The sequence below is a fragment of the Bradyrhizobium sp. UFLA06-24 genome (genome assembly GCF_054967145.1).
This window is the reverse complement of the sequence record NZ_JADFUE010000029.1, coordinates 1-86,390: the sequence shown is the minus strand read 5'-3', so window position 1 is coordinate 86,390 and position 86,390 is coordinate 1. Positions and strand designations below refer to the sequence as shown.

Annotated in this window: 81 protein-coding genes, 1 tRNA gene and 1 pseudogene; 43 read left to right on the top strand and 40 right to left on the bottom strand. The window is 64.2% G+C overall.

The window, feature by feature from the left end; all coding sequences use genetic code 11:
- Positions 1-166: 166 nt before the first annotated feature.
- The 4 genes from IF809_RS22920 to folE all read right to left on the bottom strand — a co-directional run bounded on the left by IF809_RS22920 (position 167) and on the right by folE (position 3,816).
- Positions 167-1,342, bottom strand: a complete 1,176-nt coding sequence (locus tag IF809_RS22920) for a DUF2336 domain-containing protein (protein WP_462838607.1) — start codon at positions 1,340-1,342, stop codon at positions 167-169.
- A 147-nt stretch (positions 1,343-1,489) separates the two neighbouring features.
- Positions 1,490-2,509 (bottom strand): lytic transglycosylase domain-containing protein, encoded by a 1,020-nt coding sequence (locus tag IF809_RS22915; RefSeq protein ID WP_453997053.1) that lies wholly within the window; start codon positions 2,507-2,509, stop codon positions 1,490-1,492.
- Positions 2,510-2,673: 164 nt separating this feature from the next.
- On the bottom strand, positions 2,674-3,096 hold the full coding sequence (hisI, locus tag IF809_RS22910; RefSeq protein WP_453997051.1) for a phosphoribosyl-AMP cyclohydrolase: 423 nt from the start codon (positions 3,094-3,096) through the stop codon (positions 2,674-2,676).
- 27 nt (positions 3,097-3,123) lie between these two features.
- Positions 3,124-3,816 (bottom strand): GTP cyclohydrolase I FolE, encoded by a 693-nt coding sequence (gene folE, locus IF809_RS22905; RefSeq protein ID WP_453983272.1) that lies wholly within the window; start codon positions 3,814-3,816, stop codon positions 3,124-3,126.
- Positions 3,817-4,055: 239 nt separating this feature from the next.
- Between folE and IF809_RS22900 the strand changes: the two genes are divergently transcribed.
- Positions 4,056-4,511, top strand: coding sequence for an iron-sulfur cluster assembly scaffold protein (locus IF809_RS22900; RefSeq protein ID WP_128965666.1), 456 nt, complete (start codon positions 4,056-4,058; stop codon positions 4,509-4,511).
- 15 nt (positions 4,512-4,526) lie between these two features.
- On the opposite strand, the gene IF809_RS22895 is transcribed toward IF809_RS22900, so the two are convergent.
- Positions 4,527-5,423 (bottom strand): COG3904 family protein, encoded by an 897-nt coding sequence (locus IF809_RS22895; RefSeq protein ID WP_462838606.1) that lies wholly within the window; start codon positions 5,421-5,423, stop codon positions 4,527-4,529.
- A 230-nt stretch (positions 5,424-5,653) separates the two neighbouring features.
- Between IF809_RS22895 and yidD the strand changes: the two genes are divergently transcribed.
- Together yidD and IF809_RS22885 are read left to right on the top strand one after the other, a co-directional pair.
- On the top strand, positions 5,654-5,992 hold the full coding sequence (gene yidD, locus IF809_RS22890) for a membrane protein insertion efficiency factor YidD (protein ID WP_453983633.1): 339 nt from the start codon (positions 5,654-5,656) through the stop codon (positions 5,990-5,992).
- A gap of 91 nt (positions 5,993-6,083) precedes the next feature.
- Positions 6,084-6,296 (top strand): hypothetical protein, encoded by a 213-nt coding sequence (locus IF809_RS22885; protein WP_453983270.1) that lies wholly within the window; start codon positions 6,084-6,086, stop codon positions 6,294-6,296.
- Here IF809_RS22885 and IF809_RS22880 read toward each other — a convergent pair whose 3' ends face one another.
- Complete coding sequence (locus IF809_RS22880) at positions 6,297-7,511, bottom strand: hypothetical protein (protein WP_462838605.1); 1,215 nt, start codon at positions 7,509-7,511, stop codon at positions 6,297-6,299.
- Positions 7,512-7,513: 2 nt separating this feature from the next.
- Complete coding sequence (locus tag IF809_RS22875) at positions 7,514-8,881, bottom strand: APC family permease (RefSeq protein ID WP_453983268.1); 1,368 nt, start codon at positions 8,879-8,881, stop codon at positions 7,514-7,516.
- Between the two features lie 366 nt (positions 8,882-9,247).
- On the opposite strand from IF809_RS22875, the gene IF809_RS22870 reads away from it, so the two are divergent.
- Complete coding sequence (locus tag IF809_RS22870) at positions 9,248-10,570, top strand: alpha/beta hydrolase (RefSeq protein ID WP_453983267.1); 1,323 nt, start codon at positions 9,248-9,250, stop codon at positions 10,568-10,570.
- A gap of 25 nt (positions 10,571-10,595) precedes the next feature.
- Here the strand turns inward: IF809_RS22870 and IF809_RS22865 are convergent, their stop codons facing one another.
- Positions 10,596-10,988, bottom strand: a complete 393-nt coding sequence (locus IF809_RS22865) for a hypothetical protein (protein ID WP_462838604.1) — start codon at positions 10,986-10,988, stop codon at positions 10,596-10,598.
- 91 nt (positions 10,989-11,079) lie between these two features.
- The gene (locus IF809_RS22860; protein WP_462838603.1) at positions 11,080-12,255 is read right to left on the bottom strand and encodes an MFS transporter; all 1,176 of its coding nucleotides are present in this window, start codon (positions 12,253-12,255) and stop codon (positions 11,080-11,082) included.
- A 185-nt stretch (positions 12,256-12,440) separates the two neighbouring features.
- On the opposite strand from IF809_RS22860, the gene thrS reads away from it, so the two are divergent.
- From thrS to IF809_RS22845, 3 genes are all read left to right on the top strand, one after another.
- A complete protein-coding gene (gene thrS / locus IF809_RS22855; protein ID WP_453983264.1) occupies positions 12,441-14,483 on the top strand; it encodes a threonine--tRNA ligase in 2,043 nt (680 codons plus the stop codon).
- Positions 14,484-14,576: 93 nt separating this feature from the next.
- Positions 14,577-15,140, top strand: coding sequence for a nitroreductase family protein (locus IF809_RS22850; protein ID WP_453983263.1), 564 nt, complete (start codon positions 14,577-14,579; stop codon positions 15,138-15,140).
- A 63-nt stretch (positions 15,141-15,203) separates the two neighbouring features.
- Positions 15,204-16,472, top strand: a complete 1,269-nt coding sequence (locus tag IF809_RS22845) for a serine hydrolase domain-containing protein (protein ID WP_453983262.1) — start codon at positions 15,204-15,206, stop codon at positions 16,470-16,472.
- On the opposite strand, the gene IF809_RS22840 is transcribed toward IF809_RS22845, so the two are convergent.
- Together IF809_RS22840 and IF809_RS22835 are read right to left on the bottom strand one after the other, a co-directional pair.
- On the bottom strand, positions 16,458-18,920 hold the full coding sequence (locus tag IF809_RS22840; RefSeq protein WP_462838602.1) for a putative bifunctional diguanylate cyclase/phosphodiesterase: 2,463 nt from the start codon (positions 18,918-18,920) through the stop codon (positions 16,458-16,460). The genes IF809_RS22845 and IF809_RS22840 overlap by 15 nt on opposite strands.
- Positions 18,921-19,851: 931 nt before the next feature.
- Positions 19,852-20,712: a LysR family transcriptional regulator gene (locus IF809_RS22835; RefSeq protein WP_462838601.1), complete on the bottom strand. Its 861-nt coding sequence runs from the start codon at positions 20,710-20,712 to the stop codon at positions 19,852-19,854.
- A 105-nt stretch (positions 20,713-20,817) separates the two neighbouring features.
- Here IF809_RS22835 and IF809_RS22830 point away from each other — a divergent pair, with 105 nt between their 5' ends.
- Entirely contained in the window at positions 20,818-21,810 is a 993-nt protein-coding gene (locus IF809_RS22830; RefSeq protein ID WP_462838600.1) for a zinc-dependent alcohol dehydrogenase family protein, read from the top strand.
- Between the two features lie 16 nt (positions 21,811-21,826).
- Here IF809_RS22830 and IF809_RS22825 read toward each other — a convergent pair whose 3' ends face one another.
- Together IF809_RS22825 and IF809_RS22820 are read right to left on the bottom strand one after the other, a co-directional pair.
- Positions 21,827-22,057 (bottom strand): hypothetical protein, encoded by a 231-nt coding sequence (locus tag IF809_RS22825; protein WP_462838599.1) that lies wholly within the window; start codon positions 22,055-22,057, stop codon positions 21,827-21,829.
- A 372-nt stretch (positions 22,058-22,429) separates the two neighbouring features.
- On the bottom strand, positions 22,430-23,503 hold the full coding sequence (locus IF809_RS22820) for a hypothetical protein (protein ID WP_453983254.1): 1,074 nt from the start codon (positions 23,501-23,503) through the stop codon (positions 22,430-22,432).
- A 246-nt stretch (positions 23,504-23,749) separates the two neighbouring features.
- Between IF809_RS22820 and IF809_RS22815 the strand changes: the two genes are divergently transcribed.
- Entirely contained in the window at positions 23,750-24,775 is a 1,026-nt protein-coding gene (locus IF809_RS22815; RefSeq protein WP_462838598.1) for a patatin-like phospholipase family protein, read from the top strand.
- A 6-nt stretch (positions 24,776-24,781) separates the two neighbouring features.
- Here IF809_RS22815 and IF809_RS22810 read toward each other — a convergent pair whose 3' ends face one another.
- Positions 24,782-25,210 carry a CBS domain-containing protein gene (locus tag IF809_RS22810; protein ID WP_128965652.1) on the bottom strand — a complete coding sequence of 143 codons (429 nt, stop codon included), beginning with the start codon at positions 25,208-25,210 and terminating at the stop codon, positions 24,782-24,784.
- A 188-nt stretch (positions 25,211-25,398) separates the two neighbouring features.
- A complete protein-coding gene (locus IF809_RS22805; RefSeq protein WP_462838597.1) occupies positions 25,399-26,208 on the bottom strand; it encodes a rhomboid family intramembrane serine protease in 810 nt (269 codons plus the stop codon).
- Positions 26,209-26,659: 451 nt separating this feature from the next.
- Here IF809_RS22805 and IF809_RS22800 point away from each other — a divergent pair, with 451 nt between their 5' ends.
- Entirely contained in the window at positions 26,660-27,214 is a 555-nt protein-coding gene (locus tag IF809_RS22800; protein WP_128965650.1) for a PAS domain-containing protein, read from the top strand.
- Between the two features lie 19 nt (positions 27,215-27,233).
- On the opposite strand, the gene IF809_RS22795 is transcribed toward IF809_RS22800, so the two are convergent.
- Positions 27,234-27,623: a COG4315 family predicted lipoprotein gene (locus tag IF809_RS22795; RefSeq protein WP_128965649.1), complete on the bottom strand. Its 390-nt coding sequence runs from the start codon at positions 27,621-27,623 to the stop codon at positions 27,234-27,236.
- 154 nt (positions 27,624-27,777) lie between these two features.
- Here IF809_RS22795 and IF809_RS22790 point away from each other — a divergent pair, with 154 nt between their 5' ends.
- On the top strand, positions 27,778-28,281 hold the full coding sequence (locus IF809_RS22790) for a GNAT family N-acetyltransferase (RefSeq protein ID WP_462838611.1): 504 nt from the start codon (positions 27,778-27,780) through the stop codon (positions 28,279-28,281).
- A 123-nt stretch (positions 28,282-28,404) separates the two neighbouring features.
- On the top strand, positions 28,405-28,710 hold the full coding sequence (locus IF809_RS22785) for a hypothetical protein (RefSeq protein ID WP_453983249.1): 306 nt from the start codon (positions 28,405-28,407) through the stop codon (positions 28,708-28,710).
- A 74-nt stretch (positions 28,711-28,784) separates the two neighbouring features.
- Here IF809_RS22785 and IF809_RS22780 read toward each other — a convergent pair whose 3' ends face one another.
- Positions 28,785-30,788, bottom strand: a complete 2,004-nt coding sequence (locus IF809_RS22780; protein WP_462838596.1) for a DEAD/DEAH box helicase — start codon at positions 30,786-30,788, stop codon at positions 28,785-28,787.
- 283 nt (positions 30,789-31,071) lie between these two features.
- Here IF809_RS22780 and IF809_RS22775 point away from each other — a divergent pair, with 283 nt between their 5' ends.
- Positions 31,072-31,581, top strand: coding sequence for a hypothetical protein (locus IF809_RS22775; protein ID WP_462838595.1), 510 nt, complete (start codon positions 31,072-31,074; stop codon positions 31,579-31,581).
- On the opposite strand, the gene IF809_RS22770 is transcribed toward IF809_RS22775, so the two are convergent.
- Together IF809_RS22770 and IF809_RS22765 are read right to left on the bottom strand one after the other, a co-directional pair.
- The gene (locus tag IF809_RS22770) at positions 31,578-32,090 is read right to left on the bottom strand and encodes a hypothetical protein (RefSeq protein ID WP_462838594.1); all 513 of its coding nucleotides are present in this window, start codon (positions 32,088-32,090) and stop codon (positions 31,578-31,580) included. The genes IF809_RS22775 and IF809_RS22770 overlap by 4 nt on opposite strands.
- 202 nt (positions 32,091-32,292) lie before the next feature.
- On the bottom strand, positions 32,293-33,444 hold the full coding sequence (locus IF809_RS22765) for a zinc-binding dehydrogenase (RefSeq protein ID WP_462838593.1): 1,152 nt from the start codon (positions 33,442-33,444) through the stop codon (positions 32,293-32,295).
- Positions 33,445-33,645: 201 nt separating this feature from the next.
- On the opposite strand from IF809_RS22765, the gene IF809_RS22760 reads away from it, so the two are divergent.
- The 3 genes from IF809_RS22760 (at position 33,646) to IF809_RS22750 (ending at position 36,595) form a co-directional block, all read left to right on the top strand.
- Positions 33,646-34,887, top strand: coding sequence for an MFS transporter (locus tag IF809_RS22760; RefSeq protein WP_462838592.1), 1,242 nt, complete (start codon positions 33,646-33,648; stop codon positions 34,885-34,887).
- Positions 34,888-35,027: 140 nt separating this feature from the next.
- Complete coding sequence (locus IF809_RS22755; protein WP_128965642.1) at positions 35,028-35,639, top strand: PilZ domain-containing protein; 612 nt, start codon at positions 35,028-35,030, stop codon at positions 35,637-35,639.
- A gap of 329 nt (positions 35,640-35,968) precedes the next feature.
- Complete coding sequence (locus tag IF809_RS22750; RefSeq protein ID WP_453983243.1) at positions 35,969-36,595, top strand: transglutaminase-like cysteine peptidase; 627 nt, start codon at positions 35,969-35,971, stop codon at positions 36,593-36,595.
- 111 nt (positions 36,596-36,706) lie between these two features.
- Here IF809_RS22750 and IF809_RS22745 read toward each other — a convergent pair whose 3' ends face one another.
- From IF809_RS22745 to IF809_RS22735, 3 genes are read right to left on the bottom strand one after another with little or no spacing between them, the layout of a single operon-like run.
- Positions 36,707-39,763 (bottom strand): efflux RND transporter permease subunit, encoded by a 3,057-nt coding sequence (locus tag IF809_RS22745; protein WP_462838591.1) that lies wholly within the window; start codon positions 39,761-39,763, stop codon positions 36,707-36,709.
- A 35-nt stretch (positions 39,764-39,798) separates the two neighbouring features.
- Positions 39,799-40,914, bottom strand: a complete 1,116-nt coding sequence (locus IF809_RS22740) for an efflux RND transporter periplasmic adaptor subunit (protein ID WP_462838590.1) — start codon at positions 40,912-40,914, stop codon at positions 39,799-39,801.
- Entirely contained in the window at positions 40,911-42,452 is a 1,542-nt protein-coding gene (locus tag IF809_RS22735; protein ID WP_462838610.1) for an efflux transporter outer membrane subunit, read from the bottom strand. Before IF809_RS22735 ends, IF809_RS22740 begins: the two co-directional genes overlap by 4 nt.
- 101 nt (positions 42,453-42,553) lie before the next feature.
- Here IF809_RS22735 and IF809_RS22730 point away from each other — a divergent pair, with 101 nt between their 5' ends.
- Positions 42,554-43,312, top strand: a complete 759-nt coding sequence (locus IF809_RS22730) for a TetR/AcrR family transcriptional regulator (protein ID WP_462838589.1) — start codon at positions 42,554-42,556, stop codon at positions 43,310-43,312.
- A gap of 23 nt (positions 43,313-43,335) precedes the next feature.
- On the opposite strand, the gene IF809_RS22725 is transcribed toward IF809_RS22730, so the two are convergent.
- Positions 43,336-44,043 carry a GntR family transcriptional regulator gene (locus IF809_RS22725; RefSeq protein ID WP_462838609.1) on the bottom strand — a complete coding sequence of 236 codons (708 nt, stop codon included), beginning with the start codon at positions 44,041-44,043 and terminating at the stop codon, positions 43,336-43,338.
- A 264-nt stretch (positions 44,044-44,307) separates the two neighbouring features.
- Here IF809_RS22725 and IF809_RS22720 point away from each other — a divergent pair, with 264 nt between their 5' ends.
- From IF809_RS22720 to IF809_RS22695, 6 genes are all read left to right on the top strand, one after another.
- The gene (locus IF809_RS22720; protein WP_453983239.1) at positions 44,308-45,294 is read left to right on the top strand and encodes an ABC transporter ATP-binding protein; all 987 of its coding nucleotides are present in this window, start codon (positions 44,308-44,310) and stop codon (positions 45,292-45,294) included.
- A gap of 43 nt (positions 45,295-45,337) precedes the next feature.
- The gene (locus tag IF809_RS22715) at positions 45,338-46,627 is read left to right on the top strand and encodes an ABC transporter substrate-binding protein (protein ID WP_128965637.1); all 1,290 of its coding nucleotides are present in this window, start codon (positions 45,338-45,340) and stop codon (positions 46,625-46,627) included.
- Complete coding sequence (locus tag IF809_RS22710; protein WP_128969284.1) at positions 46,627-47,586, top strand: ABC transporter permease; 960 nt, start codon at positions 46,627-46,629, stop codon at positions 47,584-47,586. The genes IF809_RS22715 and IF809_RS22710 overlap by 1 nt, the downstream gene beginning before the upstream one ends.
- A gap of 3 nt (positions 47,587-47,589) precedes the next feature.
- On the top strand, positions 47,590-48,468 hold the full coding sequence (locus IF809_RS22705; protein WP_462838588.1) for an ABC transporter permease: 879 nt from the start codon (positions 47,590-47,592) through the stop codon (positions 48,466-48,468).
- A 22-nt stretch (positions 48,469-48,490) separates the two neighbouring features.
- Positions 48,491-49,222 (top strand): aspartate/glutamate racemase family protein, encoded by a 732-nt coding sequence (locus IF809_RS22700; RefSeq protein WP_462838587.1) that lies wholly within the window; start codon positions 48,491-48,493, stop codon positions 49,220-49,222.
- Between the two features lie 237 nt (positions 49,223-49,459).
- The gene (locus tag IF809_RS22695; protein WP_128965634.1) at positions 49,460-49,954 is read left to right on the top strand and encodes a hypothetical protein; all 495 of its coding nucleotides are present in this window, start codon (positions 49,460-49,462) and stop codon (positions 49,952-49,954) included.
- Between the two features lie 215 nt (positions 49,955-50,169).
- On the opposite strand, the gene IF809_RS22690 is transcribed toward IF809_RS22695, so the two are convergent.
- The 4 genes from IF809_RS22690 to IF809_RS22675 all read right to left on the bottom strand — a co-directional run bounded on the left by IF809_RS22690 (position 50,170) and on the right by IF809_RS22675 (position 53,420).
- Positions 50,170-50,529, bottom strand: coding sequence for a hypothetical protein (locus IF809_RS22690; protein ID WP_462838586.1), 360 nt, complete (start codon positions 50,527-50,529; stop codon positions 50,170-50,172).
- A gap of 141 nt (positions 50,530-50,670) precedes the next feature.
- A complete protein-coding gene (locus IF809_RS22685; RefSeq protein WP_462838585.1) occupies positions 50,671-52,077 on the bottom strand; it encodes a PAS-domain containing protein in 1,407 nt (468 codons plus the stop codon).
- A gap of 405 nt (positions 52,078-52,482) precedes the next feature.
- Positions 52,483-53,013 (bottom strand): gamma carbonic anhydrase family protein, encoded by a 531-nt coding sequence (locus IF809_RS22680; protein WP_128965631.1) that lies wholly within the window; start codon positions 53,011-53,013, stop codon positions 52,483-52,485.
- Positions 53,014-53,090: 77 nt separating this feature from the next.
- Positions 53,091-53,420: a DUF6949 family protein gene (locus IF809_RS22675; protein WP_128965630.1), complete on the bottom strand. Its 330-nt coding sequence runs from the start codon at positions 53,418-53,420 to the stop codon at positions 53,091-53,093.
- Positions 53,421-53,641: 221 nt separating this feature from the next.
- On the opposite strand from IF809_RS22675, the gene IF809_RS22670 reads away from it, so the two are divergent.
- On the top strand, positions 53,642-54,361 hold the full coding sequence (locus tag IF809_RS22670) for a hypothetical protein (protein ID WP_462838584.1): 720 nt from the start codon (positions 53,642-53,644) through the stop codon (positions 54,359-54,361).
- A 122-nt stretch (positions 54,362-54,483) separates the two neighbouring features.
- Positions 54,484-54,750 (top strand): annotated as a pseudogene (locus tag IF809_RS22665) (PaaI family thioesterase); the annotation flags it as partial.
- Here the strand turns inward: IF809_RS22665 and IF809_RS22660 are convergent.
- The 3 genes from IF809_RS22660 to cysE form a co-directional block, all read right to left on the bottom strand.
- A complete protein-coding gene (locus IF809_RS22660) occupies positions 54,747-55,976 on the bottom strand; it encodes an FAD-binding domain (RefSeq protein ID WP_462838583.1) in 1,230 nt (409 codons plus the stop codon). The pseudogene IF809_RS22665 and the gene IF809_RS22660 sit on opposite strands and share 4 nt — an antisense overlap.
- Before the next feature lie 96 nt (positions 55,977-56,072).
- A complete protein-coding gene (locus tag IF809_RS22655; protein ID WP_007602550.1) occupies positions 56,073-56,291 on the bottom strand; it encodes a DUF3126 family protein in 219 nt (72 codons plus the stop codon).
- 125 nt (positions 56,292-56,416) lie between these two features.
- Complete coding sequence (gene cysE, locus IF809_RS22650) at positions 56,417-57,241, bottom strand: serine O-acetyltransferase (protein WP_164938614.1); 825 nt, start codon at positions 57,239-57,241, stop codon at positions 56,417-56,419.
- 273 nt (positions 57,242-57,514) lie between these two features.
- Here cysE and IF809_RS22645 point away from each other — a divergent pair, with 273 nt between their 5' ends.
- A complete protein-coding gene (locus IF809_RS22645) occupies positions 57,515-58,873 on the top strand; it encodes a hypothetical protein (RefSeq protein WP_462838582.1) in 1,359 nt (452 codons plus the stop codon).
- Between the two features lie 43 nt (positions 58,874-58,916).
- Here the strand turns inward: IF809_RS22645 and IF809_RS22640 are convergent, their stop codons facing one another.
- Entirely contained in the window at positions 58,917-59,330 is a 414-nt protein-coding gene (locus IF809_RS22640) for a hypothetical protein (protein ID WP_462838581.1), read from the bottom strand.
- A gap of 122 nt (positions 59,331-59,452) precedes the next feature.
- On the opposite strand from IF809_RS22640, the gene IF809_RS22635 reads away from it, so the two are divergent.
- Positions 59,453-60,373, top strand: coding sequence for a LysR family transcriptional regulator (locus IF809_RS22635; RefSeq protein ID WP_462838580.1), 921 nt, complete (start codon positions 59,453-59,455; stop codon positions 60,371-60,373).
- Between the two features lie 181 nt (positions 60,374-60,554).
- On the opposite strand, the gene IF809_RS22630 is transcribed toward IF809_RS22635, so the two are convergent.
- Entirely contained in the window at positions 60,555-61,310 is a 756-nt protein-coding gene (locus tag IF809_RS22630; RefSeq protein ID WP_453983224.1) for an alpha/beta fold hydrolase, read from the bottom strand.
- A gap of 113 nt (positions 61,311-61,423) precedes the next feature.
- The gene (locus IF809_RS22625) at positions 61,424-62,560 is read right to left on the bottom strand and encodes a hypothetical protein (RefSeq protein WP_462838579.1); all 1,137 of its coding nucleotides are present in this window, start codon (positions 62,558-62,560) and stop codon (positions 61,424-61,426) included.
- Positions 62,561-62,867: 307 nt separating this feature from the next.
- On the opposite strand from IF809_RS22625, the gene IF809_RS22620 reads away from it, so the two are divergent.
- Positions 62,868-63,113, top strand: a complete 246-nt coding sequence (locus IF809_RS22620; RefSeq protein ID WP_007602543.1) for a zinc-finger domain-containing protein — start codon at positions 62,868-62,870, stop codon at positions 63,111-63,113.
- Positions 63,114-63,132: 19 nt separating this feature from the next.
- Positions 63,133-64,335 carry an FAD-dependent monooxygenase gene (locus tag IF809_RS22615; RefSeq protein WP_462838578.1) on the top strand — a complete coding sequence of 401 codons (1,203 nt, stop codon included), beginning with the start codon at positions 63,133-63,135 and terminating at the stop codon, positions 64,333-64,335.
- A gap of 17 nt (positions 64,336-64,352) precedes the next feature.
- Here the strand turns inward: IF809_RS22615 and IF809_RS22610 are convergent, their stop codons facing one another.
- A complete protein-coding gene (locus IF809_RS22610) occupies positions 64,353-64,763 on the bottom strand; it encodes a twin-arginine translocation pathway signal (RefSeq protein ID WP_128965620.1) in 411 nt (136 codons plus the stop codon).
- Between the two features lie 170 nt (positions 64,764-64,933).
- On the opposite strand from IF809_RS22610, the gene IF809_RS22605 reads away from it, so the two are divergent.
- The 6 genes from IF809_RS22605 (at position 64,934) to IF809_RS22580 (ending at position 68,013) form a co-directional block, all read left to right on the top strand.
- A tRNA-Leu gene (locus IF809_RS22605) sits at positions 64,934-65,022 on the top strand.
- Positions 64,980-65,255, top strand: coding sequence for a hypothetical protein (locus tag IF809_RS22600; RefSeq protein ID WP_462838577.1), 276 nt, complete (start codon positions 64,980-64,982; stop codon positions 65,253-65,255). The genes IF809_RS22605 and IF809_RS22600 overlap by 43 nt, the downstream gene beginning before the upstream one ends.
- 200 nt (positions 65,256-65,455) lie before the next feature.
- Positions 65,456-65,941: a hypothetical protein gene (locus tag IF809_RS22595; protein WP_462838576.1), complete on the top strand. Its 486-nt coding sequence runs from the start codon at positions 65,456-65,458 to the stop codon at positions 65,939-65,941.
- Between the two features lie 42 nt (positions 65,942-65,983).
- Complete coding sequence (locus IF809_RS22590) at positions 65,984-66,286, top strand: hypothetical protein (RefSeq protein ID WP_462838575.1); 303 nt, start codon at positions 65,984-65,986, stop codon at positions 66,284-66,286.
- Between the two features lie 282 nt (positions 66,287-66,568).
- On the top strand, positions 66,569-67,819 hold the full coding sequence (locus tag IF809_RS22585; RefSeq protein WP_462838574.1) for a multidrug effflux MFS transporter: 1,251 nt from the start codon (positions 66,569-66,571) through the stop codon (positions 67,817-67,819).
- Between the two features lie 53 nt (positions 67,820-67,872).
- The gene (locus tag IF809_RS22580; RefSeq protein ID WP_462838573.1) at positions 67,873-68,013 is read left to right on the top strand and encodes a hypothetical protein; all 141 of its coding nucleotides are present in this window, start codon (positions 67,873-67,875) and stop codon (positions 68,011-68,013) included.
- A gap of 10 nt (positions 68,014-68,023) precedes the next feature.
- Here IF809_RS22580 and IF809_RS22575 read toward each other — a convergent pair whose 3' ends face one another.
- Complete coding sequence (locus tag IF809_RS22575; RefSeq protein ID WP_462838608.1) at positions 68,024-69,619, bottom strand: glycosyltransferase family 39 protein; 1,596 nt, start codon at positions 69,617-69,619, stop codon at positions 68,024-68,026.
- 241 nt (positions 69,620-69,860) lie between these two features.
- Positions 69,861-71,471 (bottom strand): ABC transporter substrate-binding protein, encoded by a 1,611-nt coding sequence (locus IF809_RS22570; protein WP_462838572.1) that lies wholly within the window; start codon positions 71,469-71,471, stop codon positions 69,861-69,863.
- 268 nt (positions 71,472-71,739) lie between these two features.
- Between IF809_RS22570 and IF809_RS22565 the strand changes: the two genes are divergently transcribed.
- The 8 genes from IF809_RS22565 (at position 71,740) to IF809_RS22530 (ending at position 82,145) form a co-directional block, all read left to right on the top strand.
- Entirely contained in the window at positions 71,740-72,870 is a 1,131-nt protein-coding gene (locus IF809_RS22565) for a M20/M25/M40 family metallo-hydrolase (RefSeq protein WP_462838571.1), read from the top strand.
- Between the two features lie 259 nt (positions 72,871-73,129).
- A complete protein-coding gene (locus IF809_RS22560; protein WP_164938608.1) occupies positions 73,130-74,071 on the top strand; it encodes an ABC transporter permease in 942 nt (313 codons plus the stop codon).
- A gap of 17 nt (positions 74,072-74,088) precedes the next feature.
- A complete protein-coding gene (locus IF809_RS22555; protein WP_462838570.1) occupies positions 74,089-74,976 on the top strand; it encodes an ABC transporter permease in 888 nt (295 codons plus the stop codon).
- Positions 74,977-75,127: 151 nt separating this feature from the next.
- The gene (locus IF809_RS22550) at positions 75,128-76,780 is read left to right on the top strand and encodes an ABC transporter ATP-binding protein (protein ID WP_462838569.1); all 1,653 of its coding nucleotides are present in this window, start codon (positions 75,128-75,130) and stop codon (positions 76,778-76,780) included.
- A gap of 215 nt (positions 76,781-76,995) precedes the next feature.
- Positions 76,996-78,501, top strand: a complete 1,506-nt coding sequence (locus IF809_RS22545; RefSeq protein WP_462838568.1) for a M81 family metallopeptidase — start codon at positions 76,996-76,998, stop codon at positions 78,499-78,501.
- Between the two features lie 13 nt (positions 78,502-78,514).
- Positions 78,515-79,678: a M20 aminoacylase family protein gene (locus tag IF809_RS22540; RefSeq protein ID WP_128965613.1), complete on the top strand. Its 1,164-nt coding sequence runs from the start codon at positions 78,515-78,517 to the stop codon at positions 79,676-79,678.
- 2 nt (positions 79,679-79,680) lie between these two features.
- Positions 79,681-81,099, top strand: coding sequence for an amidase (locus IF809_RS22535; RefSeq protein ID WP_462838567.1), 1,419 nt, complete (start codon positions 79,681-79,683; stop codon positions 81,097-81,099).
- Positions 81,100-81,254: 155 nt separating this feature from the next.
- Positions 81,255-82,145 carry a crotonase/enoyl-CoA hydratase family protein gene (locus tag IF809_RS22530; protein WP_462838566.1) on the top strand — a complete coding sequence of 297 codons (891 nt, stop codon included), beginning with the start codon at positions 81,255-81,257 and terminating at the stop codon, positions 82,143-82,145.
- A gap of 13 nt (positions 82,146-82,158) precedes the next feature.
- Here the strand turns inward: IF809_RS22530 and IF809_RS22525 are convergent, their stop codons facing one another.
- The 4 genes from IF809_RS22525 to IF809_RS22510 form a co-directional block, all read right to left on the bottom strand.
- Positions 82,159-84,204, bottom strand: a complete 2,046-nt coding sequence (locus IF809_RS22525; RefSeq protein WP_462838565.1) for a methyl-accepting chemotaxis protein — start codon at positions 84,202-84,204, stop codon at positions 82,159-82,161.
- 110 nt (positions 84,205-84,314) lie between these two features.
- On the bottom strand, positions 84,315-85,292 hold the full coding sequence (locus tag IF809_RS22520) for an NADPH:quinone oxidoreductase family protein (protein ID WP_462838564.1): 978 nt from the start codon (positions 85,290-85,292) through the stop codon (positions 84,315-84,317).
- Entirely contained in the window at positions 85,292-85,900 is a 609-nt protein-coding gene (locus tag IF809_RS22515; RefSeq protein ID WP_462838563.1) for a DsbA family protein, read from the bottom strand. Before IF809_RS22515 ends, IF809_RS22520 begins: the two co-directional genes overlap by 1 nt.
- 137 nt (positions 85,901-86,037) lie before the next feature.
- On the bottom strand, positions 86,038-86,390 hold a 353-nt coding region (locus IF809_RS22510), incomplete at its 5' end, for a glutathione binding-like protein (RefSeq protein ID WP_462838562.1).

Sequence of the window (86,390 nt, the reverse complement as noted above, 5' to 3'; positions counted from 1 at the left end):
GTCTCCGAAGGATTTTGCGGCCGCCAAAGCCGAAACCTCTCGATCAGCGAATTAGTGAACATGCACAATTGCGAGCGCAGTGAAGCAATCCACAAAGCCCTCCGCGGAGACAGTCTGGATTGCTTCGCTGCGCTCGCAATGACGGAGTTTGTGGGACCGACTCGAACTAAGCCGCGATCAGATCGTCATACGCCGGGTCAATCGTATCCTCCGCGACCAGCTCGTCGCAGAACAGCCTCGCCTCTTCGCGCGCGGATTCGGTGGCGAAGCGGCGCAGCAGGACCATCAGTGGCTCGGTAGCGCCTCTGTCGGTCTCGCAATGGGTGAGGACGCGCTCGACCATGCGCCGACGCAAGCGCGCTGCGGTGTCGTCGGTGTCGACAAAGCCCTGCTCGTGGCACGCATCGAGCGCGACCTGGAACGCGGCAAACGTCGCTTCGGGCAACCCGGCGCGGCGAAGCAGCGCGTGTAGACTGTTGCCGCCGCGATCGTGCAGCAGTGCGGAAACGCGCGCCAGCGGCAGGTCGGCGAGTTCGGCAAGAGCCGCATCGAACAGGTCGAGATTGCTCGACAACAATGCGCGCAGGATCAGGCCCGCGGTGAGCTGGCCGGTGATCCGCAGATGTTTCACCAGATCCTGCATATCCTCACCGCGCGAGCGCGCTGCGATGTTCATGGTGGAGCGATCGCGCGCCTCGATCGTCATGCGCTCGGCACGGTCGGCGCTGAGCCAGTTCCGCGCCACGACGAATTGGGCCAGCGTCTCGGAGAGCTTGGCCACCAGAGCGGCACGAGTTGCGGCTGGAATGTCTTCCAGCACCAGCATTGCCTCGCGGATCGCGGCGAGATGGCCGTGTCGCTCGACAATGCGATTCCAGGAGAACGGCGCGAGCTCGGCGTGGGGGTTTTCGATCAGCTCGAGTGAGGCGGCCGCGCAGCCGACTTCGGCGATCGCAGCACACACCGAGGCCGGCAACGCGATGCGGCGGGCAACCGCGCATTGCACCTCCTCATCGCCAGTGGCGACGATGTCGACGAGATCGGCGTCGACCAGCAGCGGCGAATGTTCGAGCACGGGCAGCGCCACGGTGGGCTGGTCCGTCGACAGCGCCCGTACGATCGAGGCCGGCGCATCAAGGCTGCGTGCAAAGGCCTCGGCCAGCGCCTGCCGCACCAGCGGCGAGGGATCGTCGAGCAGCATCAGCAGCGCGCCCTCGGCCGCGACACGGTCATCATGGGAAAGGTCCGAGATCAGCCAGGCCCGGGCCAACGCCCGCGTTGCCTCCGCCCGCTCGCCGGCGGGCGCCGTCCTGATCCAATTGATAAACTGCCGAACAATCATGCTGCTTCCGGCTTACACAACAAACGAAAATGGTGACGGCCCGTCACCTGCAACACAAAATAAACCACGACGCTTAACAAAGCGTTCACCATAACTGGCTGGTTTTATTGATGATTTGTTAAGGGCTGGAAAGCGCGACGACGCGCGTCAGCTCGAGAACGTGCCGCTGCGATCGCTGAAGAGATCAAGCGGTTGCGGCGGACGCACGTCGGGCGTCGCCGATGCGACCGAGGTCAGCGAGGCGTTGTTGCCCCACAGTTTCTGCACTGTCGTCGAGACCGGCTGCCCGACGTCGCCGGGCTGATAGATCGAGCGAAATGCCGGCGCGGAAGGTGCATAGTCGGCGTCGGTCGTTGACGATGTCGCGCTCACCGGCGCGACGCCTCGCGCGTCCGGGAAGCTCTGGAGAAAAGCGGCGTTGTCGATCACCGGCGCGGTCGGCTGCACGCCATTGACGCTCGCGACCTGCGTGGTCGAGGGCGTAGCGCCATACATCGCCATCGCGCTGCGGGTGACCTTCGAATTGGCCGCGCTGGCGTAGCGCGCGTCCAGCACCGAATAGACTTCTGAGACACTGCGGGCACGGCCGTCCCTGGCGTAGAAGATCGAGCGGTTGGCGGAGGCCGCGTTCGGAAACAGCCGCGCCCCAACCGCCTGCGGATTGTCCTCGGCATTGGCGATCAGTTTCGCCGCGCCGCCGACGCCCATGAAATGGGCCATATAGAGCTCGCTGTCGGAGGGCCTGCGGCCGAGCAGACCGGTGAGCTTGAAGCTGTTGGACTGCGTCAGCGCCGCCGCCATGCTGGAGGCGGCCTCGGGATCGTCGCGCAACTTCATGATCGACCGCTTCATGAAGGGGTCATCGACGGTGTAGCTGCCCGACGAGGTCCTGGTGATGGCATCGGCGTAGTTGCCGTACCCCAGCTGGGCTCCTGCCTCCTTCACCGTGCCAAGCCAGGTCTGGTCGATGAACTGATAGAGCCCGTGCGCGGACGAGGTCGTGGCTCCCGCGGTCGGATCGAAATCGGATTCCATCTTGGCAGTCGTCAGCATGTATTGGAAGCTGACGCCGGTCCGGTTGGAGACCTGCTTGATCGCGCCAGCCACACGCGTCTGCGACGGATCGAGAAACGCCGTCTGCGAGGCACTGGAATTGTCGACCGACATGATGGCGTGACCGGCCCGCGCGGTGTTTGAGGCGCCGGCAATTCGGACGCCTGATGGTCCACCGTGGGGCAATCATGGTTAACGCCGGGTTAATGGGGCGGCGGCGACCCCGCCCCGAGTCATTCCGGGGCATCGCGCAGCGATGAGCCCGGAATGAAAAGTTGCTATTGCTTGTAAACGTCGTTCGGATCGAACAGCCTGTCAGCATCAACGAAGACAAGCCTTGCATCCCCAATATCGGCTTCAACCTTACGATAGAAGCACGACCTGCGGCCGGTGTGGCAGGCGGCACCGATCTGCTCGACTCGAATCCAGACCGCATCCTGGTCGCAATCGGTGCGGATCTCGACCACGCGCTGGGTCTGACCTGACGTCTCACCTTTTCGCCACAAGGCATTGCGCGAGCGGCTGAAGTACCAGGCTTCGCCCGTTGCAATGGTTCTCCGCAGCGCCTCGTCGTTCATGTGCGCGACCATGAGGACGTCGCCAGTCGCGACGTCGGTCGCAACGACCGTCACGAGGCCGGCGGCATCGAACTTGGGGAGGAAGACCAGGCCTTCCTCGATCTCATGGGAGTGAGCGGACACAGCAACTCTCGCCAGTCATTCGCGAGGTCAGCGCTGCAGGCCTCGCACCAGGGACAGGAAACGAGCCTGCTCCGCCGGATTGTCGCGGAACATGCCGGTGAAGCGGCTGGTGAAGGTGGAGGCGCCATGCTTGGCGACGCCGCGCACCGACATACAGGTATGCTCGGCCTCGATCAGGACGGCAACGCCGCGCGGCTTCAGGATTTCGTCGATCGCCGCCGCGATCTGCGCCGTCAGATGCTCCTGGGTCTGGAGCCGACGGGCGAAGATGTCGGTCAGACGCGCGAGCTTGGACAGGCCGACGACGCGCTCCACCGGCGTATAGGCGATATGCGCCTTGCCGTAGAACGGCATCATGTGATGCTCGCATTGCGAGGTGAACTCGATGTCACGCACCAGCACGAAGTCATCATAGCCCGCGGTCTCGCCAAACGTGCGGTCGAGCACCTCGGCCGGGCACTGATGATAACCTTGATAGAGCTCGTCGAATGCCTCGACCACGCGGCGCGGCGTATCAATCAGGCCCTCGCGCTGCGGGTTCTCGCCGATATAGGCGAGCAGCGTCTTCACCGCCGCCTCCGCCTCGGCGCGCGCCGGGCGCGGCTGGTCGGCACGGACGGCCACCGCGAGGAATTCGGCAGGATCGAGCTCCGCCGGGCGGCTGTCAGGCTGCCGGTCGGAAGGCTTGTTCGGGCGGATGGATTTGATCGTCGCGTCCATGTCTACTCCGTTCGACGGCCTTGCGGCCGGAGTGTCACCGGCAGACGGGGCGGACAGGCCGCCGGACGCCTGAAGAGAACTATCTGGCGAAAGGGTCACTCGGCAATAACGCCGGCAGCGCAGATCTGGATCACCGCCAAGGCACCGCCGGGCTGTTTTTCCGCCAGTTCCAACCCTATATAGGACCATGAACGACGCCCGCCAAGGCCGATTGGGCAGGTAAGTGTTGGACTCCTCACATGCTGAACGACATCTATAACAAGCGGATCATCGAGCTGGCCGGGAATATTCCGCGGCTCGGGCGATTGCCGGACCCCGACGCCAGTGCCACTGCCCATTCCAAGTTGTGCGGCTCGACGGTGAAGGTCGACCTCAAAATGGAGGGCGACACCGTCACCGACTTCGCCCATGACGTGAAGGCCTGCGCGCTCGGACAGGCCTCTTCATCCATCATGGCAAGTCGCGTCGTCGGCTCGACTGCGAGCGAACTCCGTGAGTTACGCGAAACCGTTCGCAAGATGCTCAAGGAGAATGGCGCTCCTCCTGAAGGCAAATGGGAAGAGATTAAATTCCTCGAGCCGGTCCGCGATTACAAGGCGCGCCACGCCTCGACACTGTTGACCTTCGATGCCGTGGTCGATGCAATCGGCCAGATCGAGGCCAAGGCGAAGCAACCGGCCACCGCGCAGGGCTGAAGCTGGACTAGGCTCTTACTTCTGCGGCGCCGCAGGTGGCGCCACCACGCCCCCGGTGGGAACCACGGCTTCCGCCGTCTTGGTCGACTTGGCAGGCTGAGAGTCTAGCTCCTGGCCGAATCTGGCCTGAGTCTTCGGTGCAAGCTCCGCGACGGCAGGCGCCGTGACGTCCACATGCGGCAGCACGTCGGCCACGAGGTCCGTCGTCACGAGATTGGTCACCTTCAGCTCGGCTGGGTCGAGCTCGTGCAGATCTTCCCAGGGCGGCACGTTCAGCGCGAGCGACAGCAGATCACCCGCACCGCCCATATCGAAGGTGTATTTGGCCAGCCGGCCGATGTCGCGTTCCACGATCATCAGATCTTGCGCGGTGTAGCTCGCAGCCTTGGCGTCGTCGGCGCGGTCGCCCATCCAGATCTGATGGACGCGAACATGAGCCGCTTCAGGCACGTAGCGCTTCTTGCCGGCCAGCAGCAGGAACACGCACATGGATTCGCAATAGGCTTCCGAGGCGACCGCCGGACGGGCGCCCTGCCCGTTCTTCTGCGTGATGCCGACCGTGGTGAGAAGGCCGAGCGTGCGGAAGCGCCGGCCGAGCGTGATCGCGTCGTTGACGGAACCACCGCTGGAATCGAGTACGACAGTGGCGCCCCCAAGCTGGCGTCCGCGGGCAAAGTCGTCAAAATCCTTCGGAGTGTCGGCCGTGATGATGCCCACCGCGCTGACCCAGCCGCGGCAATTGGGCTCGCAGGCGACCCAGTTAAATCTCATCGGCAGCTTGCGCTCTTCAAGCGAGGCGCCAGCTTTGGCCAACGAACCTGATGTCGCAACGGCGCTCGCCAACACGACACCACAAGCGGCGGTTCCCACCAGCAACCAGCCGCGAAGATTGAGCGACTTCAAAAGTTTCAAACTGGTCCCTTCCCCAAGCCCCAAGGCGATTCAGGCAAGCCCCGTTTCGACGTTCCAACGAGTGTACACATGGACGTCACAAAAATGGTATCCGGGCGAATACAGATCGTCCATAGGTACTTGCTGCACTGCTCCCAAAAAGCATGCAAAATATGGCGCCTCCACACCAGCTCGCTGTTCCCTGCATTGGAACCGCGCAGCAGGGCGCACAGGATATCGGCACGGCGCATATGAAGCACTCAACCTGCGAGCATTGTTCCGCTCCCGTCGCCGAAGCACTGCGACTGCCGCGCAGATTTGGTCGCGCGCTGATCTGGCTTTACCGGCATTCGCTATCTCCGCTGGTCGGATACAATTGCCGTCATCTACCGACCTGCTCTGTCTATGGCGATGAGGCGATCGAACGGTTCGGACTCTGGGCCGGTGGCTGGATGACGCTCGCACGCCTGTTGCGCTGCAATCCCTTTGGCACGTCGGGTATCGACAATGTGCCTCTCACCACTTCCCCCGATGCGCGCTGGTATTTGCCCTGGCGCTACGGTCGGTGGCGCGGCGTCAATCCATCTTGAGCTTGTTGCAGCGCTTTGCGCATCTCTGCCCTGAGCGGAACCGGAACTCTGGTGTCGGATTGTTGTGACGCTCCCACGGGAGGAAACAACGATGCGCTGGAAAATCAGCCCTCATTGTCATTTCAGGCGTGGCTTACATTTTGGCCTTCATCCAAGAGATCACGATCCCAGAACCACCGACATGCTCGCGATCATCGCGCTGCTCGTGCTGGTCCTCGGCTCCGGCTGGTATCTGTCAGCAAGCCTTGCGACACCGCCGAGCACGACGGCGTTCATCGTGCCCAGCCAGAGCGTGCGTTGGTAGTTAGTGGAACCAGAAGAAACGTCCCGGCGGCGGTGGAATCGGCTCGGGCGGACGTGGTCGCTTCGGCCGCGGCGGCTTCGGCGGCGGCTCGGCGGATGATGTGGTCTCCGCCGCCGGCGCGCTCTCGCTTCCCGGCACCTTCACCGCCAGCAGCAGGTTCGACTCATGCATCCGCCAGCGATAGCCGACGCCGAAATCGATCGGCTGGGCATGGGTGAATAATTCAGCGTAGCGCTCCTGGTAACGAGCGGGGAATTCCCCGATCGGTCCGAGATAGCGGCCGAACGGGAAGAACCGCCATTGCCGCGGATTGTAACTGGCGAGCGGAATGCCGGAATCGTCCTGGATAATGGTCGCGCTGTTGGCGAGCAGCCAGTCGCGGACCACGGTGAAATTGCCGGAATGCAGGAGGTAGGAGGCGCTCTTGATCAGGCTGTTGCCGGGACCGAGCGTTTCGCAGAATTTCAGGAAGCCCGCCGCACGTGCGCCAGGATTGGAAAGGTCGGTGGAAAAATAATACAGGGTGCGCGCCTCGCCGTCGCTGCCGACAAAAGTGATGCGTACGCCCCGCGTGGCGTTCGGCCCCGGATTGTCGTTGCCTGTATGCACGCCGCCCTTGTCGTCGAGCGCGACCATCTCGACATTGCGGATGGTTTTGCCCGAGCGCGCCAGGAAGACGTAGAGAATCGGCAAGGTACCGTTGACCTGGTTGGCGTGCAGGTCGACCTTCATCTGCTTGGTGATGAAGAAGGAAAAGCTCAGGATCGAGCCGAGCGAGCGCTCGACATTGTAGAGCGCGGCATTGACCGCGCCGCGCGGCAGCCTGGTCAGATCGGGCACCGCACCGACCGGCTCGAGCGCACCCAGCACGTAAGTGGTGGCCTTGGAATAGAACGCGTTGGCATAGAGGAAATCCGGGCCGCTGAAGAAGTAGAACATGGTCGGCCGGGGCGCGGAGAGATTGACGTCGGACCAGTCGCGAATCTTCGATATCTGGCGCTGCTCGAGCTGGGCGAAGGCGCCATCGAAGAATTTGGCGTGATGCTGCCAGGACGGGTCCTTGGTGAGCGGCACCAGTGGGGAGTCCGCCGATGGCTGCATTCCAGCGAGGAACCGGGCGGTGTCGTCAAAGGTGACGTCGCCCGCACATGCGGACGAGATGGCCGCAGCCAAAAGGGCAAGTGCGACGGCCGCAAGTCTCATGGTTCGAAACATGTCTATTCGCGATTGTGTGATGGGGCAGCGGCGGCCGGCCGCCTGCGGAAAACAGCATAAATGAACAGGCCGGAGAGCATGACGAGCATCCCTGACAGCGACTGCACGGGTCGCTCGGTCAACAGGTAGTACATCATGGACGCGGTCACGAGCAGGAAAACGAGCGGTGTGAACGGGTATCCCCAGGCGCGATACGGTCGCGGCAGATCGGGATCGGTGATGCGCAGCTTGATCACCCCGGCAACGGTGAAGAACGAGCAGAACAGCAACGCGAACTGGATGAAATCGAGCACCGCCTCGAAGCTGCGCGTGAACAGCAGGAGATTGGCAACGGCGAGCTGAAACAGGATGGCGTAGGCCGGCGCGCCGCTCACCGATTTCTTCGAGAACACGCGCAGCGCCGGGATGTCCTCCCCCATCGTCATCATCACGCGCGGACCGATCCACATCATCGCGCTGATCGAGGAGATCAGGCCGACGCAGATCATCGCGCCGACGATCCGCCCGCCGAGGCTGCCGAAGATGCTGCTCCCGGCCACACTTGCGACGTCGAGCTGGCCGGCCAGCGCACTGATCGGCGTCGAATAGAGGAACACCGCATTGAGCGCGACATAGAGCACCAACACGATCAGCGTGCCCATGAGCAGTGCGCGCGGCAGGCTCTGCTGCGGCGTGTTCATCTCGCCGATGATGTAGGTCGCAGCGTTCCAGCCCGAGAACGAATACATCACGAAGACCAGTCCGATTGCGAAAGGCGCGCTGACGATATGGGCAAGATCGCCCGCCTGGGGGGCAAAGGAGATCGGCTGCGGCGTGCCGATGACGAATCCGGCGACGAGGAAAGCGACGATCAGCACGACCTTGAGGATGGTCGAGATCAGCTGGAAGGCCGAGGAATGTCTGACGCCGGTCAATTGCACGATCGAGACCAGCCACACCACGCCAATCGCGAGCGGGATCGGCGGCAAATCGGGCATGACGGATTTGGCGTATTCGCCGAAGGCCATCGCGGCGAGGGCCACCGGTGCCGCAAAGCCGACGGTGGCCGAGACCCAGCCCGCGAGAAAGCCGAACGCCGGATGATAGGTACGGCCGAGGAAATTGTACTCCCCGCTCGAGCGCGGAAACATCGCGCCGAGCTCGCTGTAGGAGAATACGCCACACAGCGCGACGATGCCGCCAACCGTCCACAGCGCAAGGATCGAGAAGCCCGAGGGGATGTCCTTGACCTGGAAGCCGAGACTGGTGAAGACGCCGACCCCGATCATGTCTGCGACGACGATGGCGGTCGCGACCAGAACGGAAACCCCGGAGCCACCGCCAGTCAACCGCCCGATCCAGGGCGCGGTTTCCGCATCTGATGCCGTCATCTGGTCCTTAGCCTCAGGCGTCGCGCCTCGTGGGAGGCATCGTGCAGATTGGTCCAGTCAATTCAAGCAGGGTTAACAAGGGTTAAATGAGGCGGCCAAATAGGTAATTAGCCACCTTGAGCGACCGCTCTTGGGCAATAAACCCGTAGTCGACCGCGGAAATCCGCGCTCTCCTCCCACAATCGCGACACGATTACGTGGTCTTTTTTGAGCGTTCCGGATGTGGGGAGAGTTTCTCCGGACGCTTAACGTCGCCTAAACGCCAGTCGGCTCAATTATCTCAATATTGCCGATAGACGTGACTTGATAGACGTGACTTGGGGTCATGGGTGGATGGTCGGGGCCGTTCCGAAATTGAAAGCAAACATGCGTGCTGTCCGGGCCGAGACGTCCGGGGCGCGCGGCCGTGCGCTTCGGATCGCCCTGATCTCAGGCTTGGTGCCACTCTCGCTCACGCTGGTTCAATGCGGCCAGTCGCCCAATCCGACAGCGCTTGCCGCGGGCTCTCAGGCCAATGTCCAGGTCGTCGCGAAGACCAATCCCCAAGCCTCCAATCCTCAAGCCAATCGACAAGCGGCAAGCGGCGACACCTTCGAAGATCGCTTTCCTGCCCCGCAGTTCAAAGAGCGCTTCCCCTCGGCGAGCGAGAGCTTCCTGCAACGGCAGATGTCCGACTTCTCGCCCAAGCGCGCCGTGCAGCAACAACCTCAGCCGGAGCAGGCGTCCTACAAGGTCGCCTCGCTCGAGCCGCAGATCCCATACAAACGTCCGCCGCGTGAGGACCTGACGACCCTCGTCAGCATGAAGTCCTCGGCCTTCCCCTATTTCGGCAACAACCCCGCCTCCGACGCGCCCTTCCTCAACATCTCCAAGGGCGACCGCCGCGGGCATCGCAGCTTCTCGGGGCGCGTGTTCTGGCAGGACGAGACCTACAATGACAGCCGCGTGCTGGTGCACGTCCCCGAGCATTTCGATGTGCGCAAGCCTGGCGTGATCGTGGTGTTCTTCCATGGCAATGGCGCGACGCTCGAGCGCGACGTGCGGGACCGCCAGCTCGTGCCGCAGCAGATCACCGCGTCCGGCGCCAACGCCGTGCTGCTCGCCCCCCAGATGGCCGTTGACGCGGCCGATTCCAGCGCCGGAAAATTCTGGCAGCCCGGCGGCCTCAAGCGCTTCATGGAGGAATCGGCGAACCACCTCGCCCGGCTCACCGGCGATCCCAACAGCGCGCGCGCCTTCGCCAACATGCCGATCGTGATCGTCGGCTACAGCGGCGGCTTCCTGCCCACCGCCTGGAGTCTCGAGGTCGGCGGCATTAGCGATCGCGTCCGCGGCGTCGTGCTGCTCGACGCGGTCTATGGTGAGATGGACAAATTCGCGTCCTGGATCGAGAGCCACCGTTCCGGCTTCTTCGTCAGCTCCTACACGCACTACACCGCACGGCGCGACCACGAGCTGATGAGCATGCTCAGGCAAAAGGGTATAAGCGTGTCCGAGGACATGGATGGACCCTTGCGCCCCGGCAGTGTCGTTTTCGTCGAAACCGGCGATGGCATTACCCATCGCGACTACGTCAACCGCGCGTGGACGCAGTATCCGCTCAAGGATGTGCTCGTGAAGATGTCCGCAACGCCGGCGCTGGCACTGGCCCGCGTCGCCAGCACCGCTTCGTCGGCATCGAGCCGATAATTTTCAGCTCTTCTTCAGCTCTTCTTCAGCTCTTGGGCAGCTTCGGAATGCTTTCGGCAAAGCCGTTGAAGCAGGCCAGACGCTCGTCCTCTTCCTTGAGGAAACGGCAGTCGGCGACACCCTTGGCCTTGGGCGCCTTGGGCTTCGGCGCCGGCGGAATGACCGCGTCGTAGCAGTTGAGACGGTCCTTGGTGCCGTCATCGATGTCGAGGCAGGCCTGGAGCCGTAGGGCGATCGATTGCGGCTTGCCTTTTGGTGCCGCCGCGGCCGGCTTGGCAGCGGCCTCCTTGCTCCCAGCCTTGGTCCCCTTGGGCTTCACCTGCACCAGTGGCTTGTCCCCCACCATCGGAGGCTTGTCGGTCTGCGCCAACGCGGAGGCTGAATAGAGCACCGCGGCAACCGCCAGAATCATCCTCATCTCAGTCAACTCTCTTTGGTCCCCACGACTGGCCTTCTAGCGCTCTGATGCGCGGTTTGCCAAGCGCCTTGCAGAGACGAAAACGCCGGATTCAGGCCTTGGCGGCAGCCGGCGGCCGGGGCTGGGTCACGATCACCAGGATCACCGCCAGCACGACGAAGCCGACCGCCACGAAGCCAAGCATATGCAGCTGCTCGCGGGCGAACAGCATCCCGCCAACGGCTGAGCCGACGGCCTGTCCGATATAGAGGACCGATGTATTGAGCGCGACGGTCGCCGACGCCAGCGGCGGCGCTGCTGCGACCAGTCGCACCTGCTGCATCGAATTGGTCGAGGCAAAGCCAAGCCCCCAGATCGCGACCGCGCCCGCCATCAGCACGAGCGTGCCGGCACCGAGCGCCCAGCCCGTCATCCCCGCAAGCAACAGGCAAGTGAACAGCACGGAGGTGCGGTAAGGCCCCGCGGTGTCGACGATGCGGGTCGCGATGACGAGGCCGAGAAAGCCGCAGACGCCGTAGAGCGCGAACACGAGGCCGATCGCATCCGGGCCGGCGCCGGTGAGCTTGTTGAGCAGCGGACCCATATAGGTGAACACGACGAACTGCCCCGACATTTGCAGCATGGTGATCGCAAGCAGGAGCAGGATGATCCTGCTGCGGCCGACCTCGGCCCAGGTCTTCAGATCCACGGGGGCGCCCTTCAGGCCCCCCGGCAGCCGCATGACCAAGAACAGGGAGCTGATACCGCCGAGCGCACCGATTTCGCCATAGGCGGCGCGCCAGCCATAATGGCTGGCGATCAAGGTGATCAGCGGGAGCCCTGCGGCGGCGGCGAGCGACCAGCCCAGGAAGATATAGGCAATCGTGCTGCCGCGCCGCTCCGCCGGCACGATCAGCGCCGCCGTGCCCGCGGCCTGCGGTGTGTACAAGGCACCGACCGCGAGCATCGCCAGGCGGATGCCGAGCAGGGTCGTGTAATCGGGCGCAAAGGCAGAGGCAAGGTTGCCGAGGGCCAGCGCGGCGAGCGTCGTGGTGAGCAGGATCCGCCGTTCAACGCGGCTGGTCAGCCACGCCGTCAGCGGAGAGCCGATGCAAAGCACGATCGCACCAAAGGTGATGAGGAGCCCGGCGGCGTGGATGCTGACATCGAGCCCGCTCGCCAATTCCGGCAGCATGCCCGCCGGCGCCAGCACCGAGCAGCCGGTGACGAGATTGCCGAGCATCAGGGCGGTGGGAGCGAAACGGCGGGCGGCGGGGACATTTTCCATGCAAACGCATGTAGCGGCGGCTCGAGACGAGTTAAAGGGCACGGCGCCAAATAGTTGGGCGCGGCTCCGGATTTTGCGCGCCACTTTCTTGGAAATGCCGGATTGCACAGGCCGAATCGCCTGATATATCGCTCGTTCCCGCTTACCTGCGCTCGTTCGCAGGAGTGAGCCTCAGGAGAAAAGCAATGTCCGACCAGCCCAAATCCGAATCCGGCTTCCAATATTCCCTCAGTAACCTGAAGCCCGTGAACCCCGCTGCCAAAATCACCCTCACCTTCCCCGACGGCGCCCAGCGGCAATATGACAAGGGCATCACCGGCCTCGACATCGCCAAGGGCATCTCGCCGTCGCTGGCCAAGCGAACGGTGGCGATGGCGCTCGATGGCGTGCTCACCGATCTGAACGATCCGATCGAAGCCGACGCCAAGCTCAGGCTGGTCGCGCGCGACGAGCCGGAGGCGCTCGAGCTGATCCGCCATGACTGCGCTCACGTGCTGGCAGAGGCCGTGCAATCGCTGTGGCCGGGCACGCAGGTGACCATCGGCCCGGTGATCGAAAACGGCTTCTATTACGACTTCTTCCGCAACGAGCCGTTCACGCCGGAAGATTTCGCCGCGATCGAAAAGAAAATGCGCGAGATCATCGCGCGCGACAAACCCTTCACCAAGGAAGTCTGGGACCGCGAAAAGACCAAGCAGGTGTTTCGCGACAAGGGCGAGGCCTTCAAGGTCGAGCTGGTCGACGCCATTCCCGGCAACGAGCCGATCAAGATTTACTACCAGGGCGACTGGTTCGATCTGTGCCGCGGTCCGCACATGACCTCGACCGGCAAGGTCGGCAATGCATTCAAGTTGATGAAGGTGGCCGGCGCGTATTGGCGCGGTGATTCCAACAACCCGATGCTGACCCGCATCTACGGCACGGCCTTCGCCAAGCAGGAGGACCTCGACGCTTACCTCAAGCAGATCGAGGAAGCCGAGAAGCGCGATCATCGAAAGCTCGGACGCGAGCTCGACCTCTTCCACTTCCAGGAGGAAGGTCCGGGCGTGGTGTTCTGGCATCCGAAGGGCTGGACCATCTTCCAGCAGCTGATCGCCTATATGCGCCGCCGCCTCACCGGCGATTACAGCGAGGTCAACGCGCCGCAGATCCTCGACAAGGTGCTGTGGGAGACTTCGGGCCACTGGGGCTGGTACCGCGAGAACATGTTCGCGGCCCAGTCCGCCGGCGACGAGGCCGAGGACAAGCGCTGGTTTGCGCTCAAGCCGATGAACTGCCCGGGTCACGTCCAGATCTTCAAGCACGGCCTGAAGAGCTACCGCGACCTGCCGCTGCGGCTTGCCGAGTTCGGCGTGGTGCATCGCTACGAGCCGTCGGGCGCCATGCACGGCCTGATGCGCGTACGCGGCTTCACCCAGGACGACGCGCATATCTTCTGCACCGAGGACCAGCTCGCCGAGGAATGCCTGAAGATCAACGATTTGATCCTGTCGACCTATGCCGACTTCGGCTTCACCGGCGATCTCACCGTGAAGCTGTCGACGCGGCCGGAGAAACGCGTCGGCACCGATGCGATGTGGGATCACGCCGAGCGGGTGATGGCGACGGTGCTGCGCGAGATCCAGGCGCAGAACAATCACATCAAGACCGAGATCAACCCGGGCGAAGGCGCGTTTTACGGGCCGAAGTTCGAATATGTGCTGCGCGACGCCATCGGCCGCGACTGGCAGTGCGGCACCACGCAGGTCGACTTCAACCTGCCGGAGCGGTTCGGCGCCTTCTACATCGACCATGACGGCGGCAAGAAACCGCCCGTGATGGTGCACCGGGCGATCTGCGGCTCGATGGAACGCTTCATCGGCATCCTGATCGAGCACTATGCCGGCAACTTCCCGCTCTGGCTCTCCCCGGTGCAGGCGGTGGTCACGACCATCACTTCCGAAGGCGACGAATACGCCAAGGTGGTGCTGGAGCAGGCGCGGCGCGCGGGCCTTCGGGTCGAGATCGACCTGCGCAACGAGAAGATCAACTACAAGGTCCGCGAGCACTCGCTGGCCAAGATTCCGGCGCTGCTCGTGGTCGGCAAGAAAGAGGCCGAGACTCATTCGGTCTCCGTCCGGCGGCTCGGCAGCGACGGCCAGAAGGTGATGACGACCGCCGAGGCCATCGCCGCGCTGGTCGACGAGGCGACCCCGCCTGACGTCCGGCGGGCGCGCGGCGCGGTCTGATCCCTGAAATCAATCTAAACTCGCTTCCGGTTGCGGGCGTGCATGCCTATCTGGGCATGGCACGCCCGACGACCAGCCGAAGAGACCATCACAATGCTTGACGCCATCGAACTCCTGAAGACCCGCCGCTCGGTCAAGCCGCGCGAGATGACCGGCCCCGGCCCCTCGCCGGCCGAGCTCGAAACCATTCTCACCATCGGCGCGCGCGTGCCCGATCACGGCAAGCTCGCGCCCTGGCGCTTCATCGTTTTCGAGGGCGAGGCACGCCAGCGCGCCGGCGAGGTGATTGCCAAGGTCTTTGCCCGCAAGAATCCAGGTGCGCCCGCCGCCGATATCGAGATCGAGCGCAAGCGCCTCACCGATGCGCCGCTGGTGATCGGCATAGTCAGCTTCACCAAGCCGCATCCGAAGGTGCCGGCCTGGGAGCAGGAATTGTCGGCAGGCGCCAGCGCCATGAACATCGTCACGGCCGCGACGGCTCTCGGTTACGGCGCGGCCTGGCTGACGGGCTGGTTCGCCTTCGACCGCGACGTGCTTGATGGCCTGGGCCTCAAGGCGGACGAGAAACTCGCCGGCCTCGTCCACATCGGAAAGCCGACCAGGCCGAGCGAGGATCGTCCGCGCCCGGTCTTGTCTGACATCGTGACGCGTTTTTAATCGAAGACTTGTTGACGCTCCTGACGTCTTGCGGCTTTGTTCCCGGCGAGGGAGGAAGCCCGGATGAAGCGTCGTGAATTTCTGGTCGGGGCCGCGATGCTGGCCGGCACGATGGCGCGGAGCCGCGCCGGCGACATCCCCGCCCCCTCCGCAGACGGAATGCGGCGCATCACCTCGTTCTTTGAGAACGAGGTCACCACCGGCCGATTGCCCGGTGCGATCGTGCTGGTTCAGCAGCACGGCAAGCCTGTCTATTTCAAGATGTTCGGCGTGCGCGACGTGAGGACGCGGCTGTCGATGACGCCGGACACGATCTTCGCGATCCATTCCATGACCAAGCCGATCACCAGCCTCGCTGCGATGATGCTGATCGACGAGGGCAAGCTCGCGCTGACCGATCCCGTGTCGAAATACGTCCCGCTCTTCGCCGGCACCAAGGTGGGTCTCGAGGTCACCAAGCCCGACGGTTCGCTGTCGCTCGATCTGGTGCCTCCGGTTCGTCCCGTGACGATCAGGGATCTGATGCGGCACACCTCCGGCATCAGCTACGACTATATCGGCGGCAAATGGGTCGAGCTCGCCTACAAGGAAGCCGACATCTTCGCCGGCCAGTTCGACAACAGGGAATTTGCCGATCGCATCGCCCGGCTGCCGCTGGCGCGGCAGCCGGGCACGTTGTGGCGTTACGGTCATTCCACCGATGTGCTCGGCAGCGTCATCGAGATCATCACCGGGCAGAATTTATACGACGCCTTGAAGCAACGCATTCTCGACCCGCTCGGCATGACCAACACGAAATTCGTGCTGTCGACACCGGACGAGATCGAGCGCATGGCGCGGCCGCTGCCGAGCGACCAGATCCTGCTCGATGCCGAGCGCGAACGGCTTGCCCATCGGGAATGGCAATCCGGCGGCGGCGGCCTGCTCTCGACCATCACCGACTATCAGCGCTTTTCGCAGATGCTGCTCAACGGCGGCGAGTTCGACGGCAAGCGCTATCTCAGCCCGGCCGCCTTCAAGGACATGACGACCGATCAGATCGGACCGGGCTCCGGCGTGGGGCGCGACTATTTCTATTTCCCGGGCGACGGCTTTGGCTATGGCTATGGTCTCGCGGTACGCACCGATCCCGGCGACGCGAAACCGCCGCCGCCGGGCTCGCTCGGCGAGTTGAAATGGGACAGTGGCAGCGGCACCTATTTCGGCGTCGATCCCAAGCTCGATATGGTCTACCTCCTGATGCAGCAGACCCAGAACGAGCGTGGCCGCATCACCCCGGCGTTCAAGGCGCTGGTCTACGATTGCTATCCCGAGGCGCTACGCCGCCCGTGAAGCGCGCTGGCCGAAATCGGCCAGCAACTTTGCGATCTCCGCCGCCGGCCGCGCAGCGCTGAACAGGAAGCCCTGCACCTCGTTGCAGCCTTCGGCGCGGAGCCAGTCGAGCTGGTCCTCGGTTTCGACGCCCTCCGCCGTCGTCGTGATGTTGAGGCTACGACCGAGCCCGGAGATCGCGCGCACGATCGCACCGCAATCGGGCCGCTGCGCCAGATCCTTGACGAAGGAGCGGTCGATCTTGATCTTGTCGAACGGGAAGCTGCGCAGATAGCTAAGGCTGGAATAGCCGGTGCCGAAATCGTCCATGGAGATGCCGACACCGAGCTCGCGGAGCTGATGCAAAATCGCGAGGTTGGCATCGGTCTCGGCGAGGAAGATCGACTCGGTGATCTCGAGCTCGAGCCGCCTCGGCGACAGGCCGGATTGCCCCAGCGCCGAGATCACGACCTGAACTAGATTGCGGCTGCGGAACTGCGCGGGCGACAGATTGACTGCAACCTTGACGTCAGCGGGCCAGTTCACCGCTTCCGCGCAGGCCTCGCGCAACACCCACTCGCCGAGCTGCGTGATCAGGCCGATGTCCTCGGCCACCGGAATGAACTCCGCCGGCGAGATCATGCCCTTGTCGGGATGACGCCAGCGCAACAGCGACTCGAAGCCGGAGATTCGGTCGGAGGCGATCGACACCAGCGGCTGGTAGTGCAGCTCGAACTCGCCATTGGCAAAGGCGCGGCGCAGATCGAGTTCCATGTCGCGGCGCTTCTGCGCCTGGAGATCCATCTCGCGCTCGAAGAAATGGTGCACGCCACCGCCGTCGGATTTCGCCCGGTACAACGCCATGTCGGCGTTGCGCATCAATTCCTCCGATGTCACGCCGTCGCCCGGGGACAGCGCGATGCCGATGCTGGCGCCGATCACCATCTCCTGACCGTCGATGTCGTAGGGCGACTTCAGCATGTCGATCAGCAAGGTCGCGCAGGCGCTCGCCTCGTTCGGCGAGACGTCGGCCGCCAGAATCACGGCGAATTCGTCGCCGCCGAGCCTCGCCGCAAGATTGGCGCCGCGAACCGCGGTGATCAGGCGTTCGGCGACCTGCTTGAGCAGGCGGTCGCCTGCGGGATGCCCGAAGGAATCGTTGATGTTCTTGAACAGGTCGAGATCGATATAGAGCACGCCGACGCGCTTGCCGCCGGCCTGGTCGAGCGCCTGCTTCAAGCGCTCCCGGAAATATTCCCGGTTCGGCAGATCGGTAAGTCCGTCATGATGGGCCATGTGGGCAATCCGCGCCTCGGCCCTGCGGCGCTCGGTGATGTCGACCACCGCGACCAGATAGCCGTCGCGATCGCCGAAGACGACGCGACGGCCGAACGTCAGCACCTCGATCTCGCTGCCGTCGGCCCGCAGGTGCCGCCAGTTGCGCGAGGAATGATAGGCATCGCCGATGCGTTCGAGCGCCTCGGCGTGGCTATCCCACTCGTCTTCCGGCCAGATCTCGTGCAGCTTCATGCGGAGAAACGCCGCGCGGCTGTAGCCGTAATGCTGGACTGCCGCGTCGTTGACGCCAAGGAACTGCTTGGTTTCGGCGTCGAACACCCACATCGGCATCGGATTGTTGTCGAACAGCAGGCGAAACGAGGCGTCGCGCCGCTTCAGGGCCGTGACGTCGGAGATCGTCAGCGAGACCACGTCGGCGAACGCGGTGGCGCTGAGCCGGAGGTAGCGGCCGTCGTGCTCGATTTCGAGCTGCTCGCCGCGACCCCCGGAGACGGCCTTGAGCAGGAATTCCATGATCTCGGGCGCGGCCAGCAGCGTGTTGCCCTCGCCGATCCGCCGCCACAACAAGCCGGCGCTTTCGACCTTCAACAGCAGCCCCGCGCTCTTGTTGTGATGCACGATCTGCAGATCGAAGGGCTTGCCACCAGCGTCACGTAGCGTCGCCAGCGAGACCACCGCATCGTCGGTCGCGGCGAAAATCGCGTCCAGCAGATTGTACTGCGCGCCGCGCTCGTTGACGTAGACCCCCACGAGCTTGGCGCCCCAACGCGAGGCCGTCGGCATTGCCAGCAGATCGTAGGTCCGGACCATGCCGTCGCGCACGCAGTGTGCGCTGGCCTGGTGCGGCTGTCCGCTGCGGAGCGCGTTCGCCACGGCTTCCGACAGCGCGGTGGCGCAATCCGGCGACAGCTCCGCGACCGGAATGTCCCAGCGTTCCTCGCCGAGCCATTTCTGCACATAACGTCCGCTGCGCGACAGCTCGAGCGTACCCTCGCCTCTGAGCAGCGCGATATGATCGGCCAGCCGCCCGAGGCTACCGAGCATCACGTCCTCATATCGCGGCAGCCGGTCACCCGGCTTCAACGCCGCGCGCCATTTGCGCTGAAGCACCGGGATGTCGTCAAACATTTCGGTGGCCGGTTTGCCCGGCATCTTCTTCGCGGCACTCATTGCAGTCCCCAACGCACTTTCGCGCCGCATCCAAGGCAACCACACTTAATGCCTTGTAAAGAGCGCCCCGCCGCGGGTTCCATTCGGCTGATATGACAGTTTTAAGTCGAGCGATGGTTAGCGTGTTTTAGAGACTATGACAGTTGTGCAAAGGCGATGCCTTGGATCTGCACACAGGTGCATCCACAACGTCATTGCGAGCGCAGCGAAGCAATCCAGAATTCCGCCGTGGAAAGACCCCGGATTGCTTCGCTGCGCTCGCAATGACGGAGGGGTGGGCGACACTGTCGCTCTGCAAATTGCATCTTCATCGCAGACACAGCTTCGCATTCTCGCGGCTCATCTCGCCCGAGCTTTGCTTGGTCGCCTTGCCCGCTCATGAAAGAGGGCGCAGGGAAGACCGGGTGCCCGACTGGCACCCGCGGTCCACTGTGCGATGGGTTGCGCTACAAGAGGCTGCACAGCGGCATACAGGTGAAGCCGAAACGTCCGGCCTTCCCTGCGCAGTGGTTTGACGGCTTATGTCGTGATCTCCCCGGGGAGCGATGCACTATTGCCCCCGTCGCCTTGCAGATGGCTGATGTGTGCATCCGGTTGGACATCGCACACCACCGCAAGACTTGGCGCACAGACCCCGGGCGCCAGGACCACACGATTTTGCCGTACGCAGGAACACACCGGTCGTATGCGCGATGGTCCCGCTCACGGTTGCCCGCCCTGCAAAACCTGATCGCGCCGACGTGACCCACGCCCACCGCCGTCCGGCCCGCGTCGTGACGATCGCGATACGCCCCTCTTCCTCGGGCCGGGTTGCGCGATACATACGCCATTTCCGAATTTCGGTAAAGTGAAATATTTGCGACCGCGCGGATTGACCCACGGTCGCGTGTTTTGCCGTCGGGCAACGCAAGGCTTCGTGGCCCGAATGGAACTACGACACCTTTCCCGCCAGCCGCTCGACAACCAGGTCAAGCAGCGCCCGCAGACGCGCTAGCCGCTTGAGATCGCGGTGATAGCCAACAAAAGTGTCGCGGCCAGGCGGCGTCACGCCGATATCGAGCGCGACCAGACGGCGATCGCGATCACCCACCGGGCGCGGCAGCACAGCAAGACCGCCACCGCTGGCGCAGAGCTCCGCCTGCACCTGTCTGTTGTTGCTGCGCAAGGCGATTTCGGCCTGCGGCAGCGTGCGCTTCAGCCAGATAGCATCGGGCATATCGGCGAATTCCGCGTTCATGGTGACGAGCCGGACGCCGCTGCCGTCGCCGGCCCGCGGTGGCTTGCTGCCCTTCTTGCCGTAGAGCGCATAGGGAATGTGCAGCAGCTTCCTGGAAATGACCTCGGGCTCGCTGAACGGTTTGATGCGAAAGACAAGGTCAGCCTCGCGCCGCGGCAGGCTGTAGAGTCGCGCATCGGTCAGGAGCTCGACGATCACCTTGGGATGGCGTTTGCCAAAAGTCGCGATGACAGGCGACAGCATCAGCGTGCCGAACCAGTCCGACGAGGATAAACGCAATGTGCCGTCGAGCTGCGTCTCCGTCCCCGTCGTCTGGCGCTGAAGCGCAATCGCTTCCTCCTCGATCCGCTCGGCATGCGCGAGCACTGCCGTGCCTTCGTCGGTGAGCACAAAGCCGTCGGCCGTACGCTGGAATAGCGTCTGCCCGAGCGCCTGTTCTAGCGCGCGCAACCGCCGCCCCATCGTCGGCTGCGTTTGCCCGATTTTTCGCGCGGCCGCGCCGAGCGTGCCTTCGCGCGCGATCGCCAGGAAGATGCGCAGATCGCTCCATTCCATCGTCGTCCCCGCCCATTCAAAAATGCACGATCATCGTACATCCTTGTTCCTTTCCATGCAAAAAGTCATGGGCATATTGGAGGCCGACAACGGAGCACGACGATCATGACCAAGCCATCGACAATGCGCGCGGGCGTTCTGGAGACCCACAACGGGCCCCTGCGCATCTCCACCGTCTCCCTGCCCAGGATCGGTCCGCGCGAGGTGCTGGTGCGGGTGCGCGCAAGCGGGGTCAATCCGCTCGACACCAAGATCCATGCCGGTGCAGCCGCGCATGCACGCCATCCGCTGCCCGCAATTCCCGGGATCGATCTCGCCGGCGTAGTCGAGCAGACCGGGCGCGAGGTCTCGCGATTCAAAGCTGGCGACGAGGTCTATGGCATGACCGGCGGCGTCGGTGGCGTGCAGGGATCGCTCGCCGAATTCGCCGCTGTGGATGCTGACCTGCTGGCGCTGAAGCCGGCAAATCTCAGCATGCGCGAGGCCGCCGCCCTGCCCCTCATCTTCATCACCGCGTGGGAAGGCCTGATCGACCGTGCCGCCTTGAAGGCCGGGCAGAAAGTATTGATCCATGGCGGCGCGGGCGGCGTCGGCCATGTCGCGGTCCAGATCGCACGCGCGTTTGGCGCGGACGTGTTCGCGACTGGCTCGGCCTCGCAGCGTACGACCATCGAAGGCTTTGGTGCTGTATTCATCGATCGAGACGCTTCGGTCGAGGCCTATGTCTCCGCGCACACCTCGGGCCGCGGCTTCGACATCGTCTACGACACTGTCGGCGGTAAGGTGCTCGATGCGTCCTTTACGGCGGTGCGCCGCTTCGGCCATGTCGTCAGCGCGCTCGGCTGGGGCACGCATGCACTGGCGCCGCTGTCGTTCCGCGCCGCCTCCTATTCAGGCGTGTTCACGCTGCTGCCGCTGCTGTCAGGGGAAGGCCGGACGCATCACGGAGAGATCATGGCGGAAGCCACGCGCCTCGCCGAGGCCGGCAAACTGGTGCCGTTGCTCCATCCCAGGCGCTTTACGATGGAGAGCGTTGGCGAGGCCTATGCGTTGATCCGGGACCACACCGCCAAGGGCAAATTGGTGGTCGATATCTAACGGCACAGAACTGCCGCTAATCCTCGCTCGACGCCGCGGAGCGGTTGCGCAAGTAAGCCTGCGACAGCAGGAAGAACAGCGCGCGCTCGCCATGGTATTTGGCCGACGGCCGCGTGCGTTCGAAGCCATCGGCAAAAATCTTGCCGGAGTGGTCGCAGACCTGCCACCGCCAACCGAACCGCTTGCGCCTGGTGAGGATCACTTCGAACATGCCGACGCGCTTGGTCCCCTGCTCCTTGCCGGTCACGCGAGCCTACCGAAGGCTGCGCCGGCTTCCCCCATTGGACGGACGCCCGACATATAACGTGGCAGGACGGAAAGCGAATGAAATTGATTATCGGAAATATGTATCTTGCACGGTTTATTGCGAAGTCGCGACGCCCGGAATAAGCCGACGCCGCCGGTGTTTTGCCGATCTTGCAGCGCAGTTCGACGGCACGGACGGGTCGCGCTTCCCGTGCATTCAAACCAGAACACAGAATGTCTGATGCGGTGAGCGCCTGCTCACCTCACGCACGGCGATAGAGGTAATCGGAGGTGGCGTCTGCGTGCGCTGAACGAGAGTTGAGGCGAATCCCGGTGAGGACCGAGCCGGGCTCCGCTGGCGACCCAAACAGCGCTAGTGCGCGACGACTTCGACTTCGCCGTCGACGCCGTTCACGACGTTGAAGCCCCGCTCGTAGACCTTGCCCTCGTTCTTGGCGATCGCGCGGTATTCGCCTTCGGAGAGCACGACACGCGGGAAGGCGCCGATCGATTCCTTGATGACGTCGCCGCCCGGCGTCAACACCGACCAGGCGGTGTTGGCGAGCGCCTCGCCGCCCTTGTCGCTGACGAGCTTGAGCGTGATCACGGCGGCGCGGTGGGTGATGGTGACGTCGGTGAGCTTGCCTGCCTGGACGCGGATGTCCGAGCGCACCACCGAATTGGCGTCCCCGTAGTTGGAGATGATGTAGTAGGTGCCCTCCGGGATCAGCACGACGTCGCCGGCGGCGACGTTCGGCACCAGCGCGGCACGCTCACCGGATTCGAACTGGCTGCCCTTGTAGATCGCGAACGAGATCTGGTTCTGCGGGATGCGGCTGGTGCCGACGCGCCCCTCGATGCGCAGCCCCCCGGCCGGGAGCACGAAGGATTCGCGGTCGGTCTCGGCCTTCAGGCTGACGGTGCGCACCGCGCTGACGAGGCCGAAGGCGACGTGCACGACGTAATTGCCGGGCGGCAGCACGATGTTGGGCGTGGCGTTGCGATCCTCGCGGATCAGCTTGAAGGTGCCATTCTCGTCGGGACGGTCGGCAAATACCCGCCAGACGAGGCCACTGGTGATTGCAGGCGTGTCCTTGCCGTATTTGGCCGACAGCGACAGCACGGCCTGCCCAGGCGCGGCCGCATTGAGGGGGGCTGCCGGCGGCACGGTCGTCACCGCGGGCGGCGGCATGCTGGGCGTATTCGGCTGGGTCAGGGTCGGCGGCAGGCTGGGCGGACCAGCGCCCGGACCTGAGGGCGGCGCGAGGCTGACGGCGCCGCCTGGATCGGGCACCGAAGCCGGCGGCACCGGCGGCGGGCGATCCGAGAAAAGCTGCGCCTGAGCGGCATTTTGGCCCAGGACGAGGAGGCACATGGCCAAGACAAGCGCCGGCAGCAGCCTGCCGCCGCGCCGCCATCCGATGATGCCGTCACCCCCTGGAGTCATGCCCCCTGCTTTTCACCGAAAACGCGGCAAATTCAAGCCTCTGAAACCCAGGGAAATACGGCTTGGCGACCGATCTTTGGAACCCGGTTGACGCCTGCGTGATTACACCAGAGGCACCCGGCCCTCGCCACATTCCTGCCCCCTGCGTCTCGAACGCTTGTAAACCAAGCTTTGCCGTCGTTCTGGCGAAGCGGGAGCGCGGTGCCTACTCTGGAACGAGGGCTGGCCCGGAGTAGGAGAGTTTCGGTGCTGGATATCTTGAAAGGTCGGGGTGTGAACAGTGCGAATGGCGAGAAGGTCGGCCTTGGCAGCATCCGCCGGCCCGTCCTCGGCCTCGCGCTGGGCGGCGGCGCGGCACGCGGTTTCGCCCATATCGGCATCATGAGAACGCTGCTGGCCAACGGCATCGTGCCCGATGTCGTGGTCGGCACCTCGATCGGGGCGGCGGTCGGCGGCGCCTACGCGGCCGATCGGCTCGACGCGCTGGAAGACTGGGCGCGCAGTCTGCAAGGCGTACGCAACATTCTCGGCTATCTCGACATCCGCCTCAACGGTTCGGGCCTGATCGGCGGCGAGAAGCTCGCAAGCCGGCTGGAAGAATCGATCGGCCACACCCTGATCGAGGACCTCCCGATGAAATACGCCTCGGTCGCGACCGAGGTCCGCACCGGCCATGAGATCTGGTTGACGCGCGGCCGGCTGGTGGAGGCGATGCGCGCCTCCTATGCCCTGCCCGGCATCTTCTCGCCGGTGATGATCGGCGACCGCTGGCTGGTCGACGGCGCGCTGGTGAACCCGGTGCCGGTGTCGGCGGCACGAGCGCTCGGCGCCGAGATCGTGATCGCCGTCAACCTCTCAACCGACGTCTTCACCCATTCGACGACGATCCATTCGCACGGCGCGATGCCCGCGACTGACGTGCCCGTCACCGAGCCACCGGCCAAGCGGCGGTTTCCGCGCATCTTCTCGCCGGAGAAAACCGTCAAGCGCGAGTTCTTCGGCAGCGCCGGACGTCCAGGCATTTCGTCGGTGATGGTGGATGCCTTCAATATCATGCAGGACCGCATCACCCGCGCACGGCTCGCCGGCGATCCGCCCGACCTGCTGATCACGCCCCGGGTCGGTCAGTTCGGCTGGTTCGATTTCCACCGCGCCGAAGACCTGATCGCCCACGGCGCGCGTGCCGCCGAACGCGCGCTGGAACAGATCCAGGAAACGATCGAGGTGCTGGCGCCGGCGCCTGAAGACGCCGCGCCAAAGGCTGCGGAGTAAGTCTGATCAGGCCGTCTTGATGTAGTCGCGCAGGGCTTCCTGCTCGGACTCGTATTCCTGGACGCGGCGCTTGACGATGTCGCCGATCGAGATCAGGCCGACCACCTTGTTGTTCTCGAGCACCGGCAGGTGACGGAACTTGCCTGTTGTCATCATCTCCATGAGCTCGGCGACCGTATCGGTCTCCTTGCAGGTGACAACCTTGCGGGTCATGACCTGGCTCACCGGCTCTTCCAGCACGCCGGCACCGCGCTCGCCGAGCACGCGAACGATGTCGCGCTCCGACAGGATGCCCTCGAGCCGGCTCTGGCTCATCACCAGCACCGCACCGATCTTCTTCTCGCCAAGCAGCTTGACCGCGGCAGCCAGCTTCGCGTCGGGCTCGACGCTCATGATCTGGTGGCCCTTGGTATTAAGAATGGATCGTACCGTCATTGCCGCCTCCCTGAATCCGATCCGTCCGCTTTGCGCGGGCCGGACTTGTTCGCGAGTCTTCAACTAACAGTTTTGGCGCCGGTTTCACGCTCGTGCGCTTTGCGAAGCATCGCTGCTAGCAGCTTGTCGCTTCGGAACATTCTTCTCGGGAATGATGGATGAATTCGGGCTGCGCTGCAAGCGCCGCTTCAAATACCGCTTGAAATGTCCTGTGATGACGCATCCGCAGCATCATCGTTTCGCACGCGCGGCACGGGATCGAACAGCGCGAACAGCAACAGCCCTGCGAAGAAGCCGCCGATATGCGCCTGCCAGGCAACGCCCGCGCTATCGCCGTCGACGCCGATTCCGCCGGCACCGAAGATGAAGTTGAGGACGAACCACACGCCCAGGAAGCCGACGATCCGCCGGTCTCGCAGGGCATGCAACAGCGGCTGCGCCGGAACCTTCGCGGCGGTATCGGCATCCGAACGGCTGAACGACAGGAAGCTGCCCCGCACGAAGGCGAACCGGATGGCCGCAGCCATCGCGCCCGACACCGAGGCGGAGGCGCCGATCATCGGCACCACCGCGTGCTCGTGCGTGACGAGGTGGGCAAGCGCGCCCGCCACCGCCGTCACCGCCAGGAACAGGAAGAAACGCAAGCCGCCAAATCGCCGCGCCAGCGCGCTGCCGAACGGCAGCAGCCAGAGCACGTTGAAGCCGAGATGGGTGAGGTTGGCATGCAGCAGTGAATAGGTGACGAAGGTCCAGACTTTGGCACCGGCACCGCCCGCGAATTGCAGATTGACCAGCGAGGAATCGTAACGCTTCGGGATGAAACCGAAGGCATCGATGGTCCAGTTGTCCAGCTCCGGCGGCAGCAGCACCCGCAGATGGATCAGCGCAAGGAGGACGACATAAGCCGTCAGTGGCCACGGCAGCGTCAGGATCGGCTCGCGGGGCGCCTCTTCGACGACGACCGGCTGATCCGATGGGGGTTGCGGCGGGGAGTCCAAGGCGGCTTCGCTTTCAGGCGATCGAAACAACAAGCCTGCAGATAGTCGCCTTTGCCGCCCTTGCGCAAGTGCACAAAAGGAAAAGGCGGAGCCCTGGGAAAGCCCCGCCTGTCCGTGTCGATCTTCCTGACACTGCGGAGGAACAGGAGTATCCCCACCCCTCCCCGCGGCCAGTGACCAAACTGTTTGACGCCCGTGTACAGGCCTCGCCGAGAACCTGGATGAAAGCGGCGGGGCTTGCGACCGCGATCACCATAACAAGGCCGACGCGGAGCGAAAGCGCATAGTTAATTTAACGTTAACGCAGCAAAGGCGGCGCCCGAGGTGCCGAAAACGCCTCTGCGGCATGGACGCTGCAATTCCCCTCCTGCACAACATCAAGGAGATCTCGGGTGCGCTGAAGCGGGACAGGTTTGTCCCATGAGGTTGCGCCGAGGGGTGAGCGTCAATCATGAAACATCCATCGAGCCGCGCGTTCTTCGCGTATTGGGACAAGAAGCGCGGCAGCGCACGGGCTCCTGATCGGGCCGACATCGACCCGGCCGCCGTGCGCGAGCTGCTGGGCGACATCTTCGTGCTGTCCTGCGAGCCGAAGACAGGCTTTCCGTTCCGCGTCGCCGGCACCCGCGTCTGCGCCCTCGCCGGCTGCGATCTCAAGGACCAGGGCTTTGCCGCATTGTTCACCGATGCGAGCCGCAGCGAGATCGAGGAAATCGCAACCGTCGTCGCCGACGAGACGTTAGGTGCCATCGCCGGCGTCACGGCGTTGCGCGAGGACGGCAGCAAGGCTCATCTCGAGCTGCTGCTGCTGCCCTTCAACGCGCGCCCGCACACGCCGGTGAGCTTGACCGGCGTGCTCGCGCCGTTCGACGACGAATGCGGCGCGCTTTCAGCCTTCACCGTCACCTCCTGGCGCTATCTGCACCAGCCGGAGAAATTGCTGCCGCGCGCGATCCGCAAGCTGCAGATCGCACGCGGGCTGATGGTCTATGAGGGGCTGCGGTAGGCGGCCTCGCCCATCGCGCTCACGGCATCGCCAGATGCCAGGCGCCGTTCAAAAAGCCGTCGCCGGTGATGTCGCCGGGCTTGGTGTCCTTGGCAAACGTATAGAGCGGCTTGCCCTTGTGGGCCCATTGCTTGGAGCCGTCGTCGCGGGTGATGATCGTGTAGCCGTCGCCGGGCGTGTCGCTGGCCTCCGCCTTCAGCGCCGGCCAATTTGTCGCACACGGACCGTTGCAGGCCGACTTGCCGTCCATGTCCTTGTCGAAGGTGTAGAGCGACATGCCCTTGGCGTCGGTGAGCACGCTGCCCTTGTCGGTCTTGCCGGTCTTGGTTGGCGGCGCCGCAAACGCAGCACTGGTGAGAGCGAGTGACGTGAGCAGCGTCAGCGCGAGGCGGATCGAGGATGTCGTCATGATGTCTCCTGTCAGGCAATGGGCTTGCAAAATTGACTTGCATGGGTAGGACGCCGCACCGCGCGCACTATTCCTCGAAAGCTCGCAAAGATATTTTTGTCTGTGCGCGTCAACGCGATGGAATAAATTGCGTCCGATGTACGAAGCAGCCGACATGAGCAAGCCGCACTGGCGCCACGCGCACGCTGGAGACCTCGAAGCGATCTGCACGATCGCGGCACGGATTCATCCCGATCTCGCCGAGCGCCCCGAAATATTCGCCGAGAAGATGCGGCTCTATCCGCGCGGTTGCCGTGTGCTGGCCACAGGCGGCGAGATCGCAGGCTACGCTCTCGCGCATCCCTGGATGCGGCATCAGGTCCCGCCGCTCGACGATTTTCTCGGCCGATTGCCCGACGGCGCGGACTGCCTCTACATCCACGACGTCGCCGTGCTGCCCGACCATCGCGGCGGCGCTGCGCGCGCTTATGTCACGGAGATCGGGGAGCTCGCACGATCATCAGGCATCGCGACGCTGGCGCTGGTCTCGGTCTACGGCACGCGCGTGCTGTGGGAGCGTCTTGGCTTCCACGCCGTCGCACCGGACGCGGCGCTGCGCGACAAACTGTCGTCCTATGGCGCGAGCGCGACCTACATGCTGCGCGAGCTCGGCAAATAACGGTCTTCCCTGCCCCCGCCTCACGCGGGCGTGAAGCCAGGCCTCGAACCGGTTTCGACCGGCTCCCGTCGAAGACCTGTGCGAGCCATTCCGGTCTCGCCAAATTGAGGCTGGAGAATTGCCATGAAACTCACATTGCCTGGCGTTGCTTTGCTTGCATTCGCTGCGACGAGCGCGTTCACCGCAACCAGTGCTAATGCGGTGCAGTTCCGCACCTATGGTTGCGACGCCGGCTTGTTCGAAAGCTGCGGCATCATCAACCTGCAAGAACCGGGACCTGGACGGCGCCCCGTCGTTCGCGTCAGCCGCGACACATCCCCGACCTACATGAAGCAGTCGGACCCTCGCTACAGCTCCGCGATGCGTGATGCCGGCGGCGGCGGTGGTGGCGGCGGAGGCGGAGGAGGAGGTGGTGGTGGCGGCCGCTAAGCCTGACTGAGTTTTCAGATGATGTCGCCGGTGCAATCCGGCGGCATCATTGCCATCTGTGCTCGCCGCATCAGTCAGCCGCGGCGCTTCTTCTTGCCTTTCTTGCCCGGCGCGCCCGGCCATTCGGTGACCGACGGCGCATATTTGGAGTCACCGGATTTGTTACCTGATGTCTTGTTCTTCTTGCCGAACGCCGGCTTGCCGAACTTGCCGCCCTCGTGAGACTTGACGTGAGGCTTGGCATACGGCTTGGCGTGCGGCTTGCCCTGATGCTTGGCGTCGGGCTTTCTCCGCGGCGCCTCGTACTGCTTCGGCTCATTCCAGGGATCGTCGCTGCGGCGCACGACGTGGTCGTCGTCCCGTTCATCGCGCCGCGGCACGCGTGCCGGCTTGTCCACGGCAGCATTCTCTTGCGGCGCACCCGTCATCGGCTCGATGCGGATGCTGTCTTCCTTGTCCGGACGCTTGACCTTGACGGCGAAGGCGTCCGCGACGCGCTCGGATATCTCGAACTCGGTGGTGGTGTCCATGATCTTGATCGCGCCGATGTCGCGCTTGTCGATGCCGCCGCGGCGACAGATCATCGGCAGCAGCCAGCGTGCCTCCGCATTCTTGCGGCGGCCGATGGCGGCCCGGAACCAGACGGTGGGCTCCGCCATGACATGCTTCGACGATCCCTTCCCTGGTTTGACACGGAGCCGCTCAGAGCGGTCCTCGCCACGGGATGCGCGATCCTCGCGATGACGACTCTCGCGCCGTCCGCGATCCTCGCCGGGATCGATGATGTCTTCCGGCGACGGCAGCCGCGCGCGATAGAGCCGCGTCAGCGCCGCCGCGATCTCCTCGGCCGGCCGCTCGGCCAGCAGGGCCTTCGCCAGTTCGAGATCGTCTGATGTCGTCTCCTCGGTGAACAGCACGTCCTTCATGCGCTCATGATCGAGCTTGCGAATCTCATCCGCCTGCGGCGCCGTACCCCAGTTCGCTTCGATTCCGGACAAATTCAGCAAAACCTCCGCACGCCGGCGTCGTACAGGCGGCACCAGCAGGACGCTGACGCCCTTCCGGCCCGCGCGCCCGGTGCGGCCGGAGCGATGCTGCATCACTTCAGGGTCGTTGGGCAGATCTGCGTGAATGACGAGGTCGAGGCTCGGCAAGTCGATGCCGCGGGCGGCAACGTCGGTCGCGACGCAAACGCGAGCGCGCCCGTCTCTGAGCGACTGGAGCGCCAAAGTGCGTTCGTTCTGCGTCAACTCGCCTGACAGAGCGACCACGGAGAAGCCGCGCTCGAGCAGCGCCGCCTGCAAATGCCTGACGGCATCGCGGGTGTTGCAGAACACCAGCGCGCTCGGCGCCTCGTAGAAGCGCAGCACGTTGACGGCCGCATGCTCGACATCACCGGGCGCGACCCGGATGGCGCGATACTCGATATCGGCGTGACCGCCCTCGTCGCCGGCGACCTCGATCCGGAACGCGTCCTGCTGATACTGCTTGGCGAGCGCGACGATGCCGCGCGGGAACGTCGCCGAGAACAGCAGCGTGCGGCGCGTCTCCGGCGTGGTCTCGAGGATGAACTCCATATCCTCGCGAAAGCCGAGATTGAGCATCTCGTCAGCCTCATCGAGGACAACGACCTTCAATTCCGAGATGTCGAGGCGGCCGCGGCGCAGATGATCGCACAGCCGGCCGGGCGTGCCGACGACGATATGGGCGCCTGCGGCAAGCTCGCGCTGCTCGCGGCGCGGGTCCATGCCGCCGACGCAGGAGACGACGCGCGCCCCAGCATGCTCGTAGAGCCAGGTGAGCTCGCGCTGGACCTGCAAGGCGAGCTCGCGGGTCGGCGCGACGATCAGCGCGAGCGGTGCTGCGGCCTGCCCGAACCGCTCGGCATCACCGAGCAGGTCCTTGGCCATGGCCAAGCCGTAAGCGACCGTCTTGCCCGAGCCGGTCTGGGCGGAGACCAGGAGATCGCGGTCGATCGCATCCTCGCCGAGCACGGCAAGTTGGACCGGAGTCGGTGAATCATAATTGCGCTCAGCCAGGGCACGGGCGAGCGGCGGGGTGAGGGCCGGAAAGGACACGGAGTGGAAAACCTTATTGGTCGGGGCGCAGAATGGAAAACCGAGGGCCTGACGCTGCAATCACAGCAATAGGCCCGCTCACACCCATGATGATCTTGATTTGGACGCTCTTTACGCCAGCAGCGGCCAAATCACCATGCCTTTGATGCATGGCATTGGCGACAGGGTGAACAGGCCCGGGAGGCTCGTCAGCGCGTTTTAGCGCGCTTTTGATCAGAAACGGCGGATTTTCGCGGTCATCTCGCCTAGAATGCGCGACATCGGACGTGCTGGGGACGCATGTATGACCACATCAGGCGAACGGCGCTGCGGCGACTGCACGCTTTGCTGCAAGGTGATGGCCATCGAGGCGCTTACCAAGCCGGCGGGCACCTGGTGCGCGCATTGCAAGCCCGGCCGCGGCTGCGCGATCTATGCCAGCCGGCCTGCCGAATGCGAAAGCTTCAGCTGCCTCTGGCTCGTCAACGATCTCCTGGACGAATGCTGGAAGCCGAACCGCTCAAAGCTCGTCCTGACCACATCCGAGGACGGCATCGAAGTCCGCTGCGACCCGGGCTCGCCCAATGCCTGGCGCAAGGAGCCCTACGCCACCGACATCCGCGCCTGGGCCGCCGAGGGCGAGCGCAATGACATGACGGTCGTCGTCATGGTCGGCCAGCGCATGATCCTGATTACGCCGGAGCACGAGTTCGATCTCGGCATCGTCGGGCCGGACGAACGCATCGTGCGCGAGCTGGAGGGGACCAAGGTCGTCGGCGCGAGCGTGGTGAAGGCTGCCGAGGTGCGGTTCTAATCCCTTGACGTCACCAGTCTGCTGACGCTGCCAGTAAGCCTTGTTCTGAGCCGCAGGACATAGTCTTTCGCTGCGCGGCTCAAAGCACGGATGGCACGCCAGGCCTCGGTTGCCTGCAGCCATGCCCTCATCTCCGTGAACTTGCCGTAGGCCCAGGCGAACGCAGGAATCCGCATCAGCTTGTCACGTGTGAGATGGAACAGGCGCTCGACCAGCACCAGCTTCAACAGCTCGCAGCCGATGAATGCCGCCACACCGCTCAGGAACTGGCCGGTCGCGACGAGATACGCGGCCAGCGGCTTGATCGGCTCCAGAATGATCACAGGCACGGAAAACAGCGCCAGCGAGGGATAAGGCGGCAGCGATCTGATCCAGGCGCGCAGCCGCTTGAACTCGACATGCCGCGCCAGCCAGCGCGAGATCGGCATCGCCACGGCCATGAACACCGCATCTACCAGGAAGTAGACGGCCGCCAGGACGTAGGTGATGGGTCTCAGAATCCGCTTCACGATGTTTTTCTCTCCCGTGAACTGAAAGCCGGAACATGGGCCTAAGTTTCACCACCGCGTGGATCAATCGCGGATTCCCTGTGGAACTTTCGGGGCATTCGGTTCGGGCCCGCCGGAGCCGCAGCACGTAGCCCGCATGGAGTGGCGCAAAATGCTGGAGCGGCAGCCCGGACTACGCTTGCGCTCCATCCGGGCTACGATCTCACTCCACCAATTCCGGCCAGGGCACGATCGTCGACTTCACCGTCTTCATCGCCATCGCGTCCTTCACCGCCTGCGCAACGCCCTCTTCCGTGAACGGATAGATCGTCTGCATCTTCAGCCAGGGATATTTGTTCGCCGTGCGGTAGAGCATGTCGACGCCGAGCGGAAGATCGTTGCCGGTGAAGCCCCAGGATCCCAGCACGTTGAGGTCCTTGGTGCAGATGCGATGCCAGGACGTGTCGATCGAGCCGGCGTCGGTGAACTGTCCCATCTCGACATAGGTGCCGCCATCGCGCAGCATCTCGATGCCTTCGGGGCCGGCGGTCGGATGACCCGAGCAATCCATCACGAGATCGGCGCCGAAGCCGCCGACGATCTCGCGGACCCGCGCGATACGCTGCTGCGGCGATTTCAACTCCTCGATGTTGACCGTCGCCTCCGCACCGAACTCGCGCGCGAGCTTCAGCCGCGGCTCCTCCGGCGCACCGACGCAGATCACGCGCCCTGCCCCCATCTCTCTTGCCGCCGCGACCGCCAGAATGCCGATCGGACCAGAGCCCTGGATCACGACCGTATCGCCCCAGCTGAAACCACCGGCCCGCGTGGCGCGGTTGAAGGCGCGGATGCAGGAGGTCAGCGGCTCCGACAGCGCGCCCAGGCGCAGCGACATGTCGTCGGGCAATTTGTAGATCTTGGTGCCCGGCAGCATGTCGAGATCGACATAGACATATTCGGCCCAGCCGCCCCACATGTGCGGCGCCTTGTCGAAGCCGAGATTGCGGCCGTAATAAACAGGCGTCAGGCATTTGTTGGCGGTTTGCGGATAGTGGATGCAGTAATAGCAGCGGCCGCACGGCATCAGCGGCGGGATCATCACTTTCGATCCGACCTTGAGCGGCTTGCTCATGAAGTCCTCGGTGAATTCGTCGCCGCATTCGACGATGACGCCGCCGAGCTCATGGCCCAGCGTGAACGGCCAGGGCAACGGCTTCGGCCAGTGACCTTTCAGGATATGCAAGTCGGTGCCGCAGACGCCGCACGCGCCGATCTTGATCAGCGCGCCCTTAGCACCGACCTTCGGCCACGGCACGGTGCGGATGACAGGCTCGGTGCCCGGTCCGGCGTGGGTGCATACGCGGATTGAATCCATGGCTGTTTCCTCGCGGCCCGTCTTGTGTTGAATGATGGCGCGGGCTCAAACAGAGCGTATGTGAGGTTCGGCGAGATGCCAACCGCGGCAACGGTCGTAGCCCGCATGAAGCACAGCGCGATGCGGGATATTGGCCCCGGATTGCGCTGCGCTCCATCCGGGCTACAGGCGCCGCGGGTGTAATCCTGTCAAGGTGATCGTTTGAACCAAATCTCCCAAAATCCCGTGGCCGTGTCCGGATCGTTCGCGGCGATGAAGTCCGTGCCCTATCGGCTTCAGTTCATCGCCTATGTGCTGGCGATGATGGCCGACAATATCGAGCATGTGATCAGCTACTGGGTGGTGTTCCAGAAATTCCACTCGCCGACGCTGGGCGGTTTTGCCGTGCTGTCGCACTGGCTGCCGTTCCTGCTGTTCTCGGTCGCGGTCGGCGGCCTCGCCGACCGGTTCGACCCGCGCCGTATCATCCAGTGCGGCATGCTGCTGTTCATCACGGCATCAAGCGGATGGGGATTCTTCTTCATCACTGACAGCATCCAGATGTGGCACGCGATGCTGCTGCTGGTGATCCACGGCTGCGCCGGCGTGCTGTGGCAGACGCCGAACCAGCTGCTGCTCTACGACCTGGTCGGCCCTGCCGATCTCCCGAGCGCGGTGCGGCTGAACGCGATGGCGCGCTATCTCGGCATCCTGGTGGGTCCTGCGGTGGGCGGCCTGATCATGCTGACGCTCGGCAGTCCGCACGGCATCATCTTCAACACGCTGTTCTATCTGCCGATGCTGCTCTGGCTGTTCTGGGCGCCCGTGCGCGACAAGAGCCTCGCTGCGCGACGCTTCGCGGTGCGCGGCTTCGCCGACATCCTGATGACCATTCGCGCCATCGGCACCCAGCCGGTGCTGACGGCCATGACCTGGCTCGCCGGGCTCACCTCCTTCATGATCGGCAACGCCTATCACGCGCAGATGCCGGGCTTCGCCGGCGATCTCGGCCACGGCGATCCCGGTGTGTCCTACAGCGTGCTGCTTGCGGCCGACGCCGCCGGCGCGCTGCTTGCCGGCATCGCGCTGGAATCCTGGGGACGGCTGAAAGGCACGCCGCGCACCGCGATCACGCTCGCGATGCTCTGGAGCGTCGCGCTGCTCGGCTTTGCATCGGTGCGGATCTATCCGGTCGCGATCGTGCTGCTGTTCTGTGCCGGCTTCTTCGAATTGTCGTTCAACACCATGGCGCAGGCGCTGGTGCAGCTCAGCGCCCCGTCCGACATCCGCGGCCGCGTCGTCGGCCTCTATAATATGGCCGGGCTCGGCATGCGGGCGTTCAGCGGCATCACCGTCGGCGTCGTCGGGGCGGCGATCGGCATCCACTGGTCGCTGGGGTTGTCGGCCGCGGTGCTGCTGGCACTGCTCTGCCTACTTTATGGGCGCGCAACCAGGAAAGCCTAGGGGCGGCCCGGCCGCCGTTGTGGCTTTTTGAACGCATTGTGTCGGTATGTATTCGCCGCGCCAAATCATAACGCGGCATTAACCCTATGCACCTTACGGTCGTGCCGGACTCCGCCCGGGCGGGGGGTCGGGTAGTGAAAATGGCGTTGGCGAACAAAAAATTTCTTCCGGCCACCGAGGAACGCCGGCGTTTCCAGCGGGTGAAGGTGCACCTGCTCGGCCGTTACATGCTGCCGGATCGCCGTGAATTCCCCTGCCAGGTGATCAACATGTCGCCCGGCGGGCTCGCGCTGCTGGCGCCCGGCATCGGCAATGTCGGCGACCGCGTGGTCGCCTATCTCGACCATATCGGGCGGGTCGAGGGCAAGATCACCCGGATCATCGACAACGGCTTCGCCATGACGGTCGGGGCGACGCCGCGCAAGCGCGACAAGCTCGCGGCCCAGCTGACCTGGCTCGCCAACCGCGACATCCTCAATCTGCCGGAGGACCGCCGTCACGACCGTATCGTGCCGCGCAACCCGATCGCCGTGCTGACGCTCGAGGACGGCACCAAGATGACCTGCCGCATCATCGACCTCTCGCTGTCGGGCGCCGCTATTGCCGCCGAGAACCGGCCGCCGCTGAAATCGATCGTTCTGCTCGGCCGGGTCCAGGGCCGCGTGGTCCGAAACCTCGAAGACGGCTTCGCCCTCGAGTTCATGCACGAGCAGCCGATCGAGACACTCGAAGAGAGCGTTACCGCGCGGTAAAGCGAAAGCGCACCAGACCCCCTGGATTTCCAGCCTCGAAGGCGGCCTCCGCGATGCGGACGCCGCCTTTTTCGCTTTCGGCTGCAGCCTCAAGCGGGTTAACGCACGGCCTTCCCAGCGCAGAATTGACAGTTCCGTCAGCGTTCCCGCGTTAATCGCTACAATTTGAATCAATTGCAGTCGTCTCAAATTTTATTCGAATTCGATTCAAGTATAGATCGAATTCGCTGCGCCTTTTACTTGCATTCGTCTCGACTTGACTTGGCTGACTTAGCGGCAACTCAAAAGCTCCGTGCGCAATGTGGTCCCAACAAAAAACGGGGGCCGCAATGTTGGATTTCAGGGGACAGGGGAAGGCACTGGCACTTGCTGCCATGCTCTTCGGGATCAGCGCGGCAGCGCAGGCCGGTGAAAGCCGTCTGCTCTACGCGAGCCTCGGCGATACCACGCGTGCGCCGATCGGCTGGGTCGAGTTTTGCGCAGAGAATGCCGCTCAGTGTCAGGGCGGGCCGACACAGCCGCGCGACATCGTGATGTCGCAGACCGCGTGGCGCGACCTCGTCAAGGTCAATCGCTGGGTCAACGAGACCGTCAAGCCTTTGACGGACCAGGACCACTGGGGCGTGGTCGAGAAATGGTCGCTGCCGACCGACGGCTACGGCGACTGTGAAGACTACGTGCTGTTGAAGCGCAAGATGCTGATGGATGCGGGTTGGCCGCGCGAGGCCCTGCTCATCACCGTCGTGCGCGACAAGAAAGGCGAAGGCCACGCGGTGCTCACGGTGAAGACCGACAAGGGCGAGTTCGTTCTCGACAATCAGAACGAGAGCGTCGTTGCCTGGACGGAGACCGGCTACCGCTTCGTCAAGCGCCAATCGCAGAGCGATCCCAACGTCTGGGTTTCGCTCGGCGACACCAAGCCGGCGGTCTCCACCGCGAGCGCCAGAGATCAGTAATTAAGCGAGGACGAGTTACGCGACCCGGTCACATCCCCACCCCTCCCCGTCCCAGACCGGTTCGCGCGCGCCCAGCCATCCCCCAATGGCTGGGCGCAACCTTCTGAGAGCCTAGGCCGCCGCCGCGTGGGCGTGGAGCGGAGCCGGCCGCGCGATCAGCGCGTAGGCAACCGGCACCACGAACAGCGTGAACAGCGTGCCGATCGACAATCCGGTTGCGATCACGAGGCCCATATTGTAGCGCGACACCGCCCCTGCGCCGCTCGCCGTGATCAGCGGAACGACGCCGAGCACCATCGCCGCAGTGGTCATCAGGATCGGCCGCAGCCGGATCGCCGCGGCCTCGACGATGGCCTCGGTCACATCCTTGCCGGCCGCGCGCAGCTCGTTGGCGACCTCGACCATCAGGATGCCGTGCTTGCTGACGAGGCCCATCAGCGTGAGCAGCCCGACCTGGGTATAGATGTTGAGGCTCGCGCCGCCGAGGCCGAGGCTGATGAAGATCAGCGCACCCGCGAGCGACATCGGGACCGACACCAGGATGATGACCGGGTCGAGGAAGCTGTTGAACAGCGCCGCCAGCGCCAGGAAGATGATGATCACGGCGAAGGCGAAAGTGGTGACGAAGCCGCCCGATTCCTGCTCGAGCTGCCGCGAGGCGCCGCCGAAATCGACCGAATAGCCGGCCGGCAATGACTTCGCCAATTGCTTGAGCGTCGCCAGGGCGCTTCCCATGGACACATTCGGCATGGCGACGCCGGAGATCGTCGCGGCATTGATCTGCTGGAAGTGATTGCGCGATTGGGGAACCGTCTTGCTGTCGAGATGGGCGATCGTCGACAAAGGCACCATCGAATTGTCGCTGGCGCGGATGTAGTAGCCGAGCAATTGACCGGCGGTGAGGCGATCGTTCTGCCGGGCTTGCGGGATCACCTTGTAGGAGCGTCCGTCAAGGCTGAAGTAATCGAGATAATTGCCGCCCAGCATGGTGGCGAGCGCTCCGCCGACATCGCTCATCTTGAGGCCGAGATCGCCGGCCTTGTCGCGATCGAACATGACCATGGTCTGCGGCTTGTCCACCTTCAGGTCGGTGTCGAGGAAGATGAACTGGCCGCTCTTGATCGCCTCCGTCATGAAATTGCGCGAGACCTCGTCGAGTTCGTTGAACGATCCGGTCGTGCCGATGACGAACTGGATCGGCAGCCCGTTGCTGCCCGGCAGCGGCGAGGGCTGAAACGCAACGGAGCGGGTACCGGCGATGGTGTTGAGCAGGTTCTGGAAATCCGGCTGAAGCGTCTTGGTGGTGAGACTGCGCTGATCCCAAGGCTTGAGCACCCAGCCACCGATCACCTGGGTCGAGGTGTCGATCTGGAACACGGTCTTCGTTTCCGGTCTGTTGGCCACCAGGTCGTAGAGCTGCTTGCCGTAGAACTGCCGCTGCTGAAGCGTCGCCGAGGGCGCCGCCGTGGTCAGCGAGAGGACGACGCCCTGGTCTTCGTCCGGCGCAAGCTCGCTGGTCGAGCTCGCGTAGAGCCAGGGAATGCCGGCGAGCAGCAGCAGCGCAAAAACGGCCACGACCGGCTTCATCTTGAAAACGGCCTCGAGCCGACGGCGATAGGCGCCGGAGAGCCATTCCAGCACATGATCGATCCGGCGCACCAGGCGCGCCTCCCAATCGGTCGCTTCGCGTTCAGTCCGGCGCAGCAGCCAGGCGCAGTTCATCGGCGACAACGTCAGCGCGATCACCGCCGACACCGTCACGGCGCCGGCGAGGGTGAAGGCGAATTCGGTGAACAGCGCACCGGTGAGGCCGCCCTGGAAACCGACGGGCACGTAGACGGCGATCAGGACCACGGTCATCGCAATGATCGGGCTCGCCAGCGCGCGCGCCGACTGGATGGCGGCTTCGACCGGCGCCACGCCCTCGTCGATCAGCCGGTGCACGCTCTCGACCACGATGATGGCATCGTCCACGACCAATCCGATGGCGAGGACGAGCGCCAGCAGGGTCAGCAGATTGATCGAAAAGCCCATCAACAGCATCAGGCCGAACGTGCCGATCAGCGACAGCGGAATCGCGATCACCGGGATCAGCACCGATCGCCATGAGCCCAGGAACATGAAGACCACGACGATCACGATCAGCACCGCTTCCAGCAGCGAATGGACAACCTCGCTGATCGAAGAGTTCACGAAATCGGTGGAATCATAGAGCACCTCGCCGACGAGACCGTTCGGCAACTGCGTCTTGATGTCGGGCAGCACCGCTTTCACTCCGTTGATGACGTCGAGCAGATTGGCCGTCGGCGCCGCCTGGATGCCGATATAAACCGCGGTCTTGCCGTTGAACCTCGTCTCGCTGTCATAATCGTCGTTGCCGAGCGTCACGTTCGCCACGTCGCGCAAGCGGATGATGGCGCCGTTAGCGCTCTTGACCACAAGATTGCGGTACTGCTCCAGCGAATGCAGATTGGTCGATGCCGCCAGATCCACCTGCACCAGCCGGCCTTTGGTGGCACCGAGGCCGGAGATGTAGTCGTTACCGGACAGCGCGGTCGAGACGTCGCTCGCAGTCAGGCCGTAGGCCGCGAGCTTGTCGGGATCGAGCCAGGCACGTAGCGCGAACTTCTTGGCGCCCAGCAACTCCGCCGTCTGCACCCCCGGGACCGCCTGAAGCCGCGGCTGCACCACGCGCGTGAGGTAATCGGTGATCTGGTTGGGCGCCAGGAATTCGCTGGCGAAGCCGATATACATGGCGTCGATGGTCTGGCCGACCTTGAGCGTCAGCGTCGGCTGCTGCGTGCCGCTCGGAAACTGGTTGAGGACGGAACTGACTTTGGCATTGATCTCCGTCATCGCCTTGCCGGAATCGTAGTTCAGCCGCAAATTGACCGTGATCGTGCTGGTGCCGGTGACGCTGCTCGACGTCATGTAGTCGATGCCGTTCGCCTGCGCGATGGCGTTCTCCAGCGGCGTCGTGATGAAGCCGGCGATGATGTCGGAATCCGCGCCTGCGTAGGCCGTCGTCACCGTGACGATCGCATTCTGGGTCCGCGGATATTGCAGGATCGACAGCGTCGACATCGAACGCAGCCCGAGCACCAGGATCAAGGCGCTGACGACCAACGCCAGGACCGGGCGGCGGATGAAGATATCGGTGAAACGCATCGCTTTTGGCTGCCTGCTCGTGCTCGTGGCCGGGTCTATTGATCGACGATGTCCGGCGCGGCTTCCGCGACCGGCACGTGGGAATTGTCGACCTTCACCGGGCTGCCGTTGCGCAGCTTGAGCTGGCCCGCGATCACCACCGTCTCGCCCGGACTGACGCCCTCGGTCACCGCGATGCGGTCCCCCTTCGGCGACCTCGTCTTGACGAACATCTGGCGCGCGGTGCCCTGCCCGTCGTGAAGATTGTCGACCAAATAGACGAGATCGCCATAGGAATTGTTGACGATCGCGGTCAGCGGCACGGTCACCACCTGCTCCGGCTTTCCGACGGCGATCTCGACCTTGGCGAACATGCCCGGCAGCAGCCGTGCCTGGCCGTTGCGCAGGGTGGCGCGGACCTGGACGTTACGGCTCGTCGAATCGACCTTGGCATTGATCGCCGTGATCTGCCCGGTAAAGCGCTCGCCCGGAAACGCGTCGACCGAGATCGTGACGTCCTGGTTGATGCTGATCGACGCCAGCGCCTGCTGCGGCAGGTAGAAGTCGACATAGATCGGATCGAGGCTCTGAAGGGTGACGATGGTGGTACCGGCGCTCAAATACTGACCGAGATCGACGGCGCGAATGCCGAGCCGGCCGGCAAACGGCGCCTTCAGCGTCTTTTGCTCGACCACCGCCTTCTGCTGATCGACCAGGGCCTGCGCGTTCTTCAGATTGGCCTTGTCACTGTCGAGCGTCGCCTGGCTGACCGCGGAGAACTTGATCTGCTCCTCGTCGCGCTTGAGCACGATCGCGTAGTTCTCGGCGGTCGCTTGCAGCGAGTTGAGTTTGGCGACGTCGTCGGTTGCGACCAGCGACAGCAGAGGCTGCCCCGCCGCGACGCTCTCGCCGGAAGAGAACTGGATGCCCTGGACGATGCCGGCAACCTGAAGCGCGAGATCGGCGCCATTCACTGCCCGCAGCGAGCCGACCGCACTCAAGGTGGTTTGCCATGGTGCGTTGGCGGCGACCACGGTCGACACGGTCTGCGGCGGATTAGCCATGCCGCCGATCGCCTTCCTGATCATCATGTCCTTGAAGGTCTGAAAGCCGTAGAGGCCGCCGAACAGGATGGCCATCCCGCCCAGCATGATAGTCATGCGTTTGATCATCGCATTGCGTCCTGGGTTTTCTTGTCGGAGCCGGCGAAATAGCCGGGATAGACGCGCGGCAGCGCGTCAGGAGTTTCGTCCGTCCGATTCCACCAGCCGCCGCCGAGCGACTGGAACAGCGCGGCCGTATCGGTGAAGCGCGTCGCCTGCGCCTTGATGCGCGATACGCGCGCATTGAGATAGGATTGCTGGGCGTTGATGATGTTGGCATAGGGGACGGCGCCGGTCTTGAACTGCTCGACTGCCATCGCCAGGCTGTCCGCAGTGGCCTTCTCCGCGGCGGCCTGCGCCTTCAACGTCGCGGCGTCGTACTGGACCGCACGCAGCGAATCCGCAACGTTCTGGAAGGCGGTCACCACCGCGCTCTTGTAGAGCGCGAGATTCTGCTCGAACGCGGCGACGTCGGCTTCCTTGGTATGATAGAGCGTGCCGCCGTCGATCAGCTTCTGGCTGACGCTGGAGGCCGCACTCCAGACGATGGTGTCGGGCGAGAACAGCCGCTCCGGACCGCTGGCGCCATAGCTGGCGGACAGCGTGAGCTGCGGCAGCAGGTTGGCGATACCGACGCCGACTGTCGCGGTCGCCTGATGCAGCGTCGCTTCAGCCTGCCTGATGTCAGGACGCTGCCGCACCAGTGCCGACGGCAACGACAGGGGCAGCCGGCCCGGAAGGCGCAGGTCAGCGAGCCTGACATGCTCGCCCCGGTCATGGCTCGGCAGCCGGCCGAGATACGCCATCAGCTGGTCGCGCTGCTGTGCCAATTGTTTCTGAAGCGGAGCCAGCGTCGCCTTCGCTTGAGCGAGCGTTGCCTCCTGCGACAGCACGTCCGATTTCGAGATCGCACCGATATCGAACTGGTGCTGGATGCGTGCGAGCTGATCCGCCTCGGCCTTGATGATCTCCTCGGTCGCGCTGATTTGATCGCGCAGCGAGGCGTCCGTGATCGCGGCGGTGACCACGTTGGCCGTCAGCGTCAAATAGGTCGCCTCCAGCTTGAAGGCCTGGTACTCGGATTGCGCCTGCAGGGCTTCGACTTGCCGCCGCGTGCCGCCCCAGAGGTCGAGAGCATAGGAGACGCTGACCGAGGCGCCATAGAGCGTGTAGGTCGAGGCCTGTGCCGGCCATTGGCCTGACTCGGAGGTCGACGCCCGATCGCGCTCGGCCGATCCGTTCGCCGTCACCTGCGGAAACAGGCTCCCCTGCTGCGCCAGCACGTTCTCCCGCGCGTTGCGCAGCGCGAGTTCGGCCGCCTTGACGTCGGGGTGATTGCGAACAGCTTCCTCGACGAAGGCGCTGAGCTGCTTCGATCGAAACAGCGTCCACCAATAGGCGGACACGTCGCTGCCGGACGCAAAGCCCTGCGCGTTGCCGCCTGCAACCGGAGCGCTGGTCGTCGCCGCGGGACGCTGAGGGGTGAAACCTTCGACGCCCGGGCTCGCGGGCGCGACGAAGTCCGGGCCTACAGCACAGGACGCAAGCAGAACAGCCGGAAGGAGAGCGCCCGTCCAGGCAAGTGCCTTACCCGGCCGGCCCGCCAGGACGGAGCGCCTGCGCCGGCGCGGGCCAGAATGGTCAGGGATCACAGAACTAAACCGTTTAGTTTTCTATCGCGGTCATGTATGTTGCTAGGCTCGGGAAAATGTCAAGCCGTGAAGAATTGCAGAACATGACTGCTGCCGCGCAAAAGCCGCAAACACAACGGGCCTCGCCTCGGATCGACGTCGGCGAACCCACGCGCGCCAAGGCCAAGCACCGCCAGATTCTCGACGCCGCGCGCGAACTGTTTCTCGAATCCGGCTTCGACACCACGAGCATGGACGCGATCGCACGTCAGGCCGGCGTGTCGAAGGCGACGCTCTACGTTCATTTCGACGACAAGGACGACCTGCTGCTGGCGCTGGTGATCGATGAATGCCACCGATTCGGACCGAAGACCCTGTGGCAGGATAACGGCGAGCCGATCGATCTCAGGAAGGGATTGCGCACGATCGCAAGGACGTTCCTCGAAGGCTTTCTCGACCAGCGCGGGCTGGCGATGCACAGGTTGATCATGTCATGCGCCTCCCGCTATCCGCGCGTGGCCGACGTCTTCATGAAAGCAGGACCGGAGCGCTGCGACGCCGAGGTCGGCGCCTTCCTGCGCGCGGCGCAAGCGCAGCAGCTCGTCAAGATTCCAGACATCAAGCTCGCGGCGACGCAATTTCTCAGCCTGATCCAGGGCAAGGAAATCCTGAAATGGGCATTGTCCATGAGCGCGCCGAGCGAAGCCCAGCATCGTGCCCTGATCGAGGGCGGCATCAACGTGTTTCTCGCCGCATATGAGCGTAATCCGGCCGCTGCGCGACAGCCCGAAAAACAGAGGCGCGCCAGTTCAGCGAAAGCGCGCGCGAGACGATAGGATCGAGCGGTCCGCGAGCGGCGTCATGCGCCCAGCACGTCCGCGAGCCGCAGCTCGTCGGCGGCGGGATCCTTCAAGAAAAGCTCGGCCTCGATCTCGTTCAGATGCGACAGCATCTGCGCGCGCGCCGTCTGCTTGTCCCTCTCGCGGATCGCGGTGACGATCTCGGCGTGATGTTCGGTGCCGCAGGCCGGCGTGTCATGACGGCGATAGAGCAGGATGATCAACGAGGAGCGCGCGATCAGCTCTTTCAGGAAACCGAGATAGATGCTGTGGCCACTCATCTCGGCGACGAGCCGGTGAAACTCGCCGGAGAGTCGGACCGAGGCGCGCGCATCGCCGCGCAGCTCGGCCTCGCGCTCTTGCGTGAGATGTTGCTGCAGGCGTTCGATCCAGGCCGGCGAGACGGCGTCGACTGCATGATCGACGATGGTGGGCTCGATCAGCCGCCGCGCCTCGAAGACCTCGCGGGCGTCCGCCGGCGTCGGGCGGGCAACGAAGGCGCCGCGGTTCTTCTCGATGTTGACGATGCCCTCATGCGCAAGCTGCTGCAGCGCGGTGCGCACCAAGGTGCGGCTCGCGCCATAGATCTCGCCGATCTCGTCCTCGCCGAGCTTGGTACCCGGCAGCAGACGATGCTCGAGGATCGCCGCGCTCACGCCCTCCCTGATCCTGATTACTCGATCGCTCACGTCGGGCGCATCGGATTTTTGGCGGGGTTTCGCGGCCATCAGTTCGAGGGGCGGGTTTGAGGGCTCGATCAAGGTTCGAGCTCGGATGGTAGTCGACCGGTTGTATCCAATCACAGGCGAAACTTTATACAATCTTCGCCCATTTCGTGTGCATGTCCCGCGCGCCCCATGCGCCGCACAAACGCGCCGGATTCGAACTAACGGACTGACTCCGCTGCACAGTTTTCGAGTTCGACAATTTTGGCGCCGTTGGCACGGACCTTGCGGAGAGAGGCGCAGCATCGCCCCTCTCGCGGACACGCCATGGCCACTCCCGCCGCTCTCGAACTGGTCGCCGTCACCAAGCGCTACGACACGACTCTCGCGGTCGACACCATCAATCTGAAGATCCCCGCCGGCACCTATTGCTGCCTGCTCGGCCCGTCCGGCTGCGGCAAAACCTCGACCTTGCGCATGATCGCCGGCCACGAGGCGGTCAGCGAGGGCGACATCATCCTCGGCGCGCAGAACGTCACCGATCTCGAGCCCGCCAAGCGCGGCACGGCGATGATGTTCCAGTCCTACGCGCTGTTTCCGCACCTCTCCGTGCTCGACAATGTTGCGTTTGCCCTGAAAATGCGCGGCGTCGACAAGCCGACGCGGCACAAACGCGCGGGCGAACTGCTAGAGCTGGTCGCAATGACCCCCTACGCCGCTCGGCTTCCGGCACAACTCTCCGGCGGCCAGCAGCAGCGTGTCGCGCTCGCCCGCGCGCTGATCACCGAGCCGCAGATCCTCCTGCTCGACGAACCGCTGTCGGCACTCGATCCGTTCCTGCGGGTCAAGATGCGGGGCGAGCTCAAGCGGCTGCAGCGCGAGCTCGGCATCAGCTTCATCCAGGTTACCCACGGCCAGGAAGAGGCTATGGCGCTCGCCGACCACATCGTGGTGATGAACCAGGGCAGGATCGAGCAGCAGGGCTCGGCGCGCGACATCTTCCACCACCCCCGAACCGAATTCGTGGCGCGCTTCATCGGCGGTCACAACGTCCTCAGCGACGCCGGCAACCTCATCGCCGTGCGCGCCGATCAGCTCGGCATCGTGCCGTTCACTGACGGCGCCTTCGGCGCGCCGGCGCTGCTGACCCAGACCGAGTACCAGGGCTCCTACATCGCCGTCTCGCTCACGCTCGAGGACGGCACCGCCCTCTTCTCGCACGTTCCCGAAGCCACCTTCGACGTCCACCCGTTCCGTCCGGGCGATCGCGTGCTGGCGACCTGGGATCCCGCCAAGGCGCAACGCCTGCAATAGCGCCGTCATCACAGAAAATGCGCAACACAGAGGAGTGACTGGAATGACCGAGACGACCAAGACTTCAGGCGTCAGCCGCCGCACGCTACTCAAGGGCACCGCAGGTCTCGCGGGCCTCGCCGCCGGCTCCGGCGCCATCACCGGCTTCCCGTACGTCATGTCGGCCGAGCCGAAGGTGCTGCGCTATCTCGGCACCGCCGTGAACGAAGGCGACGACATCTCCAAGCAGTGCCTGAAGGACACCGGCATCAAGATCGAATACATCACCGCGACCACCGACGACGTCACCAAACGCGTTATGACCCAGCCGAACTCCTTTGACGTGCTGGATACCGAATATTTCTCGCTGAAGAAGCTGGTGCCGTCGGGCAACATCCTTGCCCTCGACGCCAAGAAGATCAAGGAATTCGACAACATCACGCCGGTGTTCACCAAGGGCGAGACGCCCGGCGGCAAGAAGATCGGCGGCCAGGGCACCGCGCCTTGGAAGGTGCTCTATCTCGAGGGCAAGGACTCCAAGAAGTTCGCGACCTCGGCGACCGAGTTCGTCACGCTGATCCCCACCGTCTACAATGCCGACACGCTCGGCATCCGCCCCGACCTGATCAAGCGCCCGATCAGCTCTTGGTCCGAGCTGCTCAACCCTGAATTCAAGGGCAAGGCCTCGATCCTCAACATCCCGTCGATCGGCATCATGGACGCCGCGATGGTCGTGGAAGCCACCGGCAAGTACAAATATGCCGACAAGGGCAACATGACCAAGGAGGAGATCGATCTCACCATGAAGGTGATGACGGAGGCGAAGAAGGCCGGCCAGTTCCGCGCCTTCTGGAAGGATTTCAACGAGAGCGTCAACCTGATGGCCTCAGGCGAGACCGTGATCCAGTCGATGTGGTCGCCGGCAGTGACGAAGGTGCGCTCGATGGGCATCGCCTGCACCTTCCAGCCGCTCAAGGAAGGCTATCGCTCCTGGGCCTCCGGCTTCTGCGTTTCGAAGGGCGTCTCGGGTCCGAAGCTCGACTGGGCCTACGAGTTCGTGAACTGGTTCCTCTCAGGCTATGCCGGCGCTTACCTGAACCGCCAGGGCTACTACTCGGCCGTGCTCTCTACCGCGAAGGCGAACATGGAGCCTTACGAGTGGGCGTACTGGATGGAAGGCAAGCCGGCCGAGAAGGACATCAAGGCGCCGGACGGCTCGCTGCTGGAGAAAGCCGGCGCGGTGCGCGACGGCGGCTCCTACGAGGACCGCATGGGCGCAGTCGCGTGCTGGAATGCTGTGATGGACGAGAACGACTACATGGTCCGCAAGTGGAACGAGTTCATCGCCGCGTGATGGATACGTCCGACAACATCCTGCAACAGGCATCCCCAGACCTCGTCCGGGGATCGGACACGGCGCGCCCGGCGAGAGCGGCGCGCCTGTCGCCCTCTTTCGTCTCCTGGCTTCAGGCCGGGCCGATGATGCTGGTGTTTCTCGCCTTCTTCCTGATCCCCCTCGTCTTTGTCGTCATCGTCTCGTTCTGGGACTACAACGAATATCAATTGCTGCCGGCCTTTTCGGGCCGCGGCTACACCGATACGTTTGAGGGCTGCATCGCGCAACTTCCCGATCTCTGCACCATCGCAAAGACCTATCTGAAGACGCTCAAGCTGTGCTTCCTGGTCTGGGCCATCACGCTCTTCATCGGCTTCTGGGTCGCCTATTTCCTTGCCTTCCACGTCAAGTCCAAGACCTGGCAGATGGGATTGTCGCTGCTCTGCACGATTCCGTTCTGGACCTCCAACGTGATCCGCATGATCGCCTGGATCCCGCTGCTCGGGCGCAATGGCCTCGTCAACTCCGGCTTGATGAAGACGGGCCTGATCAACCAGCCGGTGGAATGGCTGTTGTTCTCCGAATTCTCGGTGGTGCTGGCGCTGGTGCACCTCTTCACCTTCTTCATGGTGGTGCCGATCTTCAATTCCATGATCCGCATCGACAAGTCGCTGATCGAGGCGGCCTATGACGCCGGTGCCACCGGCCTTCAGACGCTGGTCAACGTGGTCGTTCCGCTGGCAAAACCCGGCATCGTGATCGGCTCGATCTTCGTCATCACCATCGTCATGGGCGACTTCATCACCATCGGCGTGATGGGCGGCCAGCAGATCGCCGCCGCCGGCAAGATCATCGAGACGCGGGTCAACGCACTGCAATTCCCGGCCGCAGCCGCCAATGCCGTGATCCTGCTCGTCATCACATTCCTGATCATCACCATGATGTCACGCATCGTCGACATCAAGAAGGAGCTGTAGGCGATGAAGGAAGGACGTCCGCGCAGCTTCTATGTGATCGCGATCTTCTTCGCGGCCTATGTTCTGTTTCTCTACGGCCCGATGATCGCGATCTACGTGCTGTCCTTCCAGGGACCGCAGGGCGGACTCACCTTCCCGATGAATGGCGTGTCGACCTACTGGCTAACCAAGCTGTTTCAGGGTACCGGCATCATCGATCTCGGAGCGTCCTTCCGTCGCTCGCTGCTGCTCGGCGTCATCGTGATGGCGGTCACCGTCGTGCTGTCGGTCGCCGCCGGCATGGCCTTCCGCAGGAAGTTCAGAGCGCAGAGCATTCTGTTCTACTCGGCAATCGCCAGCCTGATCGTCCCCTCGATCATCACCTCGCTTGGGATCTCGCTGGAATTCCGCATCATCGACGACCTGATCAAGACGCATTGGAACGAGAATTTCGAAACCTCGATGGGCCTTTTGACCTCCGGTCTCGGCGCGCATCTGACGTGGACGCTGCCGTTCGGCCTGCTGATCATGTTCGCGATCTTCAACCGATTCGACCCGCGCCTCGAAGAAGCCGCGCGCGATCTCGGTGCGACACCGTGGCAGGCCTTCCGCTACGTCGTGCTGCCGATCATCCTGCCGTCGGTGATCGGCATCGGCCTGTTCGGCTTCACGCTGTCCTGGGACGAGCTCGCGCGCTCCAGTCAGGCGATCGGCGCGGTGAACACATTGCCGCTCGATCTCCAGGGCCTCACCACGACGGTGACCAACCCGGACATCTATGCGCTCGGCACCATCATCTCCGCGGTGTCCTTCGCGGTGATCACGCTTGCGCTCGGCACCATCCACATGCTCAACAAGCGGCAGGCGGCCAAAGGCTCGGACGCCGGCAAAGGGCTTGTCTGACAAAGGGACTCGTCTGATCACGATGCGACTTCACGTCGTCAATCCCAACACGACGGCCTCGATGACGGCGAAGATCGCCGCGGCAGGGCGCGCGATCGCGCGGCCCGACACGGTGATCGATGCGCGCCAGCCCGCGATGGGACCGGTCTCGATCGAAGGATTTTACGACGAGGCCTTCGCCGTTCCTGGCATGCTCGGCTGCATTCGTGAAGCCGACCGCGACGGAGCGAATGCCCACATCATCGCCTGTTTCGACGACACCGGCCTCGACGCTGCACGTGCCGTGGCGAAGGCGCCGGTGATCGGCATCGGCGAAGCCGGATTCCACATGGCGAGCCTGGTCGCCGCGCGCTTTGCCGTGGTGACGACGCTCGGTGTCTCCATCGTACCGATCGAGCATAATCTCAAGAAGTACGGCATTGCCGACCGCTGCGCCCGCGTCCGCGCCGCCGAGGTCCCCGTGCTCGCGCTCGAGGAAGGCAATACTGAAGCGCTCGGCAAGATCTCGGCCGAGATTCTGGCCTCCATCCGCGACGACCGCGCCGAGGCCATCGTGCTCGGCTGCGCCGGCATGGCCGATCTCGCCGCCGAGCTCGCGGACAAGCACGGTCTGCCCGTCATCGACGGCGTCGCGGCTGCGGTAACGCTGGCTGAGGGGCTGGTCCGGCTGGGCTTAACGACGTCCCGGCTGGGCCCCTACGCTGCGCCGCGAGCGAAATCCTATTCCGGTCCGTTTGCGCCGTTTCAGCCCTAGGCCCGCGATCCGCGCGTAGCGGGTGTTGGGCTTACCTCAATACTCCTCTGCTCAAGGCCATTTTGGCGCGGATGGGGAACCGTGGCCTTGTTCCAGCTACGCTTTTCTCCCCGGCGGCCACCTTTTCGTCCCATTTGTTGCCGAACTGTAACGCTTTCGGGACGTCCCGGCCGCCTTGTTCGTTCTTGTGCTGCCGCTCTTCGCCACTCACCAAGTTCAATTTGGGTTTTGTCAGCGATGATCGATCTCGCAGAGGACACACCGTCCAATCCCCTCTTCCGTCTCGGTGCCCAGCCGATCGCGCTGACGGCTGCGGCGCTGCTGCTGCTGATCGCCGGCGTCACCTCGATCGCGATCTGGCGCGCCTATACCGGCGCCACGCCGGAGACCGACCGGGTGGTCGCCTCGCGGCAACTTCAGGCGCGCGCGGCGCAAGCCTCCGAGCAGCTCGTCGAGAAGACCAAGGGGTTGGAGGCGACCCAGCAGGAATCGATCGATCAGCTTCAGGTCGTGCAGGACCAGCTTTCGACCATGAAGCGGCTGCTCGCCTCGCAGCAGGCCGACACCAAGCGCCTGTCGGAGCAGGTCGCCAATCTGAACGAATCCATCGACGGATTGCGGCAATCCTTTGCCTCCGCCCGCGCCACCGAGGCCGAGACACCCGCGGTTACTTCGAAGAAACCGGCGCGTCACCGTGTCCATGTCAGCGCCCGCAAACGCTCTCGCGGCTGATTGGATCCAGGGCGACCGACTTTTATTTTCGCCAGATGTGAAATGGATCACATTCGTCCGTGTGATTCCGCGCGATGTTCGCTCATACCGGATGGCGTGAGCCGATTTCAATATCCGGGGCTGGCAAGGTCGTTGACGGTATACTGCGTCAACGGCCTTGTTTTTTAACGTCCCGGTATTTGGATGCCTCGCCGGGTACCCCTTATCCGCAGCCGCTATTCACAGACCTGAGCGCGGCGGACACGCCAGCCCGATCGAGTCATCACGCGCTGGCGCACAGGATAGCATTGCGCACCATAGTCCTCGTAACCGAGGCCGTAATAATAGGGATCGCCGTAGTAAGGATAGCCGTAGCCATAGGCGCCGTAATAGCCGGCGCCTGCGATGCCGGCACCGATTGCGACGCCCGGCCAGAAGCCGCCGCCATGCCAGCCGTGGCCCCAGCCGCCGTGACCCCAGCCCCCACCATGGAAGCCACCGCCATGCCCGAAACCACCTCTCGCCTGCGCGGTCTGAGGCGCTGCGAGACCGACCGCAACAACGGTCAGTGCGGCCATCATCATCTTGCGTAACATCAACTTACCCTCCGCGTGGAAACGCTCCACGCTTCAAACAAGGCCAAGCTAACGTCGCTCAAGCATAGACGATAGGCGGGATAGCTCACTTCCGCGCGAGCGTCAGTAGACCGCGCGTATTGCGCAGCGCCGAGCCGGCCATTACGCGGCGGCGCCCATCTCCTTGCCGAGATCCTCGACCATGGTCACGAAGATATGCGAGTCCTCTTCGGCTCCGCCGATCTGGAGGCGCCGCCACGATACCTGGCGTCGACCGCGGATGGGGTTGTTGATCGTATCGGTGATGGGCTCGAGTTGCTGCTGCTGGGCTAGCAGCTGCTTGTCCCGCTGCTCGATCAGATCGGCAGTCTCCTTGGAAAACAGTTCGCGCGCCGTCTTGCCGACGATTTCGGCGCGGGACATGCCGATCTGCTTTTCGGCAGCCTTGTTGATGAACATATAGCGCAGGTTGCGCGCATCCTTGGCGATGATGCCTTCGGTCACGTTCTCAATGATGGTGGCGAGGAAGCGCTCCATCCGTTCGAGCATGCGCTCGCGTTGGCGTTGTTCGGTAACATCCTCCTGCACCGACACCCAACCGCCGCCGTCCATCGGTCGTTCGTAGATCTTGATGGTGCGGCCGTCATTGAGATTGATCTCATAGGCAGCAGGCTCTCGCTTGGCGATCCGGTCGAGAACAGCCGCGACATACTTCGTGACATCACCACCGAACAAGCCGCTCTTGACCCGGTGCTGGAGGATTTCCTCCAGCGTCGATCCGGCCTGAATCGTCTCGGGGAGATTGTAGATCTTGCGGTAGTTGGCGTTCATCGCGACCACATCGGCCTTGCCGTCGAGCATGATCAGGCCTTGCGGCATGCTGTTGATCGCGGCCGAGAGCTGCCACTTCTTGGCCTGGTACTTGTCGTTGAACTTGTCGCGTTCAGCCAAGGCGGCATCGCGCTGCTTTGTGATATCGAATTCGAGCTGCTCCAGCTCGAAGATCTGCGCGACGGCGTCGCGGAAGTTCTGCACGGCGCGCGCCAGCCGACCGATCTCGTCGTAGCGGGCAAGATGCGGCACCTGGCTCCTGATGTCGCCTGTCGTGATGCGATCTGTCGCCTGCGCAATATCGGAGAGAGGGGCCAACACCGACCCTCGCATCACGACGACGTTGAGCGCGCCGAGCAACAGCGCCGCGAGTCCGAGCATGAACAGGTAGGCGGCGGTGTAGCGGTTCTCGTCGGCGAGTTGATCCGCCTGACGGGCGCGCTGTCCATAGATGTGTTCGAGCGCCTCCAGATCGCTGTTGAGCCTGTTGCGCAGCGTCCTGTTGACATCATTGTCGCCCCATTCGCGCGCCGCTGCGGGACTGATCTCGAGCCCGCGCCGCACCAGCTCCTGGCGGAAGTCGATGAACTGCGCGATGCGCTGCCGGAACGTGGAGAATCGTTCCGCGTCGTCGTCACCGACGGTGCGCTCCATGCTCTTCACGGTGTCCGCGAGTTCGCGGCTGCGTCGCGTCAGCCCGTCGGCGAACTGCTTCATTGCGCCGCGATCGGCGGACATGTAGATGCCACGATGCCGTAGATCAATGCGTTGATGCGCCCGACACCAATCGCGGCCTCAGCGGAGGTCGCGTACATATGACGATAGGTGGCCTGCAATCGGACCGTCTGGATCGACATCGCGAGCAGGAACGTGGTGACGATCGCGAGGAAGCCCGCGATGCCGTAGACCTTCTCGGCAACGGCTCAGCGTGTCGGTGCCCCGCACAAAGCGGACAAGTTTCTTCAAAAAGTTGGTTCCGGTGGCGAAGCCGGCTTCCAGCGCCTTGGCTCCCATGGCGCCGCTCCTCTTGGTTGAGAACGCGCCATGATGGACACGACCGCGCTAGCGGAGGATTAAATTACCGGCCGGTATTTTTACCGTTTGGAACCGTGGCCGCGCGGGCGACGCGCGGCCAGCGCGGCCTCAGCCGATCCGCTTCAGCCCCTTCTTGAAGCGCGGGCCATTGGCGACGTAGAACCTCGCCGCGCTGCCCATCCGCTGCACCTGGGCGTCGTCGAGCGTGCGGATCACGCGCGCGGGCGAGCCGATGATCAGCGAGCGCTCGGCAAACTCCTTGCCCTCGGTGATGACGGAGCCGGCGCCGACGATGCTGTTGCGGCCGATCCTGGCGCCGTTCATCACGATCGCGCCCATGCCGATCAGCGCGCCCTCCTCGATCGTGCAGCCGTGCAGGATCACGTTGTGACCGACGGTGCAGTCCTTCCCGATCACGAGCGGAAAGCCGAGATCGGTATGACAGGTCGAGCCGTCCTGGACGTTGGCGCCCTCGCCGATCTCGATCCACTCATTGTCGCCGCGCAGCACCGCGCCGAACCAGACGCTGGCGCCCGGCTTCAGGCGCACGCGGCCGATCACGGTCGCGGTCTCCGCGATGAAGTAATTGCCGTCGGAAGGAAGATCGGGCGCCTGCCCGTCGAGCTCGTAGATCGCCATGGAGGTCTCCTGTCGCCTCAAGCCATAGCGAAACGAGGGCGCGGAGGCAAAGGGCCGCCGCGCAGTCCTGGAAAGCGTCAGCCCAGGACGCCGGTCGCGCGCAGCGTCATCAGGAAGAAGGTTCCGCTCATCATGCTCCAGAAGCCGGCGATGACGGTTGCCATCATCACGAATTCGAAGCGGCGGCTTTCCAGCCGCATGCCCCGCAGCGTGTTGCGCATGATGATGAAGGGCGCCGCGAACACCAGGAACGGCACCGCTGCAAAGGTCCGGGGAGCGACGCCCTCCTGCAACAGTCCGAAGCCGGCGGGCCGCTGCGAGAGGGCCTGGTATCCGTTTGCGAGCGCGCCCGCGAGTGCGAAGCCGATGCAGATCGAGAAGAAAGTATTGAGAGCTTCGGGTGTCATCGGAACAGTCCGCCTTAACGCAACGCGAGGTGCTTTCCTGTGACAAATAGTGCCGGTTAACGCTACATTATCCTTAAGGGAAGGTTAACGATCCCGCCCGCCGCGCGCAGAGCCAGTCCCGTTCCCCCTCACCGGGAACCCTCCGCGAATTCGCCGCCGCATGGCATATTCGCCGGTGATTCGTCGGCCGCCGGCCGACTTCCGGTCTCTTGCGCGACGTCATGACGGTGTTTTCGGCAACCTCTCCTCGGTCCTCCGGCGCAGGCGCAAAGACGCGCGCCCGGGCCCATCTCGTCCCGTTTGCGCTCACCGTCGTGGTCGCGGCGGGCGCGATCGCCCTGGTCGCTTATCTGCTGTGGCCGACCTGGAGCACGGGCGGCACTGATACACCGGACAAGTTGCCCGTGAGCGTCGGCGGCACGCTGTTCAACCTGCCGCTTCAGGCGATCCGGATGAAGATCCAGCGGCACTCCGGACCGCAGGAGCGCATCGACCTCGATTTCCTCTATCCCTCGCTGGAAGCACCGAACGGTCCGAGGCACGTCACCGCCGACACCGTCGACACGGCCATGCAGCCGATCGATCGTATCTTCCTGTCGATCGCGGCGCATCACGATGCGCTCTCGCCGGAGCAGCGAACTACGACGATCTATCCGCGCTATCTCGACCAGGCCGCCACCACGCCGGACGACGGATTGACCATGCGCCCGTTCCGCAGCGACACGCCCTATGGCAGCGAGGATCTGTATTCCGCGACGTCCCCCGCACTGACCGCGCGCTGCACGCGCGATGCATCGACGCCCGGCATGTGCCTGTCCGAGCGCCGCGTCGGCGCCGCCGACCTCACCTTCCGGTTTCCGCGCAGCTGGCTGTCGCAATGGCGCGACGTCGCGGACGCCATGGACAAGCTGACGGCGCAGCTGCGCGGGCCGCACAGCTGAGGCCGGCCGCGACAAAAGTCGAAAACAACCCCATGCACAGTAGCCAGGCGACTGGCAATCCCTGCATTTCTCACGACTTCGCTTTTTTCGAATTTTAGCTTGACCCGTCTAACCGGCATGGGACGATCCAGGGCGGCTTTCTGGCGGCGATGCTGGACTCGGCGACGGGGATTTGCCCGCTCGCAAGACTCTCGCCCGGCCTGACCGTGGTCACCAGGAGCCTCGACACGCGTTTCCTGAAACCTGCGGTAGTCGGACCGATCACGGCGCGGGCGCGTGTGGTCGAGCAGACGGAGCGCGACATGGTCGTACAGGCCGAGCTCGTCGACGTGCAGGACCTTACGGTCCCCGAAGCCACCGCGCGGCTGCGAATTCTTGCGAAGAGCTAGAACCTGGAGGTCGCCGCCGGCTCAGCACTCGCCGTATCGCGCCGGTCGCAGCGATAGTCCGGCAGGTCCAGCCTGTCCGTGATGTCACGACCCACCATGAGTCTCGCCGCGCCCGGCCATGAGCAGGCCCTGATGACCTGATTTCGAAACCACAGACCATACGAGGTCCTCGGCGCGAAGGCGGCGGCGAAGCGCGCCGCTCCGCGCTGCTTGGCTTCGATATAGCTGCGAAGCCGCGCCTCGTAGGCGTTAAAAGCATCCCGGTAGCGCCCGTCGGCACGGGCGAGTTCACCCGCAAGCACATAGGCCGAGATCATGGCCAACGCCGAGCCCTGCCCGGCCACCAGCGACACGCAGAAGGCTGCATCGCCAATCAGAGCGATGCGGCCCTTTGACCAAATGTCCATTTTAATCTGGCTGACGCGGTCGAAATAGAGATCATCACAGCGATCGAGCGCGGAAGCGATCTGTGGCCACTCCCATCGCGCGCCGCGATAGACGTCGCGCAGCCTTGCCTTCTGATCGGCAAGCGTCGCGGGCCCCAGGCCGGTGTCGTCGGCGAAGATGAAAAGGAACAGCGTTCGGCCGCCATGCAGGGCGAAGCGCCCGATCATGCGGCCCCGCTCGGTGTACATGAGATAAGTATCCTCGTCGCGCCGGTCGTAATCACGAATCTCGAACGCGGCGACGCCGTAGCCGAGATGACGCTCGAAAGCCGATTGCGGGCCGAAAGCAAGACGCCGCACCGACGAATGCAGGCCGTCGGCCCCGACCACGAGGTCGAAGCGGCGCTCTCCACCACGCAGCAAGCGAACCCCGACGTGATCGGCTCGCTCCTCGAGCGCGACGATCTCGTCATCGAAGACGACCTCGGCGGAATCGCTCATTCTATCGTAAAGCAGGCGCGACAGATCGCTTCGCGCCAGCGTGATGAAACGCCCGCCCGTCAGCTCGTCGAACACGCGGGTGCCGAAACCGGCAACGCGCCGTCCGTCGTCATCGACGATGCGGAGTTCGCGCACGTGATAGCCGGCCCGGTCAATCGCCGGCAGCAGCCCCATGCGTTCGGCGATGTCGTAGCCCAGTCCCCAGAAATCGATGACATAGCCGCCGCGACGGAGCGCGGGCGCGCGCTCGACCAGCGTCGGCACGTAGCCGGCGCGCTCGAGCCAATAGGCCAAGGTCGGCCCTGCGATCCCCGCCCCGGAGATCAGCACAGTCTTCATGAGGAGGATATGGGAGCTGCGGCGATTGATTGCACCGCCGCTCAACCACAAAATGGTGACGTCGGAAGTTCCGCGTCAGCGGGCCGGTCGGCCGACCTATTCCTGGTCGACCAGATCGTCCTCGAGGATCGCCATCTGGAATTGGAACGAGCGATCATCGTCCTCGTCGTCGACGAACAGAACGCCGATGAACTCCTCGCCGATATAGACCTCGGCAGAGTCGTCCTTCTTCGGCCGCGGCACGACGCGGATCTTGGGATTGCCGAACACGCGCTTCAGATACGCATCCAGTTTTCTGACTTCTTTGACGTCCACGGCAAGTCTCCGATCGAAATTTGGTCGGCGGGTTTTAGGACGAGACGCAACGAACCGCCAGCATCAATTGCCAAAGAATTTGGGGACGACAAGGGCCGGCAAATCCGGCCCTTGAATGCGCGGGCTCAAAGCCCCATCGCGTTGATCATCTGGTCCATGGTGCGCGACGGCTCGGCGCAGCCGGCCTCGCCGACGATCTTGGCCGGCACGCCCGCGACCGTGACGTTGTGCGGCACCGGCTTCACCACGACCGAGCCGGCCGCGATGCGCGCGCAATGACCGATCTCGATGTTGCCGAGGATCTTGGCGCCGGCACCGATCAGCACGCCATGACGAATCTTCGGATGGCGGTCCTCGTTCTCCTTGCCGGTGCCGCCGAGCGTGACGCCGTGCAGGATCGAGACGTCGTCCTCGATGACAGCCGTCTCACCGCAGACGAAGCCGGTGGCGTGGTCGAGGAAGATGCCGCGGCCGATGCGCGCGGCGGGATTGATGTCGGTCTGGAACACCGCGGAGGCGCGGCTCTGCAGGTAAAAAGCAAAATCCTTGCGGCCCTTCAGATAGAGCCAATGCGCCAGCCGATGGGTCTGGATAGCGTGAAAGCCCTTGAAGTAGAGCAAGGGATCGATGAATCGCGAGGTCGCGGGATCGCGGTCATAGACGGCGACGAGATCCGCGCGGAAGGCGTTCCCGAGATCAGGTTCGTCGCGCAGCGCGTCCATGTAGGCTTGGCGCACGAGATCGCCTGACAAGGCGGAATGGTCGAGCCGTTCGGCGACGCGGTGGACCACCGAGTCTTCCAGTCGGCCGTGATGCAGCACCGCCGAATAAATGAAGGTCGCAAGCTCCGGCTCGCGGCGGACGATGTCTTCGGCTTCGCCGCGGATCCGGTCCCAGATCGGATCGAGCGTCGCGAGCTTTCCTCCCGGATTGACCTGATGCACTGCCATGAATCTGCTCTTTCGATTGGGCTGGTTTTATTGGCTTTATAGCACAGTGTAGGCGACAAAGTCCTGACGGGCTTGCCTGAGAGTGAACAGCGCGTTGCCCCAGGAAGCACCCCAACGCCTTGAAACATAACAGGTTCTTCTGGCGCCCCCGACGGCAAGGTCGGCTCAAAATGGTCAGAGTCTCGCCAAATTCAAGCCGGGCGGGGTCAAACTATTGGTGAATTTCATCGCAACCGTTATTGCGGGCATGGTCCGCACGAGGACGGAGCGGTTTTGAGCATCACCACCGATCAATTGCGCGCGCGCGCCGCGCCGACGTTTTGGCTGCGGCTGGCGGCAGTGGCGCTGCCTCTCCTCATGATCGCGCCGGCGTTCTGGAACGGCTATCCGCTGTTGCAATGGGATACCGGCGGCTATCTGGCGCGCTGGTACGAGGGCTATCTCGTCCCCAGCCGCTCCACCGTCTTCGGCATCTACCTGCACTATGGCGAAGGCTTCGGCTTCTGGATCAACCTCGCGGTCCAGTCGCTGGCAACGCTGTGGCTGCTGCAGCTGACGCTGCGCGTGCTCTCCATGATGCAGACCTTCCGCTTCGTCACGATCAGCCTGGTCCTGATCGTGTCGACCGCCCTGCCCTGGCTCGCGAGCATGCTGCTCACCGACATCTTTGCAGGATTGTCGGTGCTGTCGCTGTTTCTCCTTGTGATCGCGGGCAATCGTATCTCGGGGCTGGAGAGGATCTCGCTGTTCGTCTTCACCGCCTTCTCCGCTGCAACCCACAGCGCCACGCTCGGCGTGCTGCTCGGGCTCTGCGTCGTTGGCTGGACCATGCGCCCGTTGCTGCGGCGCCGCCTTCCGATCGCCGGGCTCGCCCAGGGGAGCCTCACGATCGTCGTGGGCGCCCTGATGCTGATCTCGGCCGACCATGCGCTGTCGGGCAAATGGGCCTGGACACCCGGCGGCACCGGCGTCGCTTTCGGCCGCATGATGCAGGACGGCATCGTCGCACGCTTCCTGAACGACCACTGCCCCCGCGAGAACTTCAAGCTCTGCCCCTATCGCAACGAGCTGCCCGCGACCGCCGACGAATTTTTGTGGGGCAAGAGCATGTTCAACACGCTCGGCCGCTTCGACGGCCTCGATGAGGAGATGGGCTACATCGTCGAGCACTCGCTCGCCGATTATCCTGCGTGGCAGGCCGGCGCGGCGCTGCGGGCGATGGGCCAGCAACTGATCCACGTCGCGACCGGCGAAGGCGCCAGCGTCTGGATTCCGCACACCTACGGCATCATCGAGCGCTACATCCCTGCACAAGTGGCGCCGATGCGCGCGGCGCGCCAGCAACATTGGGGCCTGAATTTCGACTACGTCAACTGGCTGCACGTCCCGGTCGCGCTGATCTCGATGCTGGCGCTGGTCGCCCTGCTCGGACATGCGCTCGCCCATCGCAAGCTGGACGACCTGACGCTGCTGGCGGCGACCGTGACGCTGGCATTGCTCGGCAACGCCTTCATCTGCGGCGTGATCTCAGGACCGCACGACCGCTATGGGGCGCGCATGGTGTGGCTGGCGACCTTCGTGGTGCTGATGGCGCTGGCGCGTCGGTTTGGGGACGACAGCAAAGCGCGGTGAGATTGGGATGAAGAGTCATCGCGCCTCGTGATCCTCAATGCGCTCACATGGCCTTGGGGAGCGCGAACAGCCGGAAATCCTCGAGCGCCGCGTGCCGATGGGGGGCGACTTCGCGCCGGTAGGTCTCGGTATCGACGATCGAGCGGAAGGTAGCGAAATCGCCATATTCATTTATCGCCGCTTCGTCCCAGCGTTCGCCTGGCGAACCGACGATGCTGGCCAGGACCGGCACGGAAAACATCCGCACCAGCGGCTTACCGGCCGCGAGACGCCGGAATGCCGGCCTATAGCGCTCATTAAAGGCTTCGCGGCCCGAGCAGGGCGCGGCGTCGAATCCGTCCTCGTAACGCGCCTGCGCGCGGTAGCACAGCAGATTGAGCATATAGACCGGCCGACCGGAAGGAATCGCGCGCTCGGCTGCATCAAGGGCTTGCAGGGTGATTTCGATGAGGTGCATGGGACTTCCCGCATTTTGAGCGCCACATGATGCGCGCTAACGCTCTCTGTTTAGACGTTCGCGAATGGCTCTTGTAGTGACCGCATAGCCATGATGATGTGGACTCCATGTCCACAACGACTTTGCCTCCCGATCTCTCGCGTCTCCTCGCCTTCGTCCGCGTCGTCGAGGCAGGCTCCTTCGCCGAAGCCGCGCGGCGAGCGGGGACGACCACCTCCGCGATGTCCAAGGCGGTCGCCCGCTTCGAAAAGGCTCGGGGGTTGCGGCTTTTGCATCGCTCCACCCATTCGTTGGCGCTGACCGAAGAGGGCGACAGGCTGATGGCGGCGGGACGCGCGTTGGTCGAGAGTCTCGCCCGTATCCAATCCGCGCTCGGCGAAGTCGGGCGCGATGATGGCGGACGGGTGTGCGTGACCGCCCCCGCCTCGTTCGCGCGCGCCTGCATCCTGCCGCGACTGCCCGCATTCCTGCGGGAGCGGCCGGAAATCGAAATCGAGGTCAAATTCCGCAACGAAATTCTCGATCTCGCGGCGGAAGGGGTCGACGTCGCGATCCGCTCAGGACGCCTCGACCGCGTGCCCGGTCATCAGGCACGGCGGCTTTGCACGTTCTCCTGGATCGCTTGCGCCTCGCCTGCCTATCTGAAGGCGCGCGGCGCGCCGGCGACTCCATACGAGCTTTCCGCGTACGACCACGTCGGCTTCCGGAATCCCGCGAGCGGTCAGATCCTGACCTGGCGCTTTGCCGACCCGCACGGCAAAAGGCCCATTCGAGTCACGCCCAAGCCCAAGCACATTTGCGACGACGCGCACGCGTCGCTCGCGTTGATCGCGAATGGGTTTGGGATCGGCTGGGGGCCCGCCTGGCTCGTCGACGAAGACCTTCGCGCGGGCCGGCTGGTCGAAGTGCTGGCGCCCTGGCGCAGGTTGGGGGAACCTCTATGGATGTTGCGCACCTCGGACCGCCGCCCGCCCCTGCGCATACAACGCGTCATGTCGTTCCTCACCACGCTTGCCGCCGCGTTCAGCGACAAGGCGGTGTGAAGCAGTAACGGAGATCCATCTCGTCGATGCCAGCGCGATCGGGCGTTAGCCGACGTTCCTATCCTCTTCGAGCTGACCTCTCATCAACACCCTCGGCGGACTCCAGATTTGGACGGTCACCCCGAAGGGAGTGCAGACCCCTTACGATGGCAACGACCTCGTGGCCTCAAGCAACATCACCTCAGCCCCGGCGTGACAGGAAATCGAGAACGCCCGATTTGTAGACCTTGTCGCCGACCGCGCGCATGTGATCGCGGCCGGGAATGTCGAGCACTTCCGAGCCCGGGATGATCGCGCCTAACGCGCTGGCCGAGCCTGCGACGTCGTCGGTCGAGCCGACCGCGATCAGCACCGGCACCTCGATGCGGGCGGCCTCTTCCTTCGTCATGAGATCGCGCGTGCCGCGCAGGCAGGCGGCGAGCGCACGCCGATCCGAGCGGGTCTGGTCCGCAAACGCACGAAACGTGCGGCCGACGGGATCGGTGACGTCATCGAGCGAGGGCGCTTCCAGCGCCTTCGCCACGACCTCGCCGGGTCCGGTGCCCTCGATCAGGCCGCCGACGCCGATGCCGCCGAGGATCGCCGAGCGCAGGCGCTGCGGCTCGTTCAGTCCGAGCCAGGCCGCCATCCGCCCCCCCATCGAATAGCCCATGATGTCGGCTTGCGGGATGGCGAGATGATCCATCAGCGCGAGCACATCGCCGGCCATGGTCGGGATCGAGTATTGCGCGGGCTCGTAGAGCTTTGCGCTTTCGCCATGGCCGCGATTGTCGAGCGCGATGACGCGGCGGCCGTTCTTGCGCAGCTCCGAGACCCAGGTCGGATAGACCCAGTTGACGTTCTTGCTCGAGGCAAAGCCGTGCACCAGGATGATCGGATCACCCTCGCCTTCGTCGAGATAGGCCATTTCAACGGGGCCGTTGTGAAAGCTCGGCATCAGCAGTTCCGCAGATTTGAGGGAAAGGTTGATCTTAGAGCATGATCCGGAAAAGTGTGCAGCGGTTTTCCGGCAAGATCATGCTCAAACAATAACCTGAAGCGCGGTGCGTTTTAGGCCGTGGCGGCCGTGTTTGCCAGCGCGGCTTCGGCAACCAGCTGCGCCCGGCGGAGCCGCCGGGCCCGTCTGCGATCGCACCACGCCTGGGTCAGGCGTTCGGTGGTCGCCTTGATCGACGACAGCAGGCCGAACAGCGTCAGTGCCGCGCCGAACAGCCACAGCGTGAGATCGAATGCGCCGCCGACCAGCAGCAGCGCGCCGCGGCCGAGCAGCTTCAGAAGCGCGCGCGTCTTGCCGCCTTGCGCTTCCGCAAGCCGCGCCGCGCGCGCGACATCCTTCGGGCCCTCGGCGATGCGCAAGCTATCCATCGCGCCGCGCGTGCCTGATTTTTCGGCGACGCGCGTGACGTCCTTGCCGAGCCGGACCAGGGCGCCGGCCTTCTCGACGCGGAACGCGGCCTTGATCGCGCTCACGGTCTCGCCCGGCCGCAGCACCGAGCCCTTGGCAACCGCGTTCTGAAGCATCGGCGTGTCGACCACTTCGCGCGCCGAGCGGCCGGCCCACGCGGCGAGCCCTTCGCCGAGCCGCCCGACCTTGCGGGCGTCCTTCACTAGCGTCAGCCCGGCACGGACCGGCGCCGCGCCTCCGGCGGACATATAGGTCACCGCCGTCACCGCGAGGCCGGCGGTTGCGAGGCCGAGCACGAGGCGATCGGTATCCTCGCCCATGGCGAGGTGCTTGCTCTCGCGCACGACGTCCCTGATATCGCCGATCACGAAAAGGTCGCCGGCGACGGTTCCGGAGAGACTCGCGACATCGTCGGCATTGCCGGTGACGAGCCCGGTGGCAAAGCGCTTGGCGAATTGCGAGGTGGAATTCTCCGCCTTGACCGCATCGCCGACCCGGCTCAGCAGATCGTCGGGCAGCGCGATGTTGCGGTCACGCGCGAGCGCGACGAAGCTGTCGGCGAGATCGGCATCGCCGGCCTTGAGCGCGGCTTCGATATTGTCCTGAACCAGGTGCTCGTCTTTGGCGAGAGCCGCATCGAGCTTGAGTTCGGACAGCGCCGCCGGATCGTCCTGCGCGGCGAGGACAGCGCCGGCCTCGCGGGCATGCGGCGCTACCTGCGCGAGCACAAGGCTGCATGCAGCAATCCCGGTCAACGCCGAACTGATTCGCAGCCACTTCATGCTGGAAGCCTGGACATTCGCTGCATCATGTGTGCCCGATGGTTCGTCTTTCGTCGCAATTTGCGCGTGTCCACAGACATAGTATGCCAAAATTGCGACACAACGTCCCCGACGAAAGAAGGGCTTCTCTGAGGCGACAAGATTGTGTCGAATTTGCATGAGCAAATGAGCATGGGGCAATTGCGAACCTTTCGGTTCCGGCGGGCTAGCAATCATAAGCACCCATCAGTATGGTCCGCGGCGTCGAAATTATGCCGCGTCACTGCTGATTGTGTCTGCTGCCATTGCCACTCCAGGATGAACTACGATGTCCGACCATGTCGTCCCGCACTTCCATAACGATGCCGGTGTTCCCGTCATCGAGATCGGCTCGCAAGAGTTCATGTGCGTCGGCGCCAATCCTCCGTTCGATCATCCGCACGTGTTCCTGGATCTCGGCAACGACAACGAGATCATCTGCCCGTACTGCTCGACGCTGTACCGCTTCGCCGCCGATCTGAAGGCGGGCGAGGCCCGTCCGCCGGAATGCGTCTTGAAGGACAAGGTGGCCTGACCGTTTAATTCGGTCAGGAATGGCCCTCCCGCGCACGATCGTCATTGCCGGCGCCGGCATCGGAGGACTGACGGCTGCGCTTGCGCTGGCGCAGCGCGGTTTCCGCATCGTTGTGCTGGAAAAGGCCGAGCGGCTCGAGGAAGTCGGCGCCGGCCTGCAACTCTCCCCCAATGCGAGCCGCGTGCTGGTCGAGCTCGGCCTCACCGAGCGGCTCAAGCTGCGTGCCGTCGTTCCGGAAGCGGTCTCGATCATGAGCGCGCGCGCCGGCGGCGAACTCTTGCGCATGCCGCTCGGCGAAGCGGCGTCCGCGCGCGCCGGTGCCCCCTATTGGGTGGTGCATCGCGCCGATCTGCAATCGGCGCTGTCAGGCGCGGTGGCAGACCATCCCGATATCGATCTGAAGCTGGGTGCGACCTTCGAGGACGTCGCCCCCCACGCCAGGGGACTGACGGTGGTCCATCGCAGCGGCACGATCCGGCGCAGCGATCTCGCCAGCGCGCTGATCGGCGCCGATGGCATCTGGTCGACAGTCCGCCAGCATTTGTTCCCCGCGGTGCAGCCGCGCTTCTCCGGCCTGATCGCCTGGCGCGGCACGCTCGAGGCCACCCAGCTGCCAAAAGCGCACACCGCGCGTCGGGTGCAGCTCTGGATGGGCCCCAACGCCCATCTCGTCGCCTACCCGATCGCGGGCGGCCGCCAGATCAACGTCGTGGCGGTGTTGCCGGGCAGCTGGAACAGGCCGGGCTGGAGCACTGCAGGCGATCCCGCCGAGGTGATGGAGGCCTTCGCTTCGCCGCGCTGGCCGAAGGCCGCGCGGATGATGCTGGCAAGCGTCAACAGCTGGCGCAAATGGGCGCTGTTCGGCGTGCCCGACGGCTGCCCCTGGAGCAAGGGTCCGATCGCGCTGCTTGGCGATGCCGTGCATGCGATGCTGCCGTTCGCCGCGCAAGGCGCCGGCATGGCGATCGAGGATGCCGCCGTGCTGGCCCGGCATCTGAGCCTCGAGACCGCCGAGGACGCAGGCAGCGTCGCGGCCGCGCTGAAGCAATATGGCCAGATGCGTCAGGCCCGCGTCAGGAGAGTGCAGCGGACCGCGCGGCAGCAGGGCCGCATCTATCATCTGGGTGGGCCGCTCGCGATCGCGCGCGACCTGGCCATCCGCGCGCTCGGCCCGGACCGCATGCTGGCGCGGCAGGAGTGGATCTACGGCTGGCGTCCCTGAAGCAAGAGCCGTAAAAATCAGCGCTTCGGCGCGGGCTTGATGTCCGGCCGCTGCGGCGCAGTCGCTGCCGGCGGTGCATTGGGCGGCGTTTCCCGGCACCTGTTGCGGCGCCAGGCATCTTCCGCCAGCTGGGCCGAGCCGCGCACCGCGACGTAATCGTTGCGATAGGCGAGCTCGGAGACCACGGCGCCGCCGGCTCCGGTCTCGGCCTTGTCCATCAGCCGCTGCAGATCCGCGGTGCGCGCGGCGAGCGCCTTGCGCTCGGCCTCCAGCTGCTTGCAATCGTACAATTCGTATTTGGCGGGATCGGCAAAGGCCGGCGCGACCGTCTCGGTCATGCTGGCACAGCCGGACAGCGCAAAGCCGGCCGCGCCCAGCGCGGCTACCGCGCAACAGGCGCGCAGGGAAAAGGAAAGCGAAGCGGGCATGGGCAGAAAAATAGTCCCCCTGAATTGAGAATGGCTAAAGCAGAGCCAGATGTCCGGATTGAGGCTTTGCCTTGTGCCTCCGGCTCGCTTAAGGAAGAACTCCGGTCCGGCTCGAACGCCAATTCCAGAGGGCTGGACGCGACTTAAGTGTTTGATCCCGTTGGGATCAAGCGGGCATGGCGGAATTGGTAGACGCAAGGGACTTAAAATCCCTCGGTGCGCAAGCGCTGTGCCGGTTCGACCCCGGCTGCCCGCACCACGTTCTCCGATGCCTGCGCTCGCAGCATGATCCAGAAGCACATCAGCGCGACCGTGATCAGGATGAAATTGCCTTCGATCGACATTCCCGTGAACGAGACCAGCGTGGGCACTGCGACGCCGATGGTGAGGACAGCAGCAAGGGCTGCGGCCGGGAGGTCGACGATCAGGACCGCGCCGTACACCGCGAGCTCGAAGAAGGCATATTCCTTCAAACGCGGCGAGCAGAGATAGAGGCCGTACATCGTAAGCACCGTGACGCGCATCGCGGCCTGTGGATGATCCATCAGCCAGCGATCGAGCCGTGCCGGCAGCGATCTTCCGATAGGGCCGATAGCGCGCAGCAGCGACCAGCCGAGCGGCGCGAGCACGAGCGCGATTGCGCTCAGCGCGTAGATTGCGAACACCAGCGGCTTGCTGTCGGGAAGACCGGCATGGTCCACGATACTCTGCGCCAGCAGCAGCAGCGACGGATTGGTTTCCTCGATCTGGACCGAATGCTGGCCGGGGATGCCGCCTGTGATCGCCAGCAACCAGCTCGAGAACAGATCTGGATAGAAGACGACCGAGGCCAGAAGCGGCAGCGCAAAGCCCAGGCCCGCCACCGCCAACAGGGCGAGCTTCTGCCGCCGCGGCAGTGGCAGCAGATAGAGCGCGGCCAGCACCGGACAGAACACCAGCTTGAACGACATCACGAGGCCGAGCAGCGCCGCCCCTGCGAGTCGAGGGACATCGTGTCGATCATCGCGCTTTGCGGAGCGAAGCAGAAGCGCAAGTGCCGCGGCCGTGAGGCCGCCGCCGAGGATCGCGAAATTGCCCGAGGCCAACACCCATTCGAAACCGACGAACGCGCCGAAGGTGAAAAGTCCCCTGAGCGCCACGTCGCGCAAATTGTGCGGCCGGCCGATCCCGGGCAGTAGCAGGCTGCACAACACGGCAAGGAGGAGATAGACGCCGCGATAGTGACCGACCAGAAAGCCGCCCGCACACAACGGACGGAAAGCGTCCAGCGTCGCCGGGAGATATGGATAAGAGAGCTTGGTGCCCTTCAGATTCTTCACGAAATAGGGATCGAGGCCGTCGGCGTGCGCATCCACGGCCGCGCAATTGACGCGGACGTCCCAGCCGTAATTGATGTCGATTGCAGTATCGTTGGCGAGATTGATGAACACCAGGAACGCCACCAGCACGATCAGGCCGGCAAGCCAGACGTTGCGTCCCCCGGCCATATCGGCCGCGGGCCGTGGCCATTGTGCTGTCCCTGACATGTCCGACACGTCTGATCCCCTGCCCGTCCCGAGTTCCTCGACGCCTCCGCGGCATCCAGTCAGCGCCCACACTGGACAAGATGGGTTGCGGATTCATCTCCCCGGTCTGGCGCCCCCGATCGTATGGTGAATCCCCGGTTTCTGACCGCGCCGAAAGAAGACGATCCCACGAAGCCGGCGCCGCAAGGCTTGTGCTCCGCCTGACAGCCATCCCGAAACATGGGTTGTGCAATGCAATATGAGCATGAGATAGGGCCTCTGAAATCAGAGGTAAGCTGCTTGTCCGACGTCAATGCCGACGACTGGGTGTCCGCGGGACACCGCCCCATGGGTTTTCCCGAATTCGTTGTCGTGATCGCATCCATCATGGCGCTGAACCCGCTCGCCATGGACATGATGCTGCCGGCACTGCCCGACATCGGGCGGGCCTTCAGCATCGCCAACGCCAATCATCTCCAGCTCGTGCTGTCGACCTTCCTGATCGGCTTCGGCGCGGGCCAGTTCGTCATGGGCCCGTTGTCGGACCGGTTCGGACGCCGGCCGGTGCTTTTAGGCGGCATGGCCGTCTATGCGGTGGCCGGCGTGCTGGCCGTCGCGGCGCCCTCGTTCGAGACGCTGCTGCTCGCCCGCGCGCTCCAGGGCCTCGGCACTTCGGCGACGCGCGTGATCGCGACCTCGATCGTGCGCGACTGTTATGCCGGCCGCCGCATGGCGAGCGTGATGTCGCTGGCCATGATGATCTTCATCGCCGTGCCCGTGATCGCGCCCTCGTTCGGACAGGCCGTGCTGCTGGTCACGCAATGGCGCGGCATCTTCGTCGTGCTGATGCTCTACGGCGTGCTGGCGCTCGCCTGGAGCGTGCTGCGGCTGCCCGAAACGCTTCCCGAGTCCGAACGCAGGTCGCTTGCGCCAGCCGACGTGCTGTCGGCCTTCCGGCAGACCGTCACCAACCGCCAGACCCTCGGCTATGCGACGGCGGCCGGCAGCGTGATCGGCGCGCTGTTTGCTTTCGTATTCTCGGCGCAGCAGGTGTTCACCGGCATCTATCATCTCGGCCATTACTTCCCGCTGGCCTTTGCCGCGATCGCGGCCGGCACCGCGGTGGCCGGCTTCCTCAATGCGAAGCTGGTCGGGCGGCTCGGCATGCGCGTGATCTCGCACGGCGCGCTGACGCTCTATGCGCTGGTCGCCGGCGTGATGCTGCTGAGCGAGATTCTCGGCGTGCTGCCGCTCCCGCTGTTCATGGTGCTGTCGGCGCTGATGATGTTCTCGTTCGGCATGATGGTCGCCAATTTCACCGCGCTCGCGATGGAGCCGCAAGGCCACATCGCCGGCACCGCCTCCTCGCTCTACGGCTCGATCACGACGCTGATCGGCATCGCGGTCGGCACGGCGATCGGCCAGAGTTTCGACGGCACGCTGCTGCCGTTCTCGGTCGGCTTCTTCCTGTCGACGCTTGCCGCGCTCGCGATCGTGCTCGTCGTGGAGAATGGCCGGCTGTTCAAGCCGCACCATCGCCCGATCGCGTGAGGAACTTCGCTGGCCCCTCGATGTTGTCGTGCAGCAATTCGAGAGGCGGCCCAATGGAACCACAGCACCAGGACGACGCTCGCGAGCAGGATCCGCAGCACACCGAGCGCCCGGCATCGCCCGCCGCGCACGCGGATTTCAACCTGCCCTTTGCGAGCGAAGGGCTCGAGCAGGTCCGCGATAGCCATTGCTGAGGAGAGGCCCCTACTCCGGACTGCGCTTGCTGGCGCTGAAATCCTGCGCCGCACTTCTGGGCGTCGCGCCGTTCGCCTGCGGCGGCACCAGCAGCATGACCACGTTTCGGCTCACGCCCGGCCGGCCCCAGAGCAATGCCCGCACGGTGAATTCCCGCCTGACAAAATGTCCGGCGCGGGCTGAAACCCATTCCATCCAGCGGCCGCAATAATCCTGGCCCTCGAAACACAGCGCGGCCCAGCCGCGGTCGAGCGTCGCCTTGCGCGGCAATCCCCAATGATATTGATGCTCGAACGGCCGCGCATAGTGCGGATGATCGGGACTGTAGAACGCGGTGGCGAAAGCGAGTGAATCGTCACCACTGACGGCGCCGAGCGGCTCGCCGGTCTCCTCATGCCATTGTCGGGTCAGCTCGCTTGCGGCCTGGGCATAGAAATTCCGCCCCTCTTCATAGCCGTTGATGTTGCGATAGACGGCGTGGATGGGGGCCGCGACCAGGACGGAGACGAGCGCAACGCCCATGACGATGACCGTGGCATTGACGGTGTAAAAACGTTCGATCGGATAGCGCGCGCCGCAGACAACGAGCACGACGAACAGAAACAGCCCCTGCAACGCCCATAGCGACGGCAGATCCGTGCCCATCGCGAGCGACGTCAGCACCGGCAGTGCGATCGTACCGATGGCGACGTAGAAGAGAAGTCGAAGGCCCGGGCTCATCGCGGCGAAATCGGCCGGAAACTGCTTGAGCCGCCGGCCTGCAACGAACACCCAGATCACGCCCGCGACGCTGCTGGCCGCGACCAATCCCAGCAGGAAATTCTTCACTTCACCAAGCGAGCTCACCGCATTGCCGTTGGCGTGGTTCAGTGCGTAAGTGAAGGTCGAGGCGCCCGTGGTCGCCAGCCAGTAGATGTGCGGCGACAGCGTCGCGAGCCCGGTGACGACGGAGATCCACGGCGAAGCAGAGGCAAAATAGGCGCGCCGCGCCGGATGCGCGAGCGCGGCAAAGGCAAAGCTCGAGACCAGGAAAATCGAATAATATTTCCCGACCATCGCCAGCGCCGTGGTGCATCCGACCGCGACCGCCCAGAACACGGATCGCGTCTCGAACGCGCGCAGGAAGCACCATGTGGCGAGCGGCCAGATCGCGAGCAGCACGGAGTTGGCGTTGAAGCGCTGGGCGTGGAATTGATAGGCCGGCGTCAGCATCAGCAGCAGCAGCACGAGGATGCGCTTGTGCCCGGTCACGAACTGACGCGCGACGCAATCGACGAAGACCAGCGCAAGCCCCGCGTTGACCATCGCCATCAATTGCAGCGACCAGTCGCTGAGCGGGAAGACGGAGGTCCAGCTTGCGGCGATCCAGCCCATCAGCGGCGGATGCTTGGGGTAGCCGAAGGCGAAATTCCGCCCCAGCGTCCAGGCCTCCAGCGTATCAGGATGCAGGCCGCCGCCGGCATAGGCGATGGCGAGATACAGCGTCCAGATCGCAACGAAGCACGCAATGAGGAGCGGAACGGCCCAGCCCGCCTCGACGCCGTCGAGCCAGCGCAGGAAGGGACGGCACCAACGCGCCGGCGCGCGATCGGACTGTTCGGCCATCGCCTGGAAAGCAAGATCGAGCGGCACAAGAATCAAACCAAAGGGGGGAAGTAATGCCTGAAGGCGATCTATTTCAGATCGGAAACAAATAGCAATGATTGGAAACTGGAAGAGTTAAAAAGGTTTTCGGCATTTCTCGCCGAGACAGGTACGGCAACGACAGCGGCGCCGCTGATGACAGCGGCGCCGCGTTTTTGTCAGGGCAAAGGTGCGCGAGCACCCTTGCCTTCTGCCGAATGTCCTATTCCGACTTGTCGACGTTCCAGAACACCGGGGTCGCCGGACCGTCGAGCACGCCGGTCAGCGACTTCCGCCAAGCGCTCGGCGCCAGATACTGGCCGAGCGGGATGTAGATCACCTGGTCGTAGGCTTCCTTCTGGATCTCGGTCGCGATCTTCTTCTGATCGTCGAGCGAGGCGGCGCGGACGAAGTCGTCCTTGAGCTTCTCGATCTTGGCATCCTCCGCCCAGCCGAACCAGCCGCCCTTCTTGCCCTGGCCGCCGATCGAGAGATTCGCGATCGGGTTGGACACGTCGGCACTGACCCAGTTGGTGAAGAACATGTTCCAGCCGCCCTCCTTGGGAGATTTCTGGCTGGCGCGCCGGCTCACCACCGTCTGCCAGTCGGTCGCCTGGAGATCGACCTTGAAGCCGGCCTCGCGCAGTTGCTGGGCAGCCACGATCGGCTGGGCCTTGAGTGTCGTGACGTCACCGGGGGCCATGATCACGACGGGAGTGCCGTCATAGCCGGACTCGGCAAGGGCCTTCTTGGCTTCTGCCATGCCGTTGCCCTTCACCAGCGTCTCCGATCCGACGTCGGTTGCAAACGGGGTATCGCAGATGAAGAAGGCGCCGCAGACCTTGTAGTACTTCGGATTACCGACGAGTGCGTCGAGCACGTCCTTCTGGCTGATGGCCAGAAGCGCGGCGCGGCGGATCTTCGGATTGTCGAAGGGCGGATGCAGGAAGTTCATGCGGCCCAAGGTCTGGAAGCCGAACTTGTTCAGCGTCTCGACCTTCAGGTCGGGATTGCCCTCGAGGACCGGCAACAGATCCCAGGGCGGATTTTCCATGAAGTCGATGTCGGCCGACTGCAGCGCATTCACCGCGGTCTGCGAATCCGGCATGGTGATCCACTCGACGCGATCGACCTTCACCACCTTGCCGCCCGCAGTCCAGCTCACCGGCTCCTTGCGCGGCACGTAATCGGTGTTCTTGACATAGACCGCCTTCACGCCGGGCTGGAATTCGCCCTGGACGAACTTGAACGGACCGGATCCGATCTGTTCGGGGATCTGCTTGTCCGGCGGCGTCTCGGCGAGACGCTTCGGCATCATGAAGGCGACGCGCGAAGACGGCTTGCCGATCGACTCGAGCACCAGGCCATAGGGCTCTTTCAGCTTCAGCGTGATGGTTTTCGGATCGGTCGCCTCGATGCTCGCAGTGAACTGCATCATCTGCTGGCCCATGCCGTCGACGGCGGCCCAGCGCTTCAGCGAGGCAACGCAGTCCTCCGCGGTCACCGGCGTGCCGTCATGCCATTTCAGGCCGTCGCGCAGCGTGAAGGTATAGGTGAGCTTGTCGTCGGAGATCTTCCAGTCCGCCATCTGCGGCTGGATCTTGAAATTCGCATCTGTCGCGATCAGCGTGTCGTAGACCATGTAGCCATGGTCACGCGTGATGTAGGCGGTGGTGAAGATCGGATCGATGATGCGCAGATCCGAATGCATCACCGCGGTGATGGTCTTGCCGGCCGCAAACACCGGCGAGGCCATCGCCGTCGAAAGCGCGACGACCGACAGCGCAAGTATGGAGGCGAACGCGCGACGCCCCCGGCGCATCAAGCTCAACATAGAAAGTTTCTCCTGACGTGAAACTGTTCAAAGGCAGGTTATTGGTTGAGCATCAGGTTCGTTCTTTGGGCGAACTAACCTCATGCAACGCCTTTATCTTTCGAGACTTGCAGACAGTGTTGAGCGCGTCAATCCGGTTTCGGTGCAGCCCACGGCGTCGTACGTACGGGCTCCACAAAGATCGGTTTGGCTCTACAACGCTCTCCGCTTGTCCTGCCGGCGCTGATGCAATGCGCGTTCCATCTTTCGAATCTTGGGAGACATCGAGATGAATCCAGCCAATCTTCCCTTCGATTCCGAAACCATGCTCGAGGGCCTGCGCACCTGGGTCGAATGCGAGAGCCCGACCTGGGACGCCGGCGCCGTCAATCGCATGCTCGATATCGCAGCGCGGGATATGGCCGTCATGGGTGCGACCATCGAGCGCATTGCCGGCCGTCAGGGCTTCGGCGGCGTCATCCGCGCGCGTTTCCCGCACCCCAAGCAGGGCGAACCGGGCATTCTGATCGCCGGACACATGGATACCGTCCACCCGGTCGGCACCATCGAGAAGCTGAAATGGCGGCGCGAGGGCAACAGATGCTACGGTCCCGGCATCTGCGATATGAAGGGCGGCAACTATCTCTCCCTGGAGGCGATCCGCCAGTTGGCACGCGCGTCCTTCACTACGCCCCTGCCGATCACCGTGCTGTTCACGCCGGACGAGGAAGTCGGAACGCCCTCGACGCGCGACATCATCGAGGCGGAAGCCGCGCGCAACAAATACGTGCTGGTGCCCGAGCCCGGTCGCGCCGACAACGGCGTCACCACCGGACGTTACGCCATCGCGCGATTCAATCTGGAAGCGACGGGACGACCGAGCCACGCAGGCGCAACGCTGTCGGCGGGACGGTCGGCCATCCGCGAGATGGCGCGGCAGATTCTCGCGATCGAGGCGATGACGACCGAAGACTGCACCTTCTCCGTCGGAATCGTGCATGGCGGCCAATGGGTCAATTGCGTTGCCACGACCGCCACGGGCGAAGCGCTCTCCATGGCCAAGCGTCAGGCCGATCTCGACCGCGGCGTCGAGCGGATGCTGGCGCTGTCGGGCACGAGCAATGAGGTGGCCTTCAAGGTCACGCGCGGAGTGACGCGGCCGGTATGGGAGCCGGACGCCGGCACCATGGCACTGTACGAAAAGGCGCGAGGCATCGCCAAATCGCTCGGCGCGGAATTACCGCATGCGAGTTCCGGCGGCGGTTCCGACGGCAACTTCACCGGCGCGATGGGCATCCCGACTCTCGACGGCCTGGGCGTGCGCGGCGGCAATGTCCACACGCTCGAAGAGTATATCGAGGTCGAGAGTCTGGTCGAACGCGGCCGCCTGATGGCGGGACTGTTGGCCACCCTGGAGTGATCGCCAAGTCATTCTGTAGGGCGGACAAAGGGCACTTGCGCCGTGCCCACCACCTCTCTCGGATCGCAACGAAGGGTGGGCACGCATCAGCCTTTTTTCGAGCTAAGGGCGGACAAGCCGCATCGCCCACCCCTACGAAGACTGGCCGCACTGCAAAAACTGTGACCCTGATGGCACGGGAATTGCTGAAATGTTAGGCTGGTGGCAGAACGGGCGATCACCGCTGCCGCCGATTTGACTCTAATCTGACGGATCCAACTTGCTCGGATATCTCCTTCGCCGAATCTTCGCCGCCGTGCCCGTGATGGGCGTCGTCGCCCTGTTCGTATTCCTGCTGCTACGGCTGACGCCGGGCGATCCCGCCGCGATCCTCGCCGGCGACAATGCGACGCCGGAACGGCTGGAGCGTATCCGCACCTCACTCGGTCTCAACGAGCCCTTGATCGTCCAGTTCATCACCTGGGTGAACAAGCTGCTGCACGGCGATCTCGGTACCTCGCTGATCTCCAACCTGCCGGTCATGAAGATGATCGGCCAGCGCGTCGAGCCGTCGATATCGATCGCGCTGTCGACCATCATTCTCGCCGTCGTCGTCGCCGTGCCGCTCGGCGTCATCGCGGCCTGGAAGCACGGCACCTGGATCGATCGCTTCGTGATGGGCCTGTCCGTGCTCGGCTTCTCGGTGCCGGTGTTCGTGGTCGGCTATGTCCTGATCGAGGTGTTTGCGATCGACCTGCGCTGGTTGCCGGTGCAGGGCTTCAAGAGCATATCGGCCGGCTTCGGTCCGTTCCTCGAGCGCATCATTCTGCCGACCTGCGCGCTCTCCTTTATCTATATCGCGCTGATCGCGCGCATGACGCGCGCGGCGATGCTCGACGTGCTCGGTGAAGACTACGTGCGAACGGCGCGCGCCAAGGGCATCAACGAGGTCGCCGTGATGATGCGGCATGCGCTGCGCAACGCCGCGGTGCCCGTGATCACCGTGATCGGCACCGGTTTTGCGCTGCTGATCTCCGGCGTCGTCGTCACAGAGAGCGTGTTCAACATCCCCGGCATCGGCCGCCTCACGGTGGATGCGGTGCTGGCGCGCGACTATCCAGTGATCCAGGCGATGATCCTGCTGACCTCGCTGATCTACGTCGTCGTCAACCTTCTGATCGACGTCGCCTATACGCTGCTCGATCCCCGTATCAGGTACTGAGGCAAGGAAGAACAACCATGACGGTCGATAGCCTTCCCCAGTCCTCCATTCCGATCACGTCGCCGCTGAGGCCGCGCCTCGGATTCCTCACCTCGACGCCGATCATCACGGCGGCCACGATCCTGCTCACGCTGATCGTGCTGATCTCGATCCTGGCGCCGCTGATCGCGCCGCATGATCCGATCCAGCTTGCGCCCTCGCAGCGGCTCAAACCATCGTCCGCGCAGTTCCTGCTCGGCACCGACCCCTATGGCCGTGACCTGTTGTCGCGCGTCATCTATGGCGGCCGCATCTCGCTGCTGATCGGCATCGGTTCGGCGATCTTCTCGATCGCCATCGGGCTTGCGATCGGGCTGGTCTCCGGCTTCTTCAAGCTGGTCGATTCGGTGATGATGCGCATCATGGACGGCCTGATGGCGATGCCGAGCATCCTGCTCGCGATCGCCGTGGTGTCGTTGTCCGGCGCCAGCATCTGGACCGTGCTGATCGCGATCACCATTCCCGAAGTCCCGCGCGTGGCGCGCCTGGTACGCTCGGTCGTGCTATCCGCCCGCGAGGAGCCTTATGTGGAGGCCGCCATCTCGGTCGGATCGTCGCTGCCCAAGATCATGTGGCGGCACCTGATGCCGAATACGATCGCGCCGCTGATCGTCCAGGGCACCTATGTCTGCGCCTCCGCCATCCTCACCGAGGCCATTCTCTCTTTCCTCGGCGCGGGCATCTCGCCTGAGACGCCGACCTGGGGCAACATCATGGCCGAAGGCCGCCAGTATTTTCAGCTCAAGCCGACGCTGATCTTCTGGCCGGGCCTGTTGCTCTCGATCGCCATCCTCAGCATCAACCTGATCGGCGACGCCGCCCGCGACGCACTCGATCCCCGCATGAAGCAGCGGGAGGGGAAGTGATGCGAGTAGCCCTGTCATTCCGGGGCGCGCCCCTTGGCGCGAGCCCGGAGTCCATTTCACCTCTTGTGTTGCGGCCCGATGGATTCTCCGGTGCGCAATTGCGCACCGTAGCTCGCGCTGACGCGCGCCCCGGCATGACGAAAGACCTCGCATGACCAAAGACACCATTCTCGACATCAACAATCTCGTCGTCTCCGTCGGCAAGAAGCCGGGCGGGCCAAAGATCATCGACGGCATTTCGATCCAGGTGCGCGAAGGCGAGACGCTGTGCCTCGTCGGCGAGAGCGGCTCGGGCAAGTCGGTGACCTCGCTCACCACGATGGGCCTCTTGCCAAAGGGCACGCTGGTTCCGACGGGCGGAAGCGTGAAGCTCGTCGGCGAGGAGATCCTCACCGCGACCGACCGCCGCCTGCGCCAGTTGCGCGCGACGAAGATGGCCATGATCTTCCAGGAGCCGATGACCGCGCTCAATCCGGTCGTGCCGGTCGGCCGCCAGATCGACGAGGTCTTGCGCGCCCATACCGACCTCGATGCCAGAGCGCGCAAGAAGCGCATTCTCGATATGATGGAGCAGGTCCACCTGCCCCAGGTCGAGCGCATCTTCGCCTCCTACCCGCACCGCCTCTCCGGCGGCCAGCGCCAGCGCATCATGATCGCGATGGCGCTGGTGCTGGAGCCCAAGCTCCTCATCGCCGACGAGCCGACCACCGCGCTCGACGTCACCACGCAGAAGCAGATTCTGTCCCTGATCCGCGAGCTGCAGCGCGATCATGGCACCGCCGTGCTGTTCATCACCCATGACATGGGCGTGGTCGCCGAGATCGCCGACCGCGTCGCGGTGATGCGGCAGGGCCGCCTGGTCGAAACCGGCCAACTCGAGACCGTGTTGCGCAATCCCAGCATGGATTACACCCGCAACCTGCTCGCCTCCGTCCCGAGCCTGGTGCCGCGGCCGCCGCGCGAGGAGAGCCGCGAGCCGATCGTGCTGGAGGCCAACGACCTCAGCAAGATCTACAAGGAACGCGCCTTCTTCGGCAAAGGCCGCGAGGTCGTCGCCGCCGACAAGGTGACGCTGACACTGCGCAAGGGCCGCACGCTCGGCATCGTCGGCGAAAGCGGCTCGGGCAAGTCGACGGTGGCGCGCTGCATCGTGCGCCTGATCGATCCGACCTCCGGCGGTGTGCGCCTGTCCGGCCGCGAGATCTCGGACATCTCGCGCCGCCTGCTGCAGCCGCACCGGCAGAAGATCCAGATCGTGTTTCAGGATCCGTACCGCTCGCTCAACCCGCGCGTCAGCGTCGGCGAGAGCATCGCGGAGGGCCCGATCAATTACGGCATATCGCATGCCGACGCGATGAAGCGGGCCCGCGAATTGCTCGAGCTGGTCGGCCTGCCGGCCGACGCTGTGTCGCGCTATCCGCACCAGTTCTCCGGCGGCCAGCGCCAGCGCATTGCCATTGCGCGTGCGCTCGCGCTCGATCCCGACGTGCTGGTGGCGGACGAAGCGGTCTCCGCGCTCGACGTCTCCGTGCAGGCGCAGGTGCTGGACCTGCTCGACGAGATCCAGAAGCGGCTCGGCATCGCCATCCTGTTCATCACCCACGATCTGCGTGTCGCAGCGCAAATCTGCGACGAGGTCGTGGTGATGCAGCACGGGCGCGTCGTCGAACAGGGGCCGGCGGCGGAGGTGTTGACGCACCCGCAGGAGGCCTACACCAGGGCGTTGCTGGATGCGGCACCCGGCCGCAACTGGGATTTTGCGAATTTCCGGCCGGTGTCGGAGGGCGTGGGGGCGAGCGCGTAGGTCTTCCCTCTCGTCATTGCGAGCGCAGCGAAGCAGTCCAGACTTCCTCCGCGGAAAAGACTCTGGATTGCTTCGCTGTGCTCGCAATGACGGTGTGCGCGGCACACATTCCCAAAACGTCTTGACCCCATGCATTGCGCGATTGCTTCCCGCCTTGCTCTCACTGCAAGGCCATGGCTAATTTCGCGCACCCTTGATTGATCGGACTTGCTTTGATGACACGCATCGCCGTCGGCGGCTTCCTGCACGAGACCAACACCTTCGCTCCGACCAAGGCGACCTTCGCCGACTTCCAGCATGGCGGCGGCTGGCCGGCGATGACGGTGGGGGCCGACGTTCTCAAGGTGATGCGCGGCATCAATGTCGGGCTGGCCGGTTTCGTCGACAGCGCGGAAGCCAACGGCTGGGAACTCGTTCCGACCATCGCCTGCGGTGCGAGCCCGTCGGCGCATGTCACCGAGGATGCGTTCGAGCGCATCGTGAAGGTGATGATCGACGGCATCGCGGCTGCCGGGCCGATCGACGCCGTCTATCTCGACCTGCACGGCGCCATGGTGACCGAGCATCTCGACGACGGCGAAGGCGAGATCTTGGCGCGCGTTCGCCGCATCATCGGCAAGGATGTTCCGCTGGTCGCAAGCCTCGACCTGCACGCCAATGTGACTCCCGCAATGATGGAACATGCGGACGCGCTGATCGCCTACCGCACCTATCCGCATGTCGACATGGCCGAGACCGGCCACGCCTGCGCAAAGCACCTCGCCCTGCTGCTGAAGACGAAGCAGCGCCTCACAAAGTCATTCCGGCAACTGCCGTTCCTGATCGCGATCAGCTGGCAATGCACCAACGACTTCCCCACCAAGGGCATTTACGAAAAGCTCGCCGCGCTGGAGAGCGATGCGGTTCCGACGCTGTCCTTCGCGCCGGGCTTCCCGGCCGCCGACTTCCGCGACTGCGGGCCGAGCGTGTTCGCCTACGGCAGGACGCAAGACGATGCGGACCGTGCCGCAGAGGCGATCGTCAAGCTGATCGAAAGTCACGAGGACGATTTCGACGGCAAGATCTGGACGCCTGACGACGGCGTGCGCCACGCCATGGAACTTGCCAAGAGCGCGAGCAAGCCGATCATCATCGCCGACACCCAGGACAATCCCGGCGCCGGCGGCGATTCCGACACGACCGGCATGCTGCGCGCGCTGGTGCGCAACAAGGCGAGCGCCGCCACCGGCGCGATCTATGATCCGGAATCCGCCAGGGCCGCGCATGCAGCCGGCGTCGGCGCCACCGTCACGCTCTCGCTCGGCGGCAAATCAGGCATTCCCGGCGACGAGCCCTATCGTGAGACCTTCGTGGTCGAAAAACTCTCCGACGGCCGTTTCATCGCGCCCGGTCCCTACTATGGCGGCCGCGAGATGGAGATGGGTCCCTCCGCGGCCTTGCGCATCGGCGACGTCCGCGTCGTCGTCTCCTCGCACAAGGCGCAACTCGCCGACCAGGCGATGTACCGCTATGTCGGCATCGAGCCGACCAGGGAGAAGATCCTGGTCAACAAGAGCTCGGTGCATTTCCGCGCCGATTTCGAACCGATCGCGGAAAAGCTGATGATCTGCGCCGCGCCCGGCGCGATGCCGGCCGATACGGCGTCCCTCCCCTGGACGCGCCTGCGTCCGGGTATCCGCATCAAGCCGAACGGCCCCGCTTTCGATCCTTCTTCATGCTAACCGGACAGGACACATGCCCACCATTGACCGCATCGACGGCTACGCCGACGAACTCACTGCCATCAGGCGCGACCTCCACGCCCATCCCGAGATCGGCTTCGAGGAAGTGCGCACCTCCGGCATCGTCGCCGACAAGCTGACGAGCTGGGGCATCGAGGTGCATCGCGGTCTCGGCGGCACCGGGGTGATCGGCGTCATCAAGGGCAAGGGTTCGGGCAGCAAGCGCATCGGGCTCCGCGCCGACATGGACGCGCTGCCGATGGAAGAGAACACCAATCTGAAATGGTCTTCGAAGATTCCCGGCCGCTTCCACGGCTGCGGTCATGACGGCCACACCACCATGCTGCTCGGCACCGCGCGCTACCTCGCCGAGACCAGGAATTTCGACGGCACCGTGCACCTGATCTTCCAGCCGGCGGAGGAAGGCCTGGGCGGCGCCCGCGCCATGATCAAGGACGGGCTGTTCGAGAAATTTCCGTGCGACGAGCTCTACGGCCTGCACAACGCGCCCGACCTCAACCACGGCGAGATCGCGATCCTGCCGGGCCCGGCGATGGCCAGCGCCGACTTCTTCGACCTCCGCATCACCGGCTACGGCGCGCATGGCGCTATGCCCGAGCGCTCCAAGGACGCGGTCGTGATCGCGACCACGCTGGCGCAGGCGATCCAGACCGTCGTCAGCCGCAACGTCGAGCCGCTGCAGGCTGCGGTGGTGTCGATCACCCAGATCCATGCCGGCTCCGCCTACAACGTCATTCCCGGCGATGCGCATCTTTGCGGCACCATCCGCACCTTCTCGAAGGAAGTCCGCACCCTGGTCAGCGAACGCATCCGCACCATCTGCGCCGGCATCGCCAGTGCCTATGAGTGCGCGATCGATGTCGACATCCGCGACACCTTCAACGTGCTGGTCAACCAGGTCGAGCAGTCCAAGGTGGTCGAGGAGGTCGCGCGCACGATCGTCGACCCCGCCAAGGTGATCACCCGCACCCAGCCGAAGATGGGCAGCGAGGACTTTGCCGACATGCTGGAGACAATTCCCGGCGCCTATTTCTGGGTCGGTCATGACGGCTCGGTTCCGGTGCACAATCCCGGCTTCGTGCTCGACGACAAGATCCTGCCGATCGGCGCCAGCATGTTCGCCCGGATCATCGAAACGCGCATGCCGGTAGGCTAGCGATGAAGAAGAGCGTCGAGGAGGCGGTCACCTCGCTGCACGATTTGTCCGCGGTCGATCTGATCGCGGGCTATCGCGCAAAGCAGTTCTCGCCGAGCGAGGTGCTGGAGGATCTGCTCGCGCATGTCGCTGCGTGGGAGCCGCATCTGAAGGCGCTCTATGCGTTCGATCCCGACGGCGCGCGCGAGGCCGCCGAGGCTTCGACGGCGCGCTGGTCCGGCGGCGAACCTTGCGGCGCGCTCGACGGCGTGCCTGTCACGGTCAAGGACAACATCGCGACCAAAGGCGTGCCGGTGCCGCTGGGAGCTGCCAGCGTCAAGCTCGTGCCGGCGGAGAAGGATGCCCCGCCCGCCGCGCGGCTGCGCGAGTCAGGCGCGATCATCTTCGCCAAGACCACCATGCCCGATTACGGCATGCTGTCGTCGGGGCTCTCTTCGTTCCACGCGCTCGCGCGAAATCCCTGGGACCTCACCAAAAATCCCGGCGGCTCCAGCGCCGGTGCGGGCGCCGCGGCCGCAGCCGGCTACGGTCCGCTGCATCTCGGCACCGATATCGGCGGCTCGGTGCGCCTGCCGGCCGGTTGGTGCGGCCTCGTCGGCCTGAAGCCGAGCTTCGGACGCGTGCCGATCGACCCCAGCTATGTCGGCCGCGTCGCCGGCCCGATGACCCGCACGGTCGACGACTGCGCGCTGATGATGAGCGTGATCGCAAAGCCCGACAGGCGCGACGGCATGAGCCTGCCCGCCGAGCCGCTGAACTGGAAGGGTCTCGAGAAGTCCCCGCGCAAACTCCGCATCGGCCTGATGCTCGATCCCGGCTGCGGCCTGGCGCTGGAGAAGCCGGTGCGCGAAGTGGCGGTGAAGGCCGCGAAGGCTTTCGAGTCCGCAGGCGCCGTCGTCGCCGAAGTCGACGGCATCCTCACGCGCGAGATGCTCGACGGCCTCGACAATTTCTGGCGCGCGCGGATGTGGGACGATCTGTCCAAGCTGACGCCGGCCGAACAGGCAAAGGTGCTGCCCTACATCTTCAAATGGGGAGAATCCGGCGCGAAGCTCTCCGGCGTCGACGTGATCCGCGGCTTCAACCAGACCATGGCGATCCGCGCAGCTGCGTCCAAGCTGTTCTGCGAGCTCGATTACGTGATCTCGCCGACCGCACCGAACGTGAACTATCCGGCGGATTGGGCCTCGCCGACCAACGATCCCATGAAGCCGTTCGAGCACATCGCCTATACCGTTCCGTGGAATATGTCGGAGAACCCTGCGGTCTCGATCAATGGCGGGTTCGACGCCAAGGGTTTTCCCATCGGCCTGCAGATCGTCGGCCGCCGCTTCGACGATATCGGCGTGCTCGGCATGGCCAAGGCGTTCGAAGGCCTGCGCGGAGCGCAGCGGCCCTGGCCGAAGCCGCCGCGCAACTAACTCCGCTCGTCATTCCCGGGCGCCCTCTTGGCGCAAGCCCGGAATCCATTCATCGGCACAAGTGGTGTGGATAAATGGATTCCGGGCTCGCCCTTCGCGTGCCCCGGAATGACGTGCTAGAGAGAACGATAAAGATCCAGGGAAGGAAACCACTCATGGCGTATGAGACGATCAAATACGAGGTCGCCGAGCAGATCCTCACCATCACGCTGAACCGGCCCGACAAGCTCAACGCCTTCAACGCGCAGATGCAGGCAGAATTGATCGACGCCTTCGACGCCGCCGACAAGGACGACAATGTCCGCGCCGTCATCGTCACCGGAGCCGGACGCGGCTTTTGCGCAGGCGCGGATCTCTCCTCCGGAGCCGATACGTTCGATCGCGACGCGCGGCGTGGGCCGGTGAAGCGCTTTGCCGACGGCAAGATCGATTACAGCGATCCGCAGGTGCGCGATGGCGGCGGCCAGGTCACCTTGCGCATCTTCAAGTGCCTCAAGCCGGTGATCGCCGCGGTGAACGGCCCCGCCGTCGGCATCGGCGTCACCATGCAGCTCGCGATGGATATTCGCATCGCATCTGAAGCGGCGCGCTTCGGCTTCGTGTTCTCCCAGCGCGGCATCGTGCCGGAGGCGGCCTCGAGCTGGTTCCTGCCGCGCATCGTCGGCATCTCGCAGGCGCTGGAATGGTGCTATTCAGGCCGCGTCTTCCCGGCTCAGGAAGCGCTCGCCGGCCGCCTCGTCAGCAAGGTCGTCGCCCCCGACGATCTCTTGCCGACCGCCCGCGCGCTAGCGAAGGAATTCGCAGCCAAAACCGCGCCGGTGTCGATCGCGCTGATCCGCCAGATGATGTGGCGCATGATGGGCGCCGACGATCCCATGGAAGCCCACAAGGTCGACAGCCGCGGCATCTACGCCCGCGGCCGCTCGGACGACGTGAGGGAAGGCGTGGTGTCGTTCCTGGAGAAGCGGCCGGCGCAGTTCAAGAACAAGGTTTCCAGCGACATGCCGGATTATTTCCCGTGGTGGACCGAGCGGGAGTACAAATAGCGCGTTTTCGAACCTATGCCGCCTTGATCGCGCCGATGAAGGTCTCGACGAACTGACGCATGCTTTCCGACTGTCGCGTCAGTTCCTCGGAAGCATCGAAAACTTCGCCCGCGGCGGCACTGGACTCGCTCGATCCAAGCTTGACGCTCTGGATGCTCTGGGAAATCTCTCCGGTCCCCCGCGCGGCCTCCTGAACGTTGCGGGCGATTTCCCGTGTGGCGGCGTCCTGCTCGACGACCGCAGCGGCGATAGAAGCCGTGATCTCGTTGATCTCTTCGATCGTGACGGTGATGCCGTGAATTGCGCTCAGCGCCTGTTCGGACGTCGTCTGGATCGCGGTGATCTGGCTGCGGATATCGTCTGTCGCTTTGGATGTCTGTTCGGCGAGGCTTTTGACCTCGCCTGCGACGACTGCAAATCCCCTGCCCGCGTGACCGGCCCGGGCCGCCTCGATCGCCGCATTCAACGCCAGCAGATTCGTCTGCCTCGCGATCTCGTTGATCAGCGTCAGCACGTCGCCGACCGATGCAGCGGCCGATGACAGGCTCTTGACCGTTTCGTTCGTACGGCGGCCGTCGACGGCTGCTTTCTGCGCGATCTCGGCCGATTGCGTCACACGCCGGCCGATCTCGGCGACCGAATTGGACAGTTCCTCGGTGGCTGCCGCCACGGTCTGCATGTTGGTGGAGGCGACCTCCGTCACATCGGCCACGCCGGCCGCTTCGTCGCTGGTCCGACCTGCGGACTTGTTCATCCTTGCCGCCGTCGCCTCGAGCTGCGATGAGGCGGAAACGACGGTTTCGATCACCTCGGCGACGTCGGTATTGAAGCGATCCGTGAGCTCGCCGATGCGCGTTGCGCGCGCGGCGCGCTGCGCGATGGCCTCGCGTTCCCGCGCGTTGAGCTCGACGGTGCGGACCAGATTGTCCTTGAAGAACTGGACGGCGCGCGCCATCGCGCCGATCTCGTCGCCCCGATCGGTCGCATCGACCTGCTGATCGAGCTTGCCGCCGGCAAGCTGGCTCATGGCGTTGGCCAGCTGACCGATCGGCGCCGTGATGCTCCGCGCCATCATCGAAACCGCCGCCATGCTGGTCAGCAGCGCCAGCAGGGCAAGCCCGGTCACCAGGCCAAGGCTGAAGGTGGCACCGTTCTTTTTCTTGGCCATCAGGTCGGCCAGATCGGTGACCAAGCCATCCTCCACCTTCTTCATCAGGTCGATCCGAACCGTCGCGGCATCGAACCAGGTCTTGCTGTCGAGCGAACCGAACTCCCCGGCAAGCCCGCCTCGCTCGACCACTCTGCGCATGCTCTCGAACCTGTCGACCGCCGGCCCGGACAGTTGCGAATTGAGCAGCTCCCTGGCGGGAGCGGATGCAACCGCACGTAACGACGCGAAGAAACTGTCCTGTGCCGCGGCAAGGCCGATCGCCCGGACGTAGGCCTGTGGCTCGAAACGACCGGCGGCAATCGCGCCGGCGACGGTGGCCCGTTCCAGACCGGCCCGCTCCTTGGCTTCCACCAGATTGGCATGCGCCGCGATCGACCGCGAAATCTCGTCATCCGTTGCAAGTTTGGAAATGCCCGACATCACGATGATCAGACGCCCCACGATCTCGGTGAGAGCGCCCGTTGCCGCGGCCGGAGCGATGGCCTGGCGATCGATCTGCTCGCGCAGCGTATCCAGCCGCCCGAGACTCTCCGTCGCTGCCTGACTGGTAGACGTCAGCCGGCCGCTTCTCTCCCGGGCCAGATCAGCCAGCGCTTCAAGCGCCCTTGCCCGACCGGCATCCGTGCGACCACGCTGCTGCAGCAGTTCGGCCCCCAACTGTCCGCCCTTGCTGCTCAGAAAGGTCAACGACAGGCCGCGCTCGCGTTGGAGCTCGTGGACCAGGCCGCTCAACTTGCCGACCCCGTCCACGACCGGCTGCATCTCCGCCATTTCCGAGCGCACGGCCCATTTCGCGGAAATCTCGTAGAGCGCCATCATGGCGAGCGTCGCGAGGGGCAGCAGCGCCGCCAGAGCGATGCGGTGGAGTATTCTTGTGTTCTTGAACATCAACCGAGTTCACATTGCGCACTCGTGATAGGATAAGACTGGTAAAGAAAACGCGTTACGCGAGCGACCAAAGCTTGAGCGGTACCTGCTCACGAATGCGGCAGACCCGGTCAGTCCATCACCAGCGCCACGCGCCCGATCGCCTTTCGCTCGATCAACAGCCGCATCGCCTTCGCACAGTCCTGCAGCGGCAGGCGATGCGAGACGTTCGGGCGCAGTTTACCCTCCTCCGCCCATTGCAGCAGTGCCTTCAGCCTGACCTCACCGAGCTTCGGATTCCTGCGCACGGCTTCGCCAGCACGGACGCCGAGCACGCTGGCGCCCTTGATCAGCAGCAAATTGGTCTTCGCCGAACCGATGCCGGCGGTGAAGCCGATCACCAGCAGCCGTGCGCCCCAGGCGATGCAACGCATCGAGTCTTCGAAAACCTGGCCGCCGACCGGATCGAACACGACGTCGGCGCCGCGGCCGTCGGTGATGCGCTTGACCGCCTCGCGAAACGGCTCGCGGTCGTAGCGGACGAGATGATCGGCGCCGCGCGACTTTGCGATCGCCAGCTTCTCGTCGCTGGACGCGGTCGCGATCACGGTGGCACCCAGCATCTTGCCGAGCTCGACCGCTGCAAGACCAACGCCGCCACCGGCACCGTGGACCAGCAGCACCTCGCCAGGCTCGACCCGGCCGCGCTCGATCAGCGCATGATAGGCGGTGCCGTGACCGGCGAGATAGGTCGCAGCTTCCGCATAGTCGAAGGTCGACGGCTTCGGGGTGAGCTGCGACGGCGTCACCACCACCTCATCGCTGAAAGCGCCGTGGCGCATTTTCACGATCACCTTGTCGCCGACGGCAGCGCCCCTCGCCTCCGCGCCGACCTCGATGACGTCGCCGGCGGCTTCCATGCCGGGCGTGAACGGCAGCTCCGGCTTGAGCTGATAGTCGCCGGCCGCCATCAGCACATCAGGGAAATTCAGCCCGGCGGCGCGGATCGCGACGCGGACCTCGCCTGGCTTCAAGGAACGCGACGGAATTTCTTCCAGCCGCAACATTTCGGGCGCGCCGAGCGCGCGGCAGACGACAGCTCGTACCATCAGGCCGCGCTTGCCCTGTTGCGCAGCAACGCCTCGCGGATCAGCGGCAGGCGGTCATTGCCGAAATACATGTCGGTCTTGTCGACAAAAATGGTTGGCGAGCCGAAGCCGCCGCGTGCGACGACCTCTTCCGTGTTGGCCTTGAGCTGATCCTTGATGCCCTGCTCGGAAATGCCGGCAAAGAACTTCTGCTCGTCGATGCCGACCTTCTTGCAGATCTCCGCCAGAACCGCGTCCTGCGAAATGTCCTTGTCGTCGCCCCAATAGGACTTGAACACTGAAGTCGCGAACGGCACCATCTCCTTCCCCAGCCAAATGCAGCCGCGCATCGCCTTGACGCTGTTCACCGGGAACACCGTCGGCGGCATCTTGATCGCAAGACCCGCCGAGCGCGCCCAATCCTGAAGATCCTTCTTCATGTAGCGCGCCTTCAGCGGCACCGGTTTCTCACGTTGCGCATAGACGCTGGGATTGACCGTATTGAAGATGCCGCCGACCAGGATCGGCCGCCAGATGATCTCCGCACCGAGCTCTTTCGCCAGCGGCTGGATGTTGTGGAAAGCGAGATAGGTCCAGGGGCTGGAGCAGTCGAAGAAGAATTCGATCATGGCGATTTCCTTTGCTTGTATTCGGCACGCTCTATCCTCCGTCATTGCGAGCACAGCGAAGCATCCAGACTGCGCCGCGGAAAGATCTGGATTGCTTCGTCGCAAGGGCTCCTCGCAATGACGACGGGACGAGCAGCCTACTTCCTTCCCAAAACTTCCTTAGCCCGCTGGCCAAACATGATCTTGCGTGATTCCTCGTCGAACGGCTCTTTGACGAATTTTCCGATCGCGAGCCCGGCCTGCACCTGCGGCCGCGCGCGTACCTCGGCGTACCAGCGCTTGACGTTCGGATAGTCGTCGAGCGTAAAGCCTTGCGCCTTGTGGGTCATGGTCCAGGGGAAACAGGCGATGTCGGCGATGGAATAGCCGCCGGCGACATAGGCGCCGGTCTTGGCGAGCTGGCGATCGAGCACGCCATAGAGCCGCGCCGCCTCGTCGCGATAGCGCTCGATCGCGTAGGGAATCTTCTCGGCCGCATAGAGCGCGAAAT

Bases quoted from the DNA above. Each gene is read 5' to 3' on its own strand.
- IF809_RS22920 (WP_462838607.1), bottom strand. From the start codon at position 1,342: ATGATTGTTCGGCAGTTTATCAATTGGATCAGGACGGCGCCCGCCGGC.
- IF809_RS22915 (WP_453997053.1), bottom strand. From the start codon at position 2,509: ATGTCGGTCGACAATTCCAGTGCCTCGCAGACGGCGTTTCTCGATCCG.
- folE (WP_453983272.1), bottom strand. From the start codon at position 3,816: ATGGACGCGACGATCAAATCCATCCGCCCGAACAAGCCTTCCGACCGG.
- IF809_RS22900 (WP_128965666.1), top strand. From the start codon at position 4,056: ATGCTGAACGACATCTATAACAAGCGGATCATCGAGCTGGCCGGGAAT.
- yidD (WP_453983633.1), top strand. From the start codon at position 5,654: ATGAAGCACTCAACCTGCGAGCATTGTTCCGCTCCCGTCGCCGAAGCA.
- IF809_RS22885 (WP_453983270.1), top strand. From the start codon at position 6,084: ATGCGCTGGAAAATCAGCCCTCATTGTCATTTCAGGCGTGGCTTACAT.
- IF809_RS22880 (WP_462838605.1), bottom strand. From the start codon at position 7,511: ATGTTTCGAACCATGAGACTTGCGGCCGTCGCACTTGCCCTTTTGGCT.
- IF809_RS22875 (WP_453983268.1), bottom strand. From the start codon at position 8,881: ATGACGGCATCAGATGCGGAAACCGCGCCCTGGATCGGGCGGTTGACT.
- IF809_RS22870 (WP_453983267.1), top strand. From the start codon at position 9,248: ATGCGTGCTGTCCGGGCCGAGACGTCCGGGGCGCGCGGCCGTGCGCTT.
- IF809_RS22865 (WP_462838604.1), bottom strand. From the start codon at position 10,988: ATGAGGATGATTCTGGCGGTTGCCGCGGTGCTCTATTCAGCCTCCGCG.
- IF809_RS22860 (WP_462838603.1), bottom strand. From the start codon at position 12,255: ATGGAAAATGTCCCCGCCGCCCGCCGTTTCGCTCCCACCGCCCTGATG.
- thrS (WP_453983264.1), top strand. From the start codon at position 12,441: ATGTCCGACCAGCCCAAATCCGAATCCGGCTTCCAATATTCCCTCAGT.
- IF809_RS22850 (WP_453983263.1), top strand. From the start codon at position 14,577: ATGCTTGACGCCATCGAACTCCTGAAGACCCGCCGCTCGGTCAAGCCG.
- IF809_RS22845 (WP_453983262.1), top strand. From the start codon at position 15,204: ATGAAGCGTCGTGAATTTCTGGTCGGGGCCGCGATGCTGGCCGGCACG.
- IF809_RS22840 (WP_462838602.1), bottom strand. From the start codon at position 18,920: ATGAGTGCCGCGAAGAAGATGCCGGGCAAACCGGCCACCGAAATGTTT.
- IF809_RS22835 (WP_462838601.1), bottom strand. From the start codon at position 20,712: ATGGAATGGAGCGATCTGCGCATCTTCCTGGCGATCGCGCGCGAAGGC.
- IF809_RS22830 (WP_462838600.1), top strand. From the start codon at position 20,818: ATGACCAAGCCATCGACAATGCGCGCGGGCGTTCTGGAGACCCACAAC.
- IF809_RS22820 (WP_453983254.1), bottom strand. From the start codon at position 23,503: ATGACTCCAGGGGGTGACGGCATCATCGGATGGCGGCGCGGCGGCAGG.
- IF809_RS22810 (WP_128965652.1), bottom strand. From the start codon at position 25,210: ATGACGGTACGATCCATTCTTAATACCAAGGGCCACCAGATCATGAGC.
- IF809_RS22800 (WP_128965650.1), top strand. From the start codon at position 26,660: ATGAAACATCCATCGAGCCGCGCGTTCTTCGCGTATTGGGACAAGAAG.
- IF809_RS22795 (WP_128965649.1), bottom strand. From the start codon at position 27,623: ATGACGACATCCTCGATCCGCCTCGCGCTGACGCTGCTCACGTCACTC.
- IF809_RS22790 (WP_462838611.1), top strand. From the start codon at position 27,778: ATGAGCAAGCCGCACTGGCGCCACGCGCACGCTGGAGACCTCGAAGCG.
- IF809_RS22785 (WP_453983249.1), top strand. From the start codon at position 28,405: ATGAAACTCACATTGCCTGGCGTTGCTTTGCTTGCATTCGCTGCGACG.
- IF809_RS22775 (WP_462838595.1), top strand. From the start codon at position 31,072: ATGACCACATCAGGCGAACGGCGCTGCGGCGACTGCACGCTTTGCTGC.
- IF809_RS22765 (WP_462838593.1), bottom strand. From the start codon at position 33,444: ATGGATTCAATCCGCGTATGCACCCACGCCGGACCGGGCACCGAGCCT.
- IF809_RS22755 (WP_128965642.1), top strand. From the start codon at position 35,028: ATGGCGTTGGCGAACAAAAAATTTCTTCCGGCCACCGAGGAACGCCGG.
- IF809_RS22750 (WP_453983243.1), top strand. From the start codon at position 35,969: ATGTTGGATTTCAGGGGACAGGGGAAGGCACTGGCACTTGCTGCCATG.
- IF809_RS22745 (WP_462838591.1), bottom strand. From the start codon at position 39,763: ATGCGTTTCACCGATATCTTCATCCGCCGCCCGGTCCTGGCGTTGGTC.
- IF809_RS22740 (WP_462838590.1), bottom strand. From the start codon at position 40,914: ATGATCAAACGCATGACTATCATGCTGGGCGGGATGGCCATCCTGTTC.
- IF809_RS22730 (WP_462838589.1), top strand. From the start codon at position 42,554: ATGTCAAGCCGTGAAGAATTGCAGAACATGACTGCTGCCGCGCAAAAG.
- IF809_RS22725 (WP_462838609.1), bottom strand. From the start codon at position 44,043: ATGGCCGCGAAACCCCGCCAAAAATCCGATGCGCCCGACGTGAGCGAT.
- IF809_RS22720 (WP_453983239.1), top strand. From the start codon at position 44,308: ATGGCCACTCCCGCCGCTCTCGAACTGGTCGCCGTCACCAAGCGCTAC.
- IF809_RS22715 (WP_128965637.1), top strand. From the start codon at position 45,338: ATGACCGAGACGACCAAGACTTCAGGCGTCAGCCGCCGCACGCTACTC.
- IF809_RS22710 (WP_128969284.1), top strand. From the start codon at position 46,627: ATGGATACGTCCGACAACATCCTGCAACAGGCATCCCCAGACCTCGTC.
- IF809_RS22705 (WP_462838588.1), top strand. From the start codon at position 47,590: ATGAAGGAAGGACGTCCGCGCAGCTTCTATGTGATCGCGATCTTCTTC.
- IF809_RS22700 (WP_462838587.1), top strand. From the start codon at position 48,491: ATGCGACTTCACGTCGTCAATCCCAACACGACGGCCTCGATGACGGCG.
- IF809_RS22695 (WP_128965634.1), top strand. From the start codon at position 49,460: ATGATCGATCTCGCAGAGGACACACCGTCCAATCCCCTCTTCCGTCTC.
- IF809_RS22690 (WP_462838586.1), bottom strand. From the start codon at position 50,529: ATGTTACGCAAGATGATGATGGCCGCACTGACCGTTGTTGCGGTCGGT.
- IF809_RS22685 (WP_462838585.1), bottom strand. From the start codon at position 52,077: ATGTCCGCCGATCGCGGCGCAATGAAGCAGTTCGCCGACGGGCTGACG.
- IF809_RS22680 (WP_128965631.1), bottom strand. From the start codon at position 53,013: ATGGCGATCTACGAGCTCGACGGGCAGGCGCCCGATCTTCCTTCCGAC.
- IF809_RS22675 (WP_128965630.1), bottom strand. From the start codon at position 53,420: ATGACACCCGAAGCTCTCAATACTTTCTTCTCGATCTGCATCGGCTTC.
- IF809_RS22670 (WP_462838584.1), top strand. From the start codon at position 53,642: ATGACGGTGTTTTCGGCAACCTCTCCTCGGTCCTCCGGCGCAGGCGCA.
- IF809_RS22660 (WP_462838583.1), bottom strand. From the start codon at position 55,976: ATGAAGACTGTGCTGATCTCCGGGGCGGGGATCGCAGGGCCGACCTTG.
- cysE (WP_164938614.1), bottom strand. From the start codon at position 57,241: ATGGCAGTGCATCAGGTCAATCCGGGAGGAAAGCTCGCGACGCTCGAT.
- IF809_RS22640 (WP_462838581.1), bottom strand. From the start codon at position 59,330: ATGCACCTCATCGAAATCACCCTGCAAGCCCTTGATGCAGCCGAGCGC.
- IF809_RS22630 (WP_453983224.1), bottom strand. From the start codon at position 61,310: ATGCCGAGCTTTCACAACGGCCCCGTTGAAATGGCCTATCTCGACGAA.
- IF809_RS22625 (WP_462838579.1), bottom strand. From the start codon at position 62,560: ATGAAGTGGCTGCGAATCAGTTCGGCGTTGACCGGGATTGCTGCATGC.
- IF809_RS22620 (WP_007602543.1), top strand. From the start codon at position 62,868: ATGTCCGACCATGTCGTCCCGCACTTCCATAACGATGCCGGTGTTCCC.
- IF809_RS22615 (WP_462838578.1), top strand. From the start codon at position 63,133: ATGGCCCTCCCGCGCACGATCGTCATTGCCGGCGCCGGCATCGGAGGA.
- IF809_RS22610 (WP_128965620.1), bottom strand. From the start codon at position 64,763: ATGCCCGCTTCGCTTTCCTTTTCCCTGCGCGCCTGTTGCGCGGTAGCC.
- IF809_RS22595 (WP_462838576.1), top strand. From the start codon at position 65,456: ATGGTCCACGATACTCTGCGCCAGCAGCAGCAGCGACGGATTGGTTTC.
- IF809_RS22580 (WP_462838573.1), top strand. From the start codon at position 67,873: ATGGAACCACAGCACCAGGACGACGCTCGCGAGCAGGATCCGCAGCAC.
- IF809_RS22575 (WP_462838608.1), bottom strand. From the start codon at position 69,619: ATGGCCGAACAGTCCGATCGCGCGCCGGCGCGTTGGTGCCGTCCCTTC.
- IF809_RS22570 (WP_462838572.1), bottom strand. From the start codon at position 71,471: ATGTTGAGCTTGATGCGCCGGGGGCGTCGCGCGTTCGCCTCCATACTT.
- IF809_RS22565 (WP_462838571.1), top strand. From the start codon at position 71,740: ATGAATCCAGCCAATCTTCCCTTCGATTCCGAAACCATGCTCGAGGGC.
- IF809_RS22555 (WP_462838570.1), top strand. From the start codon at position 74,089: ATGACGGTCGATAGCCTTCCCCAGTCCTCCATTCCGATCACGTCGCCG.
- IF809_RS22550 (WP_462838569.1), top strand. From the start codon at position 75,128: ATGACCAAAGACACCATTCTCGACATCAACAATCTCGTCGTCTCCGTC.
- IF809_RS22545 (WP_462838568.1), top strand. From the start codon at position 76,996: ATGACACGCATCGCCGTCGGCGGCTTCCTGCACGAGACCAACACCTTC.
- IF809_RS22540 (WP_128965613.1), top strand. From the start codon at position 78,515: ATGCCCACCATTGACCGCATCGACGGCTACGCCGACGAACTCACTGCC.
- IF809_RS22535 (WP_462838567.1), top strand. From the start codon at position 79,681: ATGAAGAAGAGCGTCGAGGAGGCGGTCACCTCGCTGCACGATTTGTCC.
- IF809_RS22530 (WP_462838566.1), top strand. From the start codon at position 81,255: ATGGCGTATGAGACGATCAAATACGAGGTCGCCGAGCAGATCCTCACC.
- IF809_RS22525 (WP_462838565.1), bottom strand. From the start codon at position 84,204: ATGTTCAAGAACACAAGAATACTCCACCGCATCGCTCTGGCGGCGCTG.
- IF809_RS22520 (WP_462838564.1), bottom strand. From the start codon at position 85,292: ATGGTACGAGCTGTCGTCTGCCGCGCGCTCGGCGCGCCCGAAATGTTG.
- IF809_RS22515 (WP_462838563.1), bottom strand. From the start codon at position 85,900: ATGATCGAATTCTTCTTCGACTGCTCCAGCCCCTGGACCTATCTCGCT.